98 protein-coding genes, 1 pseudogene and 1 riboswitch are annotated in these 92,060 nt (G+C 64.8%); of the genes and pseudogenes, 43 read left to right on the top strand and 56 right to left on the bottom strand.

Features of this window, described 5'->3' with window-relative positions:
- Nucleotides 1–289 precede the first annotated feature (289 nt).
- The gene (xseA, locus tag SO140_RS26200) at nt 290–1,903 is read right to left on the bottom strand and encodes an exodeoxyribonuclease VII large subunit (RefSeq protein WP_449382832.1); all 1,614 of its coding nucleotides are present in this window, start codon (nt 1,901–1,903) and stop codon (nt 290–292) included.
- Between the two features lie 139 nt (nt 1,904–2,042).
- Between xseA and SO140_RS26195 the strand changes: the two genes are divergently transcribed.
- From SO140_RS26195 to SO140_RS26175, 5 genes are all read left to right on the top strand, one after another.
- Nucleotides 2,043–3,053 (top strand): alpha/beta hydrolase, encoded by a 1,011-nt coding sequence (locus SO140_RS26195; protein WP_449382794.1) that lies wholly within the window; start codon nt 2,043–2,045, stop codon nt 3,051–3,053.
- On the top strand, nt 3,050–3,601 hold the full coding sequence (locus SO140_RS26190) for a hypothetical protein (protein ID WP_449382795.1): 552 nt from the start codon (nt 3,050–3,052) through the stop codon (nt 3,599–3,601). The genes SO140_RS26195 and SO140_RS26190 overlap by 4 nt, the downstream gene beginning before the upstream one ends.
- Before the next feature lie 4 nt (nt 3,602–3,605).
- Nucleotides 3,606–3,905: a winged helix-turn-helix domain-containing protein gene (locus SO140_RS26185; protein WP_449382796.1), complete on the top strand. Its 300-nt coding sequence runs from the start codon at nt 3,606–3,608 to the stop codon at nt 3,903–3,905.
- A gap of 140 nt (nt 3,906–4,045) precedes the next feature.
- Nucleotides 4,046–5,329 (top strand): phosphoribosylamine--glycine ligase, encoded by a 1,284-nt coding sequence (purD, locus tag SO140_RS26180; RefSeq protein WP_449382797.1) that lies wholly within the window; start codon nt 4,046–4,048, stop codon nt 5,327–5,329.
- Nucleotides 5,330–5,480: 151 nt separating this feature from the next.
- Nucleotides 5,481–6,383, top strand: coding sequence for an alpha/beta fold hydrolase (locus SO140_RS26175; RefSeq protein WP_449382798.1), 903 nt, complete (start codon nt 5,481–5,483; stop codon nt 6,381–6,383).
- A 145-nt stretch (nt 6,384–6,528) separates the two neighbouring features.
- On the opposite strand, the gene SO140_RS26170 is transcribed toward SO140_RS26175, so the two are convergent.
- On the bottom strand, nt 6,529–6,987 hold the full coding sequence (locus SO140_RS26170; RefSeq protein ID WP_449382799.1) for a nucleoside deaminase: 459 nt from the start codon (nt 6,985–6,987) through the stop codon (nt 6,529–6,531).
- 120 nt (nt 6,988–7,107) lie between these two features.
- Between SO140_RS26170 and SO140_RS26165 the strand changes: the two genes are divergently transcribed.
- On the top strand, nt 7,108–9,048 hold the full coding sequence (locus SO140_RS26165; RefSeq protein ID WP_449382800.1) for a pseudouridine synthase: 1,941 nt from the start codon (nt 7,108–7,110) through the stop codon (nt 9,046–9,048).
- Nucleotides 9,049–9,603 (top strand): 16S rRNA (guanine(966)-N(2))-methyltransferase RsmD, encoded by a 555-nt coding sequence (rsmD, locus tag SO140_RS26160; RefSeq protein WP_449382801.1) that lies wholly within the window; start codon nt 9,049–9,051, stop codon nt 9,601–9,603. It begins immediately after the preceding gene.
- Between the two features lie 111 nt (nt 9,604–9,714).
- Here rsmD and mutL read toward each other — a convergent pair whose 3' ends face one another.
- A complete protein-coding gene (mutL, locus tag SO140_RS26155; RefSeq protein WP_474798301.1) occupies nt 9,715–11,526 on the bottom strand; it encodes a DNA mismatch repair endonuclease MutL in 1,812 nt (603 codons plus the stop codon).
- A gap of 239 nt (nt 11,527–11,765) precedes the next feature.
- On the opposite strand from mutL, the gene SO140_RS26150 reads away from it, so the two are divergent.
- Entirely contained in the window at nt 11,766–12,083 is a 318-nt protein-coding gene (locus tag SO140_RS26150) for a ribbon-helix-helix domain-containing protein (protein WP_449382803.1), read from the top strand.
- A 111-nt stretch (nt 12,084–12,194) separates the two neighbouring features.
- On the opposite strand, the gene SO140_RS26145 is transcribed toward SO140_RS26150, so the two are convergent.
- The 4 genes from SO140_RS26145 to SO140_RS26130 are packed head-to-tail and all read right to left on the bottom strand — an operon-like array spanning nt 12,195 to nt 15,153.
- Nucleotides 12,195–13,763, bottom strand: coding sequence for a GMC family oxidoreductase (locus tag SO140_RS26145; protein WP_449382804.1), 1,569 nt, complete (start codon nt 13,761–13,763; stop codon nt 12,195–12,197).
- Between the two features lie 31 nt (nt 13,764–13,794).
- Complete coding sequence (locus SO140_RS26140; protein ID WP_449382805.1) at nt 13,795–14,343, bottom strand: gluconate 2-dehydrogenase subunit 3 family protein; 549 nt, start codon at nt 14,341–14,343, stop codon at nt 13,795–13,797.
- A 28-nt stretch (nt 14,344–14,371) separates the two neighbouring features.
- On the bottom strand, nt 14,372–14,767 hold the full coding sequence (locus tag SO140_RS26135) for a VOC family protein (protein ID WP_449382806.1): 396 nt from the start codon (nt 14,765–14,767) through the stop codon (nt 14,372–14,374).
- A complete protein-coding gene (locus SO140_RS26130; protein ID WP_449382833.1) occupies nt 14,767–15,153 on the bottom strand; it encodes a c-type cytochrome in 387 nt (128 codons plus the stop codon). The genes SO140_RS26135 and SO140_RS26130 overlap by 1 nt, the downstream gene beginning before the upstream one ends.
- A 310-nt stretch (nt 15,154–15,463) precedes the next feature.
- Here SO140_RS26130 and SO140_RS26125 point away from each other — a divergent pair, with 310 nt between their 5' ends.
- On the top strand, nt 15,464–15,769 hold the full coding sequence (locus tag SO140_RS26125) for a hypothetical protein (protein ID WP_449382807.1): 306 nt from the start codon (nt 15,464–15,466) through the stop codon (nt 15,767–15,769).
- A 58-nt stretch (nt 15,770–15,827) separates the two neighbouring features.
- Here the strand turns inward: SO140_RS26125 and arfB are convergent, their stop codons facing one another.
- The 7 genes from arfB to SO140_RS26090 all read right to left on the bottom strand — a co-directional run bounded on the left by arfB (nt 15,828) and on the right by SO140_RS26090 (nt 25,020).
- Nucleotides 15,828–16,244: an alternative ribosome rescue aminoacyl-tRNA hydrolase ArfB gene (gene arfB, locus SO140_RS26120; RefSeq protein WP_449382808.1), complete on the bottom strand. Its 417-nt coding sequence runs from the start codon at nt 16,242–16,244 to the stop codon at nt 15,828–15,830.
- Nucleotides 16,245–16,360: 116 nt separating this feature from the next.
- Nucleotides 16,361–17,728, bottom strand: coding sequence for a M16 family metallopeptidase (locus SO140_RS26115; protein ID WP_449382809.1), 1,368 nt, complete (start codon nt 17,726–17,728; stop codon nt 16,361–16,363).
- Nucleotides 17,725–19,116 (bottom strand): M16 family metallopeptidase, encoded by a 1,392-nt coding sequence (locus SO140_RS26110; protein ID WP_474798305.1) that lies wholly within the window; start codon nt 19,114–19,116, stop codon nt 17,725–17,727. Before SO140_RS26110 ends, SO140_RS26115 begins: the two co-directional genes overlap by 4 nt.
- A gap of 194 nt (nt 19,117–19,310) precedes the next feature.
- Complete coding sequence (locus SO140_RS26105; protein WP_449382811.1) at nt 19,311–20,048, bottom strand: hypothetical protein; 738 nt, start codon at nt 20,046–20,048, stop codon at nt 19,311–19,313.
- 96 nt (nt 20,049–20,144) lie between these two features.
- Entirely contained in the window at nt 20,145–20,639 is a 495-nt protein-coding gene (gene lspA / locus SO140_RS26100; RefSeq protein WP_449382812.1) for a signal peptidase II, read from the bottom strand.
- 209 nt (nt 20,640–20,848) lie between these two features.
- Nucleotides 20,849–23,848 (bottom strand): isoleucine--tRNA ligase, encoded by a 3,000-nt coding sequence (gene ileS, locus SO140_RS26095; RefSeq protein ID WP_449382813.1) that lies wholly within the window; start codon nt 23,846–23,848, stop codon nt 20,849–20,851.
- 200 nt (nt 23,849–24,048) lie between these two features.
- Nucleotides 24,049–25,020: a bifunctional riboflavin kinase/FAD synthetase gene (locus tag SO140_RS26090; RefSeq protein WP_449382814.1), complete on the bottom strand. Its 972-nt coding sequence runs from the start codon at nt 25,018–25,020 to the stop codon at nt 24,049–24,051.
- Nucleotides 25,021–25,250: 230 nt separating this feature from the next.
- Here SO140_RS26090 and SO140_RS26085 point away from each other — a divergent pair, with 230 nt between their 5' ends.
- The gene (locus tag SO140_RS26085) at nt 25,251–25,646 is read left to right on the top strand and encodes a response regulator (protein WP_008567674.1); all 396 of its coding nucleotides are present in this window, start codon (nt 25,251–25,253) and stop codon (nt 25,644–25,646) included.
- Nucleotides 25,647–25,800: 154 nt separating this feature from the next.
- On the opposite strand, the gene SO140_RS26080 is transcribed toward SO140_RS26085, so the two are convergent.
- The 3 genes from SO140_RS26080 to SO140_RS26070 form a co-directional block, all read right to left on the bottom strand.
- A complete protein-coding gene (locus SO140_RS26080; RefSeq protein ID WP_449382815.1) occupies nt 25,801–26,655 on the bottom strand; it encodes a TIGR01459 family HAD-type hydrolase in 855 nt (284 codons plus the stop codon).
- Nucleotides 26,656–26,670: 15 nt separating this feature from the next.
- On the bottom strand, nt 26,671–28,104 hold the full coding sequence (locus SO140_RS26075; RefSeq protein WP_474798315.1) for an EAL domain-containing protein: 1,434 nt from the start codon (nt 28,102–28,104) through the stop codon (nt 26,671–26,673).
- Nucleotides 28,105–28,246: 142 nt separating this feature from the next.
- Nucleotides 28,247–29,803, bottom strand: a complete 1,557-nt coding sequence (locus SO140_RS26070) for a winged helix-turn-helix domain-containing protein (protein WP_449382834.1) — start codon at nt 29,801–29,803, stop codon at nt 28,247–28,249.
- Nucleotides 29,804–29,917: 114 nt separating this feature from the next.
- On the opposite strand from SO140_RS26070, the gene SO140_RS26065 reads away from it, so the two are divergent.
- On the top strand, nt 29,918–30,760 hold the full coding sequence (locus SO140_RS26065; protein ID WP_449382817.1) for a class I SAM-dependent methyltransferase: 843 nt from the start codon (nt 29,918–29,920) through the stop codon (nt 30,758–30,760).
- A 50-nt stretch (nt 30,761–30,810) separates the two neighbouring features.
- Here the strand turns inward: SO140_RS26065 and SO140_RS26060 are convergent, their stop codons facing one another.
- The 7 genes from SO140_RS26060 to uvrC form a co-directional block, all read right to left on the bottom strand.
- Nucleotides 30,811–31,941: a YihY/virulence factor BrkB family protein gene (locus SO140_RS26060; protein WP_449382835.1), complete on the bottom strand. Its 1,131-nt coding sequence runs from the start codon at nt 31,939–31,941 to the stop codon at nt 30,811–30,813.
- Entirely contained in the window at nt 31,941–32,525 is a 585-nt protein-coding gene (locus SO140_RS26055; RefSeq protein WP_449382818.1) for a phage holin family protein, read from the bottom strand. The genes SO140_RS26060 and SO140_RS26055 overlap by 1 nt, the downstream gene beginning before the upstream one ends.
- Before the next feature lie 86 nt (nt 32,526–32,611).
- Nucleotides 32,612–33,571: a 50S ribosomal protein L3 N(5)-glutamine methyltransferase gene (gene prmB / locus SO140_RS26050; RefSeq protein WP_449382819.1), complete on the bottom strand. Its 960-nt coding sequence runs from the start codon at nt 33,569–33,571 to the stop codon at nt 32,612–32,614.
- Complete coding sequence (locus tag SO140_RS26045; RefSeq protein WP_449382820.1) at nt 33,571–34,038, bottom strand: molybdenum cofactor biosynthesis protein MoaE; 468 nt, start codon at nt 34,036–34,038, stop codon at nt 33,571–33,573. Before SO140_RS26045 ends, prmB begins: the two co-directional genes overlap by 1 nt.
- Before the next feature lie 110 nt (nt 34,039–34,148).
- Nucleotides 34,149–34,400 (bottom strand): molybdopterin converting factor subunit 1, encoded by a 252-nt coding sequence (moaD, locus tag SO140_RS26040; protein ID WP_449382821.1) that lies wholly within the window; start codon nt 34,398–34,400, stop codon nt 34,149–34,151.
- Nucleotides 34,397–35,014, bottom strand: a complete 618-nt coding sequence (gene pgsA / locus SO140_RS26035; protein WP_449382822.1) for a CDP-diacylglycerol--glycerol-3-phosphate 3-phosphatidyltransferase — start codon at nt 35,012–35,014, stop codon at nt 34,397–34,399. Before pgsA ends, moaD begins: the two co-directional genes overlap by 4 nt.
- 95 nt (nt 35,015–35,109) lie before the next feature.
- On the bottom strand, nt 35,110–37,173 hold the full coding sequence (gene uvrC, locus SO140_RS26030; RefSeq protein WP_449382823.1) for an excinuclease ABC subunit UvrC: 2,064 nt from the start codon (nt 37,171–37,173) through the stop codon (nt 35,110–35,112).
- A 255-nt stretch (nt 37,174–37,428) separates the two neighbouring features.
- On the opposite strand from uvrC, the gene SO140_RS26025 reads away from it, so the two are divergent.
- The gene (locus tag SO140_RS26025; RefSeq protein WP_449382824.1) at nt 37,429–38,052 is read left to right on the top strand and encodes an outer membrane protein; all 624 of its coding nucleotides are present in this window, start codon (nt 37,429–37,431) and stop codon (nt 38,050–38,052) included.
- Nucleotides 38,053–38,124: 72 nt separating this feature from the next.
- Here the strand turns inward: SO140_RS26025 and SO140_RS26020 are convergent, their stop codons facing one another.
- The 4 genes from SO140_RS26020 to SO140_RS26005 all read right to left on the bottom strand — a co-directional run bounded on the left by SO140_RS26020 (nt 38,125) and on the right by SO140_RS26005 (nt 40,815).
- Nucleotides 38,125–38,340, bottom strand: a complete 216-nt coding sequence (locus tag SO140_RS26020) for a cold-shock protein (RefSeq protein WP_027523068.1) — start codon at nt 38,338–38,340, stop codon at nt 38,125–38,127.
- A 251-nt stretch (nt 38,341–38,591) separates the two neighbouring features.
- A complete protein-coding gene (locus SO140_RS26015) occupies nt 38,592–39,452 on the bottom strand; it encodes a 23S rRNA (adenine(2030)-N(6))-methyltransferase RlmJ (protein WP_449382825.1) in 861 nt (286 codons plus the stop codon).
- A 97-nt stretch (nt 39,453–39,549) separates the two neighbouring features.
- Nucleotides 39,550–40,242, bottom strand: coding sequence for a ribonuclease T2 family protein (locus SO140_RS26010; protein WP_449382826.1), 693 nt, complete (start codon nt 40,240–40,242; stop codon nt 39,550–39,552).
- A 105-nt stretch (nt 40,243–40,347) separates the two neighbouring features.
- On the bottom strand, nt 40,348–40,815 hold the full coding sequence (locus tag SO140_RS26005) for a hypothetical protein (RefSeq protein WP_449382827.1): 468 nt from the start codon (nt 40,813–40,815) through the stop codon (nt 40,348–40,350).
- Nucleotides 40,816–40,996: 181 nt separating this feature from the next.
- On the opposite strand from SO140_RS26005, the gene SO140_RS26000 reads away from it, so the two are divergent.
- Together SO140_RS26000 and SO140_RS25995 are read left to right on the top strand one after the other, a co-directional pair.
- Complete coding sequence (locus SO140_RS26000) at nt 40,997–41,290, top strand: hypothetical protein (RefSeq protein ID WP_449382828.1); 294 nt, start codon at nt 40,997–40,999, stop codon at nt 41,288–41,290.
- Between the two features lie 37 nt (nt 41,291–41,327).
- Complete coding sequence (locus SO140_RS25995; RefSeq protein WP_449382829.1) at nt 41,328–41,864, top strand: DUF3617 domain-containing protein; 537 nt, start codon at nt 41,328–41,330, stop codon at nt 41,862–41,864.
- A 98-nt stretch (nt 41,865–41,962) separates the two neighbouring features.
- On the opposite strand, the gene SO140_RS25990 is transcribed toward SO140_RS25995, so the two are convergent.
- From SO140_RS25990 to SO140_RS25980, 3 genes are read right to left on the bottom strand one after another with little or no spacing between them, the layout of a single operon-like run.
- Nucleotides 41,963–43,351, bottom strand: a complete 1,389-nt coding sequence (locus SO140_RS25990) for an ATP-binding protein (protein ID WP_449382830.1) — start codon at nt 43,349–43,351, stop codon at nt 41,963–41,965.
- Between the two features lie 21 nt (nt 43,352–43,372).
- Nucleotides 43,373–44,101, bottom strand: a complete 729-nt coding sequence (locus SO140_RS25985; protein ID WP_254098411.1) for a response regulator — start codon at nt 44,099–44,101, stop codon at nt 43,373–43,375.
- Nucleotides 44,098–44,640, bottom strand: coding sequence for a MarR family winged helix-turn-helix transcriptional regulator (locus SO140_RS25980; protein ID WP_474798322.1), 543 nt, complete (start codon nt 44,638–44,640; stop codon nt 44,098–44,100). Before SO140_RS25980 ends, SO140_RS25985 begins: the two co-directional genes overlap by 4 nt.
- A 340-nt stretch (nt 44,641–44,980) precedes the next feature.
- Here SO140_RS25980 and SO140_RS25975 point away from each other — a divergent pair, with 340 nt between their 5' ends.
- The 5 genes and pseudogenes from SO140_RS25975 (at nt 44,981) to SO140_RS25955 (ending at nt 49,614) form a co-directional block, all read left to right on the top strand.
- Nucleotides 44,981–46,063, top strand: coding sequence for a branched-chain amino acid aminotransferase (locus tag SO140_RS25975; RefSeq protein WP_449384287.1), 1,083 nt, complete (start codon nt 44,981–44,983; stop codon nt 46,061–46,063).
- 124 nt (nt 46,064–46,187) lie between these two features.
- A complete protein-coding gene (locus tag SO140_RS25970; protein ID WP_449384288.1) occupies nt 46,188–47,078 on the top strand; it encodes a branched-chain amino acid aminotransferase in 891 nt (296 codons plus the stop codon).
- A 168-nt stretch (nt 47,079–47,246) separates the two neighbouring features.
- Nucleotides 47,247–48,591: pseudogene (hisS, locus tag SO140_RS25965) on the top strand (histidine--tRNA ligase); the annotation flags it as partial.
- Between the two features lie 249 nt (nt 48,592–48,840).
- Nucleotides 48,841–49,044 (top strand): tautomerase family protein, encoded by a 204-nt coding sequence (locus SO140_RS25960; protein ID WP_057741976.1) that lies wholly within the window; start codon nt 48,841–48,843, stop codon nt 49,042–49,044.
- A gap of 177 nt (nt 49,045–49,221) precedes the next feature.
- Nucleotides 49,222–49,614, top strand: coding sequence for a thioesterase family protein (locus tag SO140_RS25955; RefSeq protein ID WP_449384289.1), 393 nt, complete (start codon nt 49,222–49,224; stop codon nt 49,612–49,614).
- A gap of 140 nt (nt 49,615–49,754) precedes the next feature.
- Here the strand turns inward: SO140_RS25955 and proC are convergent, their stop codons facing one another.
- A complete protein-coding gene (gene proC / locus SO140_RS25950; RefSeq protein WP_449384290.1) occupies nt 49,755–50,582 on the bottom strand; it encodes a pyrroline-5-carboxylate reductase in 828 nt (275 codons plus the stop codon).
- Nucleotides 50,583–50,807: 225 nt separating this feature from the next.
- Nucleotides 50,808–51,308 (bottom strand): type III secretion system chaperone family protein, encoded by a 501-nt coding sequence (locus SO140_RS25945; protein WP_449384291.1) that lies wholly within the window; start codon nt 51,306–51,308, stop codon nt 50,808–50,810.
- Nucleotides 51,309–51,709: 401 nt separating this feature from the next.
- Nucleotides 51,710–51,860: riboswitch (FMN riboswitch) on the top strand.
- A 77-nt stretch (nt 51,861–51,937) separates the two neighbouring features.
- Between SO140_RS25945 and SO140_RS25940 the strand changes: the two genes are divergently transcribed.
- From SO140_RS25940 to SO140_RS25900, 9 genes are all read left to right on the top strand, one after another.
- Entirely contained in the window at nt 51,938–52,516 is a 579-nt protein-coding gene (locus SO140_RS25940) for a 6,7-dimethyl-8-ribityllumazine synthase (RefSeq protein ID WP_449384292.1), read from the top strand.
- 100 nt (nt 52,517–52,616) lie between these two features.
- Nucleotides 52,617–53,822 carry an MHYT domain-containing protein gene (locus SO140_RS25935; RefSeq protein ID WP_449384293.1) on the top strand — a complete coding sequence of 402 codons (1,206 nt, stop codon included), beginning with the start codon at nt 52,617–52,619 and terminating at the stop codon, nt 53,820–53,822.
- A gap of 198 nt (nt 53,823–54,020) precedes the next feature.
- A complete protein-coding gene (locus tag SO140_RS25930) occupies nt 54,021–54,884 on the top strand; it encodes an FAD binding domain-containing protein (protein ID WP_449384297.1) in 864 nt (287 codons plus the stop codon).
- Nucleotides 54,885–54,895: 11 nt separating this feature from the next.
- Nucleotides 54,896–55,396: a (2Fe-2S)-binding protein gene (locus tag SO140_RS25925; protein WP_449384294.1), complete on the top strand. Its 501-nt coding sequence runs from the start codon at nt 54,896–54,898 to the stop codon at nt 55,394–55,396.
- On the top strand, nt 55,393–57,813 hold the full coding sequence (locus SO140_RS25920) for an aerobic carbon-monoxide dehydrogenase large subunit (protein WP_449384295.1): 2,421 nt from the start codon (nt 55,393–55,395) through the stop codon (nt 57,811–57,813). The genes SO140_RS25925 and SO140_RS25920 overlap by 4 nt, the downstream gene beginning before the upstream one ends.
- Nucleotides 57,814–57,815: 2 nt before the next feature.
- Nucleotides 57,816–58,682, top strand: a complete 867-nt coding sequence (locus SO140_RS25915; RefSeq protein WP_474798327.1) for an AAA family ATPase — start codon at nt 57,816–57,818, stop codon at nt 58,680–58,682.
- Nucleotides 58,679–59,887, top strand: coding sequence for a vWA domain-containing protein (locus SO140_RS25910; RefSeq protein ID WP_449377842.1), 1,209 nt, complete (start codon nt 58,679–58,681; stop codon nt 59,885–59,887). The genes SO140_RS25915 and SO140_RS25910 overlap by 4 nt, the downstream gene beginning before the upstream one ends.
- A gap of 13 nt (nt 59,888–59,900) precedes the next feature.
- Nucleotides 59,901–60,800: an XdhC family protein gene (locus tag SO140_RS25905; RefSeq protein WP_449377843.1), complete on the top strand. Its 900-nt coding sequence runs from the start codon at nt 59,901–59,903 to the stop codon at nt 60,798–60,800.
- The gene (locus SO140_RS25900) at nt 60,760–61,248 is read left to right on the top strand and encodes an SRPBCC family protein (RefSeq protein WP_449377844.1); all 489 of its coding nucleotides are present in this window, start codon (nt 60,760–60,762) and stop codon (nt 61,246–61,248) included. Before SO140_RS25905 ends, SO140_RS25900 begins: the two co-directional genes overlap by 41 nt.
- Here the strand turns inward: SO140_RS25900 and SO140_RS25895 are convergent.
- The gene (locus SO140_RS25895) at nt 61,223–61,795 is read right to left on the bottom strand and encodes a DUF1700 domain-containing protein (RefSeq protein WP_449377845.1); all 573 of its coding nucleotides are present in this window, start codon (nt 61,793–61,795) and stop codon (nt 61,223–61,225) included. The two genes, SO140_RS25900 and SO140_RS25895, sit on opposite strands and share 26 nt — an antisense overlap.
- Nucleotides 61,792–62,121 carry a PadR family transcriptional regulator gene (locus SO140_RS25890; RefSeq protein ID WP_449377846.1) on the bottom strand — a complete coding sequence of 110 codons (330 nt, stop codon included), beginning with the start codon at nt 62,119–62,121 and terminating at the stop codon, nt 61,792–61,794. The genes SO140_RS25895 and SO140_RS25890 overlap by 4 nt, the downstream gene beginning before the upstream one ends.
- Before the next feature lie 96 nt (nt 62,122–62,217).
- Between SO140_RS25890 and SO140_RS25885 the strand changes: the two genes are divergently transcribed.
- Nucleotides 62,218–63,303 carry a serine hydrolase domain-containing protein gene (locus SO140_RS25885; protein ID WP_449377847.1) on the top strand — a complete coding sequence of 362 codons (1,086 nt, stop codon included), beginning with the start codon at nt 62,218–62,220 and terminating at the stop codon, nt 63,301–63,303.
- Here SO140_RS25885 and SO140_RS25880 read toward each other — a convergent pair whose 3' ends face one another.
- From SO140_RS25880 to SO140_RS25845, 8 genes are all read right to left on the bottom strand, one after another.
- Entirely contained in the window at nt 63,304–64,338 is a 1,035-nt protein-coding gene (locus SO140_RS25880) for a D-alanine--D-alanine ligase family protein (RefSeq protein ID WP_449377848.1), read from the bottom strand.
- Entirely contained in the window at nt 64,335–65,363 is a 1,029-nt protein-coding gene (locus SO140_RS25875; protein ID WP_449377849.1) for a putative zinc-binding metallopeptidase, read from the bottom strand. Before SO140_RS25875 ends, SO140_RS25880 begins: the two co-directional genes overlap by 4 nt.
- A gap of 218 nt (nt 65,364–65,581) precedes the next feature.
- Nucleotides 65,582–66,535 carry a ribose-phosphate pyrophosphokinase gene (locus tag SO140_RS25870; RefSeq protein ID WP_449377850.1) on the bottom strand — a complete coding sequence of 318 codons (954 nt, stop codon included), beginning with the start codon at nt 66,533–66,535 and terminating at the stop codon, nt 65,582–65,584.
- Between the two features lie 191 nt (nt 66,536–66,726).
- Nucleotides 66,727–67,344: a hypothetical protein gene (locus SO140_RS25865; protein WP_449377851.1), complete on the bottom strand. Its 618-nt coding sequence runs from the start codon at nt 67,342–67,344 to the stop codon at nt 66,727–66,729.
- A gap of 102 nt (nt 67,345–67,446) precedes the next feature.
- Complete coding sequence (gene pgeF / locus SO140_RS25860) at nt 67,447–68,226, bottom strand: peptidoglycan editing factor PgeF (RefSeq protein ID WP_449377852.1); 780 nt, start codon at nt 68,224–68,226, stop codon at nt 67,447–67,449.
- The gene (locus tag SO140_RS25855) at nt 68,223–69,341 is read right to left on the bottom strand and encodes a class I SAM-dependent methyltransferase (RefSeq protein ID WP_449377853.1); all 1,119 of its coding nucleotides are present in this window, start codon (nt 69,339–69,341) and stop codon (nt 68,223–68,225) included. Before SO140_RS25855 ends, pgeF begins: the two co-directional genes overlap by 4 nt.
- 21 nt (nt 69,342–69,362) lie before the next feature.
- Nucleotides 69,363–70,205, bottom strand: coding sequence for a prolipoprotein diacylglyceryl transferase (gene lgt / locus SO140_RS25850; protein WP_449377854.1), 843 nt, complete (start codon nt 70,203–70,205; stop codon nt 69,363–69,365).
- 205 nt (nt 70,206–70,410) lie between these two features.
- A complete protein-coding gene (locus tag SO140_RS25845; RefSeq protein WP_449377855.1) occupies nt 70,411–71,142 on the bottom strand; it encodes a dienelactone hydrolase family protein in 732 nt (243 codons plus the stop codon).
- Between the two features lie 173 nt (nt 71,143–71,315).
- Here SO140_RS25845 and SO140_RS25840 point away from each other — a divergent pair, with 173 nt between their 5' ends.
- From SO140_RS25840 to ychF, 4 genes are all read left to right on the top strand, one after another.
- Nucleotides 71,316–71,579, top strand: coding sequence for an accessory factor UbiK family protein (locus SO140_RS25840; RefSeq protein ID WP_449377856.1), 264 nt, complete (start codon nt 71,316–71,318; stop codon nt 71,577–71,579).
- Between the two features lie 237 nt (nt 71,580–71,816).
- Nucleotides 71,817–72,542 (top strand): 50S ribosomal protein L25/general stress protein Ctc, encoded by a 726-nt coding sequence (locus tag SO140_RS25835; protein ID WP_449377857.1) that lies wholly within the window; start codon nt 71,817–71,819, stop codon nt 72,540–72,542.
- Between the two features lie 60 nt (nt 72,543–72,602).
- Nucleotides 72,603–73,208 carry an aminoacyl-tRNA hydrolase gene (gene pth, locus SO140_RS25830; RefSeq protein ID WP_449377858.1) on the top strand — a complete coding sequence of 202 codons (606 nt, stop codon included), beginning with the start codon at nt 72,603–72,605 and terminating at the stop codon, nt 73,206–73,208.
- A gap of 134 nt (nt 73,209–73,342) precedes the next feature.
- A complete protein-coding gene (ychF, locus tag SO140_RS25825; protein WP_449377859.1) occupies nt 73,343–74,440 on the top strand; it encodes a redox-regulated ATPase YchF in 1,098 nt (365 codons plus the stop codon).
- Nucleotides 74,441–74,559: 119 nt separating this feature from the next.
- On the opposite strand, the gene SO140_RS25820 is transcribed toward ychF, so the two are convergent.
- Nucleotides 74,560–74,853 carry a DUF4282 domain-containing protein gene (locus SO140_RS25820; protein WP_449377860.1) on the bottom strand — a complete coding sequence of 98 codons (294 nt, stop codon included), beginning with the start codon at nt 74,851–74,853 and terminating at the stop codon, nt 74,560–74,562.
- Between the two features lie 156 nt (nt 74,854–75,009).
- Here SO140_RS25820 and SO140_RS25815 point away from each other — a divergent pair, with 156 nt between their 5' ends.
- The 3 genes from SO140_RS25815 (at nt 75,010) to SO140_RS25805 (ending at nt 76,286) form a co-directional block, all read left to right on the top strand.
- Entirely contained in the window at nt 75,010–75,462 is a 453-nt protein-coding gene (locus SO140_RS25815) for a MaoC family dehydratase (protein ID WP_254098346.1), read from the top strand.
- Nucleotides 75,462–75,944, top strand: coding sequence for a MaoC family dehydratase (locus tag SO140_RS25810; RefSeq protein WP_449377861.1), 483 nt, complete (start codon nt 75,462–75,464; stop codon nt 75,942–75,944). Before SO140_RS25815 ends, SO140_RS25810 begins: the two co-directional genes overlap by 1 nt.
- Before the next feature lie 195 nt (nt 75,945–76,139).
- On the top strand, nt 76,140–76,286 hold the full coding sequence (locus tag SO140_RS25805; RefSeq protein WP_498543393.1) for a hypothetical protein: 147 nt from the start codon (nt 76,140–76,142) through the stop codon (nt 76,284–76,286).
- 43 nt (nt 76,287–76,329) lie between these two features.
- Here the strand turns inward: SO140_RS25805 and SO140_RS25800 are convergent, their stop codons facing one another.
- The 6 genes from SO140_RS25800 to SO140_RS25775 form a co-directional block, all read right to left on the bottom strand.
- Nucleotides 76,330–76,467, bottom strand: a complete 138-nt coding sequence (locus SO140_RS25800; protein WP_449377862.1) for a hypothetical protein — start codon at nt 76,465–76,467, stop codon at nt 76,330–76,332.
- A 257-nt stretch (nt 76,468–76,724) separates the two neighbouring features.
- The gene (locus tag SO140_RS25795; RefSeq protein ID WP_449377863.1) at nt 76,725–77,141 is read right to left on the bottom strand and encodes a hypothetical protein; all 417 of its coding nucleotides are present in this window, start codon (nt 77,139–77,141) and stop codon (nt 76,725–76,727) included.
- Nucleotides 77,142–77,322: 181 nt separating this feature from the next.
- Nucleotides 77,323–78,219 carry a hypothetical protein gene (locus tag SO140_RS25790; RefSeq protein WP_474798399.1) on the bottom strand — a complete coding sequence of 299 codons (897 nt, stop codon included), beginning with the start codon at nt 78,217–78,219 and terminating at the stop codon, nt 77,323–77,325.
- A gap of 292 nt (nt 78,220–78,511) precedes the next feature.
- Nucleotides 78,512–78,952, bottom strand: coding sequence for a nuclear transport factor 2 family protein (locus SO140_RS25785; protein WP_449377864.1), 441 nt, complete (start codon nt 78,950–78,952; stop codon nt 78,512–78,514).
- Nucleotides 78,953–79,134: 182 nt separating this feature from the next.
- Nucleotides 79,135–79,401, bottom strand: a complete 267-nt coding sequence (locus tag SO140_RS25780; protein ID WP_449377865.1) for a hypothetical protein — start codon at nt 79,399–79,401, stop codon at nt 79,135–79,137.
- A 177-nt stretch (nt 79,402–79,578) separates the two neighbouring features.
- Nucleotides 79,579–80,028 (bottom strand): nuclear transport factor 2 family protein, encoded by a 450-nt coding sequence (locus tag SO140_RS25775; RefSeq protein WP_449377866.1) that lies wholly within the window; start codon nt 80,026–80,028, stop codon nt 79,579–79,581.
- Nucleotides 80,029–80,328: 300 nt separating this feature from the next.
- Between SO140_RS25775 and SO140_RS25770 the strand changes: the two genes are divergently transcribed.
- Together SO140_RS25770 and SO140_RS25765 are read left to right on the top strand one after the other, a co-directional pair.
- Nucleotides 80,329–80,559: a hypothetical protein gene (locus SO140_RS25770; protein WP_449377867.1), complete on the top strand. Its 231-nt coding sequence runs from the start codon at nt 80,329–80,331 to the stop codon at nt 80,557–80,559.
- 78 nt (nt 80,560–80,637) lie between these two features.
- Entirely contained in the window at nt 80,638–81,024 is a 387-nt protein-coding gene (locus SO140_RS25765; protein WP_449377868.1) for a hypothetical protein, read from the top strand.
- A gap of 182 nt (nt 81,025–81,206) precedes the next feature.
- On the opposite strand, the gene SO140_RS25760 is transcribed toward SO140_RS25765, so the two are convergent.
- The 5 genes from SO140_RS25760 to SO140_RS25740 all read right to left on the bottom strand — a co-directional run bounded on the left by SO140_RS25760 (nt 81,207) and on the right by SO140_RS25740 (nt 86,755).
- Nucleotides 81,207–81,908, bottom strand: coding sequence for a hypothetical protein (locus SO140_RS25760; RefSeq protein WP_449377869.1), 702 nt, complete (start codon nt 81,906–81,908; stop codon nt 81,207–81,209).
- Between the two features lie 284 nt (nt 81,909–82,192).
- Nucleotides 82,193–85,144 (bottom strand): excinuclease ABC subunit UvrB, encoded by a 2,952-nt coding sequence (gene uvrB, locus SO140_RS25755; protein ID WP_449377870.1) that lies wholly within the window; start codon nt 85,142–85,144, stop codon nt 82,193–82,195.
- A gap of 87 nt (nt 85,145–85,231) precedes the next feature.
- Nucleotides 85,232–85,462 carry a hypothetical protein gene (locus tag SO140_RS25750; RefSeq protein WP_449377871.1) on the bottom strand — a complete coding sequence of 77 codons (231 nt, stop codon included), beginning with the start codon at nt 85,460–85,462 and terminating at the stop codon, nt 85,232–85,234.
- A 46-nt stretch (nt 85,463–85,508) separates the two neighbouring features.
- A complete protein-coding gene (locus tag SO140_RS25745; protein ID WP_449377872.1) occupies nt 85,509–85,739 on the bottom strand; it encodes a hypothetical protein in 231 nt (76 codons plus the stop codon).
- A gap of 101 nt (nt 85,740–85,840) precedes the next feature.
- Nucleotides 85,841–86,755: a LysR substrate-binding domain-containing protein gene (locus SO140_RS25740; protein WP_449377873.1), complete on the bottom strand. Its 915-nt coding sequence runs from the start codon at nt 86,753–86,755 to the stop codon at nt 85,841–85,843.
- A gap of 180 nt (nt 86,756–86,935) precedes the next feature.
- Between SO140_RS25740 and SO140_RS25735 the strand changes: the two genes are divergently transcribed.
- The 3 genes from SO140_RS25735 (at nt 86,936) to SO140_RS25725 (ending at nt 88,816) form a co-directional block, all read left to right on the top strand.
- The gene (locus SO140_RS25735) at nt 86,936–87,715 is read left to right on the top strand and encodes a TSUP family transporter (RefSeq protein WP_449377874.1); all 780 of its coding nucleotides are present in this window, start codon (nt 86,936–86,938) and stop codon (nt 87,713–87,715) included.
- Nucleotides 87,712–87,942, top strand: coding sequence for a hypothetical protein (locus SO140_RS25730; protein ID WP_449377875.1), 231 nt, complete (start codon nt 87,712–87,714; stop codon nt 87,940–87,942). The genes SO140_RS25735 and SO140_RS25730 overlap by 4 nt, the downstream gene beginning before the upstream one ends.
- A 178-nt stretch (nt 87,943–88,120) precedes the next feature.
- On the top strand, nt 88,121–88,816 hold the full coding sequence (locus SO140_RS25725; protein ID WP_449377876.1) for a glutathione S-transferase family protein: 696 nt from the start codon (nt 88,121–88,123) through the stop codon (nt 88,814–88,816).
- 15 nt (nt 88,817–88,831) lie between these two features.
- Here the strand turns inward: SO140_RS25725 and SO140_RS25720 are convergent, their stop codons facing one another.
- The gene (locus tag SO140_RS25720; protein ID WP_449377877.1) at nt 88,832–89,062 is read right to left on the bottom strand and encodes a cysteine-rich CWC family protein; all 231 of its coding nucleotides are present in this window, start codon (nt 89,060–89,062) and stop codon (nt 88,832–88,834) included.
- Nucleotides 89,063–89,163: 101 nt separating this feature from the next.
- On the opposite strand from SO140_RS25720, the gene SO140_RS25715 reads away from it, so the two are divergent.
- Entirely contained in the window at nt 89,164–90,768 is a 1,605-nt protein-coding gene (locus SO140_RS25715) for a DUF1800 domain-containing protein (RefSeq protein WP_449377878.1), read from the top strand.
- On the top strand, nt 90,765–91,985 hold the full coding sequence (locus SO140_RS25710) for a DUF1501 domain-containing protein (RefSeq protein ID WP_449377879.1): 1,221 nt from the start codon (nt 90,765–90,767) through the stop codon (nt 91,983–91,985). Before SO140_RS25715 ends, SO140_RS25710 begins: the two co-directional genes overlap by 4 nt.
- The last annotated feature ends 75 nt before the right edge of the window (nt 91,986–92,060 follow it).

Here is a 92,060-nt window from a genome sequence, read left to right as displayed (position 1 = left end):
CGAAGAGCTGGCCTGCAATCGAACAAAGAGCTGACCAACCACCTTGACACACCAACTCCCCATGTGAGCAATCCAGATTGTCACCGCGGAAAGACCCTGGATTGCTTCGCTGCGCTCGCAATGACGGGCTTGGGGCAAGTGCGCTCCACATTCTCGGCGTCATCGCCCGGCTCGACCGGGCGATCCAGTATTCCAGAGACGGTGACGAATACGGAGAGGCCGCGGCGTACTGGATTCCCCGCTTTCGCGGGGAATGACAGCTGAGCGTGCGGAAGCTCCGCCTGCAACTCTAAAACAAACTGCCCTGATCCACCGGCTTCGCCACGCGCTTTGGCGCCGGCTTCGCCTCGCGTGGTGCCGCCTTGGGCTGCGTGCGCGCCTCAGGCGCCGGCCGGTCCGCATCCGCGGTCGCGCCCACGCGTCCATCCGCGAACTCGATCTCGACGCGAGCACCCGGCCCGATCGCATCGGCGGCATGCACGGGATGTCCGGCCTCATCGCGCACCAGCGCAAAGCCGCGCGCGAGCACGCCGCGATAGGACAGCGCGGAGAGCAGTTTCCCGCTGTTCTCCACGCGCGCATCGAGCCGCTGCAACAGCGTCGTCAGTGCACGGCTTGCACGTTCGGACAGGCGGTGGGTGCGCTCGCGCTGCCGGGCGATCGCATTGCGCTGCGCCTGCGCGTTGGAGAGCTTGGAGGCGCGCAAGCGAACCTCGAGCCCGGCAAAGCGGTCGCGCCGCTGCCGGAGCAGCGAGCGCGCGGAGAGGCCGAGCCGTTCGCCGCACACCGTGAGCCGATGATCGGCCTGCGCGATCTGCCCGTGCAGCACCCGCAGCGTCAGGCGCGCACTGCTCGCGGCGAAACGGCGGAAATGCGCATGCGTATTGGCCTTGAGCCCGCGGGGCAGGGCGGCGCCCGCGGAATCCAGCCGCTGCCGCGGGATCGCCAGAAGATCACTCGCCGCCGGTAGGGCGCGTGCTGCGGCACGCAACTCATTGCGGCGGCTCTCCTGGCCGCGTTGCCAGCAGGCGCGGGTGCGGCGCGCGAGATCGGCGACCTCGACGAACAGATCGCTGCGCACCGGCACCGCCATCTCGGCTGCCGCCGTCGGCGTCGGTGCGCGCTTATCGGCGGCGAAATCGATCAGCGTGATGTCGGTCTCGTGGCCGACCGCCGAGATCAGCGGGATCATGCTCTCGGCGGCGGCGCGCACCACGATCTCCTCGTTGAACGACCAGAGATCCTCCAGCGAGCCGCCGCCGCGCGCGACGATCAGCACGTCGGGCCGCGGAATCTTGCCGCCTTCCGGCAGCGCGTTGAAGCCGCGGATCGCAGCCGCGATCTGCTCGGCCGAGCCTTCGCCCTGCACCTTCACCGGCCACACCAGCACGCGGCGGGGAAAGCGGTCCTCCAGGCGATGCAGGATGTCGCGGATGACGGCGCCGGTCGGCGATGTCACGACGCCGATCACCTCGGGCAGCCAGGGCAGCAGCTGCTTGCGCGCCTCGTCGAACAGGCCCTCGGCGGCAAGCTTCTTCTTGCGCTCCTCCATCAGCGCCATCAGCGCGCCGATGCCGGCCGGCTCCAGAGCCTCGATCACGATCTGGTATTTTGAGGAGCCCGGATAGGTGGTGAGCTTGCCGGTCGCAATGACCTCGAGCCCCTCCTGCGGCTTGAAGCGCATCCGGCCATGGACGCCCTTCCAGATCACAGCCTCGATCTTGGCGCTCTCGTCCTTGAGTGCGAAGTAGCAGTGCCCGGAGGAGTGCGCGCCGCGAAAACCGGAGATCTCGCCGCGGACGCGAACATGGCCATAGGTGTCCTCCACAGTCCGCTTCAGGGACAAAGAGAGCTCGGAGACGGTGAATTCGGGCGTGTTGAGCAAGGGTTCCGCTGGCGGCATCGGCAAACGATTCGGCATTTGGGGATCGAAACTCAAACTAGGGATTTTCGCCCGGAAGCGCCAATCGGAGACTTGATCGAAAGAGTACTCTGTAATATAGAGTTCTCTATTGGTGATAGAGCCAACGGGAGTTTGAGCCATGGCGATCCGGTTGCTGCGAGGTGCTTTGAGCCTGTTGAAGTGGGGCCTGTGTGGGGTTGGCGTCGTCGCGCTGCTGCTGACCGCGATGATCGCGAACCCCCTGGAGCGCCCGCCTGAAATGCGCTCAGTGTCGGACTCTGCCAAGGGTATTGACTGGTCCACGATGCCGGCACTTGAACGCTTCCAGGCTCGCGACGGCACCTGGCTGGGCTACCGGCATTACGTCCCGAAGGGGCAGGCGACCGGCCGCGGCGCGGTCTTCATTCACGGCTCCTCCGGCTCATCAGGCACGGTCAATCACGCGCTGACGGCGGCGCTTGCCGCGCGCGGGGTCGAGACCTGGGCGCTCGATATGCGCGGCCACGGTGGCTCGGGCACGCATGGCGATATCGGCCATGTCGGCCAGCTCGAGGACGATCTCGTCGATTTCGTCGCGCATGTCCGCAAGAGCGCGCCGGACTTGCCGCTGACCCTGATCGGCCATTCCGCCGGCGGCGGCTTCTCGCTGCGCGTCGCCGCGACGCCCATCATGCAGGACATGTTCGTGCGCACCGTGCTGCTCGCGCCTTATCTCGGTTACGACGCGCCGACCAACAAGCCGCATTCCGGTGGCTGGGCCAATGCCGACATCCCGCGCCTCTTCGGCCTCGCCGCACTCCGCAAGTTAGGCATCGATTGCTGTTCAGGGCTTCCGGTGCTCGCCTTCGCCGTGCCGCCGAATTACGAGAAGATCCTGGTCTCCACCTATTCTGACCGCCTCATGCGCAACTTCGCCACGCGCGGCTATCGCATCGACCTGCCCAATGTGACGCGCCCAATGACGATCTTCGGCGGCGCCGAGGACGAGATGATGATCTCGGACAATTATGCAGGCACCGTGCAGGCGATCAAGTCGTCCATCGACGTCAAGGTCCTCGAAGGCATCAACCACATGGGCATCGTCACCAATCCGAAGGCGGTCTCGGCGATCGCGGACGACGTGGCGACGCGTGGAGCGGGACAGTCATGATCGACAGCAAGCAGGCCTCCGAAGCGCTGGCCGAGATCGACGACATCGTCCAGCGCCTGCGGCAGTCACGGATCTACGATCTCGCCAGCCTGATGATGGTCCTCTGGGGTGGGCTTGTCTTCGCGGCGAACGTCGCAACCTACCTCTGGCCGCGTCAGGGCTATTACATCTGGTTCGCAGTCTATGTTTTCGGCATCGCCGGATCGTTTGCCGTCAGTGCCTCCAACCGCGCCAGGACAGGCGTCCGCAGCTTCGATGTCAGGACGTTCGTTGCCTTCCTGCTGCTCATCGCGTTCGGCTATTTTTGCGCGCTGGTGCTCGGGCACTTCACGCCACGCCAACAGGGCGCGTTCTGGACTATCTACTTTATGCTGTTCTACGCGCTGGCGGGCCTCTGGTTCGGCAACGCCTTCGTCGCGATCGGACTCGGTATCACCGCGCTGACGCTGATCGGCTATTTCTACATCGGCGAGGCCTTTCCGCTGTGGATGGCCTTCGTCAATGGTGGTGGCCTCATCCTCGGCGGCCTCTGGATGCGGCGGAGCTAGTGCCATGGCCGAGCTCGACGACATCATCCACCAGCCGCTGCGGCTCAAGATCATGGCGGCGCTGAACGCGCTGCCGGGGACGTCGGGTCTCGAATTCTCCCGGCTCAAGAAGCTGACCGGCGCCACCGACGGTAATTTGGGCGCGCATATCGAGACGCTGGCCAAGGCCGGCTACGTCTCGGTGGAGAAGGCGTTTGTCGGCAAAAAGCCGCAGACCACCGTCACCGCCACCGCTGCTGGCCGCGGCGCCTTCGCGCGGCATGTGGCGACGTTGCAGGAGATCATTGCGGGGAAGCAGGGCTAGCTGCGAGCCCTCTTCATCGTCATTTCGGGTTCGTCGCTTCGCGACGCCCCGGAATGACGGCGGTGTTGGAACGACCCCCTTGAGGCCAGCGCGGATTCGTGCGACCGACGCGGCCAGCACACCCCCGTTTTGAGACTTGCATGCACATTCTCCTGCTCGGTTCCGGCGGCCGCGAACATGCCCTCGCATGGAAGATCGCGGCGTCTCCTCTGGTCACCAAATTCTGGTGCGCACCGGGCAATGCCGGTATCGCGCGCGAGGCTGAATGCGTCGCGCTCGATATCGCCGACCATGCCGCCGTGATCAGCTTCTGCAAGACCAACGCTGTCGAGCTCGTCGTGGCTGGTCCGGAGACACCGCTCGCGGCTGGCATCGTCGATGACCTGACGACAGCCGGTATCAAGGCGTTCGGACCGAGCAAGGCGGCCGCCCAGCTCGAAAGCTCCAAGGGTTTCACCAAGGCGCTCTGCTCCGAGTTCGGCATTCCGACCGGCGCCTACAAGCGCTTCACCAATGCCAGGGAGGCGCTCGCCTACATTCATAGCCAGGGCGCGCCGATCGTGGTCAAGGCCGATGGCCTTGCCGCCGGCAAGGGCGTCGTGGTCGCCAAGACCATCCGCGAAGCCGAGGACGCCATCGCCATGATGTTCGACGGTGCCTTTGGCGAGGCCGGCACCGAGGTGGTGATCGAGGAATTCCTCCCGGGCCGCGAGATCAGCTTCTTTGCGCTGTGCGACGGCGAGACCGCCATTCCGCTCGCCTCTGCCCAGGACCACAAGCGCGTGTTCGACCACGACGTCGGCCCGAACACCGGTGGCATGGGCGCCTATTCGCCGACGCCGCTGGTCACGCCGGCGATCCACGACGCCATCATGGCCAAAATCATCCTGCCGACGGTCGCAGGCATGAAGCAGCGCGGCACACCGTTCCGCGGCGTGCTCTATGCAGGGATCATGCTGACGACCCAGGGCCCAAAGCTGTTCGAGTTCAATGTCCGCTTCGGCGATCCCGAGTGTCAGGTGCTGATGCTGCGCATGATGTCGGACCTCGTGCCGGCGCTGCTCGCCTCCTGCGACGGGCAACTCAGGAATTTTGATCTGCGCTGGTATCCGGAATCGGCGCTCACCGTCGTGATGGCGGCGAAGGGCTATCCCGGCGACTATCAGAAAGGCACGCGCATCGAAGGGCTCGACGAGGCCGCCAAGGTCGACACGGTCGAGATCTTCCATGCTGGCACGGTGGCGAAGGACGACGCGATCCTCGCCAATGGCGGCCGTGTGCTCAATGTCTGCGCGCTCGGCAAGACTGTCACCGAGGCGCAGGCGCGCGCCTACCAGGCGGTCGACCGCATCCGCTGGCCGGACGGCTTTTGCCGCCGTGACATCGGCTGGCAGGCAGTAGAGGCGGAGAAGGCCAAGATCTAACTGACGTTTTTCCGGAAAGCGCGCATCGGAAGCGCGCTTGCGGGCGATCGCCGTGCTACTTTGCATGGGGTTGTTTTCGACGTTTTGGGATGGGGGCACCGTGGCCGCTCGCTAAAGGTGGCCGGACAAGGCATTCGAGGGGATGGAACTCATGTCCGATTTCGCCGACCTCTACCCGGGCTTTGCCTCCGAATGGATCAACACCTCTTCGGGCCGCATCTTCGCCCGCGTCGGCGGCAAGGGGCCGCCGCTGCTGCTGCTGCACGGATTCTCCGAGACCCACGTGATGTGGCACCGCGTGGCGCCTGAGCTTGCCGACCGCTTCACGCTGATCATCGCCGACCTGCCGGGCTATGGCTGGTCGGACATGCCGGACAGCGATGCGCAGCATACGCCCTACAGCAAGCGCGCGATGGCGAAGAGCATGGTCGAGGCTATGGAGCAGCTCGGCCACGTGCATTTCGCGCTCGCCGGTCACGACCGCGGCGGGCGCGTGTCCTATCGCCTCGCGCTCGATCATCCCGGCCGGCTGTCGCGGCTCGCCGTGCTCGATATCCTGCCGACCTATGATTACTGGGAGCGGATGAACCGGCAGTATGCGCTGAAGATCTATCACTGGACCTTCCTGGCGCAGCCCGCACCGCTGCCGGAGACGCTGATTGCGAGCAATGGCGAGTTCTTCCTGCGCTTCAAGATGGCGAGCCAGACCAAATCGAAGACGCTGGACGCGATCGACAGGCGCGCGCTCGAGCATTATCTCGCCCCGTTCCGCGACCCCGCCCGCATCCATGCGATGTGCGAGGACTATCGCGCCGGCGCCTATTTCGACTACGAGCTCGACAAGGTGGATGTTGCGGCCGGCAAGAAGATCACGATCCCGATGCTCGCGCTCTGGGGCAACGCCGGTGTCGCCCAGGCCGCCGCCACGCCGCTCGACACCTGGAAGCAATGGGCGACGAATGTTCAGAGCATGCCGGTGGATTCCGGGCACTTTCTCACGGAGGAAAATCCCGACGTGACCGCGAAGGCGCTGCGCGAGTTTTTCTCGGCTTGACCCACACTGTCACCACAAATTCAACTGTCATCGCCCGGCTTGACCGGGCGATCCAGTACGCCGAGACGGCTGTAGTTCAATCGACAGGTCGCGGCGTACTGGATTCCCCGCTTTCGCGGGGAATGACGGCGGTGTGCGTGGCAAGTTACCGCCGCTCGCGAAAGAACTCGCGCAGGAGCCGCGCGGCCTCGCTCTCGCCGACCGCGGAGTAGACTTCGGGCGTGTGATGGCAGGTCGGGGCGGCGAAGAACCGCACCCCCGACTCGACCGCGCCGCCCTTGGGGTCGGCCGCGCCGTAATAGAGCCGCCTGACCCTTGCAAAGGAGATCGCGCCCGCACACATGGTGCAGGGTTCGAGCGTCACGTAGAGGTCGCAATCGACCAGCCGCTCGCTGCCGATCTTCCTGGCAGCTTCGCGCAGCGCGATGATCTCGGCATGGGCCGTGGGGTCATGATCGGTCAGCGTTCTGTTGGCGGCGGTCGCGATGACCTCGTAATTGCGCACCACGACGCATCCTATCGGAACTTCGCCCGATTTTCCGGCATTTTCGGCCGTTTTGAGCGCCAAATCCATGAAAGAAGGGGCTTTCATGCCTCGTATCATCGCCAGAAACCTGCTACTAGCTCCGCCTTCAGCAAGAGTGGATACCGATTTTGCCTGAGCATGCGGCTCCGAACGAGCGCGCATAATGCTCATCGCGCCACCCCCTAAGTGAGATTATTCATGCCTCGCGACAGCGACAAAGACAACGATTCCCGCGGCCGGCGTGAACGAGGCCCGTCCAAGGGCCGCACCGGCAAGCCGCGCGGCCCCGAGAAGAAGTTCGCCAAGCGCGGCTTTGCCGGCAAGGGCGATCGCGATGAGCGCCCGTCTCGCGGCGACCGCGACAGCCGCCCGTTCCGCCGCCGCGAGGATGGTGATGCACCGCGTCGCGACTATGGCGACCGGCCGCGCTTCAAGCGCGACGACCGCGGTCGCGAGGACCGCGGCGAGCGCAGCTTCAAGCCAAAGGGCGAACGCCCGTTCAAGTCAAATGGCGACCGCCCGTTCAAGCCGCGCGGGGACCGTCCGCAGTTCGCTTCTGACGAGCGCGCGCCGCGCGGCGAGCGGTCCGAGCGGCGGTTCGACGACAGGAAGTTTTCGCGCGGCGGCTCCGACCGGCCACGCAAGGACTTTGGCCGCGATCGTGACTTCGAAGGAAAGGAGCGCAAGCGCGACTTCGGCGATCGCAAGCGCAGCTTCGATGACCGGCCGCGGGATCGTGACGACCGCGGCGATTCGAAGCCGTGGCAGAAGCGCGACGGCGGGCCGCGCGGCGATCGTCCACGCAAGTCATTCGGCAAGGATTTTGGCGACCGTGATCGCGGCGACGAAAAGCCGTGGCGTCAGCGCGACGACCGGCGAGAGGGTGGCCGTGGCGAAGATCGTCCGCGTTTCCAGCGCTCGCGCGAGGAACGCTTTGGCGACGACCGTCCGAAGTTCGGCCGGCCGCGCGACAAGCGGCCGGAGGGCCGCATGGACTGGCAAGAGCATCCGCGCAGCGAAGGCCGCTTCCGCGATCGGCCGCGCCGCGACAATGAGGACGACAGTCAGATATTCACCAGGCGTCCCGCCTTCGGGGGCCGCGGCGCCTATCGCGAGCGCGATCGTGATTTCGATCGGCGGCCCCGTCGTGAGGAAGAACCCAAGCCCAAGAAGGCCGGCGAGCGCATCGCCAAGGTGCTGGCCCGCGCTGGCCTGGCCTCGCGGCGCGATGCCGAGGAAATGGTTACGCAGGGCCGCGTCACCGTCAACGGACGCGTCATCAACTCGCCGGCGCTCGACGTTACGCAGAATGACGTCGTTGCCGTCGACGGCAAGCCGTTGCCGCCGCGCGAGCGCACGCGGCTGTTCCTCTATCACAAGCCGCGCGGGCTGATGACGACGCATGACGACCCCGAGGGGCGTCCGACCGTGTTCGACAACCTGCCGGAAGGCCTGCCAAGGCTGATCAGCGTCGGCCGGCTCGACTTCAACACCGAAGGACTGTTGCTGCTCACCAACGATGGCGGCCTCGCGCGCACGCTGGAATTGCCCGACACCGGCTGGCTGCGCCGCTACCGCGTGCGCGCCCATGGCGAGATCACGCAGGCCCAGCTCGACGCCTTGAAGAACGGCATCGAGGTCGAGGGCGTCAAATACGGCCCGATCGACGCGACGCTCGAGCGCGATCAGGGCGCCAATGTCTGGCTGGTGTTCGCAATCCGCGAAGGCAAGAACCGCGAGGTCCGCAACGTCTGCGCCCATCTCGGGCTCGAGGTGAACCGGCTGATCCGCGTGTCCTATGGTCCGTTCCAGCTCGGCGAGATCCCCGAAGGCCAGGTCGACGAGATCAAGTCGCGCGTGCTGCGCGAGCAGCTTGGCGACAAGGTGATCGAGAGGTCGGGTGCGCAGTTCGACGTGCCCTCGAATTCCGCCTCTCGCGACGACGATGCTCCACGCGAGAAGAAGCCGACGAAGCGCGCCGTGATCAACGACCGCAAGGGCCGCCGTGTGCTGGTGCAGCGCACCGGCAGCGAGGAGGCACGCGAGCGCAACGAGATGGAAGCAGGCGGCTATGGCCCGCCGCGCCGTCCCAAGCGCGGCTATCACGGCAAGCGTGATCTCAGGCCGAAAGACGAGTAAATGCGCGTCGTCGGCGGACGATTGAAGGGGCGCAATCTCGCCTCGCCGTCCTCGCGCGACATCCGTCCCACGGCGGATCGTTTGCGCGAGTCCGTATTCAACATCCTCGTGCACGCCTACGACGATCCGATTGAAGGCGCGCGCGTGCTCGATCTTTTCGCCGGCACCGGCGCGCTCGGCATCGAGGCGGCCTCGCGCGGCGCGAAATTTACGCTGTTCGTCGACAACGGCGCTGAGGCGCGCGCGCTGCTGCGCAACAATGTCGAGGCGCTGGGCCTCGGCGGCGTGACGAAGGTCTATCGTCGCGACGCGACGGACCTTGGACCTGCGCATCCGGTCGAGCCGTTCTCGCTGGTGTTTCTCGATCCACCCTATGGCAAGGGGCTGGCTGAGAAGGCGATTGCCTCATTGCGTGATGGCGGCTGGCTGACGGCGGACGCTGTCCTCGTCGTTGAAGAAGCGAAGGCCGCGCAATTCGCCGCGCCTGAAGGCTTCGAGGAGCTCGAGCGGCGCGCTTACGATGACACGGAGTTCGTGTTTTTGAAGCGGCCATAGCTTCGCTGTCGTAGGGTGAACAAAGCGAAGCGTGCCCACCGCTTCTATCGCTATCATGGAAAGATGGTGGGCACGGCGCGCTGCGCCTTTGCCCACCCTACGACATCGGGATCACCTTCGCCCGAACAGCTTCTCGACATCGGCGAGCTTCAGCTCGACATATGTCGGCCGGCCGTGATTGCACTGGCCAGAGTTTGGTGTCTCCTCCATCTCGCGGAGCAATGCGTTCATTTCCTCTGGCTTGAGCCTGCGGCCGGCGCGCACCGAGCCGTGGCAGGCCATGGTGGCGGCGACGTGCATGAGGCGGCGCTCCAGCGGCAGCGCCTCGTCCCACTCGGCCATGTGCTCGGACAGATCACGCAACAGGCCACCTGCATCGGTCTTGCCGAGCAGCGACGGCGTCTCCCGCACCGCGACGGCGCCGGGGCCGAAGGATTCGATTGCGAGACCGAACGAACCCAGTTCGTCGCTGCGCGCAAGCAGCCGTTCCACCGTCGCCTCGTCCATCTCGACGATCTCGGGGATCAAGAGAATCTGCCGCTGCACGCCGTTCCTCGCCAGCGATGCCTTCAACCGTTCATAGACGATGCGCTCATGGGCAGCATGCTGGTCGACGATGATGAGGCCGTCGCGGGTCTGCGACACGATGTAGGTTTCGTGGATCTGCGTGCGCGCAGCGCCGAGCGGGCGATCAATGAGATCGCCGGCGGGCTGCGTCTCGATTCGCACATCGGCGGTCGGCGCGCCGACGTCGAAGGCGGCCTGCAGACGCTCCGCGAAAGCGGGCGCAGCGCTGCCCTCGAAGGACGGCAGCGGTGCCGTCGGAGCGGATGGCGACTGCCGCCAGTCCCAATTGCCGCGGCGCGGCGTGAACGCGGGGCGGAATGACGACAGCGCGCTGCCGCCGCTGTTGGCGGCGGTGCGTCGTCCCTCGCGCGCAAGACCTTCCTTCAATCCATGCACGATCAGCGCGCGCACGAGCCCGGCATTGCGGAAGCGCACTTCGGTCTTGGCCGGATGCACGTTGGCATCGACCTCGCGCGGCTCGAGCGTGACGAACAGCGCCAGCACCGGATGGCGGTCGCGCGGCAGATAGTCGGAATAGGCCGCGCGCACCGCCCCTAAGATCAGCTTGTCGCGCACCGGGCGGCCGTTGACGAAGAGATATTGCCCGAGCGCATTCGCCTTTGTCAGCGCGGGGGCTGCCGCGTAACCTGCGACGACGACGCCGTCGCGTTCGGCATGAACCTCGATCGCGTGGCTGCGGAATTCCGCTCCCAAAATATCGCCAAGCCGCGTCAGCCGGCCGGCAGCGCCGGGCAGGGCAGCGGCCCAGGTGACCGGCGCGCGCTCCTCGCCTGCGAGCGTGAAGGCGACGTCGGGCCGCGCCATCGCCAGCCGCCGCACCACCTCGCGGATCGCCTCCGCCTCGGTGCGGTCGGTCTTCAGAAATTTCAGCCGCGCCGGCGTGGCATAGAAGAGATCGTTGACCTCGACGCGCGTGCCGTGTGCAAGCGCTGCCGGCATGATCTCGGACTTCTCGCCGCCTTCGACTGACAGCGCCCAGGCATGGGGCTCACTGGCGTGGCGCGTGGTGATGGAGAGCCGCGCAACCGAGCCGATCGAGGGCAGCGCCTCGCCGCGGAACCCGAGCGTGCGGATTTGCAGGAGGTCCTCGTCGTCGAGCTTCGAGGTGGCGTGGCGTTCGATTGCGAGCGACAAGTCCCTCGCCGTCATGCCGCTGCCGTCGTCGGTGATGCCGATCCGCCGCCGCCCGCCGCCATCGGTGAAGACGTCGATGCGGCTCGCGCCGGCATCGATCGCGTTCTCGACGAGCTCCTTGACCACGCTAGCCGGACGCTCGACCACCTCGCCGGCGGCGATGCGGTTGACGACTTGCTCTGGAAGCTGACGGACGGGCATGGGCTCGGACTTGGATTCGCTTGGACCGCTATCTTAAGCCGTGTTGCGTCAAAAGCATGTGTTGAGCAACGCCTATGTGGCGGGCTGGGGAAGAGGGCGGTCTATCACATTGAAGACATTGGACGTTCGAAAAAAATCGCGTGCCGGCAATGGGCCCGTCCCCTCCGTCGGTCCTGATTGTGAGCCGTGGAGTGCGGGTGTAGCATCGTGAAAAAACGGCAACAGGACGGGAGGACGCCATGTGCCATTTGTTCGCGCATCAGCCCCAACGCGACTATGAGTCCCAGACCCGCTCGCTCAGGATCGGCGGGCATTGCACCTCGATCCGGCTGGAAATGGCGTTCTGGGACACGCTGGAGGAGATCGCGGCCAAGGAGAGCATGAGCCTCGGCAAGTTCCTGACGACGCTCTACAACGAAGTCCTCGACCATCATGGCGAGGTCAACAATTTCGCCTCGCTGCTGCGCTGTTCCTGCCTGATCTACCGCTCCAAGAACGTCGTCCAGGTGCAGGAGTTCAAGGGTGCCGTCGCGCCTATTCTCGATGCGGCTGAATAGCTGCTCAGCGCGTCTGTCACCGCATTCTCGATGTCGTCGTGGCGCCAGGACCCATACCGCGCAATCCATCAGTGACGGGCGGTATGAGTCCCGAACGACGAGTATTGGACCTCAGATTTCCTTCTTCTGCATCGCGCCGGCGATGTAGTCCGCCTGGCGGATCGCGAGCGCGACGATGGTCAGCGTCGGGTTGCAGGCCGCGCCGCTGGTGAACTGGCTGCCGTCCGAGACGAACAGATTCTTGACGTCGTGGGTCTGACCGAACTTGTTGACCACGCCATCCCGCGGCTTCTCGCTCATCCGGTTGGTGCCGAGATTGTGGGTGCTCGGATAGGGCGGTGTCGGATAGGTCACGGTGGCGCCGACGGCGTCGTAGACCGCCGCACCCTGCTTATAGGCGTGGGCACGCATCGCGACATCGTTGGGATGATCGTCGAAATGCACACTTGCGACCGACATTCCGAACTTGTCCTTCACGGTCGGATCGAGCGTGATGCGGTTGGTCTCCTGCGGCATGTCCTCGCCGACCAGCCACATGCCGGCCATGCGCGGATAGCCGTCGAGCGCAGCGGTGAACGGCCGCCCCCAGGCGCCGGGATTGAGGAACGCCGCCATGAAGGGCAGGCCGATCGACAGCGTCTCCATCTCGTAGCCTCCGACGAAGCCGCGCTTCGGATTGTTGGCCGCCTCGTCGCGGATGATGCCGGCCATGGTCGTGCCGCGATACATGTGCACCGACTTCTCGAACACCGCATAGACGCTGCCCGTCATGTGGCGCATGTAATTGCGACCGACCTGTCCGCTCGAGTTGGCAAGGCCGTCCGTGAATGTGTTCGAGGCACTGTTGAGCAGCAGCCTCGGGCTTTCGATCGAATTGCCGGCGACCGCAACGATGCGGGCCTTCTGGCGCTGCATCGCGCCGGTCTCGTCGGCGTAGACGACGCCGGTCACCTTGCCGCTCGCATCATGCTCGATCTTGATCGCCATGCTGTTGGGCCGGACCTCGAGATTGCCGGTCGCCTCGCCCTTCGGGATCTCGGTGTAGAGCGTCGACCATTTCGCGCCGGACTTGCAGCCCTGGAAGCAGAAGCCGATCTGCTGGCACGATCCGCGGCCATCGCGTGGCTGGCTGTTGATCGCCATATTGCCGGTGTGCACGGTCTTGTAGCCGAGCTTCTTGGCGCCGGCCTCGAGCACCTTGAAATTGTTATTGCCGGGAAGTCCGGGAATGCCGTTGGTGCGGGTTACGCCCATCTTGTCCTCGGCCTTGGCGTACCACGGCTCCATCTCCGCGAGCGTGACCGGCCAGTCGAGCAGGTTCGCACCGGGAATGTTGCCGTAGGTGCTCTTCACCCTGAACTCGTGCTCGTCGAAGCGCAGCGACGCGCCGGCCCAGTGCACCGTGGAGCCGCCGACTGCCTTGACGATCCAGGCGGGAAGATTCGGGAAGTCCTTGGCGACGCGCCAGGTCCCCGACGTGGTGCGCGCGTCCGACCAGGCGAGCTGGGAAAAGCTGTCCCACTCGTCGTTGATGAAGTCCTGATTCTCGATGCGCGGACCGGCTTCGAGAATGACGACCTTGACGCCCTTCTGCGCGAGCTCGTTGCCCAGCGTGCCGCCTCCGGCACCGGAGCCGACGATCACCACAACGCCATTGTCGTTCAGATCGAATTTTGCCATATGCGTTTCTCCTGAACCGTTGGGGTGCGACTTAAGCTTTCGAGAGCCAGTCGATGTCGGCAAAGCCGCGGTTGATGTAGCCGCCGTGTTCGGCGGATGAGCCCTCGTAGCCGAACCGCGGCCAGACCTCTTTCTGGTTGTAGAGCGACACGATGAGATCGCCGCGCACCTTCTGGAAGAAGTCGCTCTGCTCGATCTCCTTCAGCAGCACCACGCGGTCGGCTTCCCAGGGCACCTCGGCATAGGGTGCCTTATGGCGGTCCCGCGCGTTCTGATCGAGCCTGGCGATGCCGTCGCTGATGAGGGCTTTGACCGCGGGATCCTTGGCCGCCTTGCCGTCCCACGGCTTGATTGCTGTGATGTAGTAGCTGTCGCCGAGAACGTCGTGCGGATAGATGTCGCGCGCAACCTTCAACAGCGTCTTCATCGTCGCCGGCTCCAGCGCGCTGGCGTCGTCGGCCCACGCGTTTTCGATGCTCACGCCGACGCTGGTCGCCGCGGCCACGACCGGAACGGCCGTTGCCGCGCCCTGAAGGAAGACGCGGCGACTATGCTTGCTTCGACGATCGACTTCTCTCATGGGATTCCTCCGTGATTTTGTGCTTTAATTAGTTGAAACGCCCGCCCCGTTGGATCACCTCGATCTTGTAGCCATCGGGATCACTGACGAAGAAGAAGCGCGCCAGCGTCTTGCCGTCATGCTTGAAGTCGCGCAGCGGTCCGGGTGCCAGCTTCTCGCGCTCGAAACGAGCGTGTTCGGCGTCGAGATCCTCGACCACCACGGCGAGATGTCCGTAGCCATCGCCGAGCGCGTACGGCTCCTCGCGATCGAAATTGACCGTCAGCTCGACCTCGAAAGGTGAGGATGGATGACGCAGATAGATCAGGGCGAAGTCCGGAAATTTCAGATGGTCGGCGATTTCGAGGCCGAAGGCGCGCTTGTAGAAGTCGAGCGAGCGTGCCTCGTCGATCACGCGGATCATGGAATGAACCGGCTTCGCCATCAGTTCAGCTCCTTCAGATAAGCGATGATGGCGGCGCGCGTCTCGGGCTTGGCCTGCCGATAGGCCATGACGACACCGGGAATGACGGCCTGCGGATTGGCCAGCCAGGCATCGAGCCGGGCCTCGTCCCACACAAAGTCCGCCTTCGCGAGCCCTTGCGAATAGTGAAACCCTTCAGCCTTGCCGGCCAGTCGTCCGACGATCTTGACCAGTGGCGGGCCTTGCCGCATTGGTTCCGACAGGTTCGTCGTGTGGCACACCGCGCATTGCTGCTTGAAGAGCGTTGCGCCATCCGGCGGCTTTGCAGCCGGCAACGGCATTTGCGCATCGGCGACCCGCACCATCAGCACCACTGCGGTGCACAACCCCACCACGACTGCGCGCATCGCCAAGAACCCGCCCATTCACATCAACGTCAGCGTGCGCAAACTCTAGGCGGCGCCAAGCATGCAGTGGTAGTAGCGGGCTGTTTCGTCGCAAGAGGACATGCTCGCGGTTTGCGTGTGTTCCGCGCTGCCGCATATGAGGAACACAATTCCGCGAAACCGCCCAGAAATCCCTAAACGATGACCACACGACGCGGATTGCATGACGGTTCGCGCCGTTCGAACTCTCTAGGCGATGAAATGGTCCGGCACATGCGAGCGGCGCGGGGAGCAGCCGAATCGTTCATCGCGAAAAATCCAGGAGAAATGGATGAAGTTGGTGAAGACCTCTGTGATCGCATGCGCTCTTTCGGCCCTCATTGCCGCGCCGGTTTTCGCGCAAGGTGCGTCATCCGGCGTCAAGACGGGCACCGTGCAAAGCAAACCTATGCAGGGCGCCGCGCCGGCCAGCGAGGACGAAGAACTCGGCGCACAGCAGGGAGCCGCGGGCGAGCAAACGGGCATGAAGTCGACCAAGGGAACGAAGGGCACGGTCGGCACCACGGGCAGCGCAGTGCGCAAGGGAACGGTCAACGATTCCGCTTCGGGCACTGCTGCCAGCGGCAAGCGCTACTAACGCCGGAACGACATGCAGCAAACCTCCGGTCGCTCTGCGCCCGGAGGTTTTTTGTCGCTCAATCGTCGAAGCGTCCGCCGCGGCCGGCCTTGATGTTGCTGCGGCGCTTCTTGCCATCGAGCCGGCGCTGCTTGGAGGCAAAGGTCGGCCGCGTCGCGCGCCGTGGCGTCGGCCGCACCATGGCTTCCTTGAGCATTTCGAGCAGGCGGTCGATCGCATCCTGGCGGTTGCGCTCCTGGGTGCGAAAACGCTGCGCCTGGATCACGATGACGCCGTCCTTGGTCATGCGCTGGCCGGCGAGGCGCGCAAGGCGCAGGGCAGCGTCCTCCGGCAAGGTCAGCTTGCGCGTGTCGAAGCGAAGCTGCGCCGAGGTCGCGACCTTGTTGACGTTCTGCCCGCCCGGGCCGGAGGCGCGCACGAAACCGATCTCGATGTCGTCTTCGTCGATGACGAGATCGCGGGAAATCCGCAGCATGGTGCACCATTCGTGATGCCTCGACCTATCGCGGGCACCCTCATTTGGCAATGCTGCATCATGGAAAATGCGAATGGCCGGGGCAAGCCCGGCCATTCCATGCGAAGATCGCAGGGTCAGTTCGACTTCGGCGCGGTCGCTGCGGCGGGCTGCGCGGCCGCCTGGGGCGCGCGGCCGACGATGACGGTCAGAAGACCCTGGCCCCACAGCCGCTTGGCGGCCCGCTTGGCATCATCCAGTGTCACGGCATCGACGATGGCATTGCGCTTCTCGATGTAGTCGATCGGCAGCTTGTCCTGCTGATATTGCAGCAGCGCCTGGGCGAGCTTGGAGGAGGTGTCGAGCGCCAGCATCTGCGAGCCCTTGAGGTAGGACTTGGCCTCGTCGAGCTCCTTCTGCGTCGGCCCCTCCTCGGCGATGCGGCGCACCTCCTTCTCGATGGCGTCAATGGTGTCGCCGGCGCGGTCGGCGCGCGTGCCGGTGTTGCCGATGAACACGGCCGAGTGCTCCATCCACAACAGCGATTCAAACACCGAATAGGCGAGCCCGCGCTTCTCGCGTACCTCGCGATAGAGCCGGGAGGACAATCCGCCGCCGCCCAGGATGTGGTTGACGACGTAGGCGGCCATGAAGTTCGGATCGCTGCGCTTCACGCCCGGGCCGCCGAAGGTGATCACGGTCTGCGGCACGTCGAGTGGCACGAAGGCGCGCTGCGGCGGCGCGGCTGGCTCGACGTCGGCGACCGGGGTGAGGTTCGCCTTGGCCGGCAGGCTGCCAAAGGTCTTGTCGAGCAGCTTGCCGAGCGTTGCCGGGTCGACGTCGCCGACGACGGCGACCTTCAGCGTGTCCCTGGCGAGGATGCGGCCGACATAGTCCTTCATGTCGGCAACCGTGATGGTCGGCACGCTCTCCAGCGTGCCGCTGGTCTGCCGCCCGTAGGGATGATCGCCGTAGGCGATCTCCAGGAACTTGCGGCTGGCGAGCGCGGTCGGATTGGTGGTGTCGCGGCGCAGGCCCGAGATGACCTGCGAACGGATGCGCTCGACGTCGGCGGTGTCGAAGTGCGGCGAGGTCAGCGCCATCCGCAACAGGTCGAAAGCCTCATCCTTGTTGTCGCGGAGCATGCGCAGGCTGCCGCGGAACGTGTCGCGGCTGGCGTTGAAGGAGAGCTCGATGGCGCGGCGGTCGAGCCGCTCGTGGAAGGTCTTGGAATCGAGATCGCCGGAGCCTTCGTCGAGGAGGTCGCCGACGAGGTTGGCGACGCCCGGCTTGTCCTTGGGGTCCTGCGACGCACCGCCAGCAAAGGAATACTCCATGGCGATCAGCGGCACCGTCGCGTCCTGCACGAACCAGGCTTCGATACCGCCTGGCGAGGTCAAGTGCTGGATCTTGGCCGCGGCCTGCGACGGCGAGATGGACGCCAAAGAGAGCGTCACCGAGGTGACGACGGAGAGCGCGATGCCACGAAGGAAGGGATAGGTCACGAACGCTTCTCCTCGCGCTTGGCGGTGGTGGTGTCCTTGATCAGGTAGCCGGTGACCGAGCGCTTCTTCTCGAGCCACTTTTGCGCGGCGGCGCGCACCTGTTCGGCGGTGACGGCGCGGATGCGATCCGGCCAGCTGCGGATGTCCTCGATGGACAGACCCGTGGTCAGCGCGCCGCCATACCAGCGCGCCAGCACCGCCTGATTGTCCTGGGCGTAGATCGCCTCGGCAATGAGCTGGGTCTTGACCCGCTCGAGATCCTCAGGCCGGATCGGGTTCTGCACGATGTCGGCGATCACGCCGTCGATCACCTGCTCGACCTCAGCGAAGCTGACGCCCTGTCTGGGCGAGGCCGAGATCGCGAACTGGCTCGGGTCGAGCGAGGTGCTCGAATAGCTGGCGCTGGCCGAGACCGCGAGCGGTTTGTCGACGACGAGCGCGCGGTAGAGGTAGGAGTTGCTGCCGCTGCCCATCAGTTGCGCAAGCACGTCGAGCGCAGCGCTCTCGCCGGCCGCCGCCGTGGTTGCCGACGGCACGAGGTAATAGCGGCGCACGCCGGGCTGCTCGACGCGCGGATCGGACAGCGTGACGGTGCGCGGGGCGGCCGGCTCCGGCTCCTGCGGACGGATGCGTTGTGCGGGGATCGCGGGCTGTGCCGGGATCGGGCCGAAATTGCGCTCGACCAGCGGGCGCACGTCGGCGACCTCGACGTCGCCGGCGATCACCAGGATCGCGTTGTTCGGCGCATAGAAGCGGCGGTAGAACGCCAGCGCATCCTCGCGATTGAGCTTCTCGATCTCCTGGTGCCAGCCGATCACTGGCCGGCCGTAGGGATGGTTGAGATAGAGCGCGGCCAAGACCTGCTCGTTCAGCCGCGCCTCGGGACTGTTGGCAACACGCATGTTGTATTCCTCGAGCACGACGTCGCGCTCGGGCAGCACGTTCTCGTCCTTGAGCACGAGCCCGGTCATGCGATCGGCTTCGAACTCCATCATGGTCGGTAGCTGCTCGCGCGGAACGCGCTGATAGTAGTTGGTGTAGTCGACGGAGGTGGAGGCGTTCTCGTTGCCGCCGACGCGCAGCACGGTTTGAGAGAATTCGCCGACCGGATGTTTCTCCGTGCCCTTGAACATCAGGTGCTCGAGGAAATGGGCGAGCCCCGATTTGCCGGGCGTCTCGTCGGCCGAGCCGACCTTGTACCAGATCATCTCCGTGACCACGGGCGTGCGGTGGTCGGGAATCACCACGACCTGGAGGCCGTTGCCGAGCGTGAAGCTGCTGGGTGGTGCGGATGTTACCGTTGTCTGGGCAAATGCCCCGCCGGTTGAAAGAGCACAAGTCGAAAGCAACGCGGCGAGGAGGCAGGCAGCCGATCGGTATGAGGACATCACAATCCTTGTGAAAGCCCGGACCCAAATGCCCGGGTGCAAAGCACGGCATGCTACACCGTGCGACCTAGCGCTTTGCGTCACGAAGCAGAGAACGCCGTCATCGTGAAGTTAAAGATAAGTCATGTGCCGCATCCGGCCTACACCGGACGATTGCGGCAGTTCCTCACGAGCACGAAAAGGCGGTAAGAGCGCTATTGCTCTTTTTCCTTGCCGCTTTGCACGTCGTAATACGTCTTCTTGGTTTTGTCCGGTCCCCCGGAACCATAGGCGTAATTCGGCGAGGGCGTCTGGTAACCGGCGGGCGGCTCGGTCAGGGATCCCCGCGGCGGCTCAGACTTGAATTCCGCGGTTTCGTTGCTGCTGCCCTTGAAGAGTTTGAACAGGCCGCCGGTGTAGCCGAGCTGGGCCGGACTCAGGGTCGGATTGTTCTGACTGGGCTGGCCCGGTTCGTTGCTGGTGGTACGGGTGGGGCCGTTCGTCTTGGCCGCATTCATCTCGGCTGGCGTCAGCGGTCGGGCGGCTTCCCACGGCTGCTGGAATTTGGTGCCGGATTTCTTTCTTGCGGCAGCAAGCTCCTTGCGGCGCTTTTCGTCGGGGTCCTTGGGCCAGTTCGGCGCGCTCGCATCGGCCGACGACGCTGGCGGCGGCAGGTCGAGCTTGGGCGGGACCACCAGCGGCGAACGCTCGCGGTATTCGATGCCGGGCTTCTCCAAGCTGCGGCCGCCCTGAGCGCCAAGGCCGGTCATCAGGTTGTCGATGAGCTTTTCCTCGAACGTCCGGTCGTCTTCCTCGTCGTCATCGCCGGCGCGGGCTGCGCCGGCCGTCATCACGAGACCAATGCCGAGTGCGACGGCAGTGAGCTTCAGCGAGCGCAACAGCCCGTGCCTCGGGCTTCGCATCATCCAACCTTTCGGCTCGCTTTCGCGCATCGCTGTACCTGTTCTGTTTCGTAATCGATCGCCGCGCGCAGCGCGGGCCTGCCCTCGCAAGCAAGGTTCCACCGTCCGGGCCCGTATCGGCCGGGATCAGGGCGCTTTTGCGGCGGGTACCCCCAGGAAGGAATCATACAATAGGGCCGCCACCCCAGCAACGATGGCCACGTCCGCGAGGTTAAACACGTACCAATTGTAGGTATTTCCGGCGATTTCGATGTGAAACAGCGCGAAATCGAACACTGCGCCATAGGCCAGACGATCGATGGCATTGCCGATGGCGCCGCCGATAATCAGCCCAAGTGCCACCGTTGCCAGTCGGGTCTGCGCGCGGGTCATCCACACCGCCAGCAGAACCACCGCGACGGCCTTGACTGCCATCAGCGCGATCTGCCCGGCCGCGGCTTCGGTCTGCAGCCAGCCATAGCTGATGCCCTTGTTCCAGGCCGGCATGAGGTCGAAGAACGACGTCAACCTCAGCCCGCCGCGGCGGTCGAGGTCGAACACGTCGAGCAGCCAGAGTTTCGAGGCCTGGTCCAGCACGAGCGAAATCACGGCGGACAGAATGCCGGCGCGGAGAGGGGTCATGGCAAAGCAGCCGCCACGTTCTCCGCCGTCGTCCTGGCGAAAGCCAGGACCCCCGCGCGAGCGCCTTGGGCTCGTCGCGATAACCCCGGGCGGCGGTTGGTGAAAAGACTAGGGGCCATCGACCTTGGTTCGCATCTGACAGCGGTGGTAATGGGTCCTGGCTCCAGTGCGCAATTGCGCACAAGGCCAGGACGACGGTGAGACCTAAACTAGATGCTTATCCCCAACGCCTTCCACTCGCGCAGGGCCTTGGCATCGCGCGGGGTGACGTCGGGATAGTCCGCGTCCTCGCCGACTGTCGGCAGGATCTTCCAGGAGCGGGCGCATTTGGTGCCGACCGCCTTCTCGACCACGACCGCAACGCCGGGAACGGCATCGAGACGGAACGCAGCCGTCGGCGCCTCGCCCTCGCGCACCTCGTAATTCGAGGTGATGCAGACCTCGGCGATATCGACGTCGAACAGCGTCATCTGCGTGTTTCGGTCAGCGATATAGATCACCGGTGATGCTTCGAGCGACGAGCCGATATTCTTGGCCGCGCGCTCGAGCTCCAGCGCGCCGGTGACGACGCGGCGCACGTTGCGGATGGTCTCCCACTTCGCGGCGAGCTCGTCGTCGCGGAAGTTTTCGAGACCTTCGGGGAACAGCGTCAGATGCACCGAGGGCTCGGCGTCCGGCCGGTACATGCGCCATGCCTCCTCGGCGGTGAAGCTCAGGACCGGCGCCAGCCATTTCAGGATCGCGTTGCAGAGCGTATCGATCGTGGTCAGCGCCGCCTTGCGCGTGAGCGATGAGGGTGGATCGCAATAGAGCGTATCCTTGCGGATGTCGAAATAGAACGCCGACAGCTCGCTGTTCAGGAACGCCGACAGCGTCGCGACCACACTCTTGAAGTCGAAGGCTTCATAGGCCTTGCGGATCACATCAGCGCGGACCGCGAGCTCGTGCAGCATCAGCCGCTCGAGCTCGGGCATATCGGCCGGCGCGACCGCGTCGGCTGGCTTGTAGTGATGCAGCGTGCCGAGCATCCAGCGGATGGTATTGCGCAGCTTGCGGTAGGTTTCGACCGTGTTCTTGAGGATCTCCGGACCGATGCGCTGGTCGTCGGTGTAGTCGCAGGACGCTACCCAGAGCCGGAGGATGTCGGCGCCGGACTCCTTGATGACGGCCTGCGGCTCGATCGTGTTGCCGAGTGACTTCGACATCTTGCGGCCGTCCTCGGCCTGGGTGAAGCCGTGAGTCAGCACGATATCGTAGGGCGCGCGTCCGCGGGTGCCGCAGCTCTCGAGCAGCGAGGAGTGGAACCAGCCGCGATGCTGGTCCGAGCCCTCGAGATACATCACCGTGTCCGTGCCGCCGTCGACCTTGCGCGTGATGCCGGCAAGGCCCGGGAAGTGCACGGGATCTTCCAGCACGAAGGCATGCGTCGAGCCTGAATCGAACCAGACATCGAGGATGTCGTCGACCTTCTTCCAGTCCTCATTGGCACGGCTCCCGAGGAAACGCTCGCGGGCGCCGTCCATGTACCACGCATCCGCGCCTTCCTTCTCGAAGGCGTCGCCGATGCGCGTGTTGACGGCCTCGTCCTGAAGAATCTCGGCCGAGCCGTCTCCCTTCTCGCGGACGAACACCGCGATCGGCACGCCCCAGGCGCGCTGGCGCGAGATCACCCAGTCGGGGCGCGCCTCGATCATGCCGTTGATGCGGTTCTCGCCCGACGGCGGCACCCATTGCGTCACCGAGATCGCGTGCAGCGCGCGGGCGCGCAGCGTGTCGCCGGACTTCGCGTTGCCGCCGGTCGCGATGTCCTTATCCATCGCGATGAACCATTGCGGCGTGTTGCGGAAGATCACCGGCTTCTTGGAGCGCCAGGAATGCGGATATTGATGCTTGAGCCGGCCGCGCGCGAGCAGCTTGCCGGCGTCAACCAGCGCCTTGATCACGGCGTCGTTGGCGTCACCCTTCTCGCCCTTGTCGTTGATGACGCGCTTGCCGGTAAAGCCCGGCGCATGGTCGGTGTAGGCGCCGTTCTCGTCGACGGTGTAGGGGATCGCGGTCGGGATGCCGCGCGCATCCAGCTCGCGCGTGTTCGCCGTCCAGACGTCAAAGTCCTCGCGGCCGTGGCTCGGCGCCGTGTGCACGAAGCCGGTGCCGGTGTCGTCGGTGACGTGATCGCCGGGCAAGAGCGGCACGGTGAATTCGTAGCCGCCGCCAAGCCCCTTCAACGGGTGGGCGCACTCGATCGCGTCCATCGTGTCGCCAGGGATGTCGCGGACTTTCTTGAAGGCGGTCACGCGCGCCTGCTTGAACACTTCATCCGCGAGTGCGTCCCCAAGGATCAGGTGGTCGCCAGTCTTGGCCCAATTGCCGGCGGGCGCGTCCGTGACCTCAAAGAGGCCGTAGGCGATCTTCGGCGAGAACGAGATGGCGCGGTTGCCGGGCAACGTCCAGGGCGTGGTGGTCCAGATCACGACGCTTGCGGAGGCGAGCGCGCCATGCGCGGGCGAGGCGACCGGGAATTTCACCCACACCATGTCCGAGGTGTAGTCCTCATACTCGACCTCGGCCTCCGCAAGCGCGGTCTTCTCGACCACACTCCACATCACCGGCTTGGAGCCGCGATAGAGCGTGCCGTTGGCGGCGAACTTCATCAATTCACGCGCGATCTGGGCTTCCGCCGGATAGCTCATGGTGGCGTAGGGGTGGGCCCAGTCGCCGATCACGCCGAGACGCTTGAATTCTTCGCGCTGCACGTTGAGCCAGTGCGTCGCATAGGCGCGGCATTCTTTGCGGAAGTCGACCATCGCCGCCGAGTCGCGAAAATCGGGCTTCTGCTTGCCCTTCTTGCGATAATGCTCCTCCTCGACCTTCCACTCGATCGGCAGGCCGTGGCAGTCCCAGCCGGGCACGTAGTTGGAATCGAACCCGAGCATCTGCTCGCTCTTGGTGACGAGATCCTTGAGGATCTTGTTCAGCGCCGTGCCGATGTGGATGTTGCCGTTGGCATAGGGCGGGCCGTCATGCAGCACGAACTTGTCGCGGCCCTTCGCGGTCTCGCGCAGCTTCTCGTAGAGGCCGATCTCGTACCAGCGCTTGAGGATCTCCGGCTCGCGCTGCGGCAGGCCGGCGCGCATCGGGAATTCCGTCTGCGGCAGGAACAGGGTTTTTGAATAGTCTTTGGCTTCGGACTTTTGCGGCTTTTCGGACATGAATGATCTGGCTCGGAAGGGCGCGGAGGAATGCGATCACGATCGCGGGGTGAAACGACGAAATCCCGGTCTTGCGCCGAGCCAAAGCTCAGACGGAAGCCGGGCCGCTAATCCCTATGATGCGCCGCGCAAACATGGGCTCTCCATAGCAGCCGGGCGGCCAAATCGCAAAGGGCCGGGATGGGCCCCGTTTTGGGGCCTCAGTCGATGCTTCCCAGCTCCGGGAAGGCGTCGGGGGCGGCCGCCAGCAGGGCCCTCGCGCGGGCAGAGTCCTCGTCCATCTGGCGGATCAGTGGCTCGATTCCGTCGAACTTCAGTTCCTCGCGAATGAAGCCGACGAACGCGCAATCGAGCTCTTGCCCGTAGAGGTCGCCCTTGAAGTCGAACAGGAAGATTTCCAGCAGCGGCGCGCCATTATCGAATGTCGGACGCCGGCCGAAGCTTGCGACCCCCTCCAGCCGCTCGGCCCCGCGACCGACCCGGACCGCGTAGATGCCGTGCTTGAGGGCGCAATTGGCGTCGAGGCGGATATTGGCGGTGGGATAGCCGAGGTCGCGGCCGCGCTTCTCGCCGTGGATGACCTTGCCGGTCACGAACCAGGGCGCGCCCAGCATGGTCGTGGCCTCAATGAGCTGGCCTTCGGCGAGCGCGGTGCGGATCGCGCTGGAGGAGACCGGCCGCTCGTCGATATCGACATGCGGCTGGACGTCGACCTCGATACCGAGCCGGGGCGCCTCATTGACCAGCAGGCTCGGCGAGCCGACCCGGCCCTTGCCGAAATGAAAGTCGTAGCCGACCGCGATCCCGCTGACCCCGAGCCGCCCGATCAGGTCATGGTGAATGAAATCCTGTGCTGATGTCCCGGCGCGGGTCTTGTCGAAGGTCATGACCACGGCCCCGGCAAGCCCGGTGCCGGCCAGGAGCCGCAGCTTGGCTCGCTCATCCGTGAGGCGGAATTGCGGGGTATTGGGGCTGAAAAACCGTCGCGGATGCGGCTCGAACGTCAGCGCCAATGCCGGCCGGTTGTGCGTCCGGCCCATCTCCAGCGCAGCCGCAATCACCGCCCGATGGCCGAGATGAACGCCGTCGAAATTGCCCATGGCGACCACGGCCCCCCTTGGAATTGCATGAACCGGCGTGGAATCGCGGATAACAGTAAAATGCGGAGCCATCAGGGGAATTCTCTGGGGCAGGCGGATCGGCCCGGGACCGTGACGTGACGCGCCAGGCGAAGTCAAGCGGGGGATGCGGCCGCATTGCACGACATTTCGGGGCTCTCCGGCGATAGCCGATTAACGCGCTGTTTAACGCCTTGGTGCTAGTCCTTTGACATGGAACTGTGGGGCGTCGGGCCTGGCAGTTCGATCGTTAATATTTTCCTGTTGCGTTTGGGGGAGTCGAGATGGCGGTTGATTTGTCGATGCCGGTTCTGGTGGTGGATGACTACAGCACCATGATCCGCATCATTCGGAATCTGCTGAAGCAGCTTGGCTTCGAGAATATCGACGACGCCAGCGACGGCTCGGCGGCGCTGAACAAGATGCGCGGCAAGAAGTACGGGCTCGTGATTTCCGACTGGAACATGGAGCCGATGACGGGCTACGACCTCCTGCGCGAAGTGCGGGCCGATCCCAACCTCGCCACCACGCCTTTCATCATGATCACGGCGGAATCCAAGACCGAGAACGTGATCGCGGCCAAGAAGGCCGGCGTGAACAACTATATCGTCAAGCCGTTCAACGCGGCGACGCTGAAGACCAAGATCGAAGCGGTCTTCCCGGACATGGCCAGCGCGTAGGGCGCGCTACGAACTATCAGGTGAATTCGCAGGCCCGGGCTCGCCCGGGCCTTTGCTTTGGGCACCGTCATTCCGGGGCGATGCGTAGCATCGAGCCCGGAATCTCGAGATTCCGGGTTCGCCCTTCAGGCGCCCCGGAATGACGGTCATGCATTTACCACTTCAATTCGCGCATCAGCGCCTTCGGCGGATGGCCAAACAGCTCCAGCACCGATGCCGGATCGAGCTGGTCGAGGCCCTCGAACTCCTCGGAATGGATACCGCGGGTGACGAACAGGCAGTCGATGCCGAACTCGCGCGCGCCCGTCAAGTCGGTGCGCACGGAATCGCCGATCGCCAAGACCTTCTTGCGATCGATCTGGTGGCCCTGGCGCTCGCCGGCGAGCGCCATCGCGCGCTCGTAGATCGGCCGGTGCGGCTTGCCGTAGAAGATCACCTCGCCGCCGAGTTCGCGGTAGAGCTCGGCGATGGCGCCGGCGCAATAGATCAGCCGGTCGCCGCGCTCGACGACAATATCGGGGTTGGCGCAGACCAGCACGAGCTTGCGCTCGCGCGCCTTCAGCATCATGCCCCGATAATCCTCCGCCGACTCGGTCTCGTCATCATAGAGGCCGGTGCAGACGATGTAGTCGGCGTCCTCCAGTGGCGCGAGCACCGCGTCGAGCCCGCGATGGATCGAGCTGTCGCGCTCGGGGCCAAGCCAGAACAATTTTCGGCCGGGATGATCGGCGACATAGAGCCGCGTCAGATCGCCCGAGGAGACGATGGCGTCATAGGTCTCGTCGGCAACGCCGAGCTTGCGCAACTGTCGCTGCACCGAATCCGCTGGTCGAGGCGCGTTGGTGATCAGGACGACCGTACCGCCCTGCTGCCGGAAATTGTGCAGCGCCTCGCAGGCTTCGGGAAAGGACTCGAGCCCATTATGGACCACGCCCCAGATGTCGCTGAGGACGACGTCAACGCCCACGACGAGCTCGCGAAGGCTCTCGACGAAATGCAGCGTGGTCATGACGCGGACGGCCGGTCAGATGCGGCGCGCGAGCGCGGCATTACCGGTGATGCGCTGTGACGGCGGCACGGAAGCCGGTTCGCCTGAGCTGGACAGGGCGGAGCCATTGGATACCTGTTGCTGCGCCTGGTCCGGCGCGGCTCCGGCGGTAGCAGATGCACCTTCCGGCCGCAATGGCCGGGGCGGCGCGAACAGGAAACCCTGGCCGAACCGCACATCATAGTCGAGCAAGTCAACCACCGCGCGCTCGCCCTCGATCCGCTCGGCGATGAGGTCGATGCCGAAGCGGCCGAGCAGGTCGGAGAGGTCGGACGGATGGATGTCCGAGGTCGAGGCCTGCTTGGGATCGAGCAGCAGCGCGGCCGGCACCTTGATGAAGCGCACGCCGCGGTCGGCGAGCTCGCGCGGCTCGATGCGCAGGTCAGTAACGTGGTCGATCGAGAAGCGGAAGCCGCGCTGGGCGAGCGCTGCCAGGTTCTCGGTCTCGGCGGGGCCGAGGTTGCGGAACGTCGACTGCTTGAACTCGAGCACCAGCGAGGGCGCGAGCGCCCGGTTGGCTTCGAGGAAGTCGAGGCATTGCGCAAAGGTGGTGGAATTGCCGAGCGTGGAGGCGGCGACGTTGCAGAACACGCCGACGTCCTTGTTGCGCACCATCAGCCGGCGCAGCACCTGCACACAGCGCAGCATCACCATGTTGTCGATGCGCCCGATGAGCCCCGAGGCTTCCGCGATGCTGATGAACTCCTCGGCGGCGATGAGCTGGTCGCGCTCGTCGCGCACCCGCGTCACCGCCTCGTAGAAGCGGACCTTGCGCTGCGGCAGCGTCACCATCGGCTGGAGGAAAATGTCGATGCGGTTCTCGTCGATCGCGCTGCGCAGCGTCGCGAGCAGTTGCGTCTGGTTGCGGGCGGTGGCGGGCGCGACGGGCGCGCTCGGCGGTGCCGGTGGAACCGGCCGCGGCGCGGCTGGCCGAGGTTCGGGAGCAGCCAACAACTCATGCGCGGCAGTTTCGGTTTCCGGCTGCGTGGCGGAAGCGGGCAAGGCCGTCGCCAGCAGGTCCTCATGCGTCGCCACGGTGGCGGCAAGCTGCTTGACCAGGCCGCCGAGCTCGCTGATCTCGCCGACCACCGACTGGACGCGGTCCGCGTTGGTGGAATTGGCGGACGCGACGCGTCCCTCGACCGCTGCGAGCCGGCGGCCGAATTCGGCGACCTGACGGGCGAGATCGGCGGTGCCGCGCGACAGATCGGCGATCTGGCCGCCGACGTCGCTGCGGTCGCGCAGCCGCATCGAGACCGCGTTGTACAGGATCAGGAAGGTCAGCGCGGTCAGCGCCACGATCGCGGACTCAGTTCCGCTGATGCCGGCCACCGAATGCAGGACGAGGCCGAGCGAGGCTGCGACCAGCACCATACAGATGGCGATGAAGATCGTCGAAATGCGAATCATGCCGCGCGCTACGCCCTCAAGTGCTGACTGCCCCACCCGGGAAAACACGGGCACGTCCCTGGCACGCTCTTGTTAAACGCCCCCCAAGCGAGAGTGACCTTAGCATCATTGTTGATTCGCGGGGATAGGCCGTGGTCGCGCTCTAGGTGAGACCGGCGCGGCGAAAGCCTTCCAGGTAGCGGTCGCGGTCGGTCGCGAGCTGGATCGGCATGAACTCGGCGATCCAGGCGAGCGAGACGTTCGGCTGGGCCCTGCGCAGCTCCTGCAGTGCGGAGCGGGCAAGGTCGGCGTGCCCGGCCATGCCGGCCGCCGAGGTCAGCACCCTGTGCGCGCCGACGAAGTCGCTGCGCTGTCGCAAGGCCTCATGCGCGAGCCGGATCGCCTCCTCATAATCGCCGCCGAGGAAGCGGGCATAGGCCTCGATGCCGAAATAGACCGGCGCATAGGGATCGCGCGGGCTGAGGCGGATGGCGCGGCGGGCCGCCTCGTCGGCATCCTGCCAGCGACCGCAATAGCTGAGCGCCAGCCCGTAATAGCCCTGCGCCAGCGCGAAGCTCGGATTAAGCCGCAACGCGGTTTCGAATTCGGCGAGCGAATCCTCGAAACGTCGTGCAAACAGATGGACGTGACCGAGCGCGTTGTGCGCCCAGGGATCCTCGTCGTCGGCCCGGATCGCGACGAGTGCGGCGCGCTCGGCGATCGGCATCGCGGCGGCCATGTCCATCCAGCCCATATGGGCCGTGAACATGTAGCTGGTTCCGAGCAGGCCCAGCGCCTTGCCATAGTTCGGGTCGAGCGCGATGGCCTTCTCCAGCAGGGCCTGCGCGAGCACGTGGTCCTGCCGCGTCACGCGCCAGTAGTGCGAGAGTGCGCGCATCAGCAGGTCCCACGCATCCATGCTGTCGGGTGGTTTGTGCTGGGTGCGAAAATTCTCCGCCGCGTAGAGCTGCGGCTCGATCGCGGCGACGATGGCTTCCGTGATCTCGTCCTGCACCGCGAACACGTCGGCGAGCTCGCGATCGTAGCGTTCCGCCCAGAGATGGCTGCCGGTCGCGACGTCGTTGAGCTGCGCAGTGATGCGCACGCGGTCGCCGCCCTTGCGCACGCTCCCTTCGACGACGTAGCGGACGCCAAGCTCGTCCGCGACCTGCCGAAGGTGAACCGTCCGGCCCTTGTAAATGAAGGAGGAGTTACGCGCGATCACGAAGAACCAGCGCAGCTTCGACAGCGCCGTGATGATGTCCTCGCTGATGCCGTCGGAAAAATACTCCTGCTCGGCATCGCCGCTCATATTGGTGAACGGCAGCACGGCGATTGCCGGCCGGTCTGGCAGCGGCTGGGCGGATGGCTGCTTCCGCCCGGCTGGCGCCGCCGAAGCGTCAGCCTTGCTCGTTTCGACGACGTCACCGACGAAGCGCACGCCCTTGCGCGCCACGGTGCGGATCAGCCGTTGCTCCTCGCCGGTGTCGTTGATCGCGCGCCGTGCCGCGTTGATGCGGCTCGCGAGCGTGGAGTCCGAGACAACGCGCCCGTTCCACACCGCATCGAGCAGATTGTCGCGCGTCACCACGCGGTCGCGGTTGCGGATCAGATGGATCAGGAGATCGAACACCTGCGGCTCGAGCGCGACGAGGCTGTCCGCGCGCCGCAACTCCCGGCGCTCGGGATCCAGCGAAAAAACCTCGAACTGGAACGCCACGCCCGGCTCCCGCTCAGAAATCAAGGCGCTCTCAACGTAAAATAACGGCACTCTCAAAGCCAGTCACGGGTCTGCGCTCTATCGTCCCGGCATCTTCAACCGGAGGAAATTGCCATGTCGACAGCCGCAGCACTCAGCAAGCCCGCCGCCGCCCAGCCGGACCTCGCCGCGCTCAAGCAGCGCCAGCACGGCGCCTGGTCGTCCGGCGACTATGCCGTCGTTGGCACCACCTTGCAGATCGTCGGCGAGCAGCTCTGCGAGGCGCTCGACCTGCGCGCCGGCAGCAAGGTGCTCGACGTTGCCGCCGGCAACGGCAACGCGACGCTTGCCGCCGCCCGCCGCTGGTGCGATGTCACCTCGACCGATTACGTGCCGGCGCTGCTCGAGCGCGGCCGCGAGCGCGCGGCGGCCGAGCGGCTGACCGTTACATTCGGTGAGGCGGACGCCGAGGCGCTGCCGTTCGCAGATGCCTCGTTCGACGCGGTGCTTTCGACCTTCGGCGTCATGTTCACGCCCAATCAGGACAAGGCGGCTTCCGAGCTTGCGCGAGTGTGCCGGCCAGGCGGCAAGATCGGGCTCGCCAACTGGACGCCGCAGGGTTTTATCGGGCAGCTCTTCAAGACGCTCGGCAAGCACCTGCCGCCGCCGGCCGGGGTGAAATCGCCGGCGCTGTGGGGCACGAAGGCCCGGCTCGAAGAGATGTTCGGCGGCCAAGCCTCGGAGATCGTCGCCGAGCCGCGAATGTTCGTGTTCCGCTACCGTTCGCCCGAGCACTGGCTCGACGTTTTCAAGTCGTTCTATGGGCCCATGCTGAAGGCATTCGCCGCGCTCGACGACAACGGCCAGGCGGCACTGCGCCGCGATCTCCTGGGCCTCGTCGGTGAGTTCAACCACGCCGCTGACGGCACGGTGGTCGTGCACAGCGAATATCTGGAAGCGGTGATTACGAAGCGCTAAGCGCGGAAAAGATTTGATCGGGCCGGAGCACATCCGGCCTGATCACGCGACTAGGATGGCGCGGCTGCGCCGACCGTATCGGCCGAGACGGCTTCCCGGCTGCCGAGCGGCTTGGGCTTGCCCGTCGTCGTATCCCGCAAGGTCTGCCGCTCGATCTCCGAGTTCAGCTCGGCCCCGAACATGATGACGATGGCGGACATCCACATCCACATCATCAACCCGATCGCGGCTCCCAGCGAGCCGTAGGTGGCGTTGTAATTGGCGAATTCCGAGAGATACCAGGAGAGCAGCGCCGAGCCGGCGATCCACAGGACGGATGCCGTCACCGCGCCGATGCTGAGCCATTCCCAGCGCGCGGCGTCGCGGCTGGGCGCGAAGCGGTAGAGGATGGCAAGCGCCACCAGCAGGATGACGAACAGCAGCGGCCATCGCGCCATCGCGACGATCAGCTTGCTCTCCGGAGCGAGGCCGAGATGGTTCAGCGCGAGCGGGAAGGCGACCACGGCGCCGACCATCAGCAGGAGCGCGGCAATGCTGCCGACCGTGAAAGCCAGCGACACCAGATTGAGCCGGATGAAGCTGCGCTTCTCGCGTTCCTCATAGGCGACGTTGAGCGCGTCGATGATGGATTTGACGCCGGCATTGGCGCTCCAGATCGCGAGCACGAGGCCGAACAGGAAGGTGGCGCCAAGCGCCGTGTTACCCTTCGATACCACCCGTCCGATCTGGTCTTCGATGATCTGGAATGTGCCTTCGGGCAACATCATCGCGAGGGTCTGGAGGTTGGCGCTGATCGTCGAGGGGTTGGCGAACAGCCCATAGAAGGAGACGAATGCGGTAACGGCGGGAAAAATGGCAAGCAGTCCGAAGAAGACCACGCCGCCTGCGGTTGCGAGCAAGCGATCCTCGTCGATGCGTTGGTAGGTGCGCCAGAGGATGTCCTTCCAGCCGGCAACGGGGATCCCAAACGGGCTTTCGGACCGGCGGCCATGGCCGCCCTGCAAAGCGGCGCGAGCGGGATGGGTTTCGGGTGAGTTGCCTTCTGCATTGCGGCGGTCATCGAGATCTGCGGATCGCGGCGAGACGTAGCCCTGAAAGTACCGTTCCGCCGTCAGCACCAATACCGTCGTGGCGGCGACAAGCAGCCAGTCGTCGAGCTGCTGGGAGCGCCGCGGCAGCATCATGCGTCCAATCGATGGCTGCGGCGCCTCCGGCGCGCCGCGGTCACCAACAGCCCGATGGCTGCGAGCATCAGGCCGAGCTGCACCGGGCGGTTGCCGCGGGCTGGCGAACCGCCGTTGCGATGGCCCTTTTCGCCCGGCGCGAGTGGCACCAGTGGGATCGTGGTCGCGACCTCCTTCATGGCCTCCTTGACCGTTCCGCGCGGAATCCGGGGCGTGGCAATCGCAACCCGCAGCCGGCTTGCAAGCGGCACCACCGTTTTGGGCCGGCGCTTGACCTGGGCCATTGCGACGCCGGCACAGACCGCCGCCAGCACCAGGAGCACGACGCCGACGGCGCCGAAGGCCCAGAACATTCCGAATGTAAGCTCGACCCAGCGGAACAGCGCCATCAGCCCGACGAAGAAGGCGGCGATGACGAACAGGCCAGCGACGGCGAAGAGGCCGGCGGCGACCGCATAGGACGTCGCCTTGCCGGTGGCCTGACTGGTTCGGTCGCGTAAATACGACCGGGTGGCGCGCTTGAGGTGGTTGAGCTTGAGCGCCATTCCGGCGCGCAGCAATTCGCCCGATGGCGCAAGCATGCGAAACATCCTCCAGCGGCCGCGGCTGATAGCTTTGTTGGTGGATGAACGTGGAGGCGTTTGACTTGTTCCGGCAACCGCTCGCGTCAGCCGAGATCGGCGGCCGCGATCCAGAACACCTCGCCCTCGGAGTCTTCGGTGTCGAGCCAGAGCAGCGGCAGTTCGGGGAACGCCTCATCGATCCGCTCGCGGCCGCGGCCGATCTCGCATAGCAATCCACCCTCGGGCGTGAGGTAGCGAGGTGCGTCGTGCAGGATGCGGCGCACGACGTCGAGCCCGTCGGCGCCGCCATCGAAGGCGAGCTTCGGCTCGGCGCGGCATTCCGGCGGCAGTGACGCCATCCCTTCTGCGTCGACGTAAGGCGGGTTGGAGATGATCAGGTCGTAGCGCGCGTTGCCGAGCGGCGCGAACAGGTCGCCGCGATGGAGTGTGACGCGGTCTTCGAGACCGTAGTCGGCGACATTGCGCGCGGCAACCTCGATCGCCCCTTTGGAGATGTCGACGGCATCGACTTGCGCATTCGGGAAGTGCTGCGCAGCGAGGATCGCAAGGCAGCCGGAGCCCGTGCAGAGATCGAGCACGCGCTCCACAGCGACCGGGTCGTCGATCAGCGAGCCGACCTCGCCGTCACCGCCGAGATGCGAATCCAGGAGCTCCCCAATGAAGGAGCGCGGCACGATCACGCGCTCGTCGACGTAGAAGGGCAGGCCGCGCATGTAGATCTTGTTGACGAGATAGGCGGCCGGCTTGCGCGTGCTGACGCGCGTGTCGATCAACGCAAGGATGGACTTGCCCTCGGCCGCGGTAACGCGGGCATTGGCGAAGATCTCGAACTGCTCGGGATTGAGGTGCAGTGCCTCGCAAACCAGGAAAGCGGCTTCCGCCACCGGATCCGTCGTGCCATGCGCGAAGGCGAGCTTGGTTTCGACGAAGCGGCTCACCGCATAGCGGACGAAATCGAGCAGCGTCAGGAGCTCGCCGGCGCCGACCTTCGCAAGCTTTGGTGCGGCGCGGCCGCGCGTGGTCTTCTTGGATGCTTTTGCCATCAGGATTTGGTCCAGCGTGCGGCGGCCTGATCGTCGCGGGTATTGGCCTCGACCCAGCCGGTGCCGGTTGCGCTTTCTTCCTTCTTCCAGAACGGCGCGCTGGTTTTCAGGTAATCCATCAAAAACTCGGCCGCCTGGAATGCCGCCTGGCGATGCTGCGAGGCAGTCACCACCAGCACGATGTTTGCGCCGGGCGTGATCCGGCCGACGCGATGGATCACGGTGACGCCGTCGAGCGGCCAGCGCGCAATGGCCTCGTCGACGTGGCGCTTGATCTCCTCTTCCGCCATGCCCGGATAATGTTCCAGCGTCAGCGCCGAAATCTTCGCGCTGTCCTCGTCACCGCGACAGATGCCGGAGAAGCTCACGACCGCACCGATGTCGGTGCGACCGTTCGTCAGCGCGGCGATCTCGCGCGCGACGTCGAAATCGTCTTGCTGGATGCGGATGGTGACGGGGCCGGTCATGCTTGCAGCGTCGAAGGCGTCAAACCTCTCCCATGGGGAGAGGCCGCGAAGGCGCGGGTGATAGGAAGAGGTGAACCGAGTTCGTGCGCGAGCTGTCTCAACGACGCCACCTAGCCGCCGGTCATCGGCGGGAAGAACGCGATCTCGCGGGCGCCGGCGATCACAGCGTTCGGCTTGACGTGGGCGTGGTCGATCGCGGCGCGAATCACTTTCGGCTTCTCGAACGCGTAGGCATAGGCTTCGCTCCGGCCGGAGAGCCAGGCGATCAGCTCCTCGATCGTGCGCACGCTGGGCGGCGGCTCGATCGTCTCCTCCGCCTTGCCGATGCGCTCGCGCACCCAGGCGAAATACTTCACCTTCATCCCTCATCCTCCTTGATGAGGTGATGAATACCGGCACGGAAATAATCGTAACCGGTGTACATGGTGAGCAGCGCCGACGCCCACAGCAGGAGCAGGCCGATCTGGGTCACCACCGGCACCACCTGGTCGCCGGCCTCGCCCGCAAGCAGGAAGCCGATCGCAACGAGCTGAACCGTCGTCTTCCATTTGGCGAGCTTGGTTACGGGCACGCTGACGCGCAGCGCCGCCAGATATTCGCGCAGGCCCGACACCAGGATCTCGCGGCACAGGATCACGATGGCGGCCCACAGCGACCAGCCATGGATGATGCCGTCGGCCGCCAGCATCAGAAGGCACGAGGCGACCAGGAGCTTGTCGGCGATCGGGTCGAGCATCCGGCCGAAGGCTGACTGCTGGTTCCAGATCCGCGCGTAATAGCCGTCGAGGTAATCTGTCACCCCTGCCGCGATGAAGATGGCAACCGCTACCCAGCGCAGCCACAGCGGCCCGTCCATGATCGACTGGGCGTAGATGCAGCCCACCACCACCGGGATCGCGGCGATCCGGGCGTAGGTCAGGATGTTCGGAAGGGACATCGAGCTCTTGGTGGCCCCCCGTGTCGTGGCGATGTTCATTCGTTCTACCAATACCGCTGCCGCATCAAGGTCAACCGTCCCTGCCTCAATGAGGTGCAGAGACGACGACCATATGACTGCTGGTCCCCTTTAGTTCACCCCGGCTGGGGATGGAAATACTCGAAAATCTTGCGGGCGCTTTCCGCGCTCACCCCCGGAACCTTGCCGAGATCGGCGATCGACGCCCGCTCGATCTCCTTCAGGGTTCCGAAATGATGCAGCAAGGCACGTTTGCGTGACGGGCCGATGCCCGGGATCTCCTGCAGACCCGCCTCGCGGATGTCCTTCTTGCGCAGCTTGCGGTGCGAGCCGATCACGAAGCGGTGGGCCTCGTCCCGCAACCTCTGAATGAAATAGAGCACGGGATCGCGCGGCTCGAGCTTGATCGCCTCGCGGTCCGGCATGAACAGAGTCTCGCGGCCGGCATCGCGGTCCGGCCCCTTGGCAACCGACATCAGTGATACCTGGGTGAGCCCGAGGCCCTCGAAGATCTCGCTGACAGCGTTGAGCTGGCCGCGGCCACCGTCGATGATCACGAGGTCGGGCCATTGCGGGAAGTCGTCGTCCTTGACCTTCGCGGTTTCGTCGGGCGGGCTGAGCAGCCGCTTGAAGCGGCGCTGCAGGACTTCCCGCATCATCGCATAGTCGTCGCCGGGGGTGAGCCCTTCCGACTTGATATTGAACTTGCGGTACTGGTTCTTCACGAAGCCGTCGGGCCCCGCGACGATCATGGCGCCGACCGCATTGGTGCCCTGGATATGGCTGTTGTCGTAGACCTCGATGCGTTTGGGCGGATGGGGCAGGGTAAGGGTCGCGGCCATCGCCTCGAGCAGGCGGCCCTGCGTCGCCGTGTCGGCGAGCTTCCGCCCCAGCGCTTCCCGCGCATTGGTCAGCGCGTGGGTGACGAGCTCCTTCTTCTCGCCGCGCTTCGGCATCGAGACTTCGACCTTGTGGCCGGCCTTGATCGATAGCGCGTTGGCAAGCAGCTCGCTTTCCTCGATCTCATGCGAGAGCAGGATGACCTTCGGCGGTGGCTTGTCGTCGTAGAACTGGGCGAGGAACGAGCCCAGCACCTCCTCCGGCGTGAACGTCTTCTCCGCGCGCGGGAAATAGGCCCGGTTGCCCCAGTTCTGCCCGGTGCGGAAGAAGAACACCTCGACGCAGGAGAAACCGCCCTCCTGGTGGATCGCGAACACGTCGGCTTCTTCCACGGTGCGCGGATTGATGCCCTGCTGCGACTGGATCGCCGATAGTGCGGCGAGACGGTCGCGATAGAGTGCGGCACGCTCGAATTCGAGCTCGCCCGAGGCCTTCTCCATCTCGCCCGCAAGCTCCTGCTTCACCGCGTGGCTCTTGCCGGAGAGGAAGTCCGTCGCTTCCCGCACCAGCGTCGCATAGCCCGGGAAGTCGATCTCGCGGGTGCAGGGGCCGGCGCAGCGGCGGATCTGGTGCAACAGGCAGGGCCGGCTGCGGCTTTCGAAAAACGAATCGGTGCAGGAGCGGATCAGGAACGCGCGCTGCAGCGCGGTGATGGTGCGGTTGACGGCGCCGGCCGAGGCGAACGGGCCGAAATAGCGCCCGGGCCGGGTCTGTGCGCCGCGGTGCTTGAGGATCTGCGGCGCCCAATGATCGCCGGTGATCAGGATATAGGGAAACGACTTGTCGTCGCGCAATTGCACGTTGAAGCGCGGCCGGAGCTGCTTGATGAGGTTGGCCTCGAGCAGCAGCGCCTCGGTTTCGGTCGTGGTCGAGACGATCTCGACCGAGACCGTCGCCGCGATCATGCGCAAAATGCGCGCCGGCTGCGGCGCACCGATGCGCGCGTAGTTGGACAGGCGCTTTTTGACGTTCTTGGCCTTGCCGACATAGAGCACGTCGTTGTTCGCATTGAGCATGCGATAGACGCCCGCCGAGGTGGGGGCGAGACGCACCGCGCGCTCGATCGCATCATGTCCGGTCGCAAGCGGTCCTTCGCCGACCGCGCCGGTCTCTTCCAGGATGTCCGGCAGCCGCGCCTCATCCTCGTCGTCGCCGCCGGTCGTCGCGGGATCGACGTCGGGCGCGGCCTGCTCCTGCGGCGGGACGTCGTCCGGCGCTGCGCTGCGCCGCACCTTGCGCGCGCGTGCAGTGTCCGGGGTGTCGGAGGAATCGTGATCCATGATGCGAATTTAGGCGCTGGGAGAGCCGATTTGAAGTTTCACCGGGCCTGGCCGAAGCGGACCGCGAGCGGTGTTCCCGGTAACGCTTCCTTAAGACTGCTAAGCGGGCGGTAACCGCGCTTAACAACCCTTTAACTTAAAACTCTCGATAAATCCTACGCGAAAAGTTCGTGGTTCCGTAACCATGCGGTCTTGCCTTGCGCAGCGGCGCTGGCCGACCGCGATGGCCTTGCGGCAGTTGCGTTGGAGAGTGTGATGAAGAGGCTCGTTATGGGCGCTGCGGCTCTGGTTGCCGCGGGCTGGAGCGCTTCGGCAGAGGCCGCCGATCTCAATTACGGGCAGCGTGCACCCTATACCGTCAACCAGCCGCTCAATGCCTATAGCTGGGCTGGTCCCTATCTCGGCGCCAATCTCGGCTATGAATGGGGCTCGGTGAGCAACAATCCCGCGAAGCCGGCCGGCTTCGTCGGCGGCATCCAGGCCGGCTACAATTTTCAGAACGGCCCGTGGGTGTTCGGCGTGGAAGGTGATATCCAGGCGACCGGTGCCGACGATACGTTCGCGCCATGGAAGTTCTCCAATCCCTGGTTCGGCACCGTACGCGGTCGCGCCGGCTACGCCTTCAACAACATCCTTTTTTACGGCACCGCCGGTCTTGCCTTCGGCGAGTTGCGCGCGGAAACTTTTGGCTGGACGGAATCGCATACCACGGTGGGCTGGACCGCAGGTGTCGGCGCCGAGTTCGGCATCGCGCAGAACTGGAGCGCCAAGATCGAATATCTCTTCCTCGATCTGTCCTCGAGCCAGTTCGCGATCACCGGCGTGTCGAACGGCTATAGCGCCAGCGTGGTGCGCGCGGGCGTGAACTATCACTTCTGATAGCTGAAGAAGAAAATACCGGACCTAAAACTCCCGGCCTCGCGGCTGGGATTTTTTTGCGCCAGGCTTCGCCTAAGAAAGGATCACCAGGTTGACCGCCTTGGGTCCCTTGCCCTTCTTGTCAGGCTCGACTTCGAAAGTGATACGCTGTCCTTCGGTGAGGTCTTTCAGTCCCGCCCGCTCCACCGCCGTGATGTGAACGAAGACGTCGCGACCGCCATCGTCCGGCTTGATGAAGCCGTAACCGCGCTCGCCGTTGAAAAACTTAACTGTGCCCGTCATGGCCATCGGGACTCCTCCCCCGCATTGCTCCTCCGCCGCGATGCAGACACGCATCTCGGCATGACCGGACCTACGCGCCCGGGAGCTGGCCACCCTTGAGCGGGCTTAATGAGTCCGCCTGGATCCTTCTTAGGCCTTCACTCCGCCGCAACCATTCGCGGAAGCGGAACGTAAAGCCAGTCACGGGGCACAGCATAATACGGTTCTTTGCAGATTGACTACCGTTCATGCATAGTTTTCCCAATAGGTGTACTACTTTAGGGCTTCGGCACCTCCAGGCGGAAACGGGCCGCGCCGCCCTGGCCGAGCGGCTTTTCGAGCTCCGGCAGGATGGTCTTGAGCTCGCCCTGCAGCGTAAAGGGTGGGTTGACGATCAAAAGCCCCGTCGTGGCGAGTGGTGCATCGGTACTTTGCGGTGCGACGCTGAATTCGAGCCGCAGGCATTTTCCTTGAGGTTTGGCTGCGACTGCGGCCTGCGCCACCGCTTGTGCGAGCGCGTCGGTGGCGCGCCTGGATTTGGCGGGATACCAGATCACATAGATGCCGGTCGGCCACTTGGCGAACGCTTCCGAGAAGGCCTCTCCGAGCCGCTCGAACTCGTCCTTGGCCTCAAAGGGAGGGTCGATCAGCACCAGACCGCGTCGCTCCTTCGGCGGTACGAAAGCCGGCAGCGCGACCCAGCCGTCGAGATCGACCACGCGCGCCTGCGTGTCGCGGCGCAGCACATCGATCAGCGCCTTGCGCGCCTTCGGCTCGAGCTCGCAGGCGACGAGGCGATCCTGCGGCCGCAAAAGGCCACGCGCGATCAGCGGTGATCCAGGATAGGCCTTCAGTTCGCCGCGCGGATTGAAGGCGCGGACGATGTCGAGATAGGGCTTTGTGAGTGCAGCAACCTCGTTGGACAGGCGTGCCTGCATGACGCGGGCGATGCCGGTCAGCCACTCGCCGCCGCGCTGCGCCTCGTCGCTTTTGAGATCGTAGAGGCCGGCGCCGGCATGGGTGTCGATGACGCGGAACGCGGCCGGCTTGTCCTGAAGGTAAGTCAGGATGCGCGCGAGCACGATGTGCTTGATGACATCGGCAAAGCTGCCGGCGTGGAAGGCGTGGCGATAGTTCATATCGGACAGTTACGACATCGGGCGGTGAAAGTAACTGCCGTCGCTGCGGGAAGGTGCCTCGCCTGATTCCGCAAAACGAGGATGCAGACCTGCGACTTCAGCCGCCGCGGATCGGCGGCATCGTCACCTGGTCGCGGCGGCAGGCGCGGCGGTCGAGCTCTTCGCAGGAGCGAAATTGCAGGTCCTTGTTGAGGCAGATGCGCACCTCTGACAACCGTGTCCGGTTGCACGTCACCGAAACGGACGAGCTGCTCAGCCCGGGATTGGCCTTGATGAAGGCCTCCTCGACGTCGGTGGGCGCCACGGTCTTGGCCTGCGACAGATCGAGATACTCGGCCGGAATCTTGATGACGGCGCGCGCTTTCCGGACGGTCTCGAAGTAGTTGCGGTCCGACAGGCCCGAGCAGGTGCCGTGCTTGTCCCATTCGTTGAAGATCAGCCCTGGCGCCGGCATCAGGTCGAGCATGGAGGAGACGATGCTGCGGTTCAGGCGGGGCGCCGGGCGCTGACAGTATTCCGGAAAGCCATTTTCATATTGCGGCCACAGCCCGTGCACAACGAAGGCGTAGGGCCGCCCGCCGCACTGGATCTGGGAGCGGCCACCGCGCTCGGCCGCTTCCTCGCAGAACGACGGCGACCAGGACAGCGACAGCACGTAGAAATCGAATTCGCCGGGCGCGTTCTGGCGCTTGTCCTGCGCCATTGCGCTGCCTGCGAGCGTAACGAGGCCGGCCGTGAGTACGAGGGAGATCAGGAAACGGGACAGGGAATGCAATCTGGAATAAAACATGGCGACGCCCTTCAACTAGACTGTGCAAGAGAGCCTAGCAGGCAACGAGAACATTTCAAGAACAAAATTGAACGCCGCCCGCTTTGGCGCGACGCTTCACCCGAATCAGGGTTTTGCCGCACGGCAGGAGGGATTGTACGCCCAATTGCGGTCGAGGCCGACCACGCACCATTCGACGCCTTGGCCGAAGCCGGCAAAGCCGCCGTCCTCGAGAATCGAGAAATGCACCTTGCGCACCTTGCCGTCGCTGAGCATGGCATCTCCCGTGCAATAGCGGCGTGGAAGGTTGTCGGACTGCCAAGGCCGGAAGGCGGTCTCGTGGATCCCGGCGAAGCCCGTGATCTTCAACGACGAATTCCAGAACGAGCTTTCTTTTTCCCAGAACTGCGTGGCGATCGTCGGCAGCGCCTTGTCGCAGTCGGCGACCCGGCCGTCATAGCGCGGCCCCTCCAGCCAGAAGTTCAGCTCCAGCGGATTGGCGGCCTTGGCCTCGGTCAGCGACACCGCCCCCAGAATGAGGCCGAATACCGCTGCAAAGCGGAACGATTTCAGAGAGGTGACGAGGTCGCGCATGGGCAATCCAGGAGATATGGCTGCAAGCATCGGACCGTGCCGCGAAGGTGGGGAGAGGTCAAGTGCAGCGCGGCAACACTCGCCAGCGAGTTGCACGCAACGTCGCACCTGGCAGGCCTTCCGTTCTTTTCAGCGCGTCCGCGGCGCCGTAAACTGGCGCAAGCCAAAAGGAGTGACGGGAATGCGAATCATTGCGGCCGCGGGCTTTCTCACCGTTGGAATGCTGGCAAGCGGGTTCGCGCGCGCCGACATCCTGCCGGTACCCCCCTTCAAGGGCAACGACACCGGCGGCATCATCGCCTATTCGATGGCGACCCATGTGGACGCACGTCAGGTCGCGGTCGATCACTGCGCGCGCTATGGCAAGGTGGTGAAATTCCTCGCCGTGCAGGCTTATGAGGGCGGCTACATCTCCTTCTCCTGCCGCTGGGTTCCGTATGGCGCGGCCGAGCAGCCGCTGCGTACGCTGTACTGATCCTTCAGACCGCAAGCTGTGACCGGGAGTTGGGCGCATGACGCGACGGCCTGTTGTTTTCTGCGCTAGCCTCGTCGCGCTCGCGATGTCGGCGACGACGGTTGCGCATGCGGTGGATCTGCCGGTGCGCAAGGCCGGCCTCTGGGAGATGAAGATGCTCCGGTCCGGCGGGCCAATGCCGGAAATGACCATGCAGCATTGCACCGACGAGACTGTCGACAAGGAGATGAGCAACAACGTCTCCCCGATGGCCAAGCAGATCTGCACCAAGCAGGACATCCAGAAGACGGCAACCGGCTATGTCAGCGATTCCGTCTGCAACGTCGCCGGCACCACCACGACCTCCCATGCCGAGATCACCGGCGACTTCAACGCCGCCTACACCGTGAAGAGCACCGCGCACATCCAGGGCGGCGTTGCCGGCGCTGCGGGGCGCGATGCGACCACGACGATCGAGGCCAAATGGCTCGGCCCGTGCAAGGCGGACCAGAAGCCCGGCGACATCGTGATGCCCGGCGGCTTCAAGATGAACGTCAAGGACGCCGCGAAGCTGAAGGATCTGCTGCCGAAGTAGGTTCGAAGCCCGGATGCAGCGAAGCGAAATCCGGGGCCTTCCCATCCGCCGCGCCAGAATCCCGGATTGCGCTTCGCTCCATCCGGGCCGCTTCAGCGCTATACCGGGATCCGCACGCTCGCCCGCAATCCGCCCATCGGGCTGTCGCCGAGCGTGATGTCGCCGCCATGCGAGCGAGCGATGTCGCGTGCGATCGCAAGGCCCAGGCCCGTGCCGCCTTCGTCCTGGTTGCGGGCGTTGTCCAGCCGCAAGAACGGCTTGAACACTTCTTCGCGCAAATGCGTGGGGATGCCGGGCCCGTCGTCGTCGATGGTGACGGTAAGATAGCGGTGATCGCGCTGGCCGGTGATGGCGATCGTCTTGCCGTAGCGTGCCGCGTTGGTGACGAGGTTGGCGAGGCAGCGCTTGAACGAGGCCGGCTTCACCGTCACCACGGGCAGGCCGTTGAACGCGACTGTCGCAGTGTGGCCGTGGCGCTCGGCGTCGCTGCGCAGCTCCTCGAGCGCCTGGGCCATGTCGGTCGGCTGCGACTGCTCGCCGGAATCGCCGCGCGCGAAGGCGAGGTAGTCCTCGAGCATCATCGACATCTCGTCGACGTCCTTGCGCATGCCCTCGATCTCGGGATTGTCGCCGATCAGCGCCAGCTCGAGCTTGAAGCGGGTCAGGATGGTGCGCAGATCGTGGCTGACGCCGGCGAGCATCGCGGTGCGCTGCTCGATCGAGCGCTCGACGCGCGATTTCATTTCTAGAAACGCCATCGCGGCGCGGCGGACTTCGCGCGCGCCACGCGGGCGGAAGTTGGGTGCATCGCGGCCTTTGCCGAAGCTTTCCGCGGCGTCCGCGAGCTTCAGGATCGGCTTGATCTGGTTGCGCAGGAACAAGACTGCGACGATCAGCAGGATCGAGGAAGTGCCGACCATCCAGAACAGGAAGATCTCAGAGTTGGAGGCATAGGCCGCGCTGCGCTGTGCGAACACGCGCATGATGGCGTCATCGAGCTGGATGCGGATCTCAACGACGTTGGAGCGACCGACGGTGTCGATCCAGAATGGGCGTCCGATCTGCCGGCCAAGCTGCACCGAGAGCGTCTGGTCGAGCAGCGAGAAGAACGGCTTCGGTCCGGGCTGCGGCATGTCGCCGGCGGGCAGGAAGTCGACCACCAGGCCAAGGCGCTGCTGCGCGATGCGCTTGATCTGGTCGCGGTCCTTGTCCTGCGGATAGCCCTTGTAGACGTCGATCAGCGCGGCGATGTCCTGCACCACCGCAGCCGACAGGCGCCGCGTCACTGTGTTCCAGTGCCGCTCCATGAACACGAAGGCGACGACCGATTGCAGCACCACCATCGGCACGATCATGATCAGGAGCGCGCGGGCATAGAGGCCGGTCGGCATCCAGCTCTTGAACGCGTTGCCCATCCAGCCATTGGCGGCGGACACGCGGTCTGCGGCGCTCCTCAGCAGCGTCAGGCCGGTATCGATCGTACTCATCGCGTCCGCTTCATCCGCTCTCTACGGCGAGGCCACCAGCCGGTAGCCGATGCCGCGCACCGCCTGGAGAAACAGGGGATTGGCGGGATCGCGCTCGATCTTGCGGCGCAGGCGGTTGATCTGCACGTCGACGGCGCGCTCGTTGACGCTGCCGTTGCCGGTCAGCGCGGCGCGCGGCACCGTCTCGCCCTGGCTGTCGGCGAGGATGCGCAGCATCTCGCGTTCGCGGTCGGTCAGGTGGATGACCTCCTCACCCTGGCGCAATTCGCCGCGATCGAGATGGAAGACGTAAGGACCGAACGCGATCTTCTCGATCGTGGTGACCTGCGGCGGGGCGGTACGCTTGAGAATGTTGTTGATACGCAGCGCAAGCTCGCGCGGCTCGAACGGCTTCGCCACATAGTCGTCGGCGCCGATCTGCAAGCCCTCGATACGGGCTTCCGCCTCGTGACGCGCCGTCAGCATCACGATCGGCACCGAGGAGGACGTCCGAATGAAGCGGGCAAGGTCGAAGCCGGTCTCGCCGGGCATCATGACGTCGAGGATCAACAGATCGAAATGCAGGCCCATGAGCTTGGCGCGGGCATCGCTGGCGCTGGCGGCGGTGGAGACGCGATAGCCTTCGGCGGCGAGAAAGCGCGACAGTAGGTCGCGGATGCGGCGGTCGTCGTCGACGAGGAGGATATGCGGGGCGTCGTCGGCGGGCTCCACCGGCGGACGGGCGAGCGTGGCTGCGAGCGGCACGGTCACTCCTTTGTGGCTTGGTTGACGGTGGCGAAGATCGTCTCGAGCACCTTGTCGGGATCCTCGCGGTCGATCATGGCGCGCAGGAAGCTTTTCACGGTTTCGGCATCCTGCGGGCCGATCTGGGTGAGTGCCCGGTTGATTCGCGTGGTCTGCAGCCCGGCGAGCTTCTGCACCAGCGCCTCGCCCTTTGGTGTCGCATAGAGCAGTCGCTGGCGGCGGTCGTTATCGCCGGTCTTCTGCACGATATAGCCCTCATCGAGCAACTGCTTGAGCACACGCCCGAGCGACTGCTTGGTGATACGCAGGACGTCCAGGAGGTCGGCGACCTTGAGGCCGGGATAGCGGTAGACGAAATGCATGACGCGGTGATGGGCCCGGCCGAAGCCGAACGCCTCCAGCTCCTGGTCGGGATCGCCGACGAAATCACGATAGGCGAAGAACAGCAGCTCGATGATATCCCAGCGCAAATTGCCCACATCGCTTGTCGCCGGCTTGGTCTCGGCGGCATCGGGGGAGGGACTCACGAAATTTATGTCAGGCATATTGACGTATCTTGGGTTCAATGTTACAAAACGATCGACCCGGACGAAATTTTAGATCGGTTCGTTCGGGATGATGGTTGTCCAAAGCGGCCGGGGAAGTGCAGGACAGGCAGCGCCGGCCGGACCAGATCTACCGTGCGATTGTCGAGCATATCGGCAAAACATACTGGACTTCCGCCCTCCGCAAAAGCATGTCCTGTCGCGACATGCTGGCCACGGGAAACCGGCCGTAACAAGGCTGGTCACGGTCGGAGCCAGACCTGGTTAAGTTATCGAGCCCGAAAGAGGCAGGCCGGCGCGCTTCCGCGCGCCGATTGCGACAGCGGGAGGCAAGGGAAAAATGAGTCTGAAATTCGAAATCCAGCCTGCCACCAATCCGACCTCCGAGAAGGAGCGCACGGCAAAGCTTGAAAACCCTGGCTTCGGCCGGGTCTTCACCGACCACATGGCTGTGGTCCGCTACAGCCAGGCCAAGGGCGGTTGGCATGACGCACATGTCGAAGCCCGCACCAATTTCCAGCTCGATCCGGCCGGTGCCGTGCTGCACTACGCCCAGGAGATATTCGAGGGCCTGAAGGCCTACAAGCGCGACGACGGCGGCGTGAACCTGTTCCGTCCCGACGCCAATGCACGGCGCTTCAAGAGTTCCGCCGAGCGCATGGCGATGGCACCGCTGCCTGAGGACGTCTTCATCGAGGCGGTGGAGCAGCTCGTGCGGATCGACCGCGCCTGGATGCCGGGCGGCGAGGGCAGTCTTTACTTGCGGCCCTTCATGATCGCCAACGAGATCTTTCTCGGCGTGAAGCCGTCGGCGGAATACATCTTTGCCGTCATCGCCTCGCCGGTCGGCTCCTATTTCAAGGGCGGCCCTGCGCCCGTCTCGATCTGGGTGTCGGAGAACTACACGCGCGCTGCGGTCGGCGGCACTGGCGCTGTCAAGTGCGGCGGCAATTACGCCGCGAGCCTGCGTGCCCAGGCCGAGGCCATCGAGCATGGCTGCGACCAGGTCGTGTTCCTCGATGCGGTCGAGCGACGCTATGTCGAGGAGCTCGGCGGCATGAACATCTTCTTCGTGTTCGATGACGGGTCGCTGGTCACCCCGCCGCTCGGCACCATCTTGCCGGGCATTACGCGCGACTCCATCATCGCGCTCGCCAGGGACGCCGGAAAGACGGTGCGCGAGGAGCCCTACGCGATCGACCAGTGGCGCAAGGATGCTGCGAGCGGCAAGCTGAAGGAGGCTTTCGCCTGCGGCACGGCGGCCGTCATCTCGCCGATCGGCAAGGTGTGCTCGGCGAGCGGCGACTTCCTCATCAGCGGCGGCGCCGCGGGCCCGGTCGCCATGGGGCTGCGCAAGCAGCTGGTCGACATCCAGTACGGCCGCACCAACGACCCGCACGACTGGATCCGCAAGGTGTTTTGACCTGCGGCGGTCTCAGGCCGCCGCTTCCCTGACGTCTCCCTGATTGAGCACGGCCAGCACGCGTCCTGCCGGGACGCGTGCACGGGCGCGTGTGCGATGAATTCAACACAAGCGGGAGAAAATCATGGGAGTTTCATTCGATGAGATCGACGGCGTCATCTGGTACGACGGCAGGCTGGTGCCGTGGAAGGATGCCAGCGTCCATCTGCTGACACATGGCCTGCATTATGCGAGCTGCGTGTTCGAGGGCGAGCGCGCCTATGGCGGCAGGGTGTTCAGGAGCACCGCTCATTCCGAGCGGCTGAAGGCGTCGGCCAACATCCTCGATTTCGAGATCCCGTTCTCGGTCGCGGAGATCGACGCAGCCAAACAGCTCGTCATCGACACGAACAATCTGCCGGATGCTTATCTCCGTCCGATCGCCTGGCGCGGCTCGGAAATGATGGGCGTCTCCGCACCGAACAACACCATTCACCTCGCAATCGCCGCTTGGCAATGGCCGAGCTATTTTGATCCCGCCGCGAGGCTGAAGGGGATCCGCATCGATCTCGCCGAATACCGAAGGCCCGATCCGCGCACGATTCCGGCACTCGCCAAGGCCAGCGGCCTCTACATGATCTGCACCATCTCCAGGCACAAGGCCGAGCGCAAAGGCTATGCGGACGCGATGATGCTGGATTGGGAAGGCCGCGTCGCCGAATGCACCGGCGCCAACATCTTCTTCGTCCAGGACGGCAAGCTCCACACGCCGATCGCCGATTGCTTCCTCGCCGGCATCACCCGCGCCACCGTCATCGATCTCGCTGGGCGACGCGGCATCGAGGTGATCGAGCGGCGGATCATGCCGGAGGAACTCGACGGTTTTGCCGAATGCTTCATCACCGGCACCGCCGCCGAGGTGACACCGGTCTCCGAGATCGCGGAGTGGAAGTTTACGCCCGGCGCAATCTCCGAGCAGTTGATGCGGGACTATGCGGCCGAGGTGCAGCCCAAGGACAAGCGGGAAGCGGCGTAAGGGTTTCTGCGCCAGCCGCATTCTCCGTCATGCCCGGGCTTGTCCCGGGCATTCACGTCTAAGGTGCAGCATTGCGGCGGCGCGTGGATGGCCGGCACAAGCCCGGCCATGACAAGTTCGGCGGATACGCCAGTTGCCGCATCGCGCGTCGGCTGGTAAACGCCGCGCATGGCCGAAAAATCCAAAAAACCCCAGAAACTGAAGGCGCGCCTGCCGCGCGGGCTGGAGGATCGCGATCCCGCCGCGATCAAGGCCACGCGCCAGATGGTCGAGAAGATCCGCGCGGTCTACGAGCTCTATGGCTTCGAGCCGGTGGAGACGCCGGCGATGGAATATACCGACGCGCTCGGAAAATTCCTGCCCGACCAGGACCGCCCGAACGAGGGCGTGTTCTCGTTCCAGGACGACGACGAGCAGTGGATCTCCCTGCGCTACGACCTGACCGCACCGCTCGCGCGTTACGTCGCCGAGAATTTCGACACGCTGCCAAAACCCTATCGCAGCTACCGCGCCGGCTACGTCTTCCGCAACGAGAAGCCCGGCCCTGGCCGCTTCCGCCAGTTCATGCAGTTCGACGCCGACACGGTCGGCTCGGCGACGCCAGCGGCGGACGCCGAGATCTGCATGATGGCCGCGGACACGATGGAAGCGCTCGGCATTGCGCGCGGCTCCTACGTCGTGAAGGTGAACAACCGGAAAGTTCTCGATGGTGTGCGCGATGCTCTCGGCATCGCCGACGACGTCCAGTGGCTCACGGTCATGCGCGCGATCGACAAGCTCGACAGGCTTGGTCTTGCTGGTGTGCGACAACTCCTCGGCGAGGGGCGCAAGGATGAGTCCGGCGACTTCACCAAGGGCGCAGGACTGAAAGAGGACGACATCGCGCTCGTCATCTCCGCAATCGAGCAGAATAACGCGCCGCTTGATTCGCGACTGGCGGCCAGTGCCATCGGGCAGCAGGGACGCGACGAACTCGACCAGATCGGCAAGCTCGTCGCAGCGGCCGGCTACGGCGAAGATCGCATCAAGATCGATCCCTCCGTCGTGCGCGGCCTCGAATACTACACTGGCCCCGTCTACGAGGTCGAACTCCTGCTCGACACCAAGGACGAGAAGGGCCGCCCGGTTCGCTTCGGCTCGGTCGGTGGCGGCGGACGCTATGACGGTCTCGTCTCGCGCTTTCGTGGCGAGCCGGTGCCGGCGACAGGTTTTTCGATCGGCGTGTCGCGGCTTCAGGCCGCGCTGGCGCTGCTCGGCAAGCTCGACACGCGGCCCGAATTCGGCCCCGTCGTCGTCACCGTGTTCGATCGCGACCGCGTCGCCGACTATCAGAAAATGGTCAGCGCCTTGCGCACCGCGGACATCCGCGCCGAGCTCTATCTCGGCAATCCGAAGAACATGGGCAACCAGCTCAAATATGCCGACCGTCGCAATTCGCCTTGCGTGATCATCCAGGGCTCGGATGAGAAGGCGCGTGGCGAGGTGCAAATCAAGGATCTGATCGAAGGCGCCAAGGCCGCGGCCGCGATCGCCTCCAACCAGGAATGGCGCGAAACGCGCCCGGCGCAGTTCTCGTGCAGCGAGGCTGACCTCGCCGCGAAGGTGCGCGAGGTGCTGGCGCGCCATGACGTGAGCTGGGGTTAGCTATTCGCGATAGCCGTCATGCCCGGGCTTGTCCCGGGCATCTGCGTCCTGTTTGATGCGCACGACCATGAATGACCGGGATGTGCCCGGTCATAGCGAAAGCTGCAGGGAGAAGACGATGCCTGAGATCACCGTCAGCATGGCCGAAGGCCGCACCGACGAACAAAAGGCCGGCATGATGCGCGACATCACGCAGGCGCTGGTGAAGAATCTCGGCGTCGATGCGGAAGCTGTCGTCATCCAGATCAACGAGGCGCCGCTTCGCCACAAGATGAAGGGCGGCAAGACCTTCGTGGAGCGCGCGGCCGCGGCGAAGAAATAGTCGCAGCCGTAGCAGCAATCACAACCGTCGTCCCGGCGAAAGCCAGGACCCATAACCACCGAGAGTGGTTGTGGGCGCAAGCTGTGAATTGCCAGCCTTCGCAAGACTCGATCCTGTGATTATGGGTCCCGGATCTGCGCTTCGCTTGTCCGGGACGACAGCGAAGCAGGTTGATCCATGGACGCACGCGACTTCATCAAGATCGGCATGAGCGCGGAGCGCACGCTGGTGGTGCCCGCGGAGCGCACGGTCGGGCATTTCGTGCCCGGCATGCCGATGGTCTATGCGACGCCAATGATGATCCTGGAGATGGAGATGACCGCGGGCGATGCCATCCGCGACGCGCTTCAGCCGGGCTGGGTCACAGTCGGCACGGAGGTCGACATCCGTCATCTCGCGGCTAGCCTCGTCGGCGCGACGGTGCGGACCACCGCGAAGGTGATCACGGTCGAGCGCCGGGTGATCCGCTTCGAGGTCCAGGCGTTCGAGGGTGCGCGCAAGCTCGGCGAAGGCCGCCACGCCCGCGGCCTCGTCAATGTCGAGACGTTCAACAAGCGGTTGGGCGGGTAGGTGCAGGCTTTTGGATCCGCTTGCTCTGACCTTATCCTGAGGAGCTTGCGGAGCAAGCGTCTCGAAGGATGGCCGCGGGCATGACCGGGGCCTTCATGGTTCGAGACGGCGCTTCGCGCCTCCTCACCATGAGGGACAGGCTATTTCGCCAGTTCCTTCGATCGCTTCGTCGCCGCGGCTATCGCGCGGATCATCAGCTCGCGCAGGCCGGGCGCGCCCATCAGCACTTCGAGTGCCGCGGCGGTGGTGCCGCCGGGCGAGGTGACGTTCTGACGTAGCGTGCTCGAGGCAAGCTCCGAGCGGTGCAACAGCTCGCCCGCGCCTGCGACGGTCTCGCGCGCGAGTTTGGTTGCGAGCGCTTCCGGCAGGCCTGCCTCCACGCCGGCGCGCGCGAGCTCTTCGGCGAGCAGGAAGACGTAAGCAGGGCCGGAGCCGGAGACGGCCGTGACCGCGTCCATCAAGCCTTCGTCCTCGACCCATTCGACCGACCCGGTGGCACGGAGCAGCGCGTCGGCCACCGCACGCTGCTTGTCGCTGACATTGTTCGCGGCCACGGCGACCGTGATGCCGCGGCCGATCGCGGCCGGCGTGTTCGGCATCGCGCGCACGACGGCACCGCCGCAGACCTCTTGCAGCGAGGCAATCGTGGTTCCCGCCATGATCGAGACCACCGAGGTGCCCAAAGAAACATATGGCCTCAGCTTCGCGCCGGCCTCGCGGAAGGATTGCGGCTTCACGGCGACGACGAGCGTCTCGACGCTGCCGGCGGCCTTCGCATCCGGATTGAGCGCGACGCCTTTCGCGGCAAGCGCGCTGATCTCCGGCGACAGGTGCGGCTCGATCACCGCGACGTGGCCAGGATCGAGGCCTTGCGCCAGCCAGCCGGTCAGCATCGCGCCGCCCATCTTGCCCGCGCCGGCGAGGAGAATGGTGCCGGTGATGTCCTTCAAGGTGCTGTCATTCGCCATCGCTGCCCGCTACCCACTCGATGTCGTCCTGGCGAAAGCCAGGACCCCCGCGCGAGCGCCTGCGCTCGTCGCGTAACCACAAGAGGTTCTAGTGGATGGAGGTGTCGGCAACAAGCGGCGTGCCACGAGCGAAATCACGCGGTATGGGTCCCGGATCCGCGCTTCGCTTGTCCGGGACGACGATGAGGAGGGAGCCGCGGCTCCCTCACCGCATCGGAGAGGAAGTTACGCCTCGCCCGCCGTGTCGAACATCGCGGCGTCCATCGCCTCCGTGGTCGATTTGCCCGCCCACACCACGAACTGGAACGCAGGGAAATAACGCTCGCAGCCGTGGATGGCGCCGGCGAGCATGGCCTCGCATTGCGCGGTCGATGCGGTCAGCCCGCCCGGCAACATCAGCGCCTGGCGGTGCATGATCATGCCGGTGTGGGTCCACAGATCGAAGTGTCCGACCCACAATTGCTCGTTGATGGCGGCGACCAGCCGCTGCACCTCGGAGCGGCGCGCAACCGGAATCTTCATGTCGAACGCGCAGGCCAGATGCAGCGCCTCGATCTCGCCCATCCAGGTGAAGGAGAGCTGATAGTCGGTCCACTGTCCCTTCGAGACGATGGTGATCTCGTCGTCGCCGGAACGTTCGAACGCCCAGTTGTTGCTTGCGGCGATGTCCTCCACCACCGAGAGCGGGTGGCTGCGGGAATCGATATTACTTTCGAGCAGGGACATGCCGTCTCGACCTCTTGCCTTATTGTTATCTTGATACGCACGCGGTTGGTCCGGCGCGCGCTCCCTTAACGTCGCTAACGGCGATCCCCTCGGATCGCGCGGGCCTGTCGGGGATCAACTGATGTGATTTGCGGAATCTGCGCAACTCCGTCGCGAGTCCGTCCACAAGGTCCAACAGGCTCGTCCACAGCTCATCTCGGTCACAATTATTAATTTGAGAACAAATCGGAATCGGATGGAGCCACTGGCGCGGCAATCGTTAATGCGGTCCCAAAATTCCGTTTCATGGGATGCCGGACCGCCCCGGCGGCATGGGACTATGCCTTTTCCCCATAGGGAACGCGCTTGCCGCAGCCGCCCGCCGGCGTCATATTTCATTCAGGTCGTTCATTCCGAACGGCCGATGTTCTCAGGGCGGGGTGAAAGTCCCCACCGGCGGTAAGGGCCGAAAGGCCCAAGCCCGCGAGCGCCTTCCTCCGCAAAGGGGAAGGGTCAGCAGATTCGGTGCAACTCCGAAGCCGACGGTTAAAGTCCGGATGAAAGAGAACGGTCGGTGGCGGTCCGCATCGCGAGGATGCGGCCGCTTGTCGTTCCGTATGCCCTGATTCTGGTCCTTAAGAAGGAAAGCCATGAATCAGATGTTGCAAGACCCGCAAGTCGAAGCATCCCAGCTTCAACCCTCCCAAGAAACCCAGCCTCCACCGGTTCCACCCGAGCCGCCGACGCACGAGCATCCCCGCTTCGCAAAGCCGCAGCGGGTCGCCTTCGTCGAGGCCTGCTGGCATCACGATGTCGTGCAGGAGGCGCGCTTTGCTTTCCTGAAGGAGGCCGAGGCGCGGCATCTCACCCATGTCGACGTGTTTCAGGTGCCGGGCTCGTTCGAGATCCCGCTGCACGCGCAGATCCTCGCCAAGACGCGGCGCTACACCGCGATCGTCGCGGCCGGCCTCGTCGTCGATGGCGGCATCTACCGCCACGAGTTCGTCGCCGACACCGTGATCAAGGCGTTGATGGACGTGCAGCTGCGCACGGAGGTGCCGGTGTTCTCCGCGGTGCTGACGCCGCAACAATTCCACGAGACCGAGGTGCACTACGACTTTTTCCGCAAGCACTTTGCGATCAAGGGAGTGGAGGTTGCCGAGGCCTGCGCCAACACGCTGCACGGTCTGGAGCGGCTGCGCGGCCAGGTCGCGGCGGGGATCGTATAACCTTCGTCTCACGGGCCGCCGATTGTCATTCCCGCCGCCGCGTTGATAAACTCGGCGGCGGGAGGAGGCGGTCCGTGGAGACGGACCGGCCGGCAAGATCATGTTCGAAGGACACGATCCCTATCTGGTCGCGCTCTCGGTAGCGATCGCGAGCCTGGGCGGCTATACCGGCTTTGCGCTTGCGGCGCGCATCCGCAACACCCCGGGCGTCAGCAACCGCGTGCTGCTCGCGGGTGCGGCGACATTTCTGGCCGTCGGCATCTGGACCATGCACTTCGTCGGCATGCTGGCAGCGCCGCTGCCGCCGGACACCGTCTATCTCGTGCTGCCCACCATCATCTCGTTCCTGATCTGCGCGCTGGTGGTCGGCATCTCGCTGTTCTTCGTGTCGATCGGCGAGCCATCGCTGAAGCGGGTGGTGTCCTCGGCCGTGCTGCTCGGCGTCGGCATCAGCAGCATGCATTATGTCGGCATCCATGGGCTTTCCGGGCCGTTCACCATCGCGCATGACGAACCAATCGTGCTGCTCTCGGTCGTGGTTGCGATCGGCACCGCCTATGGCGGCTTGCGCGCCTTCCTCGCGCAGCAGGAGGGCTTTCGCCTGATCGTGAGCGCGATCGCCTTCGGCGTCGCGGTGTCCGGGATGCATTACACCGCGATGCACGGCATGCATTTCATGCCGCTCACCGGTGAAGCGCATCAGCATCTCGGCGGCAGCCTTGCGGCATCGCAACAAATTCTCTCCATCGTGGTGGCCGTGCTGTGCTTCGTGATCGCGGCCGGCTTCCTGCTTTCGCTGGTGCCGGATCCGCGCCGGCAGACCCTGGTGCCGGCGATGGCCGGCGATCCCGTTGCGCCGGCAGTCGCGTTCGCGGCCGAGCCGGCTTCTGTTGCCGCGCCACTGCGGCCGGTGTCGGCGCCGCTCGGTGGCCTCGGCCAGCCGCCGCGCGCGGCACCCGTCCCGCGGCTGCCCGTCGAAGGCGCCGACGGCACGCATTTCATCGATACCGCCGATGTCCGCAGTGTCCGCGCCGACGCACACTATACGCGGGTGCATGATGGCACCCGCGAGCGGATGTGCCCGTGGTCGATCTCGGAGGCCGAGGCGCAGCTCGATCCGAGCCTGTTTCTCAGGGTGCACCGCAGCCACATCGTCTGCATCCCCCACGTCGCCCTCGTCCGCAGGGAGGGCGATGGTGCCGTGCTTGAGCTCGACGGCCCGTCCCCGCACCGCGTGCCGGTGAGCCGCGCCAAGATCGCCGAGGTGAAGGCGAGGTTGGGGCTGGCGACGCGGCGAAACGCGTAGCGCTGTCTCACTCCCTCTCCCCGTTGTTGCGTGCAGGGTGAAGAGGGTCGCGCAAGCTGACGCAATTCGTGCGTTCCAGTCCGCATTTCGTGCGAAAATCCACTCTTTGTGCCCCAACCATTGCGGCTCGCTCCGCCCAGGGAGACGGTCCCGCCCAACGTCCGCGCCACCGCGCGCAAGGACGATTGGGAGGAGACGATGATCCCCGGCGCATTCAGCTATCACCGGCCGGCAAGTGTTGCCGACGCCGTCAAACTGTTGTCCGACCTCGGCGAGGACGCGCGGCCGCTGGCCGGCGGGCACAGCCTGGTGCCGATGATGAAGCTTCGGCTGGCGAGCCCCACTCATCTGGTCGACCTCCACGGCATCGCCGGTCTCAAGGGCATCCGCCGCGACGGCAATAACCTCGTCATCGGCGCGATGACCACCCAGCATGATCTGCTCGCCTCCGAGGATGTCGCAAGATCAGTGCCGATCCTCCATGAGGCCGCGCTCTTGATCGCCGATCCGCAGGTGCGCTACCGCGGCACGATCGGCGGCAATGTCGCCAATGGCGATCCCGGCAACGACATGCCGGCGCTGATGCTGACGCTGGGCGCGACCTATCGCCTCGAAGGCGCGCATGGCGCCCGCGAGGTGAAGGCGACCGATTTCTACCAGGGCGCCTATTTCACCGCGCTCGAGCCCGGCGAGATCCTCACCGCGGTATCGGTCCCCGTGCTGGCGGACGGCCATGGCTATGGCTATGAAAAGCTCAAGCGCAAGGTCGGCGATTACGCGACCGCCGCCGCAGCCGCCGTGCTGACCATGGCGGGCGGCAAGGTCGCGACCTGCGCGATCGGCCTCACCAATGTCCACGAGACGCCGTTGCTCGCGGCTGACGCCGCGAAAGCCGTGATCGGCACGAGCCTCGATGCGGCTGCGCTGAGAAACGCTGCCGCTGCGGCGCAAGCGATCATGTCGCCGGCGGCGGACGCCCGCGGACCTGTCGAATATCGCAAGCATGTCGGCGGCATCATGGTGGCGCGGGCGCTGCAACGCGCCGCAAGCCGCGCGCGCTAGGGGAGGGACGAATGGCAAAAACGCATGTGACCATGAAGGTGAATGGCGCTGAGGTCGAAGGCCTCGTCGAGCCGCGAACGCTGCTGGTGCATTTCATCCGCGAGAATCTGGCGATGACCGGCACCCATATCGGTTGCGAGACCACCCATTGCGGCGCCTGCACCGTCGATATCGACGGCATGTCGGTGAAGTCCTGCACCATGTTCGCGGTCCAGGCCGATGGCAGCGACATCACGACCGTCGAGGGCATGGCCAATGCCGATGGCTCGCTGTCGGCCTTGCAGGAAGGTTTCCGCATGATGCACGGCCTGCAATGCGGCTTCTGCACGCCCGGCATGATCATGCGGGCGCACCGCTTGCTGAAGGAGAATCCCTCGCCATCCGAAGAGGAAATCCGGATGGGCATTTCCGGCAACATCTGCCGCTGCACCGGCTACCAGAACATCGTCAGGGCGATCCAATACGCCGCTGCCAAGCTCAACGGCATCGAATTCAAGGAGGCCGCGGAATGAACGACTTAACTCCCACGCGGGAACAACGCACGGCCGCACTCGAAGGCATGGGCTGCAAGCGCAAGCGCGTCGAGGACATCCGCTTCACCCAAGGTAAGGGCAATTACGTCGACGACGTCAAGCTGCCGGGCATGCTGCATGGCGACTTCGTTCGCTCGCCGCATGCGCATGCGCGCGTCAAGAAAATCGACGACAGCGAGGCGCTGAAAGTCCCCGGCGTGCTCGCGGTGATCACCGCCGAAACGCTGAAGACGGTGAACCTCGCCTGGATGCCGACGCTTGCCGGCGACGTGCAGATGGTGCTGGCCGACGGCAAGGTGCTGTTCCAGAACCAGGAGGTCGCCTTCGTGGTTGCGACCGACCGTTATGCCGCCGACGACGGCGTCAACAAGGTCGTCGTCGAATACGAGCCGTTGCCGCCGTTGGTCGATCCCTTCAAGTCGATGGCGCCTGATGCGCCGGTGCTGCGCGAGGATCTCGCCGGCAAGACCACGGGCGCGCACGGCCCGCGCAAGCACCACAACCACATCTTCGAATGGACGGTCGGAGACAAGGATCTGACTGACGCGGCCTTCAGGAAGGCCGAGGTGACGATCAAGGAGATGATCTCCTATCACCGCACCCACCCGTCGCCTCTCGAGACCTGCCAGTGTGTCTGCTCATTTGACAAGATCAAGGGCGAGCTGACGATCTGGGGCACCTTCCAGGCCCCGCACGTGATCCGCACGGTGGTGTCGCTGATCGCGAAATTGCCGGAGCAGAAGATCCATGTGATCTCGCCCGATATCGGCGGTGGCTTCGGCAACAAGGTCGGCGCCTATCCCGGCTACATCTGCGCAGCCGTCGCCTCCATCGTCACCGGCAAGCCGGTGAAATGGGTCGAGGATCGCATCGAAAACCTGACTGCGACCTCGTTCGCACGCGACTATCATATGACCACCGAAATCGCCGCGAACAAGGATGGCAAGGTCACCGGTCTTCGCGTCCACGTGCTCGCCGATCACGGCGCGTTCGACGCCTGCGCCGACCCGTCGAAATGGCCGGCCGGCTTCTTCAACATCGTCACCGGCTCCTACGACTTCCCGACGGCGCATCTCGCCGTCGACGGCGTCTACACCAACAAGGCGCCGGGCGGCGTCGCCTATCGCTGCTCGTTCCGCGTCACGGAGGCGGCTTACTGCATCGAGCGCGCCATGGATATCCTGGCGCAGAAGCTCGGCATGGATCCGGCCGAGCTGCGGCTGAAGAACTTTATCAAGCCGGAGCAGTTTCCCTATCACTCGGCGCTGGGCTGGGAATACGATTCCGGCGACTACCACACCGCCATGCGCAAGATGATGGAGACGACCGACTACGTTGCGCTCCGCAAGGAGCAGGCGGACAAGCGCGCAGCCTTCAAGCGCGGCGAGACCCGCGAGATCATGGGCTTGGGGGTCTCCTTCTTCACCGAGATCGTCGGTGCCGGTCCGTCGAAGAATTGCGACATCCTCGGCATCGCCATGTTCGACTCCTGCGAGATCCGCATGCATCCGACCGGTGCGGGCATCGCGCGCATGGGCACGAAGAGCCAGGGCCAGGGCCACGAGACCACCTGGGCGCAGATTATCGCGACCGAGATCGGCATTCCCGCCGACAACATTCAGGTCGAGGAGGGCAACACCGACACCGCGCCTTACGGGCTCGGCACTTACGGCTCGCGCTCGACGCCGGTCGCGGGCGCCGCGATCGCGATGGCTGCGCGAAAAATCAAGGCCAAGGCGCAGATGATCGCAGCCTATAAGCTCGAGGTCCATGAGGACGACCTCGAATGGGACATCGACGGTTTCCGCGTGAAGGGCCTGCCGGAAAGGTTCATGTCGATGAAAGACATTTGTTGGGCGGCGTACAACTCCGTGCCGCCGGGTATGGAACCGGGGCTCGAGGCGGTCAGCTACTACGACCCGCCCAACATGACCTATCCGTTCGGCGCCTATCTCTGCGTGATGGACATCGACGTCGATACCGGCGTGTACAAGATTCGGCGCTTCTATGCGCTCGACGATTGCGGCACCCGCATCAACCCGATGATCATCGAGGGCCAGGTGCATGGCGGCCTCACCGAGGCCTTCGCGATCGCGATGGGCCAGGAGATCCGCTATGACGACACCGGCAATGTCGTTACCGGCTCGTTCATGGACTTTTTCATGCCGACCGCGGTCGAGACCCCACATTGGGAGACCGACTTCACCGTTACCCCGTCGCCGCATCACCCCATAGGCGCCAAGGGCGTCGGCGAGAGCCCGAATGTCGGCGGCGTGCCGGCCTTCTCCAATGCCGTCAATGATGCGTTCTCGTTTCTGGGGTCAACGCACATCCAGATGCCGCACGACTACTGGCGCAACTGGAAGGCGGCGAAGCAGCTCGGGGCGGTCGCGTAGCGATGAAAGGCCGTGACGAGATCGCGCAAGCGCTGGCCGCGTCGGGCTACATCGCCGACGCGGAGCTCGCGACTGCGATCTCGTTGATGCAATTGTTGCGGCGTCCGCTGCTGCTGGAAGGCGAGGCGGGCGTCGGCAAGACGGAGGTGGCGAAGGCGCTCGCCAAGGTGCATGCGACGGAGCTGATCCGTCTGCAATGCTATGAGGGTCTCGATCAGTCCTCCGCGCTCTACGAATGGAACTACCAGCGCCAATTGCTGGCAATCCAGGCGCATCGCGGCACCGACAGCATCGAGGACCAGATCTTCTCGGAAAAATACCTGCTGGAACGCCCGCTGCTCGGCGCGATCCGCCGCGCGCAGGCGCCGGTGCTGCTGATCGACGAGATCGACCGCGCCGACGACGAGTTCGAGGCATTTTTGCTGGAGCTGTTGTCCGACTTCCAGGTTTCGATCCCCGAGCTTGGCACGATTCCGGCGATCACCATCCCGCAGGTAGTGCTGACCTCGAACGGCACCCGCGAGCTCTCCGATGCGCTGCGCCGGCGCTGCCTCTATCACTATGTCGACTATCCCGACGTAGATCGTGAGACCCGCATCATCCTGGCGCGGATCGCGGGCGCAAGCCCGTCCCTGTCGCTCCAGATCGCGCGCATGGTCGAGGGCGTCCGCAAGGAAGAATTGCGGAAAGTACCTGGTGTTGCCGAGACGCTGGACTGGGCGGCCGCGCTCGTCGGCCTCGACATAAGTGATCTCCACGATGCGCCCGGAACCGTGCACGAAACGTTGATCTGCCTGTTGAAGACACATGAGGACCGCGCGCGTGTCACGCGCGAGGTGACGGAGCGCCTGCTCGGGAGGGTCGCATGAGCTGCTGCGGCGCAAGCCCGGAGTTCGATGATCTCAACGAGGTCTCCCGACTTATCTCCGCAAGGCTGGCGGCTTTCCTGCGCACCTTGCGTGACGCCGGCTTTCGGGTCGGGCTTGCGGAAGGGCAGGATGCCGCGGCGCTGATGTCGGCGGGCTATGCTGCGCGTCCGCGCCTCTTGCGCTCCGCGTTCAAACATCTGTTTTCGGCGCGGAAGTCAGACTGGGACAAGTTTGACGGCCTGTTCGACGCATTCTGGCTTGGCAAGCGCGTGCGTTCGCGCTCGCGGACGGTTGGCTCGGCGCAGGGCGCGAGCAGCCCGTCAATCAAGAACTTGCAGGATAGGGCGATGGAACAGCGCGACGATCGCCCGCTGACCGATCAGATTCCGTCATCCGACGATGCGCCGGATGGGCGCGGCCGCGAGGGGCGGATGGAAGGCGCCTCACGCGCGGAGAGCCTTGCCGAAGTCGACTTCCGCAAACTCAGAGACCCCGACCAGATCGCGCAGGCACATGAGGCCGCGGCGCAGCTCGCAAAAGTGATGCGCACGCGGCTAACGCGGCGCGATCTCGCGCGGCGGCGCGGCTACCGACTCGACCTTCGTCGCACCATCCACCGCAATATCAGCCATGGCGGCGTGCCGATCAGCCTGGTGAGGAGGCAGCGCAAGGACAAGCCGCTGCGGCTTGTTGTTCTACTCGATACGTCTGGCTCGATGAGCGCCTACACATCCGTGTTCCTGCGCTTCATCCACGGCGTGCTCGACGAATTCCACGAGGCCGAGGCGTTTTTGTTCCACACGCGCCTCGCCTACGTCTCCGACGCGCTGAAGGAGAAGGATGCGGGCCGCGCGCTCGACCGCCTCTCGATCATGGCGCAGGGCGCGGGCGGCGGCACGAAGATCGGCGAGAGCCTGCAAAGCTTCAACCGCTGGCACGCGCAGCGCGTGATCCATTCGCGCAGTTGCGTGATGATTGTGTCCGACGGCTACGAGACCGGCGATGCCGTATTGCTCGGACGGGAAATGGCCGCGTTGTCGCGGCGATGCCGGCGCATCGTCTGGCTCAATCCGATGATGGCGTGGGAGGGCTATGCGCCGGAGGCGAGGGGCATCAAGGCCGCGCTGCCCTATGTCGATCTCTACGCGCCCGCCAACACGCTGCAAAGCCTGCGCGCGCTCGAACCCTACCTGGCGAAGCTCTGACGGAGGCGACCAAATGATCAGTAACGCGACAGCGAATGTCGAAGTGCTGGATCTCGTCGCGCAGATGAAAGCCGCCGAGCATGCCTTCGTGCTTGCGACTGTGGTGCGCACCGTGTCTGTCACGGCAGCCAAAGCCGGCGCGAAGGCGATCATTGCGGCCGATGGCCGTATCGTCGCGGGCTGGATCGGCGGTGGCTGCGCCCGGGGCGCGGTGCTGAAAGCAGCGCGCGAGGCACTCGCCGACGGCGTGCCGCGCATGGTCTCGGTGCTGCCGGAGAATCTGCTCGCCGAGCTTGGCGTCAGCTCGGGCGAGAGCCGCGACGGCATCCGCTTTGCCAGCAATATGTGCCCGAGCAAGGGCACCATGGACATATTCGTCGAGCCGGTGCTGCCGCATCCCTCGCTCGTCATTCTCGGCGCGAGCCCGGTGGCGCTGTCGCTCGCGGCGCAAGCGCGCATGCTCGGCTTTCACGTCACGCTGGCGGCGCCATCGGCCGACCTGTCGTCGCAACCCGACGTGGACACGCTCATCGACGGTTACAGCGTGGGCGAATTGACCGAGGCAAAACGCTTCGTCGTGGTCTCGACGCAAGGCAAAGGCGACGAGGTCGCGCTGCGCGCCGCGGTCGCAACGGAGGCCGCCTATCATGCCTTCGTCGGCAGCCGCCGCAAGATGGCGGCGCTGCGCGCAAAACTGATCGCGGAAGGCGTCGACGCCGCCGCGATCGATCGCGTAAAGGCGCCGGCCGGACTCGATCTCGGCGCCATCACGCCGGAGGAGATCGCGATGTCGATCCTCGCCGAGATCACGCAAGCGCGCCGCCGCGGCCAGCGCGCCGCCACCTCGCTCACGGACAAGGAGAGGACCGACCATGCAGATGAACGACAGCCAGCGCATTCCCGCATCCCGTGACAAGGTCTGGGCGGCGCTCAACGATCCCGATCTGCTGAAGCAGTGCATCCCCGGCTGTCAGTCGCTGGAGGTGACCGGTCCAAACGAGATGACAGCGACCGTCGTCTTCAGGGTCGGCCCGGTGAAGGCAACCTTCGGCGGCAAGGTGACGCTCTCCGATCTTCGGCCACCGAACAGTTATCGCATTTCGGGTGAAGGCTCTGGCGGCGTCGCCGGCTTCGCCAAAGGCGGCGCCGTGGTGCGGCTGGAATCAGACGGCGCCGAGAGCACCGTGCTCCACTATGATGTCGACGCCCAGATCGGCGGCAAGCTCGCCCAACTTGGGGCGCGGCTGATCAACTCCACCGCGACCAAGCTCGCCGGCGAATTCTTCGCGTCATTTGCCGAGGTCGTCGGCGCGAAGGCTGGCGCAGACACCTCACTCACGCGATGGGCTGCTCAGGCTTGAGCAGCCGATAATGCAGGCGCGCGTAGCCGCCGAGCCATCTGACGGCGGCATTGAGCCCTAGCGCCAGCAAGGAAGCGAAGCCCACGCCGGTCGTGACCAGCGCGACGCCGGCAAGCCCGCGCAGGATCAGGTTGACGACCTGTCCGTCGCCCAAATGCTTGTAGACGCTAATCAGCAATCCGATGCCGACGATCCCGAGCACGAACATCACGAAAGCGATCACGAGCAGGATCAGCAGCACGGCGAGCAGCAACGGGAGCAACAGCAGGATATCGACCACGGCGAGGCCGCCAAGCGCGAACAGCGCGGCTGTCGAGTTGCGCAAGGAATGATGGTTCTCCCACCGGCGAAGCCCCGTCTCGGCGCGGAGCTCGCGCGCCAGCCGCCGGGGATCGCCGAGCGCGGAGGCGACCTCGTGCTCGACCCGGCCGGAGGCGCGCGCCTCCTCGAAATGGGCGGCGTAGTCGGCGAGGATGTCGTCGATCTCGGCACGGGGGAGCCCTGCGAGCCCGTCGCCGAGGATGTGCAGGAAATCGGCGCGGTTCATTTGGCGTCTCCGAGCAGCCGGTCCACGGCGTCCGAAAAGCTGCGCCATTCCCGCTTCTGCGCGGTGAAGGCGGCGCGGCCGGCGGCCGTCAGGCGGTAGTATTTGCGCGGCGGCCCGCTGCTGGATTCCTCGAGGCGGGTGTCGACCAGCCCGTCATCCTGCATCCGCCGCATCAGCGGATAGATCGTTCCTTCGCCCATGCCTACGCCGGCCGACAGCATGCTCGCGATCTCATAGGCATAGCTCTCGCCGCGCGCGAGTAGAGCGAGCACGCAGAGCTCCAGCGCACCCTTCTTGAGCTGAACCTGATTCGTCGAGTCGGCCATTTCCTCCTTGACTACACCGCTTTCAAAGAAGCTTATATAGCAAGGTACTATGTATTGCAAGGTACCTGTGTATACCCCATTCCGGAGAATGAACCCGTGACCCATCTCAATCGCCGCCATCTGCTGGCTGGTCTTGGCGCGAGCGTGGCTCTGCCACGGGCCATGCCTGCCATTGCCGCATCGTTCGATGCTGCCGAGCGCCTCTCCGGACTGGAGCGGGCCGGAAAGTTGCCCGGTTTGCACGCGTTTCTGGTGAGCCAAGGCGGCAAGCTCGTGTTCGAGCATTACGGTCAGGGCGAGGATGAGGCCTGGGACCGAGCGCTCGGCCATATCACTTTTGCACCGGATGTGCCGCACGATCTGCGCTCGGTCTCGAAGAGCATCGTCGGTCTCGCCTACGGCCTCGCGCTCGCCGAAGGCAAGGTGCCGCCGCCGGAGGCGAAGCTCTACGCGCAGTTTCCGGAATTTGCCGATCTTGCCGCACAGCCCGGCCGCGACAGGATCACGATCCATCATGTGCTGTCGATGACGCTGGGCTTCGAGTGGGATGAACTCACCATTCCCTATGGCGATCCGCGCAACAGCGAGATGGCGATGGAAGCCGCGGCGGATCGCTATCGGTTCGTCCTCGAGCGGCCGATCGTCGGCGAGCCGGGCGTGAAGTGGACCTATTGCGGCGGTGCCACGGCGTTGCTCGGCCGGCTCATCGCCAAGGGGACCGGCGAAGCCTTGCCGGCCTATTGCCGTCGCGTCCTGTTCGATCCGTTGGGCTTTGGCCCGTCCGACTGGAGCGTTGGCCGCGACGGCGAACCGCGTGCTGCGTCAGGGGCGCGTCTGTTGCCACGCGATCTCGTCAAGATCGGTCAACTCATGCTGGCGAACGGCAGCTGGAATGGAAAGTCCGTGGTTGCGGCGGATTGGGTGAAGCGCGTGACCACGCCTGTTGTTCAGACCAGGGTTGGCCGCGACTATGGCTATCAGTGGTACATGGGCGATTTCGCCACCGCGCGACCGTTGCACTGGTTCGGCGGTATCGGCTGGGGCGGCCAGTATCTGTATGTCATCCCGGCATGCGATCTCGCTGTGGTGATCCACTGCGGAAATTACAAGCGATCAGGCCAGGAGCAGGCCGCCGTGCTGGTTGCACTCTTGAGCGACGTCGTGTTGCCGGGCTTCACCTGATCACCCGAGGGACACGCCGGCCTTCGCCCGGCTGATGCCGAGGGTCAGGATGCGCTGCAGGAGGTCCGGATATTTGAGCCCGTCGTGCTGAGCTGCCGTGGCGAACTCCTGGCTCTTCGCGATTTCGGGATTTGGGTTTGCTTCGATGAAATACGGGGTGCCGTCGGCCGAGAGACGAAAATCGATGCGCGCGTATCCATCGAGTCCGAGCGCCCGATAGACGCGTTTCGCAGCTCGTTGAATGCGTGCGGTGACGTCGGGCGCCAGGTCTTTCGCTGGCCCGTCGACGATTCCGACGCGCTCCTGATAATCTGGATCGTGCTTGGCCTTTTCGGTAGCGATGTGCCGCGACCTGTGACCGCCCATGCTGCCGAATTTCAATTCCCAAACCGGTAGAACGCGCAAGCGGTTGTTGCCAAGCACGCCGACGTAGAGCTCCCGTCCCTCGATGAACTGCTCGGCGATGGCGGCGGTCTCGCTCCGATCGTGGATGAACGCTACCCGCTCGGCGAGCTTCTCGTCGGTATCGACGATCGATGCCTGAGAGATGCCGAAGGATCCATCGAGGTTCAGGCTCTTGACGATCAGCGGCAGCGCGAGACGAGCTGGCCGTTTGACCTTGCGGCGCATCGGGAAAACGGCGAAGGCCGGCACCGCGATCCGGCGATGATGCACCAGCGTCTTGGAAAGGTCCTTGCCGCGCGCCAGGATCAGGCCGCGAGGGTTGCAGCCGGTATAGGCGACCTTCATCAGCTCGAGATAGCTTGCGATGTGCTGGTCATATGCGACGTTGGAATGGAATTCTTCCAGCAACGTGAAGACCACGTGCGGCTTGAAGTCCTCGATCGCCACGCGCACTGGCTTGATTTCCTCCTGCGCACCGAGCGGGCGAACATCATGGCCGGCCGCGCGCAGCGTGCTCACGACGTCGTATTCAGTTTTCCACGCATTGATTTCCTGCGCCGTGTATCCGTCTGTGGTTTCCGGCGGCATGAAGTCCGGATGCATGAGCACGAGAATACGGAGGCGTCTCATAGCGCGATCCATTTGCGTCGTGATGGGCCGAACAGGGCGTGCATGGTCTTGGCGGTGACGAGCACGGTGAAGTCGAGAATGAGCTTCTGTTCAGCGCCAACCGCACGCAGATCGAGCTCGCGGCAGCGGGAAATCATGTCGTCAAGCACTGCGTCGAGCGTAAGCTGGTTCTCGCCCGTCCATCGCGCGACCAATTGCCTGATTTTTGCGCGATGCCGCCTGATCAGTACCGAAGCCGGCTTTGACGATTGATGCCGTGGGTCGGCGGAAAAGAGCCTTCGGAGGTCACGGTCGTAGGTCTTCGGCGGCGTGAAGGCGTAGAACGCCTGCTTCTTCTTGTAGTGGTCCTCCAGCGTCTCGCTGAGTCGACTCAGTGGATCGATGCGCTGCCGCGTTGTGATTGCCGGTCGCTGTCCCGCGATCTCGGCCATCAGCTCGTCGACATATTCGAGCTTCTTCAACGCCGGCCAACCGGCATATCGCGTCCGCCAGTTCGAACGCGGCCGCAGCCACACCGCAAAAGTTTCGGCGAAATCCTCGTCCGGATGGCTCTGCGCGTACCAGAGCCTAAGATGCTGGACGTAACGCCGGCTGGCCGGATTGGGTCGGTAGTAGCGCGGGTAGTGTTTCGATGAGGGGCCGAACAGCTGCTGCCAACGCCGGCGCCGCTGCAGCTGGTAGCCGTGCTGCACGGCATGGCCGGCCTCGTGTCGAAGGATGGCCATGCATTCGCGCCAGGTTCCGCCCTCGACGTCGAACATCATTTTCTTCTCGAGCTTCATCAGCCGGGGATGTGCGAGATAGAACGGGACGGCGATGCCTGGCACATCTGCCGGGCTAAACCATTCGCTCGATATCCATGCGTGTGGCCGCAGCCGGATGCCCCGCTCGTCGAGTTCCTCGTGAAGCGTGCCGACACAATCCTCAAGCCAGGTGCCTTCGACCGTCACCCTCAAACTGCTCAGGCGTTGCTGAAGCAACTGCTCATCCGACAGCTTTTCCCAAGCAAATTTCCGGCGTGGCATCAGGCATCCAGAAGGCAGCGATGACTCGGTATCTGGATGATGTCACGGGCCGCTGCGCGCAACAACCAATCTTCCAGGCGTGCGGCAGCTGCGTCAGTCCCAGACTGTAGATCGTAGGGTGGGCAAAAGCGAAGCGTGCCCATCGCTTGCATCGCAAAAGAAAAGGTGGGCACGGCGCTTCGCGCCTTTGCGCACCCTACGACGCCGTGTAGCGAAAATCAGTCGAACAGGCTCGACACCGATTCTTCCGCTGCGGTGCGCGCGATCGCATCCGAAATCAGGCTGGCGATCGGCAGCGTGCGGATGTTCGGAGACTTGATCACCGCATCCGTCGGCAGAATCGAGTCGGTGATCACCAGCTCTTTCAGCTTCGAGGAGGCGATGCGGGCGGCCGCGCCGCCGGAGAGGACGCCGTGGGTGATATAGGCGTAGACGTCCTTGGCGCCCTTGGCGATCAGCGCATCGGCCGCGTTCACCAGCGTGCCGCCGGAATCGACGATGTCGTCGACCAGGATGCAGGTGTAGCCGGCGACGTCGCCGATCACGTTCATGACCTCGGATTCACCGGGACGCTCGCGGCGCTTGTCGACGATCGCGAGCGGAGTGTTGATGCGCTTGGCAAGCCCACGCGCGCGCGCCACGCCGCCGACGTCGGGGGAGATCACCATCACCTTGGAGAGGTCGAACTTCTCCTTGATGTCGCGCACCATTAGCGGCGCCGCATAGAGATTGTCGGTCGGGATGTCGAAGAAGCCCTGGATCTGACCGGCATGCAGATCGAGCGTCATGACGCGGTCGACGCCGGCTTGGGTGATCAGGTTCGCGACCAGCTTGGCCGAGATCGGCGTGCGCGAACCCGATTTACGGTCCTGCCGCGCGTAGCCGAAATAGGGCAGCACCGCGGTGATGCGGCGCGCCGACGACCGGCGCAGCGCGTCGGTGATGATCAGGAGTTCCATCAGATGGTCGTTCGCGGGGAACGAGGTCGATTGGATGATGAAGGCGTCCGAGCCGCGGACGTTCTCCTGGATCTCGACGAAGATCTCCATGTCGGCGAAGCGTCGTACCACCGCTTTCGTCAGCGGCAGGTCCAGACCTTGCGCGATCGCTTGCGCGAGCGCCGGATTGGAGTTGCCGGCAACCAGCTTGATTGAGCCGTTTTTGGCCGACATGATCGCTTCCTCCCGCGCCTTGCTGGACACGACGTTCAACATCTCGGATACCCATGGAGCACGGTTTCGACGGGCGAGCAAATATCAGGCCCAAGGCCGCACTGGCAACCCGGGATGCTACGATATCCCGTCGAAAATCCTGAGTCCGGCCAACGCTTTGGCCGGTAGTTGGGATGAGGGTTTAGCGCTGGTTATCGGTCAGCATAGCCAAGCGCCGCGGCAGGCATCTCGGCGTTCTCTGAGGTCGGCGACATGCTTGCCACCGCGGGGCCCCGCAGGTCCGGGGCGGTCGTCGGCGCATCAGACGGGGTCCCGTTGATCATGTTGGAAAGTCCGCTGAATCCAGCCTGCGCGATCTTCCGCAGGACCATGTCGTCGGCGGCCGACCAGGGGTCGCGGCCGGCCTTGCCGCCAGGTTCCTCACCGGACAGGCGCAGCGCCCGCTGCTGGCTGGCATCATAGACGTCCCAGACCCAGGCGATCATGGTTTTGCCGCGGACGACCTGAGCCGAGAGATAGCTGCGCACACGGTAGGCAGACGTGCCTTCGCGCGAGACCACCGTCAGGCTGCGCAGCTTCGATTCGCTGTCGAGCACGCCGACCATGCGGTCGAACACCTGCGGCGGCGGCCCGTCGATGGATTCGAAGGCCACCGTTGTCCCGCTGCCGCCACTCGGCGGCGCCATCGCATAGGAGTTGCTCGCCGCCCCGCCGCCGGCACAGCCACCAAGCGCACACGATGCCGCCAGCAGCATGGCCGCCAGCGCGCGCGTGCCCGCGCGGCGCAATAATGATGACGCTTCCCACATTATGGAGGGCAGCGATATCGTTAAAATGCATTAACGTCTAGGGCGAGGGAGCCACAGGTCACCGCCATTCCGGGGCTGGTGAAGCACATGTTGCCGTTGTGTTCACGCTTCGAGCGCGATCGCGTGGATGTGGCGGCCGTAGTCCGGCTCCTTGCGATGCACCGAGCGGCGATAGCTGAAGAACCGCTCGTCGGCATAGGTGTCGAGGCCGAGATCGTCGATCATCAGGATGCCGGCGGCCTCCAGCCGCATCCGGATGAAGCCTGCGAGATCGAACATCGCGTGGCCTTCGCGCACCGAGGGAATGAAGAATACCGCGTTGTCCGCGTCTGTCTCGATGAAGCGCGCGACGAACTCGTTGCCGACTTCATAGCTCTCCTGGCGGATCAGGGGCCCGATCGCAGCGATGATGCGGCCGCGCTCGGCACCGAGCTTTTCCATCGCCGAGATCGTGGACTCCAGCACGCCCGTCAGTGCGCCCTTCCAGCCGGCATGTGCGCCGCCGATCACCCGCGCGTTCGGATCGACGAAGAGCACCGGCCCGCAATCCGCTGTGGAGACGCCGAGCGCGAGGCCGGGCGTGCGCGTAACCATCGCATCGCCTTTCGGCCGCGGACCGCTCGGCCAGGCGCCATCGGCGACGAGCACGTCGGGCGAGTGGATCTGGTGCAGGCTGATGAAACGTTCAGGCCGAACGCCGACATGCTCGGCCATGCGGCGGCGGTTCTCCGCAACAAGGGCCGGATCGTCATTGGAGCCGAGGCCGCCGTTGAGCGCGGCATAGATGCCGCTGGAGACGCCGCCCTCGCGGGTGAAGAAGGCATGGCGCAGGCCGGGCACGGCCGAGAGCAGCGAGGAGCCAAGGGTCGTGCCAAGCGTCATGATGCGTCGTCGCCTTCCTCAACAGGGTCGAAGGCCGCGAGCGAGGTGAGCCGCGGCTCGGAGATGGCGAGCACCTTGAACATCGAGCCCATGCCGCCGCGGCCGGTATCGGTCAGTCGCTTCAGCGCTGCGGCGATGTCGGCGGAGACGTCTGGCGTCGCCTTTTGCATCAGTGCCGCCGCACGAGTGTCGACGCCGAGGCGCTTCAAGAACTCGCCCTGCGTCACCGGGCCATGGACGCGGGCGCCGACGTCCTCGGCGGCGCGCGACAGCGCCTGGAAGTCGACATGGGCGGTGACGTCGGCCTGGCCCGGCGCCTTCAGGGGATCGGCAAAGGTGTGGCGCGCGATCGCCTGAAAGGTGTCGCCGGCATCGCTGCGCAGGTGGCCGTAGTCGACAATCAGCGCCGCGCCGTCCTGGTCGCGCACGCGGCTCGCGAGCTTCATGATCTCGGCATCCGGCCGCCATTCGAACACCGCGCCGACGGGCGCTGCCCGCACCAACGGCGGTAGCAGCACGTCGAAGCGCGGGGTCGGATCAGCGGCGGCGCCGAACTGAAGCTTGCCGCTCGCATCGACATCGACGACGCGCTCGTGCCAGCCGCTTTCGCGCTTCACCATCTGGTGGATCGGCAGCACGTCGAAATATTCGTTGGCGAGGATGATCGAAGGGCCTTCGGGCACGTCGTCGATCCTGTCGTGCCACGTGATGTTGCGCACGCTCGACAGCGTCGCCTTCTGCCGCTCGCGCAGCACGGGATTGACGTCGACCATGTGGACCTGGAGCGCCTGGTAGAGCGGCGGCAGCACCCGGAGCGCGCGCAGCGCGTCCGCCATCATGGTGCCGCGGCCGGGCCCGAGCTCGATCAGCCGCAACAGTTGCGGCGAGCCCATCTGCTTCCACACCGACGCCGTCCATAACCCCAGAAGCTCGCCGAACATCTGGCTGACTTCCGGCGCGGTGGTGAAGTCGCCTTCACGCCCGAGCGGATCGCGCGAGATGTAGTAGCCGTGAAGCGGGTGCATCAGGCACAGCTCCATGTACCTCCACACCGGCATCGGGCCGGAGGATTTGATCAGCGCCTTGATCTCGTTCAGCAGCGGCGAGTCGGTCACAGCCTGTGTTCTCGAAATGAATTAACGAATGGCTTGAAGCGGTTTGGGCGTACCGCGCCGCACTGCAAATACAATAAGGATGGCGCCGACGATAAGCATGGGGATCGACAACAGCATGCCCATGGTTAACCCGCCCCACAAAAATCCGAGCTGTGCGTCCGGCTCGCGAAAATGCTCGCCGATAATTCGGGTGAGGCCGTAGATCAGGACGAAGCTGCCGAGGATCATCCCCGGCCGTTTCAAGGCGCCGAGACGGATCATCACCGCGAGCACGGTGAACAGCAGAATGCCTTCCATGCCGGCTTCATAGAGCTGGCTCGGATGGCGCGGGATGTTGCCGCCGGTCGGAAAGATCATCGCCCAGGGCAGGCTGGGATCGGCAGCGCGGCCCCACAGCTCGCCATTGATGAAATTGGCGAGCCGCCCCAGGAACAGGCCGATCGGCCCCACGGCGGTCGTGATGTCGCCGAGCGACAGGATCGAGATGCCGTTCCGGCGCGCAAACCACATCACCGCGACGACGCAGCCTAGGAAGCCGCCATGGAAGGACATGCCGCCTTCCCACAATTTGAGGATCGCCGAGGGGTGCTCGATGAAGAAAGGCAGGTTGTAGAACAGCACATAGCCGGTGCGGCCGCCCAGGATGATGCCGAGTGTCACCCAGAGAATGAAATCGTCGAGCTGGACCAGTGAGATCGGAGCGGGTCCAGCCCAGAGTTTCTCCTTTTTCAGGAGTGAGCGTGCGTAGAGCCAGCCGATCACGATCCCGCCGATATAGGCGAGCGCATACCAGCGGATGGCGAACGGCCCGATCGCAATCGCGATCGGATCGAAGGAGGGGAAGTTGATCAGAAGAAGCGGCATCGCGCCTTGGTTCTAGAAGGTGAAGGTCGGTATGTAACGGAGACGGAGGTGCGCTCCCTCCCCCGCTCGCGGGGAGGGTGGGGGAGAGGGTGCTTCCGCCGAAAGATTCCCAGCGAGGATAGAGCTCTCACCCGGCGCGGTGCGCCGACCTCTCCCGCAAGCGGGAGAGGTGAAGAGAGATCGTGGCCGCACCGATCCATTCCGTTCACTCGAGATTGCGGCGATAGAGCGCCAGCAGACGCTCCCAGTGTCGCTCGGCGGCGTCGCGGTGATAGACCGGACGCTTGGGGAAGGCGAAGCCGTGATGGGTGCCCGGATAGATCTCGACCTCTGCCTTCGCGCCTTCCACGGCCGCCTTCACCTTGTCGATGATCTCCTGCGGTGCGTAGATGTCGGTCTCGGCGCAGGCGAAATAGAGCTCGGCCTTGGTCTTGCTCGCCGCGAGATGCGGGCTGTTGGATTCGTCCGTCGCCAGATGCGTGCCATAGATCGAGGCGGCAGCCTTTACACGATCGGCAAAATGCGTGGCGGCGTTGATGGCGTAGCGGCCGCTCATGCAATAGCCGACGGTGCCGACCAGCTTGGTGTTGGCGGCTGCCTGGCCTTCGGCATAGGCGAGCAGCGCGCGCGTGTCGTCCATGATCGCGGGGATGTTGATCGAGTTCATCAGCTCGTACATGCGCTTGCGTTCCGGCGCATTCGGATCCGGCGGCACCGGCCCGATTTCCATCACGCCAGAGCGGTAATAGAGATTCGGCAGCATCACGTAGTAGCCGGACGTACCGAGCCTGCGCGCCATGTCGCGCAGCTCCTCGCGGATCGCCGGCGCATCCATGTAGAAGATGATGACGGGAAACGGGCCGCCGCGCTCGGGATGGGTGATGAAGGTGGTGGTCGAGCCGTCCTTGGTCGGGATCTCGATCTGCTGGTCGATCATGGTCTCGCGCTTTGCTTTCTGAGTCTTGTTATGCCCAGCCAATCAGTACGATTGCAAGGAAACCAGGGCATGACAAGGACGCGTCAGATGTGCCTGCGGGCCCTTGATCGGCCGTGCCCGGATTGCCATTGTCTTTCCGAGTTCAGTTCGCGCAAGGATATCCGGAGATCGCCATGACCCAGACCACCAACCGGTTTTTCGACGAGATCGGACGTCTCATGAATGACGCCGCCGGTGCCGCCCAGGGCGTCAAGCGCGAGTTCGACACGGTCATGCGCACCCAGGCCGAGAAATTCCTGCGCGACATGGACCTCGTGAAGCGCGAGGAGTTCGAGGCGGTCAAGGACATGGCGCGCCTCGCCCGCGAGGAGAATGAGGCCCTGAAAACCCGGATCGCGGCGCTGGAGGCCAAGCTCGGCGGAACGCCGGCGTCTTAACTGGCTTCGTTCCGGGGCAGGACCGAACCCGGAACCTCGAGATTCCGGGTTCGCTCGCTGTCGCGAGCGCCCCGGAATGACAGTGTACTCGGATGCCCATTCTCCTTGTCATTTCCGCAGCTTCCGGCTAAAAGCCCACCACGTCCGCAGCCCCCGCACCCCTGGAGGCTTGCTGCGGCGACAGCCATGGGCCGCGTTGCGGCCCATTAACTTTTGCAAAAACAAGGACTTAACGTTATGGCGACCGTCAAGGAATTGAAGGCGACCGCACGTCCGAAGAGCGGCAAGGGGGCCGCCCGGGCAGAGCGTCGCGCCGGGAGAGTGCCCGGAGTGATCTATGGTAACAACCAGCCCCCGCTCCCGATCTCGGTTGACGATCGCGAACTGCGCCAGCGCATCCTCGCCGGCCGGTTCCTCACCACGCTTGTCGACATTGACCTCGAAGGTAAGAAGCATCGCGTGATTCCGCGCGACTTCCACCTCGACCCGGTCAAGGACTTCCCGATCCATGTCGACTTCATGCGTCTCGGCGAAGGCGCCACCATCCGCATCAGCGTGCCGCTGCATGTCGTGAAGGCCGAAGGCTCGCCCGGCGTGAAGCGCGGCGGTACCGTCAACATCGTCGCGCACGCGATCGAGCTTGAGTGCGGTGTCGAGAACATTCCGCAGTACGTCGAGGCAGACGTCGGCACGCTCGAAATCGGTCACTCGCTCCATCTGTCGGACATCAAGCTGCCGACCGGTGTCAAGGCGCTGACCCGCGAGGACGCGACTCTCGTCACCATCGTGCCGCCGTCCGGCTACGCCGAAGAGCAGAAGGCGGCGGCTGCGGCTGCGGCCGGTGCTGCGGCTCCGGGTGCTGCGCCTGCAGCGGCTCCGGCGGCTGGTGCGGCGGCTCCGGCAGCAGGTGCTGCCCCGGCAGCGGCTGCGAAGGCTCCCGCTGGCGGCGACAAGAAGAAGTAATCTTTTGGAGAGCTGGCGCGCGGCTTCTCACCGCGCGCCAGGCGAGGGGCGCGCCGCGTCATGCGACTCTTTGTTGGGCTCGGCAATCCCGGCGCGAGATACGCACGCAACCGGCACAATATCGGCTTCATGGCCGTCGACGAGATCGCGCGGCGTCATGGTTTTGCACCATGGCGCCGCAGATTTCAGGGCGAGACCTCCGAAGGCACGCTCGGGACTGAGCGTGTCATGCTGCTCAAGCCAACGACCTACATGAACGAGTCGGGCCGCGCCGTGCAGGAAGCCTCGAGCTTCTTCAAGATCGCGCACGGGGACGTCACCGTGTTCCAGGACGAGCTCGAGCTGCCGCCGGGCAAGGTGCGGGTGAAGATCGGCGGCGGCATCGCTGGCCATAATGGTCTGCGCTCGATCTCGGCGCATATCGGCAACGAGTATCGCCGGGTGCGGCTTGGCATCGGTCATCCCGGCGTCAAGGCGATGGTCCACAGTTATGTGCTGGCTGACTTCGCCAAGGCCGACGACGAATGGGTGACGACGCTGTGCGACGCCGTTGCCGAGCACGCCGCCCTGCTCGCCAAAGGCGCGGACGCGACATTCGCCAACAAGGTGCATCTCGCCATGCAGGCGAAGGGATTCTTGACCAAGGACGACAATAGCAAAGAGTAGGGTGGGTTAGCCCGGCCACGTTGGCCCAAGCTTCAACGAGCAACGGCAGAAGGCGTAACCCACCATGCCACGGCTACAAGAGTTGGTGGGTTACGCTTCGCTAACCCACCCTACGCACTGCGTTAGAGGACACGATGGGATTCAAATGCGGGATTGTCGGGTTGCCCAATGTCGGCAAGTCGACCTTGTTCAATGCGCTGACGGAGACGGCGGCGGCGCAGGCGGCGAACTATCCGTTCTGCACCATCGAGCCGAACGTCGGCGAGGTCGCTGTGCCGGATCCGCGGCTCGACAAGCTGTCGGCGATCGCGAAATCCGCGCAAATCATCCCGACGCGTCTGACCTTCGTCGATATTGCCGGCCTGGTGCGCGGCGCTTCCAAGGGCGAAGGCCTCGGCAACCAGTTTTTGGCCAATATCCGCGAGGTCGATGCGATCGCGCATGTCGTGCGCTGCTTTGAAGATTCCGACATCACCCATGTCGAGGGCAAGATCGCCCCGCTTGCCGACATCGAGACCATCGAGACCGAGCTGATGCTCGCCGATCTCGACAGCCTCGAGAAGCGCGTCGACAACCTCACCAAGAAGGCCAAGGGCAACGACAAGGACGCCAAGGAGCAGCTCGACCTCGTCAACCGCACGCTGGTGCTGCTGCGCGACGGCAAGCCGGCGCGCCTTGTCGAGCGCAAGGCCGAGGAAGAGCGCGCCTTTTCGATGCTCGGCCTCTTGTCGTCGAAGCCCGTGCTCTATGTCTGCAACGTCGAGGAAGGCTCGGCCGCCACCGGCAACGCCTTCTCCAAGGCAGTCGAGGAGCAGGCTGCGAAGGAGGGCGCCGTCGCCGTCGTCATCTCCGCCAAGATCGAATCCGAGATCGCGACGCTATCGCGCGAAGAGCGCGTCGACTTCCTGGAGACGCTGGGTCTCGAAGAAGCCGGCCTCGATCGCCTGATCCGTGCCGGCTACACCCTGCTCGACCTCATTACCTATTTCACGGTGGGGCCGAAGGAAGCGCGCGCCTGGACCATCCATCGCGGCACCAAGGCGCCGGCGGCGGCCGGTGTCATCCACACCGATTTCGAGAAGGGTTTCATCCGCGCCGAGACCATCGCCTATGACGACTACGTCGCGCTCAATGGCGAAGCCGGCGCCCGCGATGCCGGCAAGCTGCGCCTCGAAGGCAAGGACTACACCGTCGCCGACGGCGACGTGATGCATTTCAGGTTTAATACGTAGACGAAGATCGCGCTTGCGTAGGCAAAGGCGCGCGGCCTGCGCGCCGTGCCCACCATCTCTCCGGGAATGCGGCAGAAGAGGTGGGCACGCTTGGCTTTGCCCACCCTGCGATTCCGTCCTCACCGCACCCCGCCCTGCTCGCGGATGGCGCCGAGATGCTCGTTGATGCGGAAGACGATCAGGATGAACTCCGCGACGATGCGCGAGAACACGATGCCGACGATGACGCTCGCAATCGACGAGAGCACCACCAGAAATCCGCCGAACGGGCTGATCGCCATTGCTGCGAGCCCTGAGAAGATGCCGGAGATGCCAAACAGGCAGATCAGCGCGATCACCAGCCAGTAAAAGGTCTTGATGATGGTCGGCGTGATGAAGCGGTCCCACTGAAACAGGTCGCTGAACGTGAACATTCTCTCTCCCCCGGCAAATCGGACCTGACCCGCGTCGATCCGACTCAAGGCAGGCAAGCCCTGCCGCATCGAATGTAGCACGAGCCATGCGGGCGGGCGGGTTGAGATTGCCGCAAAGTGCGGCCACAATCTGTCATCCCTGCTGATCTCACCAAGATGACCCTGACCTTCGAAGACTTTCCCACCGGCCGTTTCGGTACGTTCGGCCCGCGCCATGTCAGCCGCGACGAGATCTTGGCCTTTGCCGCCGAGTTCGATCCGCAGCCGATGCACCTCGACGAGGAGGCTGCCAGCAAAAGCATGCTCAAGGGCCTGTCCGGCTCGGGCTGGCATCTGTGCTCGCTGATGATGCGGATGATGGCCGACGGCTTCATCACCCGCGCGGCCTCGCTCGGCTCGCCCGGCGTTGACGAGGTACGCTGGCTCTCGCCGTTGCGCCCGGGCGACGAACTGACCCTCGATGTCGACGTCGTGGAGGCGCGGGCCTCGAAGAGCCGGCCCGAGCTCGGCATCGTCAAGTTCAAATGCACCGCGCGCAACGCAAGAGGCGAAGCATTATGTGAAATGACCTCGCCGATCCTGATCAAGCGGCGCGAAGGGCTTAAGTGATGCGGTTCTTCGAAGACATATCGATCGGCCTGCGCCGCGAGATCGGCTCGTACACCTTCACCGCGGAAGCCATCAAGACATTCGCCGCGAAATTCGATCCGCAGCGTTTCCACCTCGACGAGGAAGAGGGCAAGAACTCGCTGTTCGGCGGGCTTGCTGCGTCCGGCTGGCATGTTGGCTCCGCCTGCATGAGCCTGCTCGTCGCCGACGGCCAGCGCCTTGCGAAGGAAGCTGCCGCACGCGGCGAGAAGATTGCGGTGTGGGGCCCGTCACCAGGCTTTCGTGACCTGCGCTGGATCAAGCCGGTGCTCGCCGGCGATACCGTGAGCTTCGTCAGCGAAGTTACCGACAAGCGCGTCTCCGCCTCGCGCCCCGGCTGGGGCATCCTGCAAGGCATCACGACCGGTACCAACCAGCGCGGCGAACAGGTGTATGCGATCGCCACGACGGCCTTCGTGCCGATGCGCGGGCAGGTCGGTTAGACCAGTTCCATTCTGAACGACCAAAATGCGCTGCAAGTGTTGCCCGCGCGCTATGGACGGGATTGGCGCCCACTGCCATAAGCCTCGCATGCGGTTCGTCGCGAAGCATTTCGCGGAACCATTGATTTGCTAACCAATTGTGAACCTGTCGCTGTCTATTTGAACCAACGGGATAGAGGACAGGGGACGAGGACCATGGCAGACCGCGGCGCACTCAAGCTGGTCGGATTCATCTTCGCCACCGCAACGCTCGCAGTGATACTGATTGCCGGCATGGTGGTGCGAGGCTATGCCGATGGCGGCTATACGCTCGAAGCTTCGACCGTCGCGGCCGACCGCTAACCGTTCATTAACCCATCACATCGCCGGCGCGAGGCGATGCCGTTCATCGGCTGTAGACCAGCGCCAGGATCACGATCGCGACCACCAGCAGTCCGACGAAGCGCAGCATGATCGTGCCGAACTGCGTCGGCGCGGGGCGCAGCGGAATGGGGTCCGTGTTTTCGGGCCGAATGCTTTCCATTTGAAACTTTGTCCCTGCTAAGCCCCGCTAAGGGGGCCGGCAAATGCGGTCCGCGCTAGGCTTTGGTCGCAGCAAGGCAGTGGAAAGTTCAAATCAAGATTTCGCAGGTGGTGGCTGCAAAGCTTGCCACATTCGTGGTCGTGATGCCCTGCGCAGGCTTTCGCGGGTGATGACGCCTGCAATTGGGATGCATCTTCCAGAAGTAAAACCGCCGCACTCCCGGGGGGACGCGGCGGTCAAACGTTGCGTTACGGCGATCAGCTGTTGCGCAAGCCGTCGGCGGCGCGTTTCCACTGCGCGACGTTATCGGAGATCATGCGAGTCGACTTCATCGCGGCCTGGCTGAGCTGGGCGTAGCCGGAGATCTCGCGCTGGACGCGCTGGCCTTCGGCATGCAGCAGGTCGCGCAGGCTCTCGAGCTCGGAGATCAGGTTCTCGATCTCGGCGAGCGAAGTGCCGGCGACGCGCTGGATCAGCGAGTTGACGTTGGTGACGGTCGCTTCCGCCGACGAATCGAGCGCCGGCTCGCTGCCCGCGGCCGGGCGGCGCAGATAGGCGATGTCGTTGCGCACGAAGTCGCGGATGCCGGCCTCGACCTCAGTGACCGCGGCGAGGTTGCTGTCCGTGACCTCGGTCTCAGTTGATTCAATCTTTTCCGAACGAATGGCGTTCATCGTTGTTTCCCTGTTCGCGTTGGGCGCAGCGCGAGTGTCCCCCGCACGACGACGTCTGTAAGGCGGGACGCATCAGGGCGTCTGATTTTGACCGCATATGGGCCGAGATGCGGCAAGGATCGACCATTCGGCGGCTTTGCCGTGGCGGCGCTTCGTCTTCCGCAGGCGGGAGACGAAGCCATCACCAGCTCTTCTTGAACCCAGCCGTCAGGCTCTTGTTCGTGGTGCCCTGCGCGGTCTCGCCGACGGAGCCGGAGACGGTGACGTTGTCGAACAACTTCTGTTCGGCGCCAACCTTGCGCAGCCATTTGTCGTCTGATGTCGACATGGTCTGGCCGGCGATGATGCTCGTGCCGGTCTCGCCGAAGGTGACCTTGGCGGACTGGTCGGTCTCGTAATTGCGGGTGGTGCGGCCGGCGATGCCCGGAATCGGCGTCGTGCCCTGCTGGTTGACGCTGTAGCCGTTCTGCAGCGTCAGGGAATGCTCGTCCGATAACGGCACCGATTTGCTGAGAGAGGCGCCGAGCCTGCTGTTTTCGGCGCCGGGATCGACGCGGGCTTCCACGGCGGTCTTGTCCCAGATCGCGCCCGCGCCCGGTGCGGTCGCCGTGGCCCAGGCGCTGCCGGAGGATTGCGGCACGCTGCCGCCATTGGCGGCCTTCTCCGCCAGAAGCTCGGACATCGTGGTGGGCTCGCGCGCCACCGTCATGTCGGCGCCGACCTGGGTATTCCAGAACGGGGTGATCGATTGCTTCACCGTCACCGCCGATGTCCCGTTGGCGCGCCGGTCGTTCGACCAGTTCGGCTCGCCATTGGCCGCCTGCGCGCGCTTCTTCGCCGCCATCAGCTCATTGAGCGTGGCGGCGTCGATGTTGAGCTGGCTCCAGTCGAGCTTGTCGACGTCGATGCCTTTCAGCACGTCGGGATCGTTGACGTCGGCCGTTTCCTCGGCCGCGGCGGCGGCCTGGTCGGGCTGCATCGGGACGATCTGCGCCGGCACCACCGTCATGGATGCCAACATAAACGCGGCCGCCAGCATCGGCAGCCTGGTCCAGCCAAACCCTGTCGAGAATTCCATCGTCCTGCCCGCAAGCCCACCGCATGATCGGGAAAACTGTGCGGGGTTTTCCGACACGATCATGCGATTCATTCCGCATCCACGATGCGGAGATATCGTCGCAAAATTGTGGCGGCAAGGCTTGAAGGACAAGGGGAGGGCGAAACGTCACATCAAAGGGAAGACCAACGGGCCGCGCGCAAAAGCGCACGCCCGGCGACATGGCGACTAGCGGAACGACCCAGCGGGGCTGGTGGCCAGGCGCTCACGCGCGCGTCGTCGGGCCCGGGAGAGACGGGACCCGTTGGTGCCCTCACCCCAACCGGCTCATCTTCGGCAGATGAATGGGACGGCCGAGCGCCTGCTCGACGAGATCGAAGGTGTCGACCAGCACGCGCATGCTGAGCAGCCTGCCGGCCTTGAACTGCGCGAACTGCGCCACCCGCAGCGAGATCGGCTTGTCGGAATCGAGCGCCGTGAGCGAATAGCGCAGCATGGACGAGGCGGAATCCACGCCCAGCATGATGGTCTCGCGGTCGAAACGGCGGACGCGGAAATTGTCCGCGATCTGACGTATGACGTCGAGCACGGCCTCCTTGCCGTGGCGGGCGCCGAGGAAGGGAAACATGTCGATCGGGCCGTAGATCGCCCAGTCGACGTCCTCGTCGATCAGGGTCTCCAGATCCTCAAAGTGCCGGTCGTTGATCGCGCCATGCAACGCGCGCGAGAAACGCCAGAGACTGTGCTCTGTCATTTGGGTCGTTCCTGAAACTGGCTGCAAAAAAACGGAAAACAACCCCATGCACAGTAGGCGCCGCGGGGTTGCCGAATTCATTTGTAGGCAAACAAATAGGCGCGATTTGCGAAAACGCAATTCACGTTTTTGCAATGCGCAATTGAACGCGCTTTGTGAAATTTACAATAGAACCCCGTAATTTACCGGTCGGTCCGGGCGACGGGTTCCCGCTCGACCGCGATCGCGTCATCGCGCATCGCAAGCAGGCCGAACAGCACGGCGCCGGCGATTCCGCCGATCCCGGCCCCCAGGGGCATGAAGGTGAAGAACACCAGCATGCCGCTATAGCCCTCGAAATTCGTGGTCTTGAAGATTTCGACCCAGGCGAGTCCGGCCCCGATGCCGAGCGCGGCTCCGGCCAGCGACCCCAGAAACAACCCCAAAACGGCAAGCAACGCGATTTTCATCGGCCCGCATTCAGTTAGCCGGCGTCCACAACGCCCCGAGATGGGTCTGGGCAAAAAGAAGGGAGGTTCAATGGGAGTTCCGCCCTGCCCGCTGCAGTGTGAGCGAAGCGCCCGCACATGCGATGTCGTCCTGGCGAAAGCCGGCTTTCGCGAGGACGACCTTGAGGAGACAGCGCGCTACCCCTCGATCCGCTCGCCCACGATCAGCGGAGCGATCTCACGCTCGAGCACCTGCTGCACCAGATCATAGGAATCGATGATCTCGCGGATCTCTGATACGAGCCCGTCGCGCAAGCGATAGAATACGGCCATGTCGAACTGCACGATGCGCTCGTTGGTGCGCTTCCTGAAGAAGGCGCGCAAGTATGTCGCGACCTCTTCGCCGTCGGAGACGACATGCGCCGCCTCGTAGCGGATTTCGGAGTAGCGCGACCACACCGTCTGCCAGAGTTTTCGCAGCTCGGCCTTGCCGTGCCGCGGCACCATGTGCGGCAGCACGTCAATCGGCACGTGGGTGAGGAAGTCGACGTCGTCGGTGCAGCACGCCAGTGCGGCATCGAGATCGCCGCGCGCAAAAGTCTCGAGGAGATGCAGCACGCGCTGCCTGTTCAAACTCTCAACCGTCATGCTCCGCCCGCCCTCGTTGGCCCGCGCATAGCAAAACTATCGCGGCGCGCCCAACACCAGCAATCCGCAAAAACACCGGGGATTACAGGGGTTTTGACGCGGCGGCGCAATATCAGGTTCGTGACATGCAATTGCAAATTGTGTGACTATTTTCCTGCAAGGATTTCTGGTGCGGGATGCGCCTCTGCGATGACGTGACAGACGTGGTGGGCGGCGCCTGGTGCCATGCCGATGGTTCAGGGAACTCCGGCGCCGCTGCGTTCGTTGGAAAGGCGACATCGAACCCGGAGGCACAAGTCCATGAAATTCCCGCTTCTCATCCTCGCCGCCACGCTCTCGCTCGTCGTGCCGCCGGCCGCCAACGCCAAGGGCTGCATCAAGGGCGCCGTTGTCGGTGGCGTCGCCGGTCACTATGCGGGCCATCACGGCGTGCTCGGCGCCGCGGCCGGCTGCCTCTACGGCCGGCATCATGCCAAGGAGCAGGAGAAGCAGCAGCAACAGAGCCAGGTGAACGGGCAGGGCAAGCTGTAGCGGAGCTCGTGACCCAGCTCACATCAGGGGACGCCGGCAAGGGCTAGTGTCATACGCGTGTCATCAGGGAGACGCGCCATGGCCGTGACTGCCGCCGCTCGGAAATCCCGCCTGCAAAACCTGCTCGAAGGCCTGGCGTTGACCGCGATCTTGCAGAGCTTTCCGACCTTTGCGACCGCCGCGCTGATGCTCAAGCTCGCCGGCAACAAGGACCTCGTCGGCGACGCCGGCGTCGCAATGTTCGTGATCGGTGCCTCGCTGGTCCAGGCGGTGCTCGCGGTGTCGCTGGGGCCGAAGCTCCCGAGCCTGTTCAAGCTGATCTACGAGCCAAAGTTCTTCGATGGTCAATTGTCGCTGTCCGACAAGATCGCCGAGTGGCGGACGCAGCCGACCGCTTCGCTGCAACTGCTGACGATCGTGCTGATGCTGTCGGTGCTGGCCGTAGTCGTGGCGAGCGTCGGGTAAGCGCGATGAGATCGGATGCAGACCGCGTTGCAGGTGCGCTCCATCTCCCGCTTGCGGGAGAGGGCGGGGGAGAGGGTTTTTCCGCAATCGGGATTTCCTGAGTGGAGAGAGCCCCCACCCGCGTCGCTTTGCGCCGCGACCTCCCCCGCAAGCGGGAGAGGTAGGGCGAGCCCGTGGCTCAATCAGACGACGACGGTGGTCGGCGTCCGCAGCCACGCTTCGTGGGTGATCGCCACCATCGACGGCACGTCGATAATGCCGATGCTGCCCCAGGTGAACATCGCGTAGGCGGGTTGTGAACCGTCGATGCCTGATGGCACCGAGGTATCGAGCTGATGTGCCAGCCAGCTCATGGTGCCGTAGCCGCACAGGCTCACGCAATGATCCTCGTTATTGTCGGCCGTGTAGCCGGTGGCGAACCAGCCAGTCTTGAAGTTGTGCGCGCGGCAGGTGGTCTCGAGCTGGTCGGCGGCGACGCCAATCTTGACCGGACCGTGATACAGCGCGCTCTTCAGCACCGCCGGGTTGGTCCAGTCGACCGTGCTCGCGTGGCCGTCGTCATAGGAGTGGTCGCTCTGGCTGAAGCCTTCCTTCTGCATCGCCTTCAGTACGTTGATGAGCACCGCGCCCTCGTAGACGCCGTGGGCCTTCGCCCATTTCTCCACCTCGGCGTCGCTGATGAAGATCTCCGGCTTGTGGCAGGCCTTGGCGAAGGCCTCTTCCGCGGTCACGCAGTCGCCATGGAGGTCGTTGTGCCAGATCGAAAGCTTCTTGGGGAAGAACAGGTGATGCGCGGGGACGTGAGCCAGCGCCACATGCGGCATCGCCGCTGCCAGTTCGTGTCGCGGGCTCGGAATTGCACCACGTTTCACTGCCGTTGCCATGTCTATCGCTCCTGTAAGATTTCCACCCCAGCAACTCGTAATTGAAACGCGGAAATCCTTTGGTGAAGTAGGTCACACCGGCAGGCCGGCTGCTCACACTCCCGCTTCACAAGCGTGTGTGCAATTGTTGCGCGTAATGCGGACATATGTGCCGTTATCGGCTTGGCACGGTAATGCGTGCGGGGAGGCGGCAATCTCTCGTCGTCATTCCGGGGCGCCGCAAAGCGGCGAGCCCCGAATGCATCGCGGTTCTTGCTCCGTTGGTGAAATGCGAGCGGGTAGCTCTACCGCTTCTTCCACCCGCCCCGTCGTCCCGGCGCGCCGCCGGTCGACTTCGGCGCTGGGCCGAACTCCGGTCCCGACTGCCGCGAGTCGGTTGGCTGGATGATCCGGCTTTCGCCGCCGAACGGCTTTGCCGGCAGCGCGCGGTTCGCGCGGTAGGGCAGCGACTCCGGACCATGCATCTCGTCGAGATGCGGCTTGTGCACCTTTGAGCCGCCACTGGCTCCGCCGCTCGCTTTCAGCGCGGAGCCCACGGTCTTCTTCTTCATCGCGCTGACGGGAAGGTTGGCGGCGTCGCCGTATTTCTTCGTGCCGGCGTACGTACCGGCCTTGCCCTGCACGGTGCGTTGTTTTGCGGTCGGATCATCGACCACCGCGAGCTCGGTGGCGCGCAGGCGTTTGACCTCGTCGCGCAGGCGGGCAGCTTCCTCGAAGTTCAGGTCGGCAGCGGCCTCGCGCATGCGCGTCTCGAGATCGGCGAGCACGGCCTCGAAATTGTGGCCGATGGAAATGACGTCGTCGGTCATGTCATGGCCGCCGACCTCCACCAGCACGTGGTCGCGCTCGTAGACGGAGTTGAGGATGTCGCCGATCTGCTTCTTCACGCTCTCCGGCGTGATGCCGTTGGCGTTGTTGTACTCGACCTGCTTCTCGCGGCGGCGGTTGGTCTCGGCGATCGCGCGCTCCATCGAACCGGTCATCTGGTCGGCATAGAGGATCACCTTGCCGTCGACATTGCGCGCGGCGCGGCCGATGGTCTGGATCAGCGAGGTCTCGCTGCGCAGAAAGCCTTCCTTGTCGGCGTCCAGGATCGCGACCAGCGCGCATTCGGGAATGTCGAGGCCCTCGCGCAAGAGGTTGATGCCGACCAGCGCATCGAACGCGCCGAGCCGCAGATCGCGGATGATCTCGATGCGCTCGATGGTGTCGATATCGGAGTGCATGTAGCGCACGCGAATGCCCTGCTCGTGCAGATATTCGGTGAGGTCCTCGGCCATGCGCTTGGTCAGCACCGTGATCAGCGAGCGATAGCCGGCCTGCGCGGTGGCGCGGACCTCGCCGACGAGATCGTCGACCTGGGTGCGGGCGGGGCGGATGTCGACGGGCGGATCGATCAGGCCGGTGGGGCGGATCACCTGCTCGACGAACACGCCGCCGCTCTCGTTGAGCTCCCAGCCGCTGGGCGTCGCTGACACCGCGACCGTCTGCGGCCGCATCATGTCCCACTCCTCGAACCGCAAGGGGCGGTTGTCCATGCAGGAGGGCAGGCGGAAGCCGTATTCGGCGAGCGTTGCCTTGCGGCGGAAGTCGCCGCGGAACATGGCGCCGATCTGCGGAATGGTGACGTGGCTCTCGTCGGCGAAGATCAGCGCGTTGTCGGGGACGTATTCGAACAGCGTCGGTGGCGGCTCGCCGGGCCGGCGTCCGGTGAGATAGCGCGAATAGTTCTCGATGCCGGCGCAGCTTCCCGTCGCCTCCATCATCTCGAGGTCGAAGGTGGTGCGTTGCTCCAGCCGCTGCGCTTCCAGGAGGCGTCCCTGGTCGTGGAGCTGATCGAGCCGCTGCTTCAATTCGAACTTGATGGACTTGATCGCCTGCACCAGCGTCGGGCGCGGCGTCACATAGTGCGAGTTGGCGTAGATCTTGATGAATTCGAGCTCGTCCTGCTTGTGGCCGGTGAGTGGATCGAACTCCTCGATATTCTCCACCGTGTCACCGAACAGGTTCACGCGCCAGGCGCGGTCCTCATAGTGCGCCGGGAAGATGTCGATGACGTCGCCGCGCACACGGAAGGTGCCGCGGGTGAAATCGGCCTGGGTGCGCTTGTATTGCAGGGCGACGAGGTCGGCGATGAGCTGGCGCTGGTCGATGCGCTCGCCCTTCTTCAGCGCGAAGGTCATCGCGGTATAGGTCTCGACCGAGCCGATACCGTAGATGCAGGACACCGAGGCGACGATGATGACGTCGTCGCGTTCGAGCAGCGCGCGCGTCGCCGAATGGCGCATGCGGTCGATCTGCTCGTTGATGGACGAATCCTTCTCGATATAGGTGTCGGTGCGCGGGACGTAGGCTTCGGGTTGGTAATAGTCGTAATACGAGACGAAGTATTCGACCGCGTTGTCCGGGAAGAAATTCTTGAACTCACCGTAGAGCTGGGCGGCGAGCGTCTTGTTCGGCGCGAGGATCAGGGCAGGGCGCTGCGTCGCCTCGATCACCTTTGCCATGGTGTAGGTCTTGCCCGAGCCGGTGACGCCGAGCAGAACCTGCGAACGCTCGTTGCGCTCGACGCCTTCGACGAGCTCGGCAATCGCCGTCGGCTGGTCGCCCTTTGGCTGGTATTCCGACTTGATCTCGAAGCGCACGCCGCCTTCGGACTTTTCCGGGCGCGGGGGCCGGTGCGGCGTCCACACCCGCATCGAGCCGTCGTCCTTGCGGAACTCCGGTCGTCCCTCGCGGATCAGCGTCTCCAGCGCGTCCGCGGTGGCCTTGACGCCCAGCGCCTCCATCTTGCTGCGCGGTGGCCGTGCCAGAGCCTCGGCATCGTCTTCCTCGGTGGGCAGCCCGAGTTGACGCGCCAGTTCCGGATCGAGGAACGGTACGGTCGCGGCAGTGCCGTAATTGGCCTGCGGCGCTTCCTCGAACGCACCAGCCTCTCCGCTCCCTCCCCCCTTGGTCGGGGAGGGGGGTGAGCCACGAGTCGAATCCTGCGGAAAATCCTTCGGAGTCGAGGCGCGCGCGCGATGCGCTGCGGCCTCGCCGCCGGCGCGACGGTCGCGCGAATTGTCCGGCGGCGGCTGGAGCCCCGTGGACGAGCCGATGCCGCTCTCGCCGCGATTGATCGCGGGATTGAGCAGCTCGGCCAGCGCCGGCCCGATTGGCTGCACGTCGGGTCGATGTGCTTTGGATTTCGGGGCTTTACCGGATTTTTCGGGGGGAGCAGGTTTCTTCGCCATGCCCCGAATATGGGACGAGTCCGCCGCTCAGGAAAGGGCGAATGCCCCTGCACGGGTCAGCCTGCTGACAGCAGGTTGGCAGCAGACTCACGCCGCCGGCAGCGAGCCGTCGTCTCCGACGGCCGCTTGCGGCTCGACAATGTCGAGATGGATCCCGCCGCAGTGCGTGCAGCGCATGGTCCAGTACTCGCAGCCAGCCCGGCCGCCGATCACGCGGAGCACGGTGAGCTCTCCGTTGCATTCCGGGCAGCTCGACAGCACGGAGCGTTCACAGGATTGGGCCAGCGGTTGCGTTTCTTCGAACTCGATCTGCGACATGACTTCAGTCCTCGTTCTGCCGCCGTGCTGTGTCAAAAGTCCCCGGTCAAAGGTCCTCTTCGTCCAGCTCCGTCCGCCGTCGGAAACGGTCGATATGGTGCTTGGCATCGGCAATCGCGGCTTCCGGATCGGGCCAGGCGAAGCCGACCTCCATCGCCGGAAACAGCACGCCGTCGATGGCGAGCAGGCTCAAGTCCGCGCGCCGGATACGGGCATGCCACAGGCCCTTGCCAGCCTCGAACGATTCAATGTCAAAGCCGTCGTAAAGTGTCGTCATAGTGGTAGTCCCCAATTTCTCGTTGGAGGGTTAGGAGACCACGTCCGCGCAAAGGCGCGTGTGAAGCCGTTCACACGAGGGCGGCTTTTTCGTTTTTCGTTTCAGGCGCGCGCGGCGAGGCGCCCACCCCTGCGCTTGCGCGCCGCGGGTTCCGCAGCGGTGCGCATGATCCAGCGGCGGAACGCGGCAAAGTCGCGCTGCTCGGTCTGGAAGCTGCGATACACCAGATACCAGCGCATGCCCTTGGGCACCGAGAGGTCGAACGGCGCCACCAGCCGGCCGGCGGCGAGATCGTCGTCGATATAGGGGCGGATGCCCATGGCGATGCCGAGCCCGTCGACCGCGGCCTGGAGCGCCTGCCCGTAGAACTGGAACTCGGGCCCGCGCGCGGTGATGCGGCTGACATTTGCCGCCTTCAGCCAGAGCGGCCAATCCTCCGGCGAATGCGCGACGCGGATCAGGCTTGGGCCCTTGAGGTCGGCCGGCCGCTTCAGGGATGTGGCGAGGCGAGGTACGCAGACCGGCGTGAGATCGCCGGCAAACAGCGGCTCGGCGACCAGCCCCGGCCAGTCGCCGGTGCCGAGCTTGATGCCGCAGCTCCAGTCCTCGCCGAACGGGACCGCGGCGCCGCCGGTGGTGAAGCGCACCTCGATATCCGGCTCCTCGCTGCGGAATTCGGAGAGACGCGGGATCAGCCAGCGCATCGCAAAGGTGTGGCCGACGCCGATGGTCAGCACGCGCACGCTGGAGGGCGCCGTCACCTGCGCGGTGAGGCTCGCCAGCGCGTCGAAGATCGGTGTCAACCCGCTCTGATAGGCGCGGCCGGCTTGCGTGAGCACGAGCTTGTTGGCCTTGCGCTCGAACAGCGCGACGCCAAGCCGCTCTTCGAGCAGGTGCACCATGCGGCTGACCGCGGCGGCCGAGACGCTCAACTCGATGCCTGCGGCGGCAAAGCTGCCGGTCCGCGCCGCCGCCTCGAATGCCTTGATGCCGTTGAGAAAGAGCAGCCGCCGCAAAAACATACCCTCAGGAAAGCTGATGCCAGGCCAAGATAACTCAGTTTGCGAGAGTTCCACAAGCGAGTCACAAGAATGAGTGCAATTCCAAGCTGATCTTGAGGTGCCTGCGCCTTCCCGCAAGGGCGGCGCGAGAGGCAGCTTGCGTCCCAGACTTGAGCCACCACAGGAGATCCCGTCGTGACGCCCATCATGATCGCTGCCCTTGGATTGCTGATGGTCGCCACCGCGTTTCTGTCGGGGCTGTTCGGCATGGCGGGCGGACTGATCCTGATCGGCGTGCTGCTGGCGCTGATGCCGCTGCCATCCGCGATGGTGCTGCACGCGATCACGCAGATCGCCTCGAATGGCTGGCGCGCGCTGCTCTGGCGCGCGCATATCCGCTGGCGGCCGGTCGGGGTCTATTTGATCGGCTGCGCCGTTGCGCTCGCGGCATGGTCGATCTCCCGCTACGTGCCGGACAAGCCGACCGCGCTGCTCCTGCTCGGCGTCACCCCGTTCATGGCGCGGCTGCTGCCGTCGAGCGTCAAGCCCGACCCGGACAGTGTCTGGCAGGGCACCGTCTACGGCACGATCTGCATGGGATTGATGCTGATGACCGGCGTCTCGGGGCCGCTGCTCGACACGTTCTTTCTGGGCGGTGAATTCGGCCGGCGCGAGAAGGTGGCTACCAAGGCGGTGTGCCAGGTGGTGAGCCATTTCACCAAGCTGATCTATTTCGGCGGCGTGATCGACCAGGCGGCTTCGCTCGATCCCGTTCTGGCCGGCGTCGCGATCGTGGCCTCGATGCTCGGAACCACGCTGGCGCGGCGTATCCTGGAGGCGATGAGCGATCAGCAATTCATCGCCTGGTCGATGCGGCTGATCACCACAATCGCATGCTACTATATCGCCTATGGAAGCTGGCTCCTGGTTCGCACGCCCGTGATGGCGGCCTTTGACAACGGAGGTGTGCAATGACTGACAGCGCAGACCCGCTGGTTCTGGATTTCGTCGAATGGATCGCGCGCGAGCCCCGCGTCTATGCCGAGGTGATTTCGACCTGGAAGACGTCGTGCCCACGCCTGACCATCTGGGAAGACGCCGCCGACCGCGGCTATGTCGCACGCGAGACGCTGCCCGGCATGGGCCTGATCATCGCGGTGACGGAAGACGGCGAGAGGTTCTTGCGCGTCAACGGAAGGTGAGGCCTCTCCACATCGTCATTGCGAGCGTCAGCGAAGCAATCCAGAATGGGAGACCCTCACCCTGAGGAGCGCGCATCTTGCGCGCGTCTCGAAGGGCGAGGTCGATAATCGGGCCTTCATCCTTCGAGACGCGCGTTCCGCGCTCCTCAGGAAGAAGGTCTGGCTGGGAAGACCGCTCATGTCACTCAAACTCTTCGAACTCGTCGGCACCGACGCAGCGCGGCCCTTCAGCCCATATTGCTGGCGTACGCGCATGGCGCTTGCGCATAAGGGCCTCGCCGCGGACACCCTGCCCTGGCGCTTCACCGAGAAAGCCGCGATTGCGCCACACGGCTCGCAAAAGGTGCCCGTGCTGCTGCACGACGACAGGCCGGTCGTCGATTCCTGGACCATCGCCAACTATCTCGAAGACACCTTTCCAGATCGCCCGTCGCTGTTCGGCGGGGAGGGTGGCCGCGCGATGGCGCGGATGCTGAACGGGTGGGGCGATATCGCGATCGTCGGTGGCATCTTTCCGCTGATCATCGCCGACATTCCGCAGAATTTGGCGCAGGTCGATGCGGATTATTTTCGCCGGACGCGAGAGGCGCGTTTCGGCAAGTCGCTGGAGGAGATCATGGCGAGCCGCGACACCGCCGTCGTCGCCTTTCGCAAATCGCTCGACATCATGCGTCTCACTCTGAAAACGCAAGCCTTCCTCGGCGGCAACGCGCCGAACTACGCCGACTACATCGTGTTCGGTGGCTTCCAATGGGCGCGCGTGGTGAGCCCGTTCAAGCTGCTGGAGGCGGACGACCCCGTCTACGCATGGCGTGAAAAGCTGCTCGACGCGTTCGGCGGCATGGCGCGGAAGTCACCGGGGCACCAGGTGTAGGTTTCGTAGCCCGGATTACGCTTGCGCTCCATCCGGGCTACGTGCCGCCGCATCCGCGGCCGCCTTGCGCAGGCAATCGCGGCACAGGCAGTCCTCGCCCTCGACCGGCATCGGCAGCCGCGCAGGCTCCTCGGCGCACCAACAGGCACCGGACAATCCGCATGAAAACGCCGTGCCGCAGCGGGAACAGGCGATTTGACGCAAAGGTGCGGCGGGTGCGGTGAGGATTTCTTTCCGATTTGTCATCATTCGCGCCGAAGCTTCGCCGACATTTTCATGCCGGGTTCATCATTGACGGCGGTATAATAATCGCCGCGCATGCCGCTAGGAAGTGCAAGGACAGAACAATGGCCCGCGATCCGCAAGCCGCGCTCGTTGCCCTCAACCGGTTCGGCTTTGGCGCGCGCGGCGGCGCATCCGGCGACTTCGTCAATGCCGCGTCCGACCCGCGCGGCTTCGTGAAGGCGGAGCTCGGCCGGCCGAACGGCGTGCTGCTGGAGGCGCCGGGCCTGCAATCGACGCCGCAGCTCGGCCAGGCCGTGTTCGAATATCAGGCACAGGTGAAAGCGGCGCGCGAGGCTGCCGCCAAGGCCGGCACGCCAGATGAATCGAAATCAGGTGAAGCGAAACCAGGCGAAGCCCAGCAGCCGCCAGCGCAGCCCGCACCAGCCGATCAGAAGCCCGCAGCGCGCCGGAATTTGTCGCTCAATGCCGTCGCGATGGACATCGCCGGCCAGTCGCCGGAGATGAAGGCGTCCGACGCCGCAGCAAAACCTGCTGAGGGCATGCAGCCCAATGCGCCGCCCCCGGCCACCGCGAAGCCTGCGCCGCAACCGCTCAATGTGATCCAGAAGACGTTTCGTGCCGAGGCTTTGGCGCGGCTGCAACGCGCCACGCTCGCCGATTGCGGCTTCACCGAGCGCCTCGTCGCGTTCTGGTCCAACCATTTCTGCATCTCGGCAGCCAAGGGCGAGCTGGCGCGGATCTGGGCCGGCGCATTCGAGCGCGAGGCGATCCGCCCCCATGTGCTCGGCCGCTTCGCCGACATGCTCAAGGCTGTCGAGCAGCATCCGGCGATGCTGTTCTTTCTCGACAACCAGCAATCGCTGGGTCCGGATTCGCGCGCGGGCCAGAACCGCAAGCGCGGGCTCAACGAAAATCTCGCGCGCGAGATCATGGAGTTGCATACGCTCGGCGTGAATGGCGGTTACACGCAGGAGGACGTCACCTCGCTTGCGCGCATCATCACGGGATGGACCTTCGCCGGCCGGCAGGGCCGGTTGGGCGAGCCCGGCAATTTCGTCTTCAACGCCAATGCCCACCAGCCCGGGCCGCAGGTGCTGCTCGGCAAAACCTATGACGCGGCGGGGCTGGCGCAGGGCGAAGCGGCGCTCGCCGACATCGCGCGCCATCCCTCGACCGCGACCTTCATCGCCACGAAGTTCGCTCGTCACTTCGTCGCGGATGATCCGCCGCCCGCGCTCGTGGCGCGCCTGCGCGATGTATTCACGAAGACCGACGGCGACCTCAAGGCGCTTGCGACAGCCCTCGTCGATTCCAACGAGGCCTGGACCGCGCCTCTGACCAAGATGCGTTCGCCTTACGAATTCCTGGTCGCGAGCGGCAGGCTGCTCGCGCGCGTGCCTGAAGATCCCGGACAGTACCTGGGCAGCCTCAATCTGCTCGGTCAGCCGCTGTGGTCGCCGGCCGGGCCGAACGGTTTTCCCGACACCAACGCCGCCTGGACCGCGCCCGAGGGCATGAAGCTCAGGCTCGACATCGCGGTCCAGATCGGCTCGCGGCTCGGCAACAATATCGATCCGCTTGACCTGCTGGAATTCGCCGCGGCAGATGCGGCCTCGACCGAGACGCGGCGGACCATCGAGCGTGCGGAATCGCGCCAGCAGGCACTGGCGCTGCTCCTGATGTCGCCTGAATTCCAGAGGAGATGACGATGGATTGCGCCGAGAATCGGCTCCTCACTTCGCGACGTGCGCTGCTGCTTGGTGGCGTCTCCTTCGCCGCCTGGGCGTATTTGCCGAAATTCGCGCGCGCGGCCGACGGCCGCGATCCGCGCCTGATCATGGTGATTCTGCGCGGCGCGCTCGACGGCCTTGCGACCGTCGCGCCGCTTGGTGATCCCGATTATGCCGGCCTGCACGGCTCGATCGCGTTGAGACGCGATGGTGAGCATCCTGCGCTCATGCTGGACTCGTTCTTCGCGCTGCATCCCTCGATGCCGGAATTCGCGCGCATGTATCGCGACAAGCATGCCGCGGTGATCCATGCGGTGTCGACGCCCTACCGCGACCGCTCGCATTTCGACGGCCAGGACGTGCTCGAAAGCGGCTATGCGGGCCCCGGCCGCGTGCAATCCGGCTGGCTCAACCGTGCGCTGGAAGCGCTGCCGCGCGGCGAGCGCGTCTCCAGCGGGCTTGCGGTCGGTCCCACCACGCCCTTGGTGCTGCGCGGCGCCGCGCCGACCGTCGGCTGGGCGCCGGTCGCGCTGCCGCAGGCCGATGACGACACCGCGATGCGGCTCGTCGATCTCTATCGTCACCGCGACCCCGCGCTTGCCTCTGCATTGTCGCAAGGCTTGCAGTTCGAGAAGGCGGCAAGCGGCGACGACATGAAGCCGAAGGGAGGCAACGCGGTCGCGCAGATGCGCCTGGTCGCGAAGGGTGCCGCAAAACTGATGGCGGCCGACGACGGCCCGCGCATCGCCGCGCTCGCTTTCGACGGTTGGGATACGCATGCCAATGAGGGCGGTCCGGTCGGGCGGCTCGCATTCCTGCTCGGCGGCCTCGACGGCGCGCTCGCCGAGTTCGAAAGCGGTTTGGGAGATCGCTGGCGCGACACCGTCGTCGTCGTTGCAACCGAATTCGGCCGCACTGCACGCATCAACGGCACCGATGGTACCGACCACGGCACCGGCACCATCGCGCTGCTCGCCGGGGGCGCCGTGAAAGGCGGCCGTGTGATCTCCGACTGGCCGGGATTGAAGCTCGCAAATCTCTACGAAGGCCGCGACCTCAAGCCGACGACCGACCTGCGCGCAGTCATCAAAGGTGTGCTGCAAGACCAGTTCGGCCTTGGTGATCGCGTGCTGGCGGAGACGGTGTTCCCCGACAGCGCCAGCGCAAGACCGATGAGAGGGCTGGTCGCATAACCAAGCACAGTCGTCATTCCGGGGCGCGCTTCAGCGCGAGCCCGGAATCCATCGCTCCGCGGAAAAATGGAATCC

Source organism: Bradyrhizobium sp. UFLA05-108 (genome assembly GCF_059803455.1).
The sequence above is the reverse complement of the archived record's forward strand: the minus strand, read 5'-3'. Positions and strand labels throughout refer to the sequence as shown.

Excerpts from the sequence above, each read along its gene's own strand:
- SO140_RS26105 (WP_449382811.1), bottom strand. The coding sequence starts at position 20,048 with ATGCGCGAAAGCGAGCCGAAAGGTTGGATGATGCGAAGCCCGAGGCAC.
- SO140_RS25955 (WP_449384289.1), top strand. The coding sequence starts at position 49,222 with ATGGACGCACGCGACTTCATCAAGATCGGCATGAGCGCGGAGCGCACG.
- SO140_RS26010 (WP_449382826.1), bottom strand. The coding sequence starts at position 40,242 with ATGTTTTATTCCAGATTGCATTCCCTGTCCCGTTTCCTGATCTCCCTC.
- SO140_RS26065 (WP_449382817.1), top strand. The coding sequence starts at position 29,918 with ATGTCGACAGCCGCAGCACTCAGCAAGCCCGCCGCCGCCCAGCCGGAC.
- SO140_RS25750 (WP_449377871.1), bottom strand. The coding sequence starts at position 85,462 with ATGTCGCAGATCGAGTTCGAAGAAACGCAACCGCTGGCCCAATCCTGT.
- SO140_RS25745 (WP_449377872.1), bottom strand. The coding sequence starts at position 85,739 with ATGACGACACTTTACGACGGCTTTGACATTGAATCGTTCGAGGCTGGC.
- SO140_RS25915 (WP_474798327.1), top strand. The coding sequence starts at position 57,816 with ATGAAAGGCCGTGACGAGATCGCGCAAGCGCTGGCCGCGTCGGGCTAC.
- ychF (WP_449377859.1), top strand. The coding sequence starts at position 73,343 with ATGGGATTCAAATGCGGGATTGTCGGGTTGCCCAATGTCGGCAAGTCG.
- SO140_RS26170 (WP_449382799.1), bottom strand. The coding sequence starts at position 6,987 with ATGATACGAGGCATGAAAGCCCCTTCTTTCATGGATTTGGCGCTCAAA.
- SO140_RS25725 (WP_449377876.1), top strand. The coding sequence starts at position 88,121 with ATGTCACTCAAACTCTTCGAACTCGTCGGCACCGACGCAGCGCGGCCC.
- ileS (WP_449382813.1), bottom strand. The coding sequence starts at position 23,848 with ATGTCCGAAAAGCCGCAAAAGTCCGAAGCCAAAGACTATTCAAAAACC.
- lspA (WP_449382812.1), bottom strand. The coding sequence starts at position 20,639 with ATGACCCCTCTCCGCGCCGGCATTCTGTCCGCCGTGATTTCGCTCGTG.
- SO140_RS25835 (WP_449377857.1), top strand. The coding sequence starts at position 71,817 with ATGGCGACCGTCAAGGAATTGAAGGCGACCGCACGTCCGAAGAGCGGC.
- SO140_RS25905 (WP_449377843.1), top strand. The coding sequence starts at position 59,901 with ATGATCAGTAACGCGACAGCGAATGTCGAAGTGCTGGATCTCGTCGCG.
- SO140_RS26045 (WP_449382820.1), bottom strand. The coding sequence starts at position 34,038 with ATGACCGGCCCCGTCACCATCCGCATCCAGCAAGACGATTTCGACGTC.
- proC (WP_449384290.1), bottom strand. The coding sequence starts at position 50,582 with ATGGCGAATGACAGCACCTTGAAGGACATCACCGGCACCATTCTCCTC.
- SO140_RS25990 (WP_449382830.1), bottom strand. The coding sequence starts at position 43,351 with ATGAGTACGATCGATACCGGCCTGACGCTGCTGAGGAGCGCCGCAGAC.
- SO140_RS26015 (WP_449382825.1), bottom strand. The coding sequence starts at position 39,452 with ATGAACTATCGCCACGCCTTCCACGCCGGCAGCTTTGCCGATGTCATC.
- SO140_RS25760 (WP_449377869.1), bottom strand. The coding sequence starts at position 81,908 with ATGGCAACGGCAGTGAAACGTGGTGCAATTCCGAGCCCGCGACACGAA.
- SO140_RS26145 (WP_449382804.1), bottom strand. The coding sequence starts at position 13,763 with ATGGCAAAATTCGATCTGAACGACAATGGCGTTGTGGTGATCGTCGGC.
- mutL (WP_474798301.1), bottom strand. The coding sequence starts at position 11,526 with ATGCCCGTCCGTCAGCTTCCAGAGCAAGTCGTCAACCGCATCGCCGCC.
- SO140_RS26060 (WP_449382835.1), bottom strand. The coding sequence starts at position 31,941 with ATGCTGCCGCGGCGCTCCCAGCAGCTCGACGACTGGCTGCTTGTCGCC.
- pth (WP_449377858.1), top strand. The coding sequence starts at position 72,603 with ATGCGACTCTTTGTTGGGCTCGGCAATCCCGGCGCGAGATACGCACGC.
- SO140_RS26175 (WP_449382798.1), top strand. The coding sequence starts at position 5,481 with ATGTCCGATTTCGCCGACCTCTACCCGGGCTTTGCCTCCGAATGGATC.
- SO140_RS25820 (WP_449377860.1), bottom strand. The coding sequence starts at position 74,853 with ATGTTCACGTTCAGCGACCTGTTTCAGTGGGACCGCTTCATCACGCCG.
- SO140_RS26025 (WP_449382824.1), top strand. The coding sequence starts at position 37,429 with ATGAAGAGGCTCGTTATGGGCGCTGCGGCTCTGGTTGCCGCGGGCTGG.
- SO140_RS25900 (WP_449377844.1), top strand. The coding sequence starts at position 60,760 with ATGCAGATGAACGACAGCCAGCGCATTCCCGCATCCCGTGACAAGGTC.
- SO140_RS26140 (WP_449382805.1), bottom strand. The coding sequence starts at position 14,343 with ATGAGAGAAGTCGATCGTCGAAGCAAGCATAGTCGCCGCGTCTTCCTT.
- SO140_RS25865 (WP_449377851.1), bottom strand. The coding sequence starts at position 67,344 with ATGTGGGAAGCGTCATCATTATTGCGCCGCGCGGGCACGCGCGCGCTG.
- SO140_RS26020 (WP_027523068.1), bottom strand. The coding sequence starts at position 38,340 with ATGGCCATGACGGGCACAGTTAAGTTTTTCAACGGCGAGCGCGGTTAC.
- SO140_RS25795 (WP_449377863.1), bottom strand. The coding sequence starts at position 77,141 with ATGAACGCCATTCGTTCGGAAAAGATTGAATCAACTGAGACCGAGGTC.
- SO140_RS25960 (WP_057741976.1), top strand. The coding sequence starts at position 48,841 with ATGCCTGAGATCACCGTCAGCATGGCCGAAGGCCGCACCGACGAACAA.
- SO140_RS25980 (WP_474798322.1), bottom strand. The coding sequence starts at position 44,640 with ATGCCTGACATAAATTTCGTGAGTCCCTCCCCCGATGCCGCCGAGACC.
- SO140_RS25805 (WP_498543393.1), top strand. The coding sequence starts at position 76,140 with ATGGCAGACCGCGGCGCACTCAAGCTGGTCGGATTCATCTTCGCCACC.
- SO140_RS26165 (WP_449382800.1), top strand. The coding sequence starts at position 7,108 with ATGCCTCGCGACAGCGACAAAGACAACGATTCCCGCGGCCGGCGTGAA.
- SO140_RS26000 (WP_449382828.1), top strand. The coding sequence starts at position 40,997 with ATGCGAATCATTGCGGCCGCGGGCTTTCTCACCGTTGGAATGCTGGCA.
- rsmD (WP_449382801.1), top strand. The coding sequence starts at position 9,049 with ATGCGCGTCGTCGGCGGACGATTGAAGGGGCGCAATCTCGCCTCGCCG.
- SO140_RS25895 (WP_449377845.1), bottom strand. The coding sequence starts at position 61,795 with ATGAACCGCGCCGATTTCCTGCACATCCTCGGCGACGGGCTCGCAGGG.
- SO140_RS25845 (WP_449377855.1), bottom strand. The coding sequence starts at position 71,142 with ATGATCGACCAGCAGATCGAGATCCCGACCAAGGACGGCTCGACCACC.
- SO140_RS25785 (WP_449377864.1), bottom strand. The coding sequence starts at position 78,952 with ATGACAGAGCACAGTCTCTGGCGTTTCTCGCGCGCGTTGCATGGCGCG.
- SO140_RS25730 (WP_449377875.1), top strand. The coding sequence starts at position 87,712 with ATGACTGACAGCGCAGACCCGCTGGTTCTGGATTTCGTCGAATGGATC.
- SO140_RS25880 (WP_449377848.1), bottom strand. The coding sequence starts at position 64,338 with ATGAGACGCCTCCGTATTCTCGTGCTCATGCATCCGGACTTCATGCCG.
- SO140_RS25890 (WP_449377846.1), bottom strand. The coding sequence starts at position 62,121 with ATGGCCGACTCGACGAATCAGGTTCAGCTCAAGAAGGGTGCGCTGGAG.
- SO140_RS25800 (WP_449377862.1), bottom strand. The coding sequence starts at position 76,467 with ATGGAAAGCATTCGGCCCGAAAACACGGACCCCATTCCGCTGCGCCCC.
- SO140_RS26130 (WP_449382833.1), bottom strand. The coding sequence starts at position 15,153 with ATGCGCGCAGTCGTGGTGGGGTTGTGCACCGCAGTGGTGCTGATGGTG.
- SO140_RS25935 (WP_449384293.1), top strand. The coding sequence starts at position 52,617 with ATGTTCGAAGGACACGATCCCTATCTGGTCGCGCTCTCGGTAGCGATC.
- SO140_RS26135 (WP_449382806.1), bottom strand. The coding sequence starts at position 14,767 with ATGGCGAAGCCGGTTCATTCCATGATCCGCGTGATCGACGAGGCACGC.
- SO140_RS25710 (WP_449377879.1), top strand. The coding sequence starts at position 90,765 with ATGACGATGGATTGCGCCGAGAATCGGCTCCTCACTTCGCGACGTGCG.
- uvrB (WP_449377870.1), bottom strand. The coding sequence starts at position 85,144 with ATGGCGAAGAAACCTGCTCCCCCCGAAAAATCCGGTAAAGCCCCGAAA.
- SO140_RS26185 (WP_449382796.1), top strand. The coding sequence starts at position 3,606 with ATGGCCGAGCTCGACGACATCATCCACCAGCCGCTGCGGCTCAAGATC.
- SO140_RS25995 (WP_449382829.1), top strand. The coding sequence starts at position 41,328 with ATGACGCGACGGCCTGTTGTTTTCTGCGCTAGCCTCGTCGCGCTCGCG.
- prmB (WP_449382819.1), bottom strand. The coding sequence starts at position 33,571 with ATGGCAAAAGCATCCAAGAAGACCACGCGCGGCCGCGCCGCACCAAAG.
- SO140_RS25970 (WP_449384288.1), top strand. The coding sequence starts at position 46,188 with ATGGGAGTTTCATTCGATGAGATCGACGGCGTCATCTGGTACGACGGC.
- pgeF (WP_449377852.1), bottom strand. The coding sequence starts at position 68,226 with ATGACGCTTGGCACGACCCTTGGCTCCTCGCTGCTCTCGGCCGTGCCC.
- SO140_RS26085 (WP_008567674.1), top strand. The coding sequence starts at position 25,251 with ATGGCGGTTGATTTGTCGATGCCGGTTCTGGTGGTGGATGACTACAGC.
- uvrC (WP_449382823.1), bottom strand. The coding sequence starts at position 37,173 with ATGGATCACGATTCCTCCGACACCCCGGACACTGCACGCGCGCGCAAG.
- arfB (WP_449382808.1), bottom strand. The coding sequence starts at position 16,244 with ATGCTGCGGATTTCCCGCGATCTCGTCATCGACGAAGACGACATCGAG.
- SO140_RS26080 (WP_449382815.1), bottom strand. The coding sequence starts at position 26,655 with ATGACCACGCTGCATTTCGTCGAGAGCCTTCGCGAGCTCGTCGTGGGC.
- SO140_RS25720 (WP_449377877.1), bottom strand. The coding sequence starts at position 89,062 with ATGACAAATCGGAAAGAAATCCTCACCGCACCCGCCGCACCTTTGCGT.
- SO140_RS26150 (WP_449382803.1), top strand. The coding sequence starts at position 11,766 with ATGTGCCATTTGTTCGCGCATCAGCCCCAACGCGACTATGAGTCCCAG.
- purD (WP_449382797.1), top strand. The coding sequence starts at position 4,046 with ATGCACATTCTCCTGCTCGGTTCCGGCGGCCGCGAACATGCCCTCGCA.
- SO140_RS26190 (WP_449382795.1), top strand. The coding sequence starts at position 3,050 with ATGATCGACAGCAAGCAGGCCTCCGAAGCGCTGGCCGAGATCGACGAC.
- SO140_RS25780 (WP_449377865.1), bottom strand. The coding sequence starts at position 79,401 with ATGAAAATCGCGTTGCTTGCCGTTTTGGGGTTGTTTCTGGGGTCGCTG.
- SO140_RS25815 (WP_254098346.1), top strand. The coding sequence starts at position 75,010 with ATGACCCTGACCTTCGAAGACTTTCCCACCGGCCGTTTCGGTACGTTC.
- SO140_RS25765 (WP_449377868.1), top strand. The coding sequence starts at position 80,638 with ATGGCCGTGACTGCCGCCGCTCGGAAATCCCGCCTGCAAAACCTGCTC.
- SO140_RS26195 (WP_449382794.1), top strand. The coding sequence starts at position 2,043 with ATGGCGATCCGGTTGCTGCGAGGTGCTTTGAGCCTGTTGAAGTGGGGC.
- SO140_RS25775 (WP_449377866.1), bottom strand. The coding sequence starts at position 80,028 with ATGACGGTTGAGAGTTTGAACAGGCAGCGCGTGCTGCATCTCCTCGAG.
- SO140_RS26075 (WP_474798315.1), bottom strand. The coding sequence starts at position 28,104 with ATGATTCGCATTTCGACGATCTTCATCGCCATCTGTATGGTGCTGGTC.
- SO140_RS25790 (WP_474798399.1), bottom strand. The coding sequence starts at position 78,219 with ATGGAATTCTCGACAGGGTTTGGCTGGACCAGGCTGCCGATGCTGGCG.
- SO140_RS25930 (WP_449384297.1), top strand. The coding sequence starts at position 54,021 with ATGATCCCCGGCGCATTCAGCTATCACCGGCCGGCAAGTGTTGCCGAC.
- SO140_RS25920 (WP_449384295.1), top strand. The coding sequence starts at position 55,393 with ATGAACGACTTAACTCCCACGCGGGAACAACGCACGGCCGCACTCGAA.
- lgt (WP_449377854.1), bottom strand. The coding sequence starts at position 70,205 with ATGCCGCTTCTTCTGATCAACTTCCCCTCCTTCGATCCGATCGCGATT.
- SO140_RS25715 (WP_449377878.1), top strand. The coding sequence starts at position 89,164 with ATGGCCCGCGATCCGCAAGCCGCGCTCGTTGCCCTCAACCGGTTCGGC.
- SO140_RS25975 (WP_449384287.1), top strand. The coding sequence starts at position 44,981 with ATGAGTCTGAAATTCGAAATCCAGCCTGCCACCAATCCGACCTCCGAG.
- SO140_RS25925 (WP_449384294.1), top strand. The coding sequence starts at position 54,896 with ATGGCAAAAACGCATGTGACCATGAAGGTGAATGGCGCTGAGGTCGAA.
- SO140_RS25940 (WP_449384292.1), top strand. The coding sequence starts at position 51,938 with ATGAATCAGATGTTGCAAGACCCGCAAGTCGAAGCATCCCAGCTTCAA.
- SO140_RS26005 (WP_449382827.1), bottom strand. The coding sequence starts at position 40,815 with ATGCGCGACCTCGTCACCTCTCTGAAATCGTTCCGCTTTGCAGCGGTA.
- SO140_RS26110 (WP_474798305.1), bottom strand. The coding sequence starts at position 19,116 with ATGTCCTCATACCGATCGGCTGCCTGCCTCCTCGCCGCGTTGCTTTCG.
- SO140_RS25875 (WP_449377849.1), bottom strand. The coding sequence starts at position 65,363 with ATGCCACGCCGGAAATTTGCTTGGGAAAAGCTGTCGGATGAGCAGTTG.
- SO140_RS25910 (WP_449377842.1), top strand. The coding sequence starts at position 58,679 with ATGAGCTGCTGCGGCGCAAGCCCGGAGTTCGATGATCTCAACGAGGTC.
- SO140_RS25810 (WP_449377861.1), top strand. The coding sequence starts at position 75,462 with ATGCGGTTCTTCGAAGACATATCGATCGGCCTGCGCCGCGAGATCGGC.
- SO140_RS25945 (WP_449384291.1), bottom strand. The coding sequence starts at position 51,308 with ATGTCCCTGCTCGAAAGTAATATCGATTCCCGCAGCCACCCGCTCTCG.
- SO140_RS26055 (WP_449382818.1), bottom strand. The coding sequence starts at position 32,525 with ATGCTTGCGCCATCGGGCGAATTGCTGCGCGCCGGAATGGCGCTCAAG.
- SO140_RS26125 (WP_449382807.1), top strand. The coding sequence starts at position 15,464 with ATGAAGTTGGTGAAGACCTCTGTGATCGCATGCGCTCTTTCGGCCCTC.
- SO140_RS25770 (WP_449377867.1), top strand. The coding sequence starts at position 80,329 with ATGAAATTCCCGCTTCTCATCCTCGCCGCCACGCTCTCGCTCGTCGTG.
- SO140_RS26090 (WP_449382814.1), bottom strand. The coding sequence starts at position 25,020 with ATGGCTCCGCATTTTACTGTTATCCGCGATTCCACGCCGGTTCATGCA.
- SO140_RS25840 (WP_449377856.1), top strand. The coding sequence starts at position 71,316 with ATGACCCAGACCACCAACCGGTTTTTCGACGAGATCGGACGTCTCATG.
- xseA (WP_449382832.1), bottom strand. The coding sequence starts at position 1,903 with ATGCCGCCAGCGGAACCCTTGCTCAACACGCCCGAATTCACCGTCTCC.
- pgsA (WP_449382822.1), bottom strand. The coding sequence starts at position 35,014 with ATGAACATCGCCACGACACGGGGGGCCACCAAGAGCTCGATGTCCCTT.
- SO140_RS25870 (WP_449377850.1), bottom strand. The coding sequence starts at position 66,535 with ATGTCGGCCAAAAACGGCTCAATCAAGCTGGTTGCCGGCAACTCCAAT.
- moaD (WP_449382821.1), bottom strand. The coding sequence starts at position 34,400 with ATGAAGGTGAAGTATTTCGCCTGGGTGCGCGAGCGCATCGGCAAGGCG.